The sequence below is a fragment of the Pandoraea anhela genome, assembly GCF_902459655.1.
Lineage (GTDB): Bacteria > Pseudomonadota > Gammaproteobacteria > Burkholderiales > Burkholderiaceae > Pandoraea > Pandoraea anhela.
Map to the genome: position 1 here is coordinate 346,030 of NZ_CABPSB010000003.1, position 113,930 is coordinate 459,959.

93 protein-coding genes, 3 tRNA genes, 1 pseudogene and 1 riboswitch (1 of these 98 running past the window's edge) are annotated in these 113,930 nt (G+C 62.0%); of the genes and pseudogenes, 51 read left to right on the plus strand and 46 right to left on the minus strand.

Annotated elements, in window-relative coordinates; genetic code table 11:
• On the minus strand, positions 1 to 319 hold the start of the coding sequence (locus PAN31108_RS06845) for a DUF2848 domain-containing protein (protein WP_150668122.1). Its footprint begins 368 nt before the window's first position; the window shows 319 of its 687 coding nt (coding positions 1-319); the start codon lies at positions 317 to 319; its stop codon lies beyond the left edge, outside the window.
• Between the two features lie 564 nt (positions 320 to 883).
• Between PAN31108_RS06845 and PAN31108_RS06850 the strand changes: the two genes are divergently transcribed.
• Positions 884 to 2,668: a cation:proton antiporter gene (locus PAN31108_RS06850; RefSeq protein ID WP_150668123.1), complete on the plus strand. Its 1,785-nt coding sequence runs from the start codon at positions 884 to 886 to the stop codon at positions 2,666 to 2,668.
• A gap of 112 nt (positions 2,669 to 2,780) precedes the next feature.
• On the opposite strand, the gene PAN31108_RS06855 is transcribed toward PAN31108_RS06850, so the two are convergent.
• From PAN31108_RS06855 to PAN31108_RS06865, 3 genes are all read right to left on the minus strand, one after another.
• Positions 2,781 to 3,359, minus strand: a complete 579-nt coding sequence (locus PAN31108_RS06855) for a PaaI family thioesterase (RefSeq protein WP_150668124.1) — start codon at positions 3,357 to 3,359, stop codon at positions 2,781 to 2,783.
• A 319-nt stretch (positions 3,360 to 3,678) separates the two neighbouring features.
• Positions 3,679 to 4,395 (minus strand): 3,4-dihydroxy-2-butanone-4-phosphate synthase, encoded by a 717-nt coding sequence (gene ribB / locus PAN31108_RS06860; RefSeq protein WP_246183818.1) that lies wholly within the window; start codon positions 4,393 to 4,395, stop codon positions 3,679 to 3,681.
• 96 nt (positions 4,396 to 4,491) lie between these two features.
• Positions 4,492 to 4,668: riboswitch (FMN riboswitch) on the minus strand.
• 225 nt (positions 4,669 to 4,893) lie between these two features.
• The gene (locus PAN31108_RS06865; protein ID WP_069344848.1) at positions 4,894 to 5,094 is read right to left on the minus strand and encodes a heavy-metal-associated domain-containing protein; all 201 of its coding nucleotides are present in this window, start codon (positions 5,092 to 5,094) and stop codon (positions 4,894 to 4,896) included.
• 300 nt (positions 5,095 to 5,394) lie between these two features.
• Between PAN31108_RS06865 and PAN31108_RS06870 the strand changes: the two genes are divergently transcribed.
• From PAN31108_RS06870 to PAN31108_RS06885, 4 genes and pseudogenes are all read left to right on the plus strand, one after another.
• Entirely contained in the window at positions 5,395 to 7,917 is a 2,523-nt protein-coding gene (locus PAN31108_RS06870; protein WP_150668125.1) for a heavy metal translocating P-type ATPase, read from the plus strand.
• A gap of 283 nt (positions 7,918 to 8,200) precedes the next feature.
• Positions 8,201 to 9,007: an endonuclease/exonuclease/phosphatase family protein gene (locus PAN31108_RS06875; protein ID WP_150668126.1), complete on the plus strand. Its 807-nt coding sequence runs from the start codon at positions 8,201 to 8,203 to the stop codon at positions 9,005 to 9,007.
• A 7-nt stretch (positions 9,008 to 9,014) separates the two neighbouring features.
• Positions 9,015 to 9,404, plus strand: a pseudogene (gene cueR / locus PAN31108_RS06880) (Cu(I)-responsive transcriptional regulator); the annotation flags it as partial.
• A 501-nt stretch (positions 9,405 to 9,905) separates the two neighbouring features.
• A complete protein-coding gene (locus PAN31108_RS06885; protein ID WP_072617503.1) occupies positions 9,906 to 10,046 on the plus strand; it encodes a DUF3563 family protein in 141 nt (46 codons plus the stop codon).
• Positions 10,047 to 10,579: 533 nt separating this feature from the next.
• On the opposite strand, the gene PAN31108_RS06890 is transcribed toward PAN31108_RS06885, so the two are convergent.
• The 4 genes from PAN31108_RS06890 to PAN31108_RS06905 form a co-directional block, all read right to left on the minus strand.
• Positions 10,580 to 11,245: a DUF799 domain-containing protein gene (locus PAN31108_RS06890; RefSeq protein ID WP_150668128.1), complete on the minus strand. Its 666-nt coding sequence runs from the start codon at positions 11,243 to 11,245 to the stop codon at positions 10,580 to 10,582.
• Positions 11,242 to 11,586 carry a DUF4810 domain-containing protein gene (locus tag PAN31108_RS06895; protein WP_370819589.1) on the minus strand — a complete coding sequence of 115 codons (345 nt, stop codon included), beginning with the start codon at positions 11,584 to 11,586 and terminating at the stop codon, positions 11,242 to 11,244. Before PAN31108_RS06895 ends, PAN31108_RS06890 begins: the two co-directional genes overlap by 4 nt.
• A gap of 171 nt (positions 11,587 to 11,757) precedes the next feature.
• Positions 11,758 to 12,420 carry a CsgG/HfaB family protein gene (locus tag PAN31108_RS06900; RefSeq protein ID WP_150668130.1) on the minus strand — a complete coding sequence of 221 codons (663 nt, stop codon included), beginning with the start codon at positions 12,418 to 12,420 and terminating at the stop codon, positions 11,758 to 11,760.
• Between the two features lie 284 nt (positions 12,421 to 12,704).
• Entirely contained in the window at positions 12,705 to 14,015 is a 1,311-nt protein-coding gene (locus tag PAN31108_RS06905; protein ID WP_150668131.1) for an Nramp family divalent metal transporter, read from the minus strand.
• Positions 14,016 to 14,203: 188 nt separating this feature from the next.
• Between PAN31108_RS06905 and PAN31108_RS06910 the strand changes: the two genes are divergently transcribed.
• The 3 genes from PAN31108_RS06910 to PAN31108_RS06920 are packed head-to-tail and all read left to right on the plus strand — an operon-like array spanning position 14,204 to position 20,235.
• A complete protein-coding gene (locus PAN31108_RS06910) occupies positions 14,204 to 15,130 on the plus strand; it encodes a damage-inducible protein (RefSeq protein WP_150668132.1) in 927 nt (308 codons plus the stop codon).
• Positions 15,087 to 16,856, plus strand: a complete 1,770-nt coding sequence (locus PAN31108_RS06915) for a Y-family DNA polymerase (RefSeq protein ID WP_174994876.1) — start codon at positions 15,087 to 15,089, stop codon at positions 16,854 to 16,856. The genes PAN31108_RS06910 and PAN31108_RS06915 overlap by 44 nt, the downstream gene beginning before the upstream one ends.
• 31 nt (positions 16,857 to 16,887) lie before the next feature.
• Complete coding sequence (locus tag PAN31108_RS06920; protein WP_150668134.1) at positions 16,888 to 20,235, plus strand: error-prone DNA polymerase; 3,348 nt, start codon at positions 16,888 to 16,890, stop codon at positions 20,233 to 20,235.
• Between the two features lie 351 nt (positions 20,236 to 20,586).
• Here PAN31108_RS06920 and PAN31108_RS06925 read toward each other — a convergent pair whose 3' ends face one another.
• Entirely contained in the window at positions 20,587 to 20,913 is a 327-nt protein-coding gene (locus PAN31108_RS06925; RefSeq protein ID WP_174994877.1) for a hypothetical protein, read from the minus strand.
• On the opposite strand from PAN31108_RS06925, the gene PAN31108_RS06930 reads away from it, so the two are divergent.
• On the plus strand, positions 20,912 to 22,045 hold the full coding sequence (locus tag PAN31108_RS06930) for a hypothetical protein (protein WP_174994878.1): 1,134 nt from the start codon (positions 20,912 to 20,914) through the stop codon (positions 22,043 to 22,045). The two genes, PAN31108_RS06925 and PAN31108_RS06930, sit on opposite strands and share 2 nt — an antisense overlap.
• Positions 22,046 to 22,080: 35 nt before the next feature.
• Here PAN31108_RS06930 and PAN31108_RS06935 read toward each other — a convergent pair whose 3' ends face one another.
• The 6 genes from PAN31108_RS06935 to PAN31108_RS06960 form a co-directional block, all read right to left on the minus strand.
• The gene (locus PAN31108_RS06935; protein WP_150668137.1) at positions 22,081 to 23,451 is read right to left on the minus strand and encodes a nucleobase:cation symporter-2 family protein; all 1,371 of its coding nucleotides are present in this window, start codon (positions 23,449 to 23,451) and stop codon (positions 22,081 to 22,083) included.
• Positions 23,452 to 23,994: 543 nt separating this feature from the next.
• On the minus strand, positions 23,995 to 25,494 hold the full coding sequence (locus PAN31108_RS06940) for an HDOD domain-containing protein (RefSeq protein ID WP_150668138.1): 1,500 nt from the start codon (positions 25,492 to 25,494) through the stop codon (positions 23,995 to 23,997).
• Between the two features lie 18 nt (positions 25,495 to 25,512).
• On the minus strand, positions 25,513 to 27,261 hold the full coding sequence (locus PAN31108_RS06945) for a putative bifunctional diguanylate cyclase/phosphodiesterase (RefSeq protein WP_174994879.1): 1,749 nt from the start codon (positions 27,259 to 27,261) through the stop codon (positions 25,513 to 25,515).
• A 544-nt stretch (positions 27,262 to 27,805) separates the two neighbouring features.
• Complete coding sequence (gene cuyB / locus PAN31108_RS06950) at positions 27,806 to 28,534, minus strand: cysteate racemase (protein WP_150668140.1); 729 nt, start codon at positions 28,532 to 28,534, stop codon at positions 27,806 to 27,808.
• Between the two features lie 86 nt (positions 28,535 to 28,620).
• Positions 28,621 to 29,523, minus strand: coding sequence for a transporter substrate-binding domain-containing protein (locus PAN31108_RS06955; protein ID WP_150668141.1), 903 nt, complete (start codon positions 29,521 to 29,523; stop codon positions 28,621 to 28,623).
• 251 nt (positions 29,524 to 29,774) lie between these two features.
• Complete coding sequence (locus PAN31108_RS06960) at positions 29,775 to 31,040, minus strand: D-amino acid dehydrogenase (protein ID WP_150668142.1); 1,266 nt, start codon at positions 31,038 to 31,040, stop codon at positions 29,775 to 29,777.
• Positions 31,041 to 31,249: 209 nt separating this feature from the next.
• Here PAN31108_RS06960 and PAN31108_RS06965 point away from each other — a divergent pair, with 209 nt between their 5' ends.
• Positions 31,250 to 32,209 carry a LysR family transcriptional regulator gene (locus tag PAN31108_RS06965; protein ID WP_150668143.1) on the plus strand — a complete coding sequence of 320 codons (960 nt, stop codon included), beginning with the start codon at positions 31,250 to 31,252 and terminating at the stop codon, positions 32,207 to 32,209.
• A 44-nt stretch (positions 32,210 to 32,253) separates the two neighbouring features.
• On the opposite strand, the gene PAN31108_RS06970 is transcribed toward PAN31108_RS06965, so the two are convergent.
• Both PAN31108_RS06970 and dbpA read right to left on the minus strand, forming a co-directional pair.
• A complete protein-coding gene (locus PAN31108_RS06970) occupies positions 32,254 to 32,880 on the minus strand; it encodes a hypothetical protein (protein WP_150668144.1) in 627 nt (208 codons plus the stop codon).
• An 88-nt stretch (positions 32,881 to 32,968) separates the two neighbouring features.
• Complete coding sequence (gene dbpA / locus PAN31108_RS06975; RefSeq protein WP_150668145.1) at positions 32,969 to 34,408, minus strand: ATP-dependent RNA helicase DbpA; 1,440 nt, start codon at positions 34,406 to 34,408, stop codon at positions 32,969 to 32,971.
• Positions 34,409 to 34,673: 265 nt separating this feature from the next.
• On the opposite strand from dbpA, the gene PAN31108_RS06980 reads away from it, so the two are divergent.
• Positions 34,674 to 39,656, plus strand: coding sequence for an NAD-glutamate dehydrogenase (locus tag PAN31108_RS06980; RefSeq protein ID WP_150668146.1), 4,983 nt, complete (start codon positions 34,674 to 34,676; stop codon positions 39,654 to 39,656).
• A 364-nt stretch (positions 39,657 to 40,020) separates the two neighbouring features.
• Positions 40,021 to 41,265: an MFS transporter gene (locus PAN31108_RS06985; protein ID WP_150668147.1), complete on the plus strand. Its 1,245-nt coding sequence runs from the start codon at positions 40,021 to 40,023 to the stop codon at positions 41,263 to 41,265.
• A 356-nt stretch (positions 41,266 to 41,621) separates the two neighbouring features.
• Here PAN31108_RS06985 and pdxR read toward each other — a convergent pair whose 3' ends face one another.
• Positions 41,622 to 43,193: a MocR-like pyridoxine biosynthesis transcription factor PdxR gene (gene pdxR, locus PAN31108_RS06990; protein ID WP_246183819.1), complete on the minus strand. Its 1,572-nt coding sequence runs from the start codon at positions 43,191 to 43,193 to the stop codon at positions 41,622 to 41,624.
• Between the two features lie 103 nt (positions 43,194 to 43,296).
• Here pdxR and PAN31108_RS06995 point away from each other — a divergent pair, with 103 nt between their 5' ends.
• A complete protein-coding gene (locus PAN31108_RS06995) occupies positions 43,297 to 44,022 on the plus strand; it encodes a GNAT family N-acetyltransferase (RefSeq protein WP_150668148.1) in 726 nt (241 codons plus the stop codon).
• A gap of 100 nt (positions 44,023 to 44,122) precedes the next feature.
• Here the strand turns inward: PAN31108_RS06995 and PAN31108_RS07000 are convergent, their stop codons facing one another.
• The 3 genes from PAN31108_RS07000 to PAN31108_RS07010 all read right to left on the minus strand — a co-directional run bounded on the left by PAN31108_RS07000 (position 44,123) and on the right by PAN31108_RS07010 (position 47,927).
• Positions 44,123 to 45,415, minus strand: a complete 1,293-nt coding sequence (locus tag PAN31108_RS07000) for an NCS2 family permease (protein ID WP_150668149.1) — start codon at positions 45,413 to 45,415, stop codon at positions 44,123 to 44,125.
• 104 nt (positions 45,416 to 45,519) lie between these two features.
• Complete coding sequence (locus PAN31108_RS07005; RefSeq protein WP_150668150.1) at positions 45,520 to 46,578, minus strand: porin; 1,059 nt, start codon at positions 46,576 to 46,578, stop codon at positions 45,520 to 45,522.
• Positions 46,579 to 47,087: 509 nt separating this feature from the next.
• The gene (locus tag PAN31108_RS07010; protein WP_150668151.1) at positions 47,088 to 47,927 is read right to left on the minus strand and encodes a metal-dependent hydrolase; all 840 of its coding nucleotides are present in this window, start codon (positions 47,925 to 47,927) and stop codon (positions 47,088 to 47,090) included.
• Between the two features lie 133 nt (positions 47,928 to 48,060).
• Between PAN31108_RS07010 and PAN31108_RS07015 the strand changes: the two genes are divergently transcribed.
• The 3 genes from PAN31108_RS07015 (at position 48,061) to PAN31108_RS07025 (ending at position 52,231) form a co-directional block, all read left to right on the plus strand.
• On the plus strand, positions 48,061 to 48,711 hold the full coding sequence (locus PAN31108_RS07015; protein WP_246183820.1) for a TetR/AcrR family transcriptional regulator: 651 nt from the start codon (positions 48,061 to 48,063) through the stop codon (positions 48,709 to 48,711).
• A 202-nt stretch (positions 48,712 to 48,913) separates the two neighbouring features.
• Positions 48,914 to 50,521: a Na/Pi cotransporter family protein gene (locus PAN31108_RS07020; protein WP_150668152.1), complete on the plus strand. Its 1,608-nt coding sequence runs from the start codon at positions 48,914 to 48,916 to the stop codon at positions 50,519 to 50,521.
• Between the two features lie 507 nt (positions 50,522 to 51,028).
• Entirely contained in the window at positions 51,029 to 52,231 is a 1,203-nt protein-coding gene (locus tag PAN31108_RS07025) for an arabinose transporter (protein ID WP_150668153.1), read from the plus strand.
• Here PAN31108_RS07025 and PAN31108_RS07030 read toward each other — a convergent pair.
• Positions 52,206 to 53,111 carry a PhzF family phenazine biosynthesis protein gene (locus tag PAN31108_RS07030; protein WP_150668154.1) on the minus strand — a complete coding sequence of 302 codons (906 nt, stop codon included), beginning with the start codon at positions 53,109 to 53,111 and terminating at the stop codon, positions 52,206 to 52,208. The two genes, PAN31108_RS07025 and PAN31108_RS07030, sit on opposite strands and share 26 nt — an antisense overlap.
• Here PAN31108_RS07030 and PAN31108_RS26320 point away from each other — a divergent pair.
• Both PAN31108_RS26320 and PAN31108_RS07035 read left to right on the plus strand, forming a co-directional pair.
• Positions 53,110 to 53,265 (plus strand): hypothetical protein, encoded by a 156-nt coding sequence (locus PAN31108_RS26320; protein ID WP_174994880.1) that lies wholly within the window; start codon positions 53,110 to 53,112, stop codon positions 53,263 to 53,265. The two genes, PAN31108_RS07030 and PAN31108_RS26320, sit on opposite strands and share 2 nt — an antisense overlap.
• 520 nt (positions 53,266 to 53,785) lie before the next feature.
• Entirely contained in the window at positions 53,786 to 55,096 is a 1,311-nt protein-coding gene (locus PAN31108_RS07035) for an MFS transporter (RefSeq protein ID WP_150668155.1), read from the plus strand.
• Positions 55,097 to 55,305: 209 nt separating this feature from the next.
• Here PAN31108_RS07035 and PAN31108_RS07040 read toward each other — a convergent pair whose 3' ends face one another.
• The 3 genes from PAN31108_RS07040 to PAN31108_RS07050 form a co-directional block, all read right to left on the minus strand.
• Positions 55,306 to 57,546, minus strand: coding sequence for an NADP-dependent isocitrate dehydrogenase (locus PAN31108_RS07040; protein ID WP_150668156.1), 2,241 nt, complete (start codon positions 57,544 to 57,546; stop codon positions 55,306 to 55,308).
• 804 nt (positions 57,547 to 58,350) lie between these two features.
• Complete coding sequence (locus PAN31108_RS07045) at positions 58,351 to 59,421, minus strand: hypothetical protein (protein ID WP_150668157.1); 1,071 nt, start codon at positions 59,419 to 59,421, stop codon at positions 58,351 to 58,353.
• A gap of 317 nt (positions 59,422 to 59,738) precedes the next feature.
• The gene (locus tag PAN31108_RS07050; RefSeq protein WP_150668158.1) at positions 59,739 to 60,617 is read right to left on the minus strand and encodes a TniQ family protein; all 879 of its coding nucleotides are present in this window, start codon (positions 60,615 to 60,617) and stop codon (positions 59,739 to 59,741) included.
• 131 nt (positions 60,618 to 60,748) lie between these two features.
• Between PAN31108_RS07050 and PAN31108_RS07055 the strand changes: the two genes are divergently transcribed.
• From PAN31108_RS07055 to PAN31108_RS07070, 4 genes are all read left to right on the plus strand, one after another.
• The gene (locus PAN31108_RS07055; RefSeq protein ID WP_150668159.1) at positions 60,749 to 61,054 is read left to right on the plus strand and encodes a helix-turn-helix transcriptional regulator; all 306 of its coding nucleotides are present in this window, start codon (positions 60,749 to 60,751) and stop codon (positions 61,052 to 61,054) included.
• Entirely contained in the window at positions 61,051 to 61,629 is a 579-nt protein-coding gene (locus PAN31108_RS07060) for a hypothetical protein (RefSeq protein ID WP_150668160.1), read from the plus strand. Before PAN31108_RS07055 ends, PAN31108_RS07060 begins: the two co-directional genes overlap by 4 nt.
• A 771-nt stretch (positions 61,630 to 62,400) precedes the next feature.
• On the plus strand, positions 62,401 to 63,123 hold the full coding sequence (locus PAN31108_RS07065) for a site-specific integrase (protein WP_246183821.1): 723 nt from the start codon (positions 62,401 to 62,403) through the stop codon (positions 63,121 to 63,123).
• Positions 63,124 to 63,524: 401 nt separating this feature from the next.
• Entirely contained in the window at positions 63,525 to 67,592 is a 4,068-nt protein-coding gene (locus tag PAN31108_RS07070; RefSeq protein WP_150668161.1) for a HigA family addiction module antitoxin, read from the plus strand.
• A 779-nt stretch (positions 67,593 to 68,371) separates the two neighbouring features.
• Here the strand turns inward: PAN31108_RS07070 and PAN31108_RS07075 are convergent.
• Both PAN31108_RS07075 and PAN31108_RS07080 read right to left on the minus strand, forming a co-directional pair.
• Positions 68,372 to 69,115, minus strand: coding sequence for a hypothetical protein (locus tag PAN31108_RS07075; RefSeq protein ID WP_150668162.1), 744 nt, complete (start codon positions 69,113 to 69,115; stop codon positions 68,372 to 68,374).
• Between the two features lie 198 nt (positions 69,116 to 69,313).
• Positions 69,314 to 69,619 carry a hypothetical protein gene (locus tag PAN31108_RS07080; RefSeq protein ID WP_150668163.1) on the minus strand — a complete coding sequence of 102 codons (306 nt, stop codon included), beginning with the start codon at positions 69,617 to 69,619 and terminating at the stop codon, positions 69,314 to 69,316.
• A 278-nt stretch (positions 69,620 to 69,897) separates the two neighbouring features.
• Between PAN31108_RS07080 and PAN31108_RS07085 the strand changes: the two genes are divergently transcribed.
• A complete protein-coding gene (locus tag PAN31108_RS07085) occupies positions 69,898 to 70,143 on the plus strand; it encodes a hypothetical protein (protein WP_150668164.1) in 246 nt (81 codons plus the stop codon).
• A complete protein-coding gene (locus tag PAN31108_RS07090) occupies positions 70,140 to 70,403 on the plus strand; it encodes a hypothetical protein (protein ID WP_150668165.1) in 264 nt (87 codons plus the stop codon). The genes PAN31108_RS07085 and PAN31108_RS07090 overlap by 4 nt, the downstream gene beginning before the upstream one ends.
• A gap of 42 nt (positions 70,404 to 70,445) precedes the next feature.
• Here the strand turns inward: PAN31108_RS07090 and PAN31108_RS07095 are convergent, their stop codons facing one another.
• The 6 genes from PAN31108_RS07095 to PAN31108_RS07120 all read right to left on the minus strand — a co-directional run bounded on the left by PAN31108_RS07095 (position 70,446) and on the right by PAN31108_RS07120 (position 74,903).
• On the minus strand, positions 70,446 to 72,656 hold the full coding sequence (locus tag PAN31108_RS07095; RefSeq protein WP_150668166.1) for a DotA/TraY family protein: 2,211 nt from the start codon (positions 72,654 to 72,656) through the stop codon (positions 70,446 to 70,448).
• A 77-nt stretch (positions 72,657 to 72,733) separates the two neighbouring features.
• The gene (locus tag PAN31108_RS07100) at positions 72,734 to 73,042 is read right to left on the minus strand and encodes a hypothetical protein (protein WP_150668167.1); all 309 of its coding nucleotides are present in this window, start codon (positions 73,040 to 73,042) and stop codon (positions 72,734 to 72,736) included.
• 1 nt (position 73,043) lies between these two features.
• Positions 73,044 to 73,277: a hypothetical protein gene (locus PAN31108_RS07105; RefSeq protein WP_150668168.1), complete on the minus strand. Its 234-nt coding sequence runs from the start codon at positions 73,275 to 73,277 to the stop codon at positions 73,044 to 73,046.
• A gap of 55 nt (positions 73,278 to 73,332) precedes the next feature.
• Positions 73,333 to 73,542, minus strand: a complete 210-nt coding sequence (locus tag PAN31108_RS07110) for a hypothetical protein (protein ID WP_246183822.1) — start codon at positions 73,540 to 73,542, stop codon at positions 73,333 to 73,335.
• Between the two features lie 83 nt (positions 73,543 to 73,625).
• Positions 73,626 to 74,537 carry a site-specific integrase gene (locus PAN31108_RS07115; protein ID WP_306440133.1) on the minus strand — a complete coding sequence of 304 codons (912 nt, stop codon included), beginning with the start codon at positions 74,535 to 74,537 and terminating at the stop codon, positions 73,626 to 73,628.
• A 291-nt stretch (positions 74,538 to 74,828) separates the two neighbouring features.
• A tRNA-Val gene (locus tag PAN31108_RS07120) sits at positions 74,829 to 74,903 on the minus strand.
• A gap of 62 nt (positions 74,904 to 74,965) precedes the next feature.
• Between PAN31108_RS07120 and PAN31108_RS07125 the strand changes: the two genes are divergently transcribed.
• Positions 74,966 to 75,946, plus strand: coding sequence for a site-specific integrase (locus PAN31108_RS07125; protein ID WP_150668171.1), 981 nt, complete (start codon positions 74,966 to 74,968; stop codon positions 75,944 to 75,946).
• 69 nt (positions 75,947 to 76,015) lie between these two features.
• On the opposite strand, the gene PAN31108_RS07130 is transcribed toward PAN31108_RS07125, so the two are convergent.
• Positions 76,016 to 76,249 carry a hypothetical protein gene (locus tag PAN31108_RS07130; protein ID WP_150668172.1) on the minus strand — a complete coding sequence of 78 codons (234 nt, stop codon included), beginning with the start codon at positions 76,247 to 76,249 and terminating at the stop codon, positions 76,016 to 76,018.
• Positions 76,250 to 76,386: 137 nt separating this feature from the next.
• On the opposite strand from PAN31108_RS07130, the gene PAN31108_RS07135 reads away from it, so the two are divergent.
• On the plus strand, positions 76,387 to 77,649 hold the full coding sequence (locus PAN31108_RS07135; protein ID WP_150668173.1) for a hypothetical protein: 1,263 nt from the start codon (positions 76,387 to 76,389) through the stop codon (positions 77,647 to 77,649).
• Positions 77,564 to 78,142 (plus strand): hypothetical protein, encoded by a 579-nt coding sequence (locus tag PAN31108_RS07140; protein WP_150668174.1) that lies wholly within the window; start codon positions 77,564 to 77,566, stop codon positions 78,140 to 78,142. The genes PAN31108_RS07135 and PAN31108_RS07140 overlap by 86 nt, the downstream gene beginning before the upstream one ends.
• Positions 78,143 to 78,647: 505 nt before the next feature.
• Here the strand turns inward: PAN31108_RS07140 and PAN31108_RS07150 are convergent.
• From PAN31108_RS07150 to PAN31108_RS07170, 5 genes are all read right to left on the minus strand, one after another.
• Positions 78,648 to 79,397 (minus strand): hypothetical protein, encoded by a 750-nt coding sequence (locus tag PAN31108_RS07150; protein ID WP_246183823.1) that lies wholly within the window; start codon positions 79,395 to 79,397, stop codon positions 78,648 to 78,650.
• A 218-nt stretch (positions 79,398 to 79,615) separates the two neighbouring features.
• Positions 79,616 to 80,230, minus strand: coding sequence for a hypothetical protein (locus tag PAN31108_RS07155; RefSeq protein ID WP_150668175.1), 615 nt, complete (start codon positions 80,228 to 80,230; stop codon positions 79,616 to 79,618).
• Positions 80,231 to 80,235: 5 nt separating this feature from the next.
• Positions 80,236 to 80,694: a hypothetical protein gene (locus tag PAN31108_RS07160; RefSeq protein WP_150668176.1), complete on the minus strand. Its 459-nt coding sequence runs from the start codon at positions 80,692 to 80,694 to the stop codon at positions 80,236 to 80,238.
• 844 nt (positions 80,695 to 81,538) lie between these two features.
• Positions 81,539 to 83,500 carry a VapE domain-containing protein gene (locus PAN31108_RS07165; protein ID WP_150668177.1) on the minus strand — a complete coding sequence of 654 codons (1,962 nt, stop codon included), beginning with the start codon at positions 83,498 to 83,500 and terminating at the stop codon, positions 81,539 to 81,541.
• A 138-nt stretch (positions 83,501 to 83,638) separates the two neighbouring features.
• Positions 83,639 to 83,833, minus strand: coding sequence for a hypothetical protein (locus PAN31108_RS07170; RefSeq protein ID WP_150668178.1), 195 nt, complete (start codon positions 83,831 to 83,833; stop codon positions 83,639 to 83,641).
• Between the two features lie 465 nt (positions 83,834 to 84,298).
• Here PAN31108_RS07170 and PAN31108_RS07175 point away from each other — a divergent pair, with 465 nt between their 5' ends.
• The 5 genes from PAN31108_RS07175 to PAN31108_RS07195 all read left to right on the plus strand — a co-directional run bounded on the left by PAN31108_RS07175 (position 84,299) and on the right by PAN31108_RS07195 (position 86,629).
• The gene (locus PAN31108_RS07175; protein WP_150668179.1) at positions 84,299 to 84,868 is read left to right on the plus strand and encodes a hypothetical protein; all 570 of its coding nucleotides are present in this window, start codon (positions 84,299 to 84,301) and stop codon (positions 84,866 to 84,868) included.
• A gap of 9 nt (positions 84,869 to 84,877) precedes the next feature.
• The gene (locus PAN31108_RS07180) at positions 84,878 to 85,138 is read left to right on the plus strand and encodes a hypothetical protein (RefSeq protein WP_150668180.1); all 261 of its coding nucleotides are present in this window, start codon (positions 84,878 to 84,880) and stop codon (positions 85,136 to 85,138) included.
• A 141-nt stretch (positions 85,139 to 85,279) separates the two neighbouring features.
• Entirely contained in the window at positions 85,280 to 85,861 is a 582-nt protein-coding gene (locus tag PAN31108_RS07185; RefSeq protein ID WP_150668181.1) for a hypothetical protein, read from the plus strand.
• A 64-nt stretch (positions 85,862 to 85,925) separates the two neighbouring features.
• Complete coding sequence (locus tag PAN31108_RS07190; RefSeq protein ID WP_150668182.1) at positions 85,926 to 86,438, plus strand: hypothetical protein; 513 nt, start codon at positions 85,926 to 85,928, stop codon at positions 86,436 to 86,438.
• On the plus strand, positions 86,435 to 86,629 hold the full coding sequence (locus tag PAN31108_RS07195) for a hypothetical protein (RefSeq protein ID WP_150668183.1): 195 nt from the start codon (positions 86,435 to 86,437) through the stop codon (positions 86,627 to 86,629). The genes PAN31108_RS07190 and PAN31108_RS07195 overlap by 4 nt, the downstream gene beginning before the upstream one ends.
• Positions 86,630 to 87,213: 584 nt before the next feature.
• On the opposite strand, the gene PAN31108_RS07200 is transcribed toward PAN31108_RS07195, so the two are convergent.
• Entirely contained in the window at positions 87,214 to 87,684 is a 471-nt protein-coding gene (locus tag PAN31108_RS07200) for a hypothetical protein (protein ID WP_150668184.1), read from the minus strand.
• Between the two features lie 146 nt (positions 87,685 to 87,830).
• Here PAN31108_RS07200 and PAN31108_RS07205 point away from each other — a divergent pair, with 146 nt between their 5' ends.
• From PAN31108_RS07205 to PAN31108_RS07220, 4 genes are all read left to right on the plus strand, one after another.
• Positions 87,831 to 88,073, plus strand: coding sequence for a helix-turn-helix domain-containing protein (locus PAN31108_RS07205; protein WP_150668185.1), 243 nt, complete (start codon positions 87,831 to 87,833; stop codon positions 88,071 to 88,073).
• 492 nt (positions 88,074 to 88,565) lie between these two features.
• A complete protein-coding gene (locus PAN31108_RS07210) occupies positions 88,566 to 88,832 on the plus strand; it encodes a hypothetical protein (protein WP_150668186.1) in 267 nt (88 codons plus the stop codon).
• A gap of 7 nt (positions 88,833 to 88,839) precedes the next feature.
• A complete protein-coding gene (locus PAN31108_RS07215) occupies positions 88,840 to 89,469 on the plus strand; it encodes a hypothetical protein (RefSeq protein WP_150668187.1) in 630 nt (209 codons plus the stop codon).
• A gap of 7 nt (positions 89,470 to 89,476) precedes the next feature.
• Positions 89,477 to 89,580, plus strand: a tRNA-OTHER gene (locus tag PAN31108_RS07220).
• Between the two features lie 217 nt (positions 89,581 to 89,797).
• Here PAN31108_RS07220 and PAN31108_RS07225 read toward each other — a convergent pair.
• The 4 genes from PAN31108_RS07225 to PAN31108_RS07240 all read right to left on the minus strand — a co-directional run bounded on the left by PAN31108_RS07225 (position 89,798) and on the right by PAN31108_RS07240 (position 92,410).
• Positions 89,798 to 89,872: transfer RNA gene (locus tag PAN31108_RS07225), tRNA-Val, on the minus strand.
• A gap of 266 nt (positions 89,873 to 90,138) precedes the next feature.
• Positions 90,139 to 90,879, minus strand: coding sequence for a DNA polymerase III subunit epsilon (gene dnaQ / locus PAN31108_RS07230; RefSeq protein WP_150668188.1), 741 nt, complete (start codon positions 90,877 to 90,879; stop codon positions 90,139 to 90,141).
• Positions 90,880 to 91,091: 212 nt separating this feature from the next.
• Complete coding sequence (rnhA, locus tag PAN31108_RS07235; protein WP_150668189.1) at positions 91,092 to 91,538, minus strand: ribonuclease HI; 447 nt, start codon at positions 91,536 to 91,538, stop codon at positions 91,092 to 91,094.
• A gap of 11 nt (positions 91,539 to 91,549) precedes the next feature.
• Entirely contained in the window at positions 91,550 to 92,410 is an 861-nt protein-coding gene (locus PAN31108_RS07240; protein WP_150668190.1) for a methyltransferase domain-containing protein, read from the minus strand.
• 14 nt (positions 92,411 to 92,424) lie between these two features.
• Here PAN31108_RS07240 and gloB point away from each other — a divergent pair, with 14 nt between their 5' ends.
• The 8 genes from gloB (at position 92,425) to mdtD (ending at position 104,113) form a co-directional block, all read left to right on the plus strand.
• The gene (gloB, locus tag PAN31108_RS07245) at positions 92,425 to 93,264 is read left to right on the plus strand and encodes a hydroxyacylglutathione hydrolase (RefSeq protein ID WP_150668191.1); all 840 of its coding nucleotides are present in this window, start codon (positions 92,425 to 92,427) and stop codon (positions 93,262 to 93,264) included.
• A gap of 359 nt (positions 93,265 to 93,623) precedes the next feature.
• Positions 93,624 to 95,309, plus strand: coding sequence for a transglycosylase SLT domain-containing protein (locus tag PAN31108_RS07250; protein WP_150668192.1), 1,686 nt, complete (start codon positions 93,624 to 93,626; stop codon positions 95,307 to 95,309).
• 294 nt (positions 95,310 to 95,603) lie between these two features.
• Positions 95,604 to 95,786 carry a hypothetical protein gene (locus tag PAN31108_RS07255; protein ID WP_150668193.1) on the plus strand — a complete coding sequence of 61 codons (183 nt, stop codon included), beginning with the start codon at positions 95,604 to 95,606 and terminating at the stop codon, positions 95,784 to 95,786.
• A 13-nt stretch (positions 95,787 to 95,799) separates the two neighbouring features.
• Positions 95,800 to 96,540: a lasso peptide biosynthesis B2 protein gene (locus PAN31108_RS07260; protein WP_174994881.1), complete on the plus strand. Its 741-nt coding sequence runs from the start codon at positions 95,800 to 95,802 to the stop codon at positions 96,538 to 96,540.
• A gap of 103 nt (positions 96,541 to 96,643) precedes the next feature.
• On the plus strand, positions 96,644 to 98,434 hold the full coding sequence (locus PAN31108_RS07265) for an asparagine synthase-related protein (protein ID WP_150668195.1): 1,791 nt from the start codon (positions 96,644 to 96,646) through the stop codon (positions 98,432 to 98,434).
• A complete protein-coding gene (locus PAN31108_RS07270; RefSeq protein ID WP_174994882.1) occupies positions 98,431 to 100,371 on the plus strand; it encodes an ABC transporter ATP-binding protein in 1,941 nt (646 codons plus the stop codon). The genes PAN31108_RS07265 and PAN31108_RS07270 overlap by 4 nt, the downstream gene beginning before the upstream one ends.
• 158 nt (positions 100,372 to 100,529) lie before the next feature.
• Positions 100,530 to 102,467, plus strand: a complete 1,938-nt coding sequence (locus PAN31108_RS07275) for a propionate--CoA ligase (RefSeq protein ID WP_150668197.1) — start codon at positions 100,530 to 100,532, stop codon at positions 102,465 to 102,467.
• 191 nt (positions 102,468 to 102,658) lie between these two features.
• On the plus strand, positions 102,659 to 104,113 hold the full coding sequence (gene mdtD / locus PAN31108_RS07280; protein WP_370819588.1) for a multidrug transporter subunit MdtD: 1,455 nt from the start codon (positions 102,659 to 102,661) through the stop codon (positions 104,111 to 104,113).
• 356 nt (positions 104,114 to 104,469) lie between these two features.
• Here mdtD and PAN31108_RS07285 read toward each other — a convergent pair whose 3' ends face one another.
• Positions 104,470 to 104,784, minus strand: coding sequence for a DUF5076 domain-containing protein (locus PAN31108_RS07285; RefSeq protein WP_150668199.1), 315 nt, complete (start codon positions 104,782 to 104,784; stop codon positions 104,470 to 104,472).
• Positions 104,785 to 105,165: 381 nt separating this feature from the next.
• On the opposite strand from PAN31108_RS07285, the gene PAN31108_RS07290 reads away from it, so the two are divergent.
• The 7 genes from PAN31108_RS07290 to PAN31108_RS07320 all read left to right on the plus strand — a co-directional run bounded on the left by PAN31108_RS07290 (position 105,166) and on the right by PAN31108_RS07320 (position 113,406).
• Entirely contained in the window at positions 105,166 to 107,508 is a 2,343-nt protein-coding gene (locus tag PAN31108_RS07290; protein ID WP_150668200.1) for a bifunctional salicylyl-CoA 5-hydroxylase/oxidoreductase, read from the plus strand.
• Positions 107,509 to 107,518: 10 nt separating this feature from the next.
• The gene (locus PAN31108_RS07295) at positions 107,519 to 108,331 is read left to right on the plus strand and encodes an SDR family NAD(P)-dependent oxidoreductase (protein ID WP_150668201.1); all 813 of its coding nucleotides are present in this window, start codon (positions 107,519 to 107,521) and stop codon (positions 108,329 to 108,331) included.
• A 175-nt stretch (positions 108,332 to 108,506) separates the two neighbouring features.
• Positions 108,507 to 109,370 carry an enoyl-CoA hydratase family protein gene (locus PAN31108_RS07300; protein WP_150668202.1) on the plus strand — a complete coding sequence of 288 codons (864 nt, stop codon included), beginning with the start codon at positions 108,507 to 108,509 and terminating at the stop codon, positions 109,368 to 109,370.
• Positions 109,371 to 109,382: 12 nt separating this feature from the next.
• On the plus strand, positions 109,383 to 110,585 hold the full coding sequence (locus PAN31108_RS07305; RefSeq protein ID WP_150668238.1) for an acyl-CoA dehydrogenase family protein: 1,203 nt from the start codon (positions 109,383 to 109,385) through the stop codon (positions 110,583 to 110,585).
• 228 nt (positions 110,586 to 110,813) lie between these two features.
• Complete coding sequence (locus PAN31108_RS07310; protein WP_150668203.1) at positions 110,814 to 112,457, plus strand: AMP-binding protein; 1,644 nt, start codon at positions 110,814 to 110,816, stop codon at positions 112,455 to 112,457.
• Between the two features lie 68 nt (positions 112,458 to 112,525).
• Positions 112,526 to 112,996 (plus strand): acyl-CoA thioesterase, encoded by a 471-nt coding sequence (locus tag PAN31108_RS07315; protein ID WP_150668204.1) that lies wholly within the window; start codon positions 112,526 to 112,528, stop codon positions 112,994 to 112,996.
• A gap of 2 nt (positions 112,997 to 112,998) precedes the next feature.
• On the plus strand, positions 112,999 to 113,406 hold the full coding sequence (locus PAN31108_RS07320; protein WP_150668239.1) for a RidA family protein: 408 nt from the start codon (positions 112,999 to 113,001) through the stop codon (positions 113,404 to 113,406).
• Between the two features lie 76 nt (positions 113,407 to 113,482).
• Here the strand turns inward: PAN31108_RS07320 and PAN31108_RS07325 are convergent.
• Positions 113,483 to 113,930 (minus strand): ureidoglycolate lyase (locus tag PAN31108_RS07325; protein WP_150668205.1); only part of this gene is annotated, 448 nt, incomplete at its 5' end.

The following is a 113,930-nucleotide window of genomic DNA, read 5'->3' on the forward strand; positions in this document are numbered from 1 at the left end:
CGCGGTCGGTGTGATCCGAGCCGATGCTCACCCATAAGTCGTCTCCCTGCTGCACCAGCACGCACTCCGCCTCGCCGCTGCTTGTCCGACCCACAACGTCGATGGCCTCGTCCTGTGAGAGCAACGCCGGGGCGAGACGGTAGAAGCAGGGCGTGCTCGACGGGCGGCGCACGCCCAGTGCCGCCAGCTCGGCGATGTGGTGTTCGACCGCCTCCCGGTCGCGCCCGGCCCAACCGGCGACGATCAGCGTGTCGATGGCGACATCGAGGTTCAAAGGGGCGCCGTCACCGGACACCGTAAACGTCAAATGGGAACTCATACGTCGACAACTCCTGAAAAGACCGACGTAGACAACACCGGCGGTCAGTGAAATTCGATTGATATTTGTGTGATATTTCACAAGAACGCACGACAAAAATCAAGAAGGAAAATTTCTGACGATGTGGTGAAAAACGGGAATTTTTTATGAAAAGCCCCGTCAATCTTGGGTTGCGCGCGTGTCAGGGCATCGCGTATATTGGTTCGGCGCTAGTGGTTAGCCGAACGATCGGCCGGGTGTTGGGCCGATATGTCGTTCCGAGGGGCGATCCGGCGTCCTGCCCGAAGTCTTTCGCGGAATCCGTGGAATACACGGAATTCGTGGCGTACGAGGGCTGGGCAGGAGGAACGCCATCGGGCGGTTCGGCAGCAGGCGGGTCCGGCGTCACCGGACTGACAAACGCAACGTCTATCAAGCCGGCAGGGCAAAACAGGCCGGCTCCCACCTTTATCAGGCATCACGTCTTGTGTTACCGCTGCGGCTTCCCGGAAGACGCGGCGTGTCACCGGCGTGGAGTCGAAAACATCAATATCGGCGCAAGGCGCCGCGGGGAGAACGTATCGGATGCATCACGCCATCGACTTCATTCAGGATCTGGCCGTCATCATGCTGCTGGCGGGCATCGTGACGGTCATCTTCAACCGGTTCCGGCAACCGGTCGTGCTCGGCTATATCGTGGCGGGCGTGATCATCGGGCCTTACACGCCGCCGTTCGCTCTGATACATGACGAGAAGACCATTGGGATCCTTGCCGAACTCGGTGTCGTGTTCCTGATGTTCTCGCTGGGGCTCGAATTCAGTTTGCGCAAGCTCGCGCGCGTGGGCGTGACCGCCTTCGTCGCCGCGCTCACCGAAATCGTGCTGATGCTCTGGATTGGCTACGAGATTGGGCGTTTCTTCGGCTGGAAGGCGATGGATTCGATCTTCCTCGGCGCCATGCTCGCGGTCTCGTCGACGACCATCATCGTCAAGGCGCTCGATGAACTCGGCATGAAGCGGGAACGTTTCGCGCAACTGATTTTCGGCGTGCTGATCGTGGAGGACGTGCTGGCCATCGGCATGATCGCGTTGCTCTCGGGCATCGCCATCAGCGGTCAGGTCGATGCCGGCGAAGCCACCTTCACGCTGGGCAAGCTGCTGCTGTTCATGGTCGTGTCGCTGGTCGTGGGCATTCTGCTCGTACCGCGCATTCTTGCTTATGTGGCGAAGTTCAAGAGCGACGAGATGCTGCTGGTCGTCGTGCTCGGGCTGTGCTTCGGCTTCTGTCTGCTCGTGATTCAGATGGGCTACAGCGTGGCGCTCGGCGCGTTCCTGATCGGCGCGATCATGGCCGAAGCGCGCGAGTTGCATACCATCGAGCGTCTGGTCGCGCCGCTGCGCGATATGTTCAGTGCGGTGTTCTTCGTGACCATCGGTCTGCTGCTCGACCCGAATGTACTCGTCACCTATGTGTGGCCGATTCTGCTCATTACGGTCGCGGTGGTGGTCGGCAAGATCGTCTCGTGCGGGCTGGGCTCGTACCTCTCTGGGCAGGACGGCCGCACGTCGATGCGCGTGGGCATGGGGCTGTCGCAGATCGGTGAATTCTCGTTCATCATCGCGTCGCTCGGGCTCTCGCTCAAAGTGACCAGCGACTTTCTCTATCCGATTGCGGTCGCCGTCTCGGTCATCACCACGTTGCTCACGCCGTATCTGATCAAGAGCGCCGATCCGGTGACGGGCTGGCTCGGGCGCGCGATGCCGGGGCGTCTGACTTACGTGCTCGGGCAGTACACGCAGTGGCTGCAAAGCATCCAGTTGACGGGGGACAGCGCGGCCATCGTGAGCATCGTGCGTCGCATCGTCGTGAGTGTCGCGATCAATCTGGCGCTGGTCGTGACGATCTTCCTCGGCGGTGCATTCTTCTACCGGCGTCTTGCGGAGCTGATGAACCCGTGGGTGTCGGATCCGAGTCTGCAAAGCGCGGTGGTCTGGGGCGGGGCGCTGGTGCTGTCGCTGCCTTTCCTGATCGCGGTTTATCGCAAGCTCAAATCGCTGTCGTTGCTGCTGGTGGAGTTGTCTGTGCCGCCGAGCCTGACCGGGCGTTACACGTTCCAGGTCCGGCGTGTGGTCGCGGAGATCCTGCCGATCGCCGCCATGGTCGGGGTGATCCTGCTGGTGGCGGCGTTGTCGGCAAGTATCCTGCCGTCGACCGAAATGATCGCGCTGATCGTCGCGGGTACGCTGGTGCTGGCCGTCATCATGCGAAGCTGGTTCGTGCGCATGCACGCCAAGTTGCAGATCGCGCTCAAGGAAACGCTCGAACATCAGCCCGATGGCGAGCATGGCGGTCACGGGCCGTCGCACTGAGGCGAGCCCGGAGCGTTGCAACGCATCGGGCGACGGATAGTCGTCGCGTCGTAAGCAGCCCGCCGGGGCATCCTCCGGCGGGCTTTTTTTCGCTCGTTTGCCTGGGACAGGCTTACGCCTTTTTCGGCGGAAAGTCGAAGATCAGGCAGGTGGTCGTTGCGTGGGCGTACAGCGTGCCGTCCGGCCCGACGATGCGGCCTTCGGAAATACCGACCTGACGTCCCGCCTGAATGACCTTGCCTTCGGCCCGCACGAGCGGAATGTCGCAGGTGAGCGCGCGGACCATGTTCGTCTTGAGTTCGAGCGTGGTGTAGCTGCGCCCGGCGGGCAGGGTGGAGTGAATGGCGCAAGCGACGGCCGAGTCGAGCAGCGTGGCGAACCAGCCGCCGTGAATTGAGCCGAGCGGGTTGTAGTAAGGCAGCGCCGGGCGACCCTGGAAGACGGCGCGGCCATTCGCGATCTCGACGGCAATGAAGCCGAGCGTTTCGCTGATCGGCGGCATCGGCAGCTTGCCGTCAAACATGGCGTCGAAGATTTCCTGACCGGACAGGCCAATGACGTCCGACGGCGTGGCGACGCCGTAGCGGGCCGTGCCGTTGCGCGCGATGCGTTCGCGCACCGCCGCTTCGTCGGCTTCCCACTGTGCCAGTACGGCGGCGGCGTCCGGGCGGGTATCCACTTTCGTATTCATGACGTCTTCCTTGTGACTTTTATGATGCTAGGCAATCGTATCGTCTGGCAGATTATAGGAGTGACCGTGCTTGATTGCTCGTTTGGTGTTAGAGGGAAGCGTCGACGCTGGAGGAAGGGGCGGAGGAAGCCGAGCAAGCCGCAGGGCGTGGGGGCGTAGGCCGTGCATGGCGCGACCGATGCCGCAACGCCCCGGCATGCCGCAGGACGAGGCGGCGGCCGGGGAGCGTGCGGTGGTGATCGGTACCGGTATCGGTAAGGTCAACGGCAACGGCAACGGCAACGGCGGTCGGCGCCATTGCCGGTGGCGCATCGGCGGCTCAGGCCGCCTGAGCGTGGCTGAGGCGGTAGTTAGCCAACTCGTCGATGGTCAGGATCGGCAGGTCGTGCAGCTTGGCGAAGCGCTCGATATCGGCGCCGCGTGTCATCGTGCCGTCCGGATTCATCAGTTCGCACAGCACGGCGGCGGGCTTCAATCCGGCGAGAATCGCCAGATCGACGGAGCCTTCCGTGTGACCGCGACGCGTGAGCACGCCGCCCGGTTGCGCACGCAGCGGGAAGACGTGACCCGGGCGGGACAGGTCGGACGGTTGGGCGTCGTCGGCGATCGCGGCGCGGATCGTGGTCACTCGGTCTGCAGCCGAGACGCCGGTGCTTACGCCCTGACGCGCTTCGATCGTCACGGTAAACGCCGTGCCGTAACGGCTTTGGTTCTGCTCGACCATGGGCGGCAGATCGAGGCGGCGAAGCGTCTCGTCGGGCAGGCACAGGCAGACGATGCCGCTGCATTCGCGGATCAGCATGGCCATGGTGGCCGGCGTGATCTTCTCGGCGGCGACAATCAGGTCGGCTTCGTTCTCGCGGTCGAGATCGTCCATGAGAATGACGGGACGACCATCGCGCATGGCGTCGAGCGCGGTGGCCAGACGGACTTCGACCGGCGGCAGATCGACGAATGCCGGGTAGGCATGCAGATCGTCTGTCGATGGGCTGTCTTGCGTTGCAGCTTGGGTATTGCGGGCGGTGCTGTTGGACATGAAACGCTCCTCGCGTAAGTCAATTGGCGAAAAACGTTTTCGGGGCATGCGAACGGACGTGACCATGGGACGGCATCCCATAGCACGCGGGTATCGACGCATCTTCTCTCATCCGGACTATGACCGTCGGCTCTGGCTTCGCACCAGATCTGCTGACCCTGCCGATGTTGCGAAAGCAACGGTGGCAAGCGCTCGCGGGCTCATGACGGCGCAGCGATCTGCGCGACGTCACCTACCGCCGGTGGGGACTTTCACCCCGCCCTGAAGACGTGTATTGCCGCACGGATGTCGCTGGCGGTGACTCATCGCGCGGCGTCATCACGTATTCGGCGAGACAGAGCGTAGCACAAGGTGTGGCGGGTCTGCAGGGAAGCCCGCGCCAGACGCGCGGGAAGGGAGAAGGGGTGCGCAGGGGAGCCGCGCGTGAGCGTGCCCCGGCTGTCGAGTCTGGCGCACGCCCCCGTACCGTCAGCGCCGGACGTGTGTCCGGACGTTTCTTCAGGCTTGCGTGCCCTTGACCGTGTAACCGGCTTCCGTGATGGCGGCGCTGACTTCGGCCGGCGACAGGTCGCTTTGCACGTCGACCCGACCGGCGCCCAGGTCCACGTTGACCTTGGCGTCGGCGTCCAGCTCGGTGATCGCACGGGTGACGGCCTTGACGCAATGACCGCAGCTCATTCCTTCGACTTGCACTTGCATGATGCTCTCCTTGATAGCGTTTCGATGGCAGGGTGACACGGATGAATGAAACCGATCATAGACCTTCCTACCGCGGCAAGCTCAAGCGCTTTTTCAGAGGAATCGCGCAAGGCGCTCGGACGTCACCCAAACCTGAACGGTGCCGATGGCGCTATCGTGAGGTATCGGCAGGGCGCCAGTATGGGGCGAATAGAGGGGACCCCGCGACGCGTGACAAGTTGCCGCACAGCGCTTGACCTTCCTGTCATGGCAAGGTCTATGCTGTGACGCATGATGACAGTCCTCGTGGGAGGCTCACAAATGACTCAGAACTGGTCGGTCGGTATCGAAGGCATGACGTGCGCGTCGTGCGTGACACGCGTGGAGAAGGCGATACGGCGCGCCCCGGGCGTGGCGGGCGCCAATGTCAACCTGGCGACCGAAACGGCGGCGGTCGAGGCGGCAGCCGATGTCGCGCCTGCGGCGTTGCTGGGGGCTGTCGAGGCCGCGGTGGTCGACGCCGGGTATCAGGTCGCGGAGCAATCGTTCGAGCTTGCCATCGGCGGTATGACGTGTGCCTCGTGTGCGGGGCGCGTCGAGAAGGCCTTGCGCAATGTGCCCGGTGTCGTCGAAGCGAACGTGAATCTCGCGACCGAACGCGCTGCCGTACGCGGCGTGCGTGGCGCGGTGGACGTCGGCGTGCTGACGGCCGCCGTCGAGAAGGCGGGGTATGAGGCATCGCCCGTGACAGATCCTGCGCAGGCCGTCCAGACCGAAAGCGGCCCGGCATGGTGGCCGGTGGCCGTGGCGGCGGTGTTGTCGGTGCCGTTGTTGCTGCCCATGCTGGTCGAGCCGTTCGGGCTGCATCTCACCCTGCCGGCATGGGTGCAATGGTTGCTCGCCACGCCGGTGCAGTTTTGGCTGGGCGCGCGGTTCTACCGGGCCGGGTACAAGGCGGTGCGAGCGGGGAGCGGCAACATGGATTTGCTGGTGGCGCTGGGCACCTCGGCCGCATACGGTCTGAGTTTGTACGAATGGTGGCGTGCGCCGGGCGGCGGCATGCCGCATCTCTATTTCGAAGCGGCCGCCGTCATCGTCACGCTCGTACTGTTGGGCAAGTGGCTCGAGGCGCGCGCGAAGCGGCGCACGGTCGAGGCGATTCGTGCGCTGGCGGCGTTACGTCCCGAGACGGCACGTGTGCTGCGCGATCCGCAGGGCGTGGCGAGCGAGGTCTCGGTGCCGCTCACTCAGGTGAAAGTCGGTGATTGGGTCGTGGTGCGCGCCGGTGAGCGGGTGCCGGTCGATGGGGTAATTCGCGAGGGCGCGAGTCAACTCGACGAGTCGTTGCTGACCGGTGAGCCGTTGCCGATCGACAAGGCTGGCGGCGACAAGGTGGTCGGCGGTTCGATCAACGGTTCGGGGACCTTGCGCGTGGAAACCACGGCGGTAGGTGCCGATACGGCACTTGCCCGCATCATCCGCATGGTCGAGGATGCGCAGGCGGGCAAGGCGCCCATTCAGCGCGCTGTCGACCGCGTGGCGGCGGTGTTCGTGCCGGTGGTCGTCCTGATCGCCATCGCGACGGTGATTGGCGGGTGGGCGATGGGGATCGGACTGGAGGCGTCGTTGCTCAACGCCGTCGCAGTGCTGGTGATCGCGTGCCCGTGCGCGCTGGGGCTTGCCACACCGGCCGCGATCATGGTCGGTACGGGGGCGGCGGCGCGTCAGGGCATTCTCATCAAGGATGCCGAGGCGCTCGAACTCGCCCATCGCATTGACGTCGTGGCGTTCGACAAGACGGGGACGCTGACGGAAGGCAAGCCGCGGCTGGTCGCGCATTTACCCGCTCACGGCACGAGTGCCGATACGTTGTTGCGGTGGGCCGCTGCGGTGCAGTCCGGCAGTTCTCACCCCTTGGCCAAGGCGGTCACGGTAGCCGCCGACGAGGCCGGACTCGCCTCGAAAGTACCGGTGGCGTCGGACATTGCGGCGTTGCCGGGGCGCGGCATGCGCGCAAGCATTCAGGAGGCATCGGTCGCCGGCGAGGCCGAGGGTCGCCATGCCCTCCAACTGGGCAACGCGCGGTTGCTCGACGAGCTAGGTGTCTCGCAAGGGGCACTGGCGCAAGACGCTGCGCGGCTGGCGGGTGAGGGACGCACGGTTTCGTGGCTGGTGGAGACCGGCGGGACAAACGTCGATGGTTCGGTGGCTGGCCCGGCGACAGCGAGACTGCTCGGGTTGCTGGCATTCGGCGATACGGTCAAGGCCAGCGCGAAACCGGCGATCGACCGGCTGCATGCGCTCGGCGTGCGATGTGTGATGGTGACGGGCGATAACGCCGGCAGTGCCAGGGCCGTCGCCGATGCACTGGGACTCGATGACGTGCATGCCGACGTATTGCCTGAGCACAAGGCCGAGGTCATCGCGCAACTCAAGCGTGACGGCGCCGTCGTAGCGATGGTTGGCGACGGCATCAACGACGCCCCCGCGCTGGCGGCCGCCGATGTGGGTATCGCCATGGGGTCCGGGACGGACGTGGCGATGCAGACGGCCGGTATTACGCTGATGCGTGGCGACCCGCTGCGCGTGGCGGACGCCATCGACGTCTCGCGCCGCACATGGTCGAAGATTCGTCAGAACCTGTTTTGGGCGTTCGCGTACAACGTGGTCGGCATTCCGCTGGCGGCGCTCGGACTGCTGAGCCCGGTGATTGCCGGGGCGGCCATGGCGCTGAGCAGCGTCAGCGTCGTGAGCAATGCGCTGTTGTTGCGCCGGTGGCGTCCGGCGTTGTCGCCGATGGCCGCGGCAGCGACGGGTGTCGCCGAAGCTGAGCGGCAGGGCTGACGTGCGCGAGCCGGGCTGAGGCGGGAGGGGGCTGTGTGGTGTGGCTGCGTGGTGTTGCTGTGTGGGGCGGCTGTGTGGTGCGGTGAAGCCCGTCACGCGGGCGTTTGCGGGCAGCCTGCCCGAGCATAAGGTGAACGGCGCATAATGAAACGATCCGGGGCGACCCATCGACAGAGACCTGCCGGTACGTCGCCCGGCTTTTCACTTGTCTTGAAATTCGCCGAAAGCGGCACCATCTGGGTGCCATCGTCTGTCTTCCGGCAAGGAGTCGATGCTGCCGAATATGAATAGTCTGCATATCGCGAGTTACAACATCCACAAGGGCTTTTCCGCGTTCAACCGACTGCGCGTTCATGAGTTGCGTGCGGGGTTGGAGGGACTGGCGCCGGATCTCGTCTTCCTGCAGGAAGTGCAGGGCATGCACCAACGCCATGCGGTGCGTCACAGCAACTGGCCCGTTCAGCCGCAACACGAGTTTCTGGCTGGCGCCATGTGGCGCGATCACGCGTACGGCCGGAATGTCGTCTACGAGCATGGGCATCACGGTAACGCGATTTTGAGTCGTTATCCGATCGTCAAATCGGACAATCACGACATCACGACCTATAGTTTTGAGAAACGCGGCATGCTTCATTGCGAGATTGCCGTGCCGGGGCTGACGCAGCCGTTGCATTGCCTGTGTGTGCACTTGTCGCTCGCCGGGCAGGGGCGGCGTCGCCAGTTCGACATGCTGACGGAGCGTGTGGCGGATGCCATCCCTTCGGATGCCCCGTTGATCATCGCCGGCGACTTCAACGACTGGAGTAATCAGGCGGACCGTCTGCTCGCCGAGAAACTGGCGCTGACGGAAGTGTTTCAGAATAGCGCTGGTCGTCCGGCGCGCAGTTTTCCGAGCGGATTGCCGCTTTTACGACTTGACCGCATCTACGCACGCGGCTTTCATATCGAGGGGGCGCAAGTATTGCACGGGCGTCCCTGGTCACGGATCTCCGATCATGCGCCGATCAGTGCCCGACTCGTGCCGTCGGATGCCGGGAAAGCCTTGAACGGGTCCTCTCTCCCATCGTTCAACCCTCGTTCCCCCCAGTGAGGTCGCCATGAACATCGGACAAGCGGCGCAGGCCAGCGGCGTTACGGCCAAGATGATCCGGTACTACGAAAGTATCGGTCTGATGCCCCCGAGCCCCCGCTCCGAGGCAGGGTACCGGCGATATGGCGAGCAGGATCTTCATCTGCTTCGGTTCATTCGTCAGGCGCGGCGTCTGGGTTTCGGTATCGATCAGATTCGCCAACTGCTGGCGCTATGGCAGGATCGTGGGCGCTCCAGTGCGCAGGTGAAGGCATTGGCGCAATCCCACGTCGACGAACTCAATCAACGCATCGGCGAACTCGTCGCCATGCGCGACACGCTCTCCCATCTCGCGATGCACTGCCATGGCGACGATCGCCCGGACTGCCCGATCCTGGAAGGGCTGGCGGCGGCCGAGTTTCCCGGCAATGCGGGGGCGGCCAAGACGCAAGGCGAGTGCGGGGCGAATGTCATGGCGGCTTGCGGCAGCGCGACACAACCCGGTGTCGCGCCTGCCGCTACGGCGGCGAACGCCCCGGCGGGCGGACCGTTGGGAGATGGCGATGCGCAGGGCGCTCACCCCGTCCCGCAAGGCTGACGACGGACGTGTGACGATATGAGGATGTCATATTTCCCGCGTAATCTCGTGGGTGATGCGCCGCAGCAGCGGCGCTTTTTTTATCGCGGGAATTTTGATCGCGCTCCTGCGACAGTGCGTCGCAGACAGTTTTTTGATGTGTTGCTTTTTTGTTATATAATTGATTTTTAAATGATTTTATTGGAATTGACTCCATTCGAAGTGACGCTCTAGCAGATTTTGTTGGTTTTTCCCATATAGGGGCTAACCCTTAACGGGAAAACCCTATATAATGCGAAGCACTGCTGCGATGCAGCACACTTATTGAATTGGAGAAACGCCATGTTTGCCGCCCTGTTTGAAGTCGTGAACACTTGGTTCGAAACTGCTGAGCGTCGTCGTCGTGAAGCGTTCCTGGCTGAGTCGAAGGACATCATCGAACTGGAACAACGTATCCGCGCGCTCGAAACCGCCGGTTACTAAGCAAGTCAGAAGTCCTTCCGGACGAACGGTCGTCGCTGGCGCAGCCAGGCAAGTCGATCGTCTCATCGGGCGATTCCCGTCATTGTGTGATGACGTGCGACGGCGCCCAACCGTGAGTCCGGATGCCGGTCCCGCTGTTCCGGGATTGGCGTAAGCGAGCCCGCCACTTTGGCGGGCTTTGTCGTTTACGGCATTGCTTGGGAGGCGCATTGCGCCAGCCTCTGCCTCCCTGAGATTCTCGCAAAATGCAGGTTTTGCTCAGCGACCGGATGAGTTGGTGCGAGGGCGCAAACGACGCTGCCCGGCAGTGCAGGGCCTGGCGCGTCAAGGACCTTCTCGTTGTCCATGAGGACCGACTTGTGAGGCGCATCCGATGTGCTTTTGCGTTGCAGTCGCACCGGCAGCCTCAACGACCTTGTCGAACCTCGTCGATCGGTTGTGAGCGGTCGAAATGAAAAGGCTCCGGCGCTGCAGGCAGCACCGGAGCCTTCATGGTTGGCGGCAATGACCTGACGTCAGGCCCGAAGACCGGATCAGTCCGTGCCGTACTTGGGCGAGCGCGGACCGTAGAGCATGCCGTTGGGATGTCCGGCGGAGAGCAGACGGGCGTTGGCGGTGCCGGCAACCGTGTAGCCGGCGTTCGACACGCTGTTGACGATCTGCTTGACGGCTGCCGTGATCAGCATGCCGATCAGCCCGCCACCACTGTTGTTGTTGCCCTCGTTGTTCGACGCACTGGCCGCGCCGCTCCATAGCTTGGCGCCGTTGCGCAGATCGACGAGATCGGCCGAGACCGTGACCACCGTGGCGCTGTCGAGCACCATGTACTTCGTGCCGTACTGCGTGATCTTGATGTAGAGCGCGGCGTCCGCGCCGAAGATCTCGCGCAGCTTGGCCGGGCTGACCTGATGGATGTCGCCAGCCACGGTCAGGCCGTTCTGACGGAACGATTCGTCTACCAGCGCGACGGGCATCACGTAGTAGCCTGCTTCACCCAACGGCACGGTGACTTGCGAGAGCACACTATAGGTCGCGTCGATATCGGGCGATTCGTTCAGCGGCGGCAACACCAGAATCGACTTCGGTTTGCTTTCCTTGAACGCGGTGTAGTCATACGGTTTGGCCTGATGCACGGCACAGCCGCTCATGACGGCGGCCAGTGCGGCGACCGTCAGCCATTGGCAGAGTCGGGCGATCATTGTTTGGCCTCCGTGGTTTTGTTCTTGAGCAGGAAGTCGATGTAGTTGGCGGACTCGGGGAACAACTGCTTTTCGATCTGGAATTGCTCGACCATCTTGTCGGACTTGCCGACCGATGCGTAGAGCAGGCCGAGGTGGGCGTGATACCCCGGCGGCGCCGCGTTGTTCGACGCCTTGATCTTTTCCAGATCGCGTTCGAGCGCAATGATCTGGGCTTCCTTCGATTCGCCCTTGAAATACTCGTAGACCTGCGGCTGGTAGCTTTCCCAGTCGTACAGCGGTTTGGGCGGTGTGGCGCAACCCGATAGCGTGACGATGGCCGCGCCGGCGACGGCCGCCATGGCCAGACGACCGAACGTAAATGTGCGATTCATGACGATAGCAATCCTGGCAGGCATGCCGTGGTCGGCGTGTCGTTCGTAGGGCGCGCTGCCCGCGCCGGATCGACGCACGCAGGCGAGCGCATGACGAACGATGCGCTACGGCATGCTGCAAAAGGGGAGTCGGTCGGCTTACTTGCCGGGCTTCCACGCGCCGCTTTCGATGCCGGCGACGAGATTGTTGACGGCTTCGCGCATCGCGAGGTCGAGGACCTTGCCGTTGAGCGTGGAGTCGTAGCCAGCCGTGCCGCCGAAGCCGATCACTTCGCGATTGGACAGCGCGAATTCGCCCGCGCCACCGCTCGAGTAGACGACCTCCGACGTGGCGATGTCGACCACGTTCAGGTTGACCTTGGCATACGCGATCTGCTCGCGTCCCCGGCCCAGAATACCGAAAAGTTGTTTGTCGCCCACTTCCTTGCGACCGAACTCGACGACATCGCCGGTGATCACGTAGTCGGCACCCTTGAGCGTCTGCTGAGTCTTCTTGATGTCGGCTTCCTGACGGATCTCGGCCATGTTGTCGCGGTCGAGCACGTTGAAGCGATTCGTTTGCTGAAGATGCGTAATCAGAATCGTCTTGGCCTGACTGCCCAGACGATCGACATTATCGGAAAAGACGCCGCGCATATACGCGGAACGGTTGTCGAACTTGCCGACGGCGATCGGCGTGCGCACGCCGACGTATGCACGGCTGGCGCTCTCGACCTTGGCGACTTCTACGGTACGCGAGCTTTCTGTGGCGCAACCGCCGAGCGTTGCCATCGCGAGCATGGCAGCGCTGAGCAGCGCCATGCGGGACTTCCTTTTCTGCACGTTGATACCCCTGAGTGTGTTGGCGCCCGCCGGGTCATGAATGTCGCACGAGTGTGCAACGGTCCCTGGCGGGCAATCTGCCCCTGACTGTCTTGACGCGTTTTTTTCTAAGAATTAGTAAGGGGTGCTGATGGTAGCACGTACGGTGGCGACTTTGACGGGCATGCCCGACACGTCGATTGCCCCGGTCGGGCCGACGATACTCACCGTGGGCCGTTCCCTTGACATTGGTGACGGGCGTGTCGCCGTGACGGATATTGACGTCAGTCCAGCCCGAAGATCAATAACAGATTGGTGCCGGTGATGACCACGAACAGGCACCATGCGAAGACCTGCGCGGGACGTCCGATCGTGTTGCCTTTCATTACGCGCGGGTCGCTCACCGAACGAATCAGCGGCCACATGGCGAACGGCAGTTGCAGGCTGAGCAATACCTGACTCCAGACCAGCAGTTTGCCCACGGCGCCGTCGCCGAGCCACAGCACGCCGATCAGCGCGGGCACCAGCGCAAGGCCGCGTGTGATCAGGCGCCGCTGGTAACACGGAATCTTCATGTGCAGGAAGCCATCCATGATGACTTGCCCGGCGATCGTGCCGGTGAGCGTCGAGCTTTGCCCGGACGCGAGCAAGGCGATGCCGAACATGAACGCGGCAGCCCCGCCCGCAATCGGCGTAATCAACTGATACGCCTGCTCGATATCGGTGACGTTGGTCTGGCCGTTCGCGTGAAAGACCGAGCCCGCAAGAATAAGAATTGCCCCATTCACACACATCGCGATCAGCAGCGAACCCCAGGTATCGATACGCACTAATGCGAGGGTGTCGCGTACATCGCCAAGTTTGCCGCCGACCACCCGCCGGGTTTGCACGACGGACGAATGCAGATAGAGGTTGTGCGGCATGATCGTCGCGCCGACGATGCCCAGCGCCAGCACGATGGCGTCGCGCCGGTCGTGGCTGGGCGCGCCCGGCACGAGACCTGCGGCCACGGCATGCCAGTCGGGCGGCGCCATCGCGACTTGTGCGATGAAGCAGAACGCCATCGTTCCGATCAATCCGAAAACGATGGCCTCGATCTGACGGAACCCTTTGCCTTGCAGGCCGAGCACGATCATCGTGTCGAGCGCGGTAAGAACGATGCCCCACGAGACGGGCACCCCCAGCAATAGCTTGAAGGCCAGCGCGCAGCCGAGCACCTCGGCGATATCGCACGCGACGATGGAAATTTCGGCCGTGAGCCACTGCACCAGACGTCCCGCCCGGCCGTAGCGTTCGTAGCTCGCCTGTGCGAGATCGCGTCCCGCGACCAGCCCGAGCCGTGCGGCGAGCATCTGCAGGAAGATGGCCGCAAGGCTCGACAGCGCCACGACCCATAGCAACGAGTAGCCGAATTGCGAGCCCGCCTGAATGTCCGTCGCCCAGTTGCCGGGATCCATATAGCCGATGGCGACGAGCAGCCCGGGGCCGGCGAAGCGTTTGAGTTTGGTCCAGCGCGATTGGTGCGCGTCGATGACGATGCTGCCCTTGACCTCGGAGGGGCAGAAGGGCGCGGTGGCGGTAGTCGGGAGCGGCATGAGGGAAGGGTTTCGTGCAATGACGCTCACGTTAGCCGGGCCGGCGTTCGCCCGCAAGCGGGATCGTCGGGAAAACCGGGGGGGAATCGCGGCAGGAAAGCGGGCGGCGACGCCATCGGGAGGCTGCCAAAGGTCGATGAACTGCTATACTGTATATTCATACAGTATTCGGATGCTTGATTCTCCAGATGACCCTGCCGCTCTCCTCCCTGCCTGCCGGGCTATGGCGCGCCAGCGAACTGGCGCATTGCCATCGGGCGGGCCATGCCACCGGTTTTGCGGCGCTCGATGCCGAGCTGCCCGGTGCCGGGTGGCCGCATGGCGCGGTGACGGAGTTGCTGAGCGAGCGTCCGGGGATCGGGGAGTGGCGATTGCTGGCTCCGGCGTTGCGCGATCTGACGCAGGCCGGCAAACCGGTGATGGTGATTGCGCCGCCGATGCTGCCGTACGCGCCGGCGCTGGTGGCGTGGGGGATCGATTTGCGCTGGCTCAGCGTGGTGACGCGTCCTGCGACATCCTCGGCATCGGTGGCATCGGTGGCTTCGGCGATTGCCCGGGGGCGTCGCGGCGCAGGCGAGCAAGGGCGAGACGCAGCTGGAGGGGCGCGAGGGACCAGAGGGATCAGAGGGATGAAGGGAATGAGGCCCGAGGACCGCGACATGCTCTGGTGTGCGGAGCAGGCGCTCAAAAGTGCTTGCTGTGGGGCGGTGCTGACGTGGCTACCGGCGGCCACGCCCGAGCAACTCCGGCGGCTTCAGGTGGCGGCCGGTGGCGGTGAAACGCTGATTTGGGTGATGCGTCCTGCCGCTGCGATCTCGACAGCTTCGGCTGCGCCGTTACGGCTGGGGCTCACCGTTGGACAGGGGAGCCGACTCGGCGTGCAGTTTCACAAGCGTCGGGGGCCACCGCGTCTCACCCCGCTGTGGCTGACGCTGCCGGCGCCCTATACGCGTGCACCACAACCGCGAACGGACGCGAAGGACGACGCCATGCCGCTGCATGCCCGGCCCGATCCGGCGCCGTCGCCCGTACCGTCCGCCGTCTCTTTCGTTTCTGCTTCCGGAGTCTCGCATGGCTTGCTGGATCGCCCTGCATCTGCCGTCTCTGGCGCTTGAGATTGCCTCGCCGCGCATTCGTGCGGAGGGGGCTGTCGACACGCAGGCCGACACGCAGGCCGACATGACGGTCGTGCTGGCGCAGTCGCGTGTCTGGCAGGCGAGCGAGGTTGCGCAGGCGGCCGGGGTGCAACCGGGGATGCGTCGTGGCGGCGTGCTGGCCCTGTTGCCGCAGGCACGATTTCACGATCGCGACGAAGCGGCCGAGACGGTGGCGCTCGAAGCGCTGGCGTTGGCGTTGTTGCGCTTCGGCCCCGATGTGGCTGTTGCCGCCCCGCAGTGTGTAGTGATCGACGTGGCACCGAGCCTGCGTCTGTTCGGTGGTCTGACTGCGTTGGCGGCGCAAGTGCTGGAGAGTGCCGAGGCGCTTGGGCATCGCGCATGGCTGGGGGTTGCCGCGACGGCCAGTGCGGCGGCGTTGCTCGCGCGTGGCGGGGAGGCAACGTCGGCACACCTTGATCCTCGTGCGCCGACGCCTGAGCAGATGCAAGCGGCGATGAAGTCGCGCGCCTCGCGTCGCTCGGTCGTGCCGGCGAAGGTGGCGCAACCTCAACCTCAACATCAACCGGTGTCGAGGTCCGATTCGCCACCATCGCCCTCGCCCTCGCCCTCGTCGGTATGGCATGACGCGCCTGGGGGCCGCTTACTGCCGCCCCCCCTTGCGGCGTTGCCGGCACAACTGGATCCGCTATCGGTCGCGTTGCTGCCTGAAGCGCAGCCGTGGCTCGACTGGCTTGCGCAAATCGGTTGTACGACGTTGGGCGCGTTGCGGGCGTTGCCTGCGGTGGGGGTGAGACGCCGCTGCGGCGCCGAACTGCCGGCTTCGCTTGCCCGTGCCTATGGCGAGACGCCGGAGGCCCCGGCGTGGTACCGCGCGCCCCCGCACTTCGAGGCGGTCTTGCCATTGCCGTCGCTCACTCACGACGTTGACGTGCTCCTCTTCGGTTTGCGCCGTTTGCTGGCGCAACTCACCGGATGGCTGTCGGCCGGACAACTGGCGACGCGCGCCCTGACCCTGATACTTGAGCACGAACCGCTCGGCAGGCAGACGCTGGCGCCGACGCGTTTCGACATCCGTCTGGCCGAGGCGAGTGCCGCGCCGGCGCACTTGCTGTCGTTGTGCAAGGAGCGGCTCGCGCGTGCACCGCTGGTCGCACCGGTGCTGACGCTTCGGCTCGACGTAACCCAGACCGCGCCTCATGCCCCGGGCAGCGGGTCGTTGCTGCCCGAGCCGGGGCGCGAGCGGCAGGACTTCGTGCAATTGATGGAGCGCGTGGCGGCGCGTTTGGGAGATGAGCATGTGCGGCGCTTGCAGGTGCGCGGCGATCACCGTCCCGAGGCGGCGTTCGTCAGTGTGCCTTATGGAGTGCCTGGCGTGCCTGGCGCCCCCGGGGCCGAGCGGCGACATGCGCCAAATGCAGCGGGCGCGTCCTGCGCTGCAACGCGTCATTTGCCGGAAACCGCGCATCGGTTGCCTCCGCGACCGGCGTGGCTGCTCGATGCGCCGCAGCGATTGCGCGTGCGGCAGGAGCGTCCGTGGCGCCAGGGGCCGTTGCGACTGCTGAGTGGCCCCGAGCGTATCGAGGCGGGGTGGTGGGAACCGGGTACGGTCACGCGCGATTACTTCATCGCGGCCGATACCACGGGGGCGCTGCTGTGGGTGTTTCGGGAGCGGCCGGTGAAGGGCGCCGACGCCGCGTGGTATTTGCATGGCCTGTTCGGCTGATGCCAGAGGAGGCCATCAGGTAGGTTGCCTTATGAATATCGACGATTTTCTCCCATGGCAAGGGGCGACCGAAGGGCTGGACGCCAACGACGACGGTGTCGACACACCGGAGGGCGAGGCATCCCGGTCGCGCGCAAAAGATGACGACAGTCTGCCGGCGTATGCCGAGTTGCACTGTCTGTCGAATTTCTCGTTTCAGCGGGGCGCGTCGCACCCGGAAGAACTGATCGCGCGTGCGGCATATCTGGGATACAGCGCGTTGGCCATTACCGACGAGTGTTCGCTGGCCGGTGTGGTGCGAGCGCTCGCGGAAGCGGTCAAGCATCCGTCTGTCTCGCTGATCGTCGGCAGCGAATTTCGTTTGACCCCTGAGGGGGACGCGTGGCAATCGTCGCAGGCGACGCCGAGCCACGATGCCGACACTCTCGATGCGCTGGGCACCGTGCATCTGGCCGCACTGGCGCAGCACCGCGACGGCTACGGCAATTTGTCCGAAATGATCACGCTCGGCCGTATGCGGGGGCCGAATCGCAGCTACCGTCTGCACGCGCGGGACTTCAGTGCGCCCGCCGGCGAGCACGCGCATCTGCGTGGTTTGAAGGGCTGTCTGATTATTCTCGTGCCCGATCCCGACGCGAGCCCCGAACGTACGCTGGCCCAGACGCGCTGGGCTGCACGGACCTTCGGAGAGGGGCGCGTCTGGCTGGCGCTGGAGCGTCGCCATCGTGCCGACGACGAGGCGCATCTGGCGCGTCTGCGTACTGTGTCCGCCGAATGTGGCGTGCCGCTCGTCGCCACGGGCCATGTGCTCATGCATGTGCGCTCGCGCAAGCCGTTGCAGGACACGCTGACGGCGATCGGGCGGGGCGTGCCGGTGCAGGCATGCGGGTTGTCGCTCACCGCGAATGCGGAGCAGCACTTGCGTGCCCGGCTACGGCTTTCGTGGCTTTATCCGAAAGAGGCGCTGGCCGAGACGGTCGCGATCGCCTCGCGCTGTCATTTCGATCTACGAACGCTGCGTTACGAATATCCGGAAGAACTCGTGCCTGCGGGGCACACGCCGGCGTCGTATTTGCGGCAGGAAGTCGAGGCGGGGGCGAAGTGGCGCTATCCGGACGGTGTGCCGGCAAAGGTGAAGGCGCTTCTCAAGGCAGAACTGGACCTCATTCACGAGCTTGAATACGAGCCGTACTTTCTGACGGTCTATGACATCGTGAGCTTTGCCCGTAGTCAGAAGATTCTGTGTCAGGGCCGTGGCTCGGCGGCGAACTCGGCGGTGTGCTATTGCCTCGGCATCACTGCCGTGAACCCCGATGAGGCGGAGGTGTTGTTCGGGCGCTTTCTGTCGAAGGAGCGCAAGGAGCCGCCCGATATCGATGTCGATTTCGAGCACCAGAAGCGCGAGATCGTCATCCAGTACATCTATAAGAAGTACGGCAACGACCGGGCGGCGCTGGCGGCCACGGTCATCAGCTATCGCATGCGCAGCGCCGTGCGCGATACGGGGCGTGCGCTGGGTATCGATCTGTCTATCGTCGAGCAGGTCGCGCAGAGTCAGCATTGGTGGGACGGCAAGGAGAACCTGCTCGCGCGCATGGCTGCGCAGGGGCTGTCGCCCGATGCCCCGACAACGCGTCTGTGGGCCGATCTGGTCGCGCGGCTGATCGGCTTTCCGCGGCATTTGTCGCAGCACGTGGGCGGTTTTGTGATTTCGCGCGACAAGCTCTCGCGACTCGTGCCGATTGCCCCGGCCGCGATGGCGCATCGTTACGTCATTCAATGGGACAAGGACGACATCGAGACGCTCCGGCTGCTCAAGGTCGACGTGCTGGCGCTCGGCATGCTGAGCGCGTTGCGTCGCACGCTCGATTTGCTTGGCGAGTGGCGAGGCAAACCGCTTGAGCTTGCCGAAATCCCGCGTGACGATCCGGCAACGTACGGCATGATCCGCCGTGCCGATACCGTTGGCGTATTCCAGATCGAGTCACGCGCACAGATGAGCATGTTGCCGCGTCTGAAACCGGTCAAATTCTATGACCTGGTGGTGCAGGTCGCGATTGTGCGTCCCGGGCCGATTCAGGGCGGCATGGTGCATCCCTATCTGAAGCGACGCAAGCTTAAACCGGAGCAGATCGACTATCCGTGCGACGCCATCAGACCCGCACTCGAGCGTACGCTGGGCGTGCCGATTTTTCAGGAGCAAGTCATGCAGATCGCGATGATTGCTGCCGACTTCTCCGCTGGCGATGCCGACGAATTGCGTCGCTCGATGGCGGCATGGAAACGCAAAGGCGGGTTGGAGAAATTCCAGACCCGCATCATCGGCGGCATGTTGAAGAACGGCTATCCGCGCGAGTTCGCCGAAGCGATCTGTCGGCAGATCGAGGGGTTCGGCGAGTATGGATTTCCTGAGAGTCATGCGGCGAGCTTCGCGTCGCTTGCGTACGCGAGTGCATGGCTCAAATGTCACGCGCCGGAGATGTTCCTGTGCGGCTTGCTCAACAGCTTGCCGATGGGCTTCTATTCGGCCTCGCAACTGGTGCAGGATGCACGACGACATCGTGTCGAGGTTCGCGCAGTGGATGTTTGCGTGAGCGATGTCGAGTCGCTTCCCGAAGCGAGGGTGAGCCGGTACGGAGACGCGCGTCGACCCGCGGTGCGACTGGGGCTGTCGCTGGTCAAGGGGCTGTCTGCCGAAGGCGCGCAGGCGATCGAGCGCGCACGGCGGCAGCGGCCGTTTACCGATATCGACGATCTGACGGCGCGCGCTGCGCTATCGCGTCGCGATCTGGATGCGCTGGCGGCGGCCGACGCCTTGTCGGCCTTGCTGGGCGCACGGCGTCAGGCACGCTGGGCGGTGGCGGCGTGGCAGCCGCCTACGCCGCTGCTGGGCGCCACCGTCTTGCGCGACGCCGTGCCGGGCAGTGCGCACGAGCAGGTGGCCTTGCCACCGATGGCCGAGGGACAGGACATCGTGGCCGACTACGCGAGTACGGGGTTGACGCTGAGGCGTCATCCGTTGCTGCTGCTGCGCGAGACGCTGACGAAGATGCGTGTGCGTACGGCCAGGGAGTTGCAGTCCGAGGGCGTACACGGTCGGCGCGTGCGTACGGTCGGCATTGTGACGGGACGCCAGCGACCGGGCACGGCCAACGGCACGGTCTTCGTGTCGCTGGAAGACGAGACGGGCGTGATCAACGTCATCGTCTGGCCCGATCTGGTCGAGGCGCAACGCAAGGAATTGCTGGCGTCGTCGCTATTGGGTGTGGAGGGCGTGTGGCAGCGAGAGGAACGCGTCACGCATCTGGTCGCCCATCGTCTGATCGATCTCTCGTCGATGCTGGGCGAACTCACGGTTTCCAGCCGGAATTTCCATTAGCGCGCGTGTGCACGTGACGTATTGCCGTGCATGTTCGACGGGGCGAGAGCGGTCGATGCACGCCCGTCAGGCTTGCCGTGTGGCGTTGGCCATGCCATGAGGCCGATGGGCATTTCGCCAATGCAGCGCGTTGGCAGTATCGGACCACGGCGTTGCGTCAGCCTGCAAATCCAACGAATCCGCCGAATCCGCCTGGGCTGCCGACGTATGGGAAAACCGCTCGCCGCCGGTGAGCCGATTGTTGGAAGTGACCGGACGCTTTCCGGCGAACGATGGCGCATCGTCTGTGGAAGATCCGTGTGACGCTTGATGGCTTGATGGCTTGATGACGCGATCGCCTCCGACGACAGCCTATTGCCTACACTCGGAGTGCATCATGGAAATTAACTCGGGATTACCAGGGCCGACGATTTCACCCACCACACGGCATGCCTCGCTTGATGCGACGCCATCTTCGACGGCGCAGGAAAGTTCGCGCGCGTCGCAAAGCGAGCGCACGGTTTCGCTCTCGACCTCTTCCGGGGGGATGTCGTCCGCATCGGCGGCGTTAGCCGCGCTGCCCAGAGAGGTGGCGTCCATCGCGGATTTCACCTCGGCCATTGACGCCAGGCTAAACGAGTTGCCTCGGGAAATCTTCTTGCCCCTCGATTTGACGAACGACATGGCGCCGAGGGACATGCTCGTCGGCGTGCGCCTTCCCGTGGAGGCCGCCGAGGCGGGGATGTCCACATTACCGCCACAGTACCGGGTGGTCGGGGCGGTGGGCACAATCATCGCGGATATCGTGAGCGGCACCGTCCGTTGGTCGGAGGGCGAGCGTCGCGAGTGGGTTTGCGTCACACCCCACCCACATCCCGAGACGTTCAAACCGGCAAATGCGGTCATCGACAGGGCGGCGGCCTGGGTGAGGGAGAGATTGCCGGTGGACAGCGGGCGGGCGGTCGCCAGGTCGATCGCCGAGGCGATGCTAACGGATGCGCAGACGCTGCAAATGATCGCCCAACGAACGAAAGACGTGCTTGCCTCGCGCATTCAGCGCGACATCGATCAGACGAAACCCGGGTATCGATTGATCGGCAGGCTAATGAACGCGATCTGCGAGCATCCCGCCATTGAAGGACGTTGTGATCAGAAAGGCGCGCGCATTTATGCTTATACCGTTCAGATCGGCGTGTCTCGTCGCCGTGATGCGAGCGTCGACCGTCTGACTGTCCCCGGCATGGTGATCGTATCGACTGCGGTGAGCGGCGCCGACGATCGGGGCACGAAATCGGCGGTGCTGTACTGCGCCGGCGTGCAAAAAGGCTTCAAGGGCAGGGCGTTCGGCAGTATGGAAACGTCATTGGCCGAATTCGTCCGGCACGCGCAGACCAAGCCGTTATCGGCGTTTCCATGCGAAACGTTGTCGTTGGGCGAAATGCTGCCGTTCTACCTGAAGTGGATGGTCCCGGACTTTGCGCAAGCTTCGGACACGGTCGTGTTCGCGGAATTGACGCCCTGTCACGACGATATCTTCGAGAGGATGGCGGCCGATACCGCTCAGGTCATCCTGCGTTGCGCCGGCGCCCCGCTGGCCCGGGACTTCACATCGGAGGCCATCACCCGCCACATGTGGCGGGCCTGGCTCGGCGATCGGCCCGACGCCGGCATCACCGACGCGTTCACGGATGCGTCTGCATTCAACGCGTCACAACACGACGACCGCGCGCCCTCGATACCGCAACATATCGACCCGGTCGCCGCCGCGCCGCACGAGCATCACGGTATCGAGCGCCTGACGGCGAGCCGATTCCGAGCCCGACCGTCTTGAGCGTCTCAATTGCCCTCAATCCACCTCAATGCGCCTCAATGCGCCGAATCCGCCTGCTTGCCTGCCTCTTGCGCGAGCAGGCTCGCCTCTTCTTCGCTGCGCAGACCGTTGAAGTGTGCGTTGAGCAGCACGGCGCTGATCGACGCGAGCAAAATACCGCTGTGGAAGAACGGGGCGAGGGCGTGCGGCAGCTTCATGAAGAATTTGTCCGACGCCACCGGAATCATCCCCACGCCGATACTGATCGCGATGATGTACAGGTTGTAACGGTTCTTCGTCAGATCCACCGTCGAGAGAATCTTCACGCCGGTGGCCGTCACCATTCCGAACATCACGATGCCCGCACCGCCGAGCACGAATTGCGGCACCGATGCCACCACGTGCGCGACCTTCGGAAACAGCCCCAGCACGATCAGAATCACCCCGCCCATCGCACACACCCAGCGGCTCTTGACACCCGTGACCCCGACCAGCCCCACATTCTGCGAGAACGACGTATACGGGAATGTATTGAAAATGCCGCCGATCAGCGTGCCCAGTCCGTCGACACGCAAACCGCGCACGAGTGTCTTCTGATCGACGGGGCGTCCCACGATGTCGCCCACGGCGAGGAACATGCCGGTCGATTCGATGAAAGTTACGAGCATCACCAGCGTCATCGTCGCGATGGCAATCGGATCGAAGCGCGGCGCACCGAAATGGAATGGCATGACGAAGCCGAACCAGGGGGCTTCGGACACGCCCGCAAACGACACCTTGCCCAGGGCGATCGCCACGATCGTGCCGAACAGAATGCCCAGCAGCACCGCGATGTTCGAGAAGAAACCGCGTACGTATTTGGTGATGAACAGAATGCACAGCAGGACCGCGAACGACACCCCCAGATACAGCGGGTTGCCGTAGTCGGGATTGCCGAAACCGCCTGCGGCCCAGTTGATGCCGACGCCCATGAGCGAGATGCCGATCACCGTAATGACCGTGCCTGTCACGACCGGGGGAAAGAGGCGCAGCAATTTACCGATGTACGGCGCGATCAGAATGCCGATGATGCCGGCGGCAATCGTCGCACCGTAAATATCGAGCAATCCGAGGTCCGGATTCGTGCCGATGGCGATCATCGGTGTGACGGCGGTAAACGTCACCCCCATCATGATCGGCAGACGCAAGCCGAAGATCCACAGACCGAGCGTCTGGATCAGCGTGGCGACACCGCAGGCGAAGAGATCGGCGTTGATGAGGAATGCGATCTGATCGACCGACATCTTGAGCGCGCCGCCGATGATCAGGGGCACCGCGACCGCGCCCGCGTACATCACCAACACGTGTTGCAATCCCAGCGTGAACAACTTGGGGAGCGGCAGGCGCTCGTCGACCGGGTGCACCGGTACAGCGGCAGATTGCGTCATGTCTTCTCCTGATCCGACGGTACGATTTGATTTACAAGGCTGGATTTGCGAAGTGAAATCGAGCGTAAATTTTTTACCGGAGCGCAGCGAGTCGCGTCAAAAAACACCTGGGTACATCGCGGGTGACGCGCGGCCGACGCCCGACACGCGGTCGTGGAGAAAAACTGCGGCCTGGCGACAGAGTACGCCCGCGCGCGGGCGGGCGCTCAGAACGCGGGAAAGCCTTACGCCACATGGCGGAGCGCGCTTGACGCGGTGACCATGCCCCGTCGTTGCCGTCTGCGGCATCGGTGCGAAATATCCTGCAGATCGCCGTGGTTGCCAGACGAGCGCCGACGACTATATCGAATTCGCAATACTAAAGATTGCTTCTGGGATATGAGATGCGGAGACACTGCCGGGGCACTAGCGCGACACCGCCGCGACGTGTCATGGGCAAACGAAAACGCCCGTCGGCCAGGGGGCGGACGGGCGTTTTCAGTCGTGCGTGGGGCGTGACGCCGCTCCACGCGGCGTTGCCTCACGTCATGCGGCGGCGTCGTATCAACGCCCGCCGGTGGCGCCCGACGGCTTGCGCGCCAGCGAATCGGCGGTGTTGCCCGTGGCGGCGTTTTGCTGTGCCGCGCTTTCGAGCTTGCTGGAAATCTCGTCGCCCATGTGATGCAGGAACTCCATTTCCTTCGCGCCGATGCCGCCTGCGCACAACGCGCCACCCCAGTCGCCGTAGAGCAGCGCCACGGTCTGGTTGCGTTGACGAACCGGCAGCAGGAAGAACGACTTCACGTTCGAGAAGTGCTGACGGTGCCACAGCGGAATGCGCGGCACGATACGCGGCTCGCGAGCATTGTCGATGAGGATCGCGCGGCCGTTGGTCAGCGCGAGATGGAAGACGTCCGGCTCGAAGGCTTCGGGGAAGGTCAGGCCGAGCAGCGGCTGCACATCGCGTCCGATACCGAAGCGCATCTCGAAGAACTTGCCTGCCGGCGCCCGCACGAACGCCGCGCAATTGACGAAACCCAGCGATTGCAGGATCGCTTCGAGCGTCAGGTTGAGCAGCCCGACGGCGTCGGTCTCGCCCGTCGCGGCCCGCACTTCCGACAGGCCATCCGCCAGACGTCGCGCCGAATCCAGCGGCTTGCCCGCCGGCGGCTGACGCGTGTTCGACGCCCCGGTGCTGATCGCGATGAATTCCTGATGGCTCGTGTCGCGCGCCATCTCCTCACCGACGGAGACCACTTCGCTGATATCCAGCGCCAGACGGTCGGCATAGCGCTCGGCCAATTCGGCCAGACGCGACGCATCGGCGCCGCGTGTGAGTTCCGTCACCATCTCGTTGGACATGTTCGCCACTGCGCACAGCCAGTCGGCGTGCGAGAGCGGCGCGTCGCCGTCCAGATCGATGGGGCGCATGCTCGTGGCGATGGATTCCGGCAGGCCCCACTTGCGTGCGGCCGCCTCGGCCAGCTCCGGAAACGAGATGCCCAGAATCTGCTCGCAGGCGTCGCTATCGCTGATGCCTTGCTCGGCCGCGGTTTCCTGAATGTCGACCCATTCGCTCGGGAAGCAATACGTCACCAGCAATCGCGCCACATGATGCAGCAACGTGCAGACGACGGCTTCCTCGCCGTCGCGGATCCCGTTCTTGGACGTGATGTCGCGCGCGAATGCCCCGGCCAGCGTGGCGCGCGCCAGTTCGCGGGCCATGTCGTCGCGCCGGGCGGCGACCTCCCCGAAGCCTTCGAGCAGTTTCAGGCTCAGCGCGAGGTGGCCGATCGTGTCGACGCCCAGAATCATGATCGCGCGCGAGACCGTCGTCACATTGCAGCCGAACGGCGCATACATGGCGGAGTTGGCCAGACGGATGACTTTCTGGGTCAGGGCGAAGTCCGAGAGCACGGACGACGCGAGGTCGGCCGTGCTCGTGTTCTCGCTTTGCATGGCAGAGACAATGCCCGTGACCGAGCGTTGCAGCGACGGAAAGTCGCCGCGCTCGGCCATGCGCTGCCATAACAATTCGAGCGTTTTTTCTTTGGTAAGGCTCATGGTAGCGGGGTTGTCCGGTCAGTGGCCGGCATCCACGTTAAGACGCCCGCTCGCAAAGGCCGCCTCCAGTTCTCCCGCAGGCAAGGCCTTGGACACCAGCCAGCCCTGGATGGAATGACAGCCGCGATCGATCAGCATCTGCCGTTGCTCTTCCGTCTCGACCCCCTCGGCGACCGCCGACAGACCCAGCTCGCGCGCCAGTCCCAGAACGGCCGTCACAATCGTGCGGTCGTTCGGTGACGTGGGCATGTCTTTGACGAAGCTGCGGTCGATCTTGAGTGCGGAGAGCGGGAAACGCTTGAGGTAGCCCAGGCTCGAATAGCCCGCACCGAAGTCGTCGACGGCGAAGCGCACGCCCAGCGTCTGCAACTCGCGCAGCACCAGATTGGCCTGCTCCGGGTCGCGCATGAGCACGCTTTCGGTAATTTCGAGCACCAGTCGGTGGCCTTCCACGCCGGAGTCGGCAATCGCCTGCCACACCAGGCTCGGGAAAGACGGATGGTGAAACTGTTGTGCCGAGACGTTGACCGACATGTACAGCCCGTCGAGCCGGGTGCGATCCCAGCGCGCGAGCTGCATGCAAGCGGCGCGCAACGCCCAGCCGCCCAGCAGATTGATCAGACCGTTGGCCTCGGCCAGCGGAATGAATTCGGCCGGGGAGACCGGGCCGAGCGCCGGGTGCCAGCGCATCAGCGCCTCGACACCCTTCACGTTCAGCGAAATCGGGTCGCAGATCGGTTGGTAATGCAGGCTGAATTCACCGTTGTGAATCGCCTCGAACATCGCCGATTCCAGCGAAAACGCCTTGCGGTGCAAGTCGCCCAGATCGTCCGTGTAGACGAACAGGCCGTTGCGGCCGCGATCCTTGGCGCAGTACATGGCGGCGTCGGCATGTTTGATCAGCAGGCCGGCCGAGTCGCCGTGCTGCGGATAGAACGACACGCCGATGCTCGTCGTCAGGTGCAGCAACTGATCGCCGACCTGAAACGGCTGCTGTACCGCCGAGAGCAGTCGCTTCATGATGCCGCCGAGCGCCTGTTCGTTATCGCAGCCGGGCAGCACCAGAACAAATTCGTCACCGCCCATGCGTGCGGCCATGTCCGTCTCGCGAATCTGCGCGATCAGGCGTTGGCCGGCATCGCGCAGCAACTGGTCGCCCACATCGTGGCCGAGCGAGTCGTTGACCTTCTTGAAGCCGTCCAGATCGAGCAGGGCGACGGCGAAATTCGGACCGCCTTCGCGCGCGTGCTGAATGGTCTCGACGATGCACTGCTGAATATATTGACGATTCCCGAGGCCCGTGACGGCGTCGCGCACGGCCAGATCGGACAGGCGCGCTTCATTTTCCTTGAAAGCGGTGATGTCTTCGCCATGCACGAGAAACGTGGCGTTCGCGCCGGACGCCCCACCAATGCGAGGCGTGTACTGGGCGATACGAAGGCGCATCCAGACACGGTCGGTCAGACCGCGGAGCAGGCGCACAGTGCACTGCTGGGGACCAAGGGTCTGGGCGGCGGAAAAAGCCTCCTGCAACAAGGGAACGTCTTCGATGCCGGTCAGCTCGAAGAGCGTGGCATGGTCGATGTACTCACGTGAGTATTCGAGCAGACGCAGGGAGGCTTCGGCAATGAAAAGAAAACGGCCATCGGCTGCAACGTGTGCCGAGAGTCCGCCGGTCAGCTCGACCAGCGCCCGGGACAATGCCGGGGCCGGCGCCGTGGCGTTGGCCTCGGCGATTGCCGATGCCAGGGTCGAAGGCTCGACCAAAGGCACACCGGCTGGGAGTCGATCTGAACTCATTGTTGTTGTCTGTGCATGCATCACGTCGAGCGCGCTGCCGCTCATGTGCTTCCCCGTTCAGGCAAACGCGCTCATGGCCGGACCGTGGTCCGGCGGGTGTCCGATGGATTGTGGGCCATTATAGCTAAAGACGCCAGCGATTTTGATGGCCCCAACCCCCCGTTTCACGCCGCTTTCCAACGGACTTCCCGTGTTGGATTTTTTCCTACAAGGCAATCGGGATGATTTCCTGCATGGCCGGTGGCGTTTGACCGAAGTTCGGTCAACATCGTCCGCCCGGAACACCTCCATGCCGCCGGTATGTTGACCGGCGCGATCATCTTGCGTGCGCCAGTCTACCCAAGCGGGAGCGACTTGAGGGCGCTGCAATCATGGATTTTTGCGATTGCGATGCAACATCGCAACAACAGCGACAGGCGAGCGCTGTTCCGCGCCGCCCGCCGCGTCTGCGATTCGCGGCTGGTGAGAGCGACGCCGGCAAACTGAGAATGCGCAGGCGGCGATTGCCGGCTCAGTCGCGGGCAGGATCCTCGTGTGCGAGCGACCAGGCGATGCAGGCGCGGGCCAGCGCGGCGGAGGCGTCCAGACCGAAGCGTGCGAGCGGGGAGTCGAGCGTCGCCAGGGCGACGGGGATTTCGGTGCAGCCGAGGATCACGCGTTGCGCGCCTGCGGCGAGGAGCTGTTCCAGCGCCATTGCGAGCGCCTCACCGCCGCGGCGAGTTTCCCCGGCCTTGGTAAGGCGAATACCTTCGTTGACCAGCGTCTGGTGCGCGAGCGGCTCGCGCGTCGAGACGAAACGGTAGCCCAGGGCTTCGAGTCGTGGGCGGTAGACATTGGCGTGATGCGTGCCCTCGGTCGCCATCAGGCCGATGGGGGCGCCGGGCGCGACACAGGTCGAGAGCTCGCCCGCGACGGCTTCGACCACGTCGAGTACGGGCAGCCGGGTGCGATGGCGCAGCGCGTCGAGCCATGCGTGGGCGGTATTGCAGGCAATCGCGATGCAGCCGACGCCCGACTGCTCGAGCGCATGCACGCCGTCGAGCATGCCGTCGAGCGGCGACGCGCCGTCGCGCAGCAGGGCTTCGGTGCGGTCGGGAATCTGCGGTACCGAATACAGGATGAACGGAATGTGATCCTGGTCGCGGTTGGCCGGGTGCTGATCGACGATCTTGCGGCAGAGGTCGATGCCGGCGGCGGGGCCCATGCCGCCGAGGATGCCGAGCGTGGCGTGCGAATTCATGATGATGACAATCTGCAGGAACGGCGAAAGACGGGATCTGCTGGTGCAGGGACCGTGGTCCCCGCACGACACACGGTCCGTCAGGATCAGTCGTAGGCCTTCGTGATCGGATCCTTGAACATGGCGCGCATTTCCGGCGTCATCGGGTAGTTCATGTTCTGACCCTTCGGCGGCACCGGCTGCGTGAACCACTTGTTGTACAGCTTTTCCATCTCGCCCGACTTCTCCATGTCGGCAATGACCGTGTCCACGACCTTGGTAAACGCCGGGTCGTCGCGGCGCATCATGCAAGCGTAGTTTTCGAACTGGATGTTCGGGCCGACGATTTCATAGTTTTTGGCTTCGTCTGCCGCCAGAGCGGCACGCTGGCCATAAAGCAGCGGCTCGTCCATCACGAAGGCCGCAGCACGCCCTACCTTGAGGGCCAGGAAGCCTTCGGCGTGATCCTTGGCCTGAATCAGGTTGAAGCCGAGTTCGCCGCGTTTGCCCGACAGAATCCGATCGGCCGTCGTCCCGGCGGTCGTTGCGATCGTCTTGCCTTTCAGGCTATCGAGGTCGGTAATGCCCGAGCCTGTCTTGGCGATCATCTTGATCGAGTAGAGGAAGATGTTGTGCGAGAAGCCGACCTGTTTGGCGCGTTCGAACGTATGAGTGGTCGAGCCGCACTCCAGATCGATCGTGCCGTTTTGTATCAGCGAGAGACGGTTTTGTGACGTAATCGGCGTTTCCGTCACTTTCAGGTTCGGAGCCTTCAGTTCCTTTTTGACCGCATCGACGATCTTCAGCGCGATTTCCTGCGAGTAGCCGATGGTCTTTCCGTTGTTATTCGAGTACGAAAACGGGATCGACGATTCACGCACGCCGAGGGCGATCACGCCGGTGTCCTTGATCTTCTTGAGCGTGCCGGTCAGTTCCTCTGCGCTCGCGGCTTGCGCGAACAGGGCGGCGGCGGCGCTGACGAGCAGCAGGGGAGCAAACAGCTTCTTCATGGTCTCTTGTCCTATCGGAAGTGAATGGCGCGGTAGTCCGCGCCGTTTGAACTGTAAAGAATCTCGAAGCCCAAAAACACTGATACAACCCGACACGTCGCCCATCGGTCCCCGTGGGAGTCATGCCTCTGATGCCCGGTATCCGGCTGCGCGTCGCGTGCGTTTCTGCACTTGGGCCGCCCGCCGGAGCCTCATGCCTGATCGTCGCTGCCTCGTCACATCAGGCTCGCGCCATGGCCGATAACCCACACCTACGCGGCCAGACGAGCAAACCCTGTCAGATCGACGGCGGGACGCTTGCCGTCGATGGCGTCGGCGATGGCGCGTGCGGCGCCCATCGACAACGTAAAACCCAATCCGCCGTGGCCGACGTTCAGCCACAGATTGCCCAGCCGGTTCGCACGCCCCAAGATAGGGCGGCCGTGCGGCGTGGACGGACGCATGCCCGTCCATTCGAGCGGCGCCGACGCATGGTTTAGCGACGGAAACAGTCCGGCGGACAACGTGCGCAGCGCGGCGATACGATGCGCGGCGATGCGATAGTCGTACCCGACCAGATCGGCGATGCCCGCCACGCGCAGATGGTCGCCGAGGCTGGCGTAGACGACTTTGTTGTCGGCATCCGTCACGGAGACCTGCGGACGCGCATCCGGGGGGGCGTCGCGGTACGTCAGGCTGTAGCCCTTGAGCGGATACATGGATACGGGCTCGCCGACCTCACGTAACAGCGGCCCGGCGGCCAGACCGTTGGCGACCACGCAGGCGTCTACCGGGATGTCCCCGGTGCGCGTGCGAACGGCCTGCACGGTGTTGCCGCGCACATCGAATCCGGTCACGTCACGCTCGAACATCAGCGCGCCGCGCGTGCAGGCGCCGATGATTCGCGCCAACGCCCTGCACAGCATCTGACAGTCGCCGGTGCCCTCGCCCGGGGTGTAAATACCCCCGGCCAGCTCGCCCGCGATCTTGCCTAACGCCGGTTCGAGCGTGACGCACGTCGCCGCGTCGACACGACGCTGCGGGTAGCCGAGCCCGTTGGCGAGTTCGAGCGAGCGTTCGGCCGCAGCGAGCTTGGCGGCGTCGCGATAGACCACGAGCTTGCCGCTCAGGCGGTACTCGAACGCAGTGCCCGCCTCGGATTCCTGCGACAGAAATTCGAGCATCACCTCGCGGCTATGCAGCCCGAGCGCGAGCAGACGCAACGTGGAACTGGCGTTTGCCGTTACGTTGCAGTGCCTGACGAATTCGATCGACCAGCGCCAGAAGTCAGGGTCGAACGACGGCTTGATGCGCAGCGGCCCCGTGCCGGAGAACAGCAGCGACGGCAGTTGCGAGAGCACGCCGGGGGCGGCGAGCGGCGACACGTAGCCATAGCTCAACTGGCCGCCGTTTGCGAAACTCGTGCCCAGACCCGGCCCGCGTCCGGCATCGATGACCGTGACGTCGTGACCCGCGCGAAGCAACTGATATGCGCTGGCGAGGCCGACGATGCCCGCTCCGATAACGCCAATGTGCATGAAATCAAAAAAACGGAAAAGCGCGATGAAAAACGCAAGGAAAAGCCGGACGGGGAAAAACACGAACGCTTGTCTGCCCGCCCTTTGCTACGCAGTGTAGGGGGAGAAAATTCGGTAACCTATGCGGATTTGAGGCAGCATATGTCTTTTGGCTATAGGGTCGGCGTCACGGCCGATCCTGCATCGAAGACAGGGAGACCACGTCAGGCATGAAATTGCGACATATCGAGACATTTCGCGCGGTGGTGCTGACCGGCTCGGCCAGCGGCGCGGCGCAATTGCTCAACGTCTCGCAACCGGTCGTCTCCCGCGTGTTGCAGCACGCCGAGCAGCAACTCGGCTTCAAGCTCTTCGATCGCATCAAGGGACGTCTCGTGCCCACGGCCGAAGCGCGGCGGCTGTACCCCGACGTCGAGCGCATCTTTACGGATCTGGAGCGCCTGCGCACCACGTCGCGCAATCTGCGTCAGCACGGGGTGGGCCACCTGCGCATCGCCGTCACGCCGAGCCTGGCGCAAAGCCTGCTGCCGGCGGCGATCGAGCGCATGCGGCGCGCGCACCCCGATGTGGTCTTCGAACTCATTACCCACCACACGAACGAGACGATCACCGCGATCCTGACGTCGTCGGTCGATGTGGGCATCGTCTCGGCGCCCCCGATGGCGGCCGGTATCGTGAGCCGTCCCGTGGCGCAGGGCCATATCGTGCTGGCAGTGCCCGCCTCGTGGCCCAAACTCTCGCGGCGCGGCCCGGCCAGCGCCGACGCGCTTGCCGGCCGCGATCTCATCAAACTGCACGACGACACCCCGCTGGGCGCACTCATCAACGAGCGGCTGGATCAGACCGAACTGTTGCACGACGCCGAAGTGATGGTGCAGACGTATTCGCTCGCCGCCGCGCTCGTCGAACATGGGCTGGGCTACGCGCTGCTCGACCAGTTCACGGCCGCGAGTGCGCATGTGCAGGCGCAGCGGTTGTACCGTGTCGCGCCGGCCCTCGAATTCCCGGTCGAAATGCTGCGTCCGGCACACGCGCCGGAGTCGGTGCTGGCCGATACGCTGCGGCGTCATCTGGCGGACGTCGCCGCCGAGTTGAGCGAGCGGGCCGACACCCTGTGCGAAGGGCGCGAAATCGTCCTTACGCCAAGCGACGAGACGCATGGCGACTGACCGTTACGCGGTGTCGGCTTCCCGCACGTTCCCCACGGGCGGGCTCAGCGGCAACTCGGCTCGCTTTTGACTTCGTAGTAGGTGAACGGCTGTGGTTGAAGCTTGTCGGCGAGCGACGGATAGTTCGCCTGCACGAAGCGACGTGCACCCGCCATGTCGAACTCGGTGCGCAGCCAGAGTTTGCCGTCGCGACTGTCGAGCACGAGGGTGCCCGCGTAGATGACGTCCCCGCGTTTGACCTGAACCGTGGGCACCTTGCGACCCTTGCAGTAGCGGAAACGATAGCTGTTGTCGGGGGGCGTGAATTCCATCGGGCCGAAGCGCTCGTTGCGCATGAGCGGCGAGACGCGCATGGCAAGGTAGCCGCGCGTTGGCGGATTGCTGTTGAGGGTGCGGGTGATCTTGCTGCCGATAATGCCGTTGATGGTCTGATTGAAATCCGAGTAGCTCCACGGACCCCAGGTGCTTTGCAGCGGCGTGTCGAGGCCGACGATGACGATGGCGTATTCGTCGAGCGTGTCTTCGGTCAGGGCGGGGTTGGGGGCGACGCCCCTGGTGCTGCACGCAGTGAGTGCGGTGGCCGTGGCGATGACCGCCGCGACGCCGGCCGCGCCGACGAGCGCCCGGCGCCACGCCGCAGGGAAGAACAACAGGGTACGCAGTGACCTCATTGCAGCCTCCTTGTGGCGCGTGGCGCTCAGGGGACGTTCGACAGGGCTACGGCGGGGGGGACCCGGTGATCCGGGCCGGTCCCGGCAATCAATCCTGAAGGAATCTTACCTTGACCTTGCGGCCTTTGACGCGCCCGTCGGATAACTTGCGCAGCGCGACCGGCGCGATGTCGCGGTCAACGGCAATATACGTGAAGTTTTCCATCACGTTGATCTTGCCGATCTGCGCGGCGGCGAAACCGGCCTCTCCGGTGAGCGCGCCGAGTACGTCGCCCGGGCGAATCTTGTCCTTCTTGCCGCCGAGCATCTGAATCGTCACCATCGGCGGGAGCAGATGCCCCGCGCCCGACGGCGTGAGCTCGGAGAGCTTGTGCCACTGGACTTCGCCGCCCATCGCCGCTTCGATATTGCCGACGCGTCCCATCTCGTCCATCGTCGCCAGGCTGAAGGCCCAGCCGTCCTCGTCGGCGCGCCCGGTGCGGCCGATGCGGTGCACGTACACCTCGGGGTCGGGCGTCACGTCCACGTTGATGACCGCTTCGAGCTGGGCGATGTCCAGCCCGCGCGCAGCGACGTCCGTGGCGACCAGCACCGAGCAACTGCGGTTCGCGAACTGAATCAGCACCATGTCGCGCTCGCGTTGCTCCAGATCGCCGTGCAGCGTGAGCGCGTGGAAGCCCTCGGCACGCAGCACGTCCGTGAGGTCGTTGCACTGTGCGCGGGTGTTGCAGAACGCGATGGTGCTGACCGGACGGAAATGGTCGAGCAACTGGCCCACGGCGTGCAGGCGTTCCTCGTCGCGGACTTCGTAGAAGCGCTGGCGAATCTTGCTGGCGTCGTGCTTTTCTTCCAGACGGATTTCACGCGGCGTTTTCAGCAGGCGCTGCGCCAGCTTGCCGATACCTTCGGGGTACGTTGCGGAGAACAGCAGCGTCTGGCGTGAGGCGGGTGTCTGGCGGGCGACGGTGGCGATATCGTCGAAAAAGCCCATGTCGAGCATGCGATCGGCTTCGTCCAGCACCAGCGTCTTGATGCCCGTGAGCGAGAGCGTGCCGCGATCGAGGTGATCCATGATGCGTCCGGGCGTGCCGACGACGACGTGTGCCCCGTGCGCGAGGCTCTCCGCCTGCGGCCGCAGCGGCGAGCCGCCACACAGCGTGAGGACCTTGATATTGTCCTCGGCGCGCGCGATGCGGCGCACCTCCTGCGCGACCTGCTCGGCGAGTTCGCGCGTGGGACACAGCACGGCTGCCTGCACGGCGAAATCGCGGGCATCGACACGCTGGAGCAGGCCGAGCGAGAACGCGGCGGTCTTGCCGCTGCCGGTCTTGGCCTGCGCGATGATGTCGTGACCGTCGAGAATGTCGGGCAGAGACGCCTGCTGGATGGGCGTCATCGAGACGTAACCGAGCCGTGCGAGGTTCTCCTGCATGGCAGGCGAGAGCGGCAGGCGCGAGAAAGCGGGCGTCGTGCCCGAAGCGGAGGAGGGGGCGCTGTCGTTGCGCGAATCGGTAGCTTTTGAGTTCATGCGCGATTATACCGGGTGCGTCCGGCGTCTCCAGGGGGGATGGGCGCGATGCACGGGTTTCGGGCGGATGGCTCGGCAAGGCTCGGCAGAATGGCTCAGCATACCCGATCTCAGGGATTGCGCCGTTGCCAGCCCGGGGCCGCCGGGCGTAGCATGGCTTTGCCTGCCGTTTGCCTGTGCGTTGCCTGTTCGCTGCTTGTCTGCTGCTCGTCGATAGGCCGGTCGTCGACCGGTCGCTGTCTCGTCCATCTCCGCAGAGGTGCCCATGCCCGCGAATCCGGAAGAGAAAGTCCGCCAGCACATGGCGGAAGTCGTCACGATGGCCCGTGAGCGCGCGCCCGACGTGGCCGCCCTGTTCGAGCCTTTCGTCCAGCATTACTACGGTCTGGCCGATGCCGAGGAGGTCGTCTCGCGCAGTGTCGCCGATCTTTATGGCGCCGCGATGGCGCACTGGCAACTCGGCCAGAAGTTCGTCTGCGGTGAGCCGCGCATCCGCATCTACAATCCCACGCTCGATCAGCACGGCTGGCATTGCAGCCATACGGTGGTGGAAATCGTCAACGACGACATGCCGTTTCTCGTCGACTCGGTGACCATGGAGGTCAACCGGCAAGGGTTGGCGCTGCATTCGGCGTTTCACCCGGTGTATCGCGTGCGTCGCGACGCCGCGGGCAAGCGCCTGAGCGTCGCGCCGGGCAGCAGCAACGTCGGGAGCGCCAACGGCAATGGCAACGAGCGCAAGGCGGCCGACGACGACGGCAGCCGCTTCGAGTCATATATTCACATCGAAGTCGATCGGTTCTCGGAGCCGGAACGCATTCAGGCGCTGATCGACGGTCTGCAACGCGTGCTCGGCGACGTGCGGGCGGCGGTCGAGGACTGGCGCGCCATGCAGGCTGCCGCGCACGCCGCCGTCGAATCGCTCACCCAGCGCGCCGCGCAAAAGGGTGTCACGGCTCACGAGCGCGAGGAGATCGACGAAGCGCAGGCGTTCCTCGACTGGATGCTGGCCCGGCATTTCACGTTCCTCGGCTACCGCGATTACGAATTGGTCGTGCGCGACGGTGAGCCTTATCTGCAAGGCGTGACGGGCACGGGGCTGGGCGTGCTGCGCGAGTCCCGACGCGACGCCGGCACGCCTGACGTGACGCGCCTCTCACCGGGCGCCATCGGCATCGTTCAGGCGAGCGCGCCGATCTTTTTGACGAAAGCGAACTCGCGCGCAAGCGTTCATCGTCCCGGCTATCTCGACTACGTCGGCGTCAAGCGCTTCGACGCGCAGGGCAACGTGTGCGGCGAACGGCGCTTTCTCGGGCTGTACACGTCTACTGTCTATATGGTGCCGGCAGAGGAAATTCCGCTGGTGCGCCGCAAGGTCGCCGAGGTCATCGGCCGCACGGGATTTCTGCCGAACGGGCATCTGGCCAAGACGCTCGTCACGATCCTCGAACAATATCCGCGCGACGAACTCTTCCAGATCGACGCCGATCAGTTGGCCGACATCGCACTGGGCATCCTGCGGTTGCAGGAACGTCAGCGCACGCGGCTGTTCGTGCGTCGCGACCGCTTCGACCGCTACGTCTCGTGCCTGGTGTTCGTGCCGCGCGAGAAATTCAATACCGATCTGCGCATTCGTGTGCAGAATCTGCTGCTCGCGGCGTATCACGGCACCAGCGTCGAATTCACGCCGTTGCTGTCCGAATCGATGCTCGCGCGTATTCACATCACGGTGCGCACCGAGCCGGGGCGCGTGCCCGACGTCGACGTCAACGAACTGGAGGCACGGATCGTGGAGACGGCGCGTCGCTGGCAGGACGATCTGTCCGACGCGCTACGCGAACAACTGGGCGAGGAACGCGGCACGCGGGCAATGCGTCGTTACGCGCAGGCGTTCCCTGCGGGGTATCGGGAGGACTACGCCGCCCGCGTGGCCGTGCGCGACGTCGAGCTCATCGAGCCGTTGCTGAGCGCCGGGCAAGCGGGGCAGGCGGCGGGGGGCGTCGCCTCAGGGGCGAGCACGCTCGGCATGCAACTGTATCGCCCGTTGGAGGCGGCGCCCGGCACGTTGCGTTTCAAGATTTATCAGGCAGGCGAGCCTATCGCGCTCTCACGCAGTTTGCCGATGCTCGAACACCTTGGCGTGCGCGTGAACGACGAGCGTCCCTATCGGATCGAACCGGCCGATGCCGGCGTGGTGTGGATGCACGACTTCGGCATGACGAGCCTCGATGGGGCAGACGTCGATCTGGAGCACGCCCGCGCGCGCTTCGAAGATGCCTTCGCGCGGATCTGGGCCGGCGACGTGGAGAACGACGATCTCAACCGCCTCGTGCTGCAAGCCGGCCTGACGTGGCGTGAGGTGCGTATCTTGCGGGCGTACGCAAAGTACATCCGACAAGTCGGTTCGACCTTCAGTAATGCCTATATCGAGAACGCCTTGACCGGCAATCCGTCGATTGCGGGCATGCTCGTGCGGCTGTTCCTGGCGCGCTTCGATCCTGCGCTGAGTGCGGACGTCCGCGAGGCGCGTGCCGATCAGTTGCGTACGCAAATCCACGCCGCACTGGAAGACGTTCCCAATCTCGACGAAGACCGCATCTTGCGTCAATTCCTGGGCGTACTCGAAGCGACGCTACGCACGAACTACTTCCAGACAGTGAAAGACGGCACGACGCCGCCCGCGCAAAAAGCGTATCTGTCGTTCAAGTTCGATCCTTCGAAGGTGCCGGGCCTGCCCGAGCCGAAGCCGATGTTCGAGATCTGGGTGTATTCGCCGCGGGTCGAGGGCGTGCATCTGCGCGGGGGACGTGTGGCGCGTGGCGGTCTGCGCTGGTCGGACCGTCGCGAGGACTTCCGCACCGAGGTGCTCGGGCTGGTGAAAGCGCAGATGGTGAAGAACACCGTCATCGTGCCGGTCGGCTCGAAGGGCGGTTTCGTGGTCAAGCAGCCACCGTCCCCCGCCGATCGGGATGCCTATCTGGCCGAGGGCGTGGCGTGTTATCAGACATTCCTGCGCGGGCTGCTGGACCTGACGGACAACTACGTCGACGGCCAGTTGGTGCCGCCACCGCAGACTGTGCGTATCGATGGCGACGATCCGTATCTGGTCGTCGCCGCCGACAAGGGCACCGCCACCTTCTCGGACTATGCGAACGCGATCTCCGCAGAGTACGGCTTCTGGCTGGGCGACGCGTTTGCCTCGGGGGGCTCCGTCGGTTACGACCACAAGAAAATGGCCATCACGGCGCGGGGCGCATGGGAGTCGGTCAAGCGACATTTCAGCGAGATGGGCGTCGATACGCAGACGCAGGACTTCACGGTCGTGGGTATCGGCGATATGTCGGGGGACGTGTTCGGTAACGGCATGCTGCTGTCCCGGCATATCCGGCTCGTGGCGGCTTTCGATCATCGTCACATCTTCCTCGACCCGACGCCGGATGCCGCAACGTCCTTCGCGGAGCGCGAGCGCCTGTTCCAGTTGCCGCGTTCGAGTTGGGCCGACTACGACGTCAGGCTGATTTCACCGGGCGGCGGCGTATTCCCGCGCACCGCGAAAGCGATTGCGCTGTCGCCACAGGTCCGCGAATGGCTCGGCGTCGAGGCTGCCGGCATTACTGAAATGGCCCCGAACGACCTGCTGCGCGCGTTGCTGTGCGCTCCCGTCGATCTGCTTTACAACGGCGGTATCGGCACCTATGTGAAAGCTAGCACGGAGACGCACGCGCAAGTGGGCGACCGCGCAAACGACGGCCTGCGCGTGAACGGCGCGGATTTGCGCTGCAAGGTCGTGGCGGAGGGCGGCAACCTTGGCCTTACGCAACTCGGACGTATCGAGTACGCGCAACACGGTGGTCGCATCAACACCGACGCCATCGACAACTCGGCCGGTGTCGATTGTTCCGACCACGAAGTCAACATCAAGATTTTGCTGGGGCTGGTCGTCACCGACGGCGAAATGACGCTCAAGCAGCGTAATACGCTGCTCGCGGAAATGACCGAAGAGGTCGGCACGCTCGTGTTGCGCGACAACTATCTGCAAACGCAGGCCCTGTCGCTGGGGCGGCTACGCTCGGCGGCGGCGCTCGACGGCGATGCGCGCTTCATGCGGTATCTGGAGCGGGCGCAACGCCTCGCGCGAGCGATCGAGTTCCTGCCCGACGACGAAGCGCTCGATGCTCGCCGTGCCGCAGGCACGGGACTGACCTCGCCGGAGCGCGCGGTGCTCATGGCTTACAGCAAGATGTGGCTCTACGACGTGTTGCTGGCGAGCGATTTGCCCGACGCCGGGTTCGTTGCCGACGGACTGCCCGCTTACTTCCCAACGCCGTTGGCGAGCCGATGCGGCGCGGCCATGCCGCGGCACCCGCTCAAACGGGAAATCCTGGCGACGATGCACGCCAATGCGCTTGTCAACCGGGCGGGGGTGACGTTCGTACACCGGCTGAGCGAGGAGACGGGTGCCGAGCCGGCAGACGTGGTGCGCGCCAGTCTCGCGGCGCGCGGGGCTTACGGCCTCGATGCGCTGTGGCTGGAGATCGACGCGCTCGACGCCAGGGTCTCGCATGAGACGCAGGCGTCGCTCTTCGCGGCGGTGGCGCAGTGGCACGAACAGGCGACGTTGTGGTTCCTGCGGCGGCGTCTGACCGATGTGCCGCTGACCGTCGAGCGTTTGCGCCGCGTGCTCGATCCGCTCCTGCCCACGCTCGATACGTTGGTGAGCGGCGAGGCGGCGGAGGCGGCCCGGACGCAATGCCAGACCATGATCGACGCGGGCGTGCCGCCGTTGCTGGCGCAGACGGCGGCGGGCATCGGCGCGCGAGTCGCGTTGCTCGATATCGCAGAAGTCGCGAGCACGACCGGCTGCGAACCGGCGCTCGCGGCACAGGTGTATTTCGCGCTGGACGCACCGCTCGGCTACGGCTGGTTGCAGACCGGCGTGCTCGGGTTGCCGATGCAGACGCACTGGCAGCGACTCGCGCGCGCTACGCTGCTCGAGGAGTTGTCGGTCTTGCGGCGGCGCCTGACGGCGAGCGTGCTCGAAGGCGGGCAGACGGCGGATGCGGGGCCGTCCGACGAAGGGCGTCCGACCGAACCGCCGGCCGGGCGGCTGGTCGCGAACTGGCAGAAGACGCATACGGAAGCGCTCGCCCGCTACCACCGCGTGCTGGCCGATCAGGTCGCGGCGGGGAATGCCGACCTCGCCATGTTGTCGGTGAGCTTGAAATCGCTCGCCGAGGTCGGTCGCTGAGTTCTCTGAGGTTGGTGAAGCCCGTCGGTGAGTCCGGTCCCACGTCTCGTCCCAGCGTGGCTGCGCGATCCGTCAGCCGCCACGCCGGGGTGGGGCTGACGGACGGTGTCCTCGTGGGGACGGCCAGCGCGATTCAGCGCAATCCACAGCAATCCACAGCAATCCACAGCAATCCGCAGTGATTCACGGTGATCGGAAGGCCGCTCGACACCGCTGGTTTGCCATCCTTTAAGCGTTTACACAAAAAAGGTAAAACGGCGTATGATCCGGGAAAACCCTAGGATCAAATCAACCCGCACGCATGCTTGCCCGTCGTGCGGGTTGTCGCGTCCTGGGGTTTCGTCGATTCCTGATCCCCTGCGCAATGCCTACCGACACCCGCCCCGCGAACGGCCAGTTCGCTACCACGTTGCAGATCGTCTCCACGGTGTTCTTCACGTTCCTTTGCTATCTGACGATCGGTCTGCCGCTCGCGGTGCTGCCGTCGTTCGTGCACGTGGATCTGGCCTACAGTTCGGTGATCGCCGGCCTGGCAATCAGCGTTCAATATCTCGCGACGTTGCTCTCGCGCCCCTACGCCGGGCGCACGGCCGACGCCTGGGGGCCGAAGCGAACCGTGCTCTGCGGTCTGGTCGCGTGCGGCGCGTCCGGGTTGCTCGTGGCGCTCGGTGGCGTACTCTCCGGCGTGCCCTGGCTGGCGTTGCTCGCGCTGATCGCGGGGCGGCTGGTGCTCGGCTTCGGCGAGAGCTGGGTGTCGACGGGCGCGATCATGTGGGGCATCGGGCAGGTCGGTCCCGCGCACACCGCCCGGGTCATTTCGTGGAACGGTGTGGCGACATACGGCGCACTCGCCCTCGGTGCCCCGCTGGGCGTGGCGCTCAACGATGCGTACGGTGTCGAAGCCGTGGGCGGCGCGGTGGCGCTGTCCGGCATCGTCGGTCTGCTGCTGGCCCGCATGAGGCGCGCAACGCCCGTGATTCACGGCGAACGTCTGGCATTCCGTGCCGTGCTCGGTCGGGTGTTTCCGTTCGGCATGGGACTGGCGTTGGGCTCCATCGGCTTCGGCGCCATCTCCACCTTCATCACGCTTTACTACGCCAGCCATCATTGGGACAACGCCGCGTTGGCACTGACGGCCTTCGGCCTGTGCTTCGTAAGCGTGCGACTCCTGCTGGGCAGCAGCATCGGGCGCTTCGGCGGCTACCGTGTCGCGATGGCGTCGTTTGCGCTCGAAGCGTTCGGTCTGATCGTGCTCGGCATTGCACCGACGGGCTTTACGGCGTTGCTCGGTGCTGCGCTCTCCGGGGCCGGCTTCTCGCTCGTGTTCCCCTCGCTGGGGGTGGCGGCCGTCAATCTCGTGCCGGCGCAGAATCGTGGCGCGGCGCTGGGGGCGTACTCGGTATTCCTTGACGTCGCACTCGGTGTGACCGGCCCCGTCGCCGGCCTGATCGTGGGTGCTTACGGCTATGCCGAGGTATACCTGTGTGCCGCAGTGGCTGCGATCGCCGCCGTTCTGCTGACGTTCTGGATGTCGCGCAACGCGCATGTCGGACAGGCCCATGACGGTGAGTCGTCGCACAAATCGGCACAGACGGCGACATCGGCCTAATTGCCGCTGCGCAGTCTTTTCCTGAAAGTCATTTCGCCGCCGCAGGTCTTAAATCGGCTTGCAGTACGAAGTTCGCGGACTCTACGCGAGGCGTTACCCGCGTAGAGATCAGAAATCTTTCAGGAGTCTTCTATGAAGATGAATTGGATGATGCGAGCCGGGTTGATCTCGGCGACGTCGTTAGTGCTGTTGTCTCAGGCGGCTGCGCTCCACGCAGCCGAGCGTCCCAGGCCTGTTGTCGTCATGTCGGCTGATGATTCAGGCGGCGATATCCTCCCCTGGCCGACGTGCTGTAACGAGGGCTCGTGGTGTCCGGACCCAACCCTTCCCCGCTGTCTGCGCAATTGACGACTTGCCTAGTTCGCCTGTCCTGACCGGGCAGCCGCGACGATCGCCGCGAGCCGCCTGATCAACCCGGGGATACGGGAGGCGTCCGTATCCCCGTAGCCGATCACCAGTCCGTTATCCGCTGGTTGCGGGTCGAGCGCGAAGCTCGACAGCGCACGAGGCCCGATCCCTTCGCGCTGCGCCGCCGCCACGATGGCCTGGTCCGGAAATGCCGGATCGAGCCGCACCGTCAGATGCAGTCCGCAGCGTTCGCCGATCACGGCATAGGCCGGGTCGAAGTGTGCGGCCAGTGCGTCGCGCAATGCTGTCTGACGCTCACGGTACAAACGCCGCATGCGTCCGAGATGGCGCGAGAACTGACCACTGCGAATGAAATCCGCCAGCGCCAGTTGTTCGAAGCGATGACCGCCGCGCAGCAACTCGTCGAGGGCGTCGCGTGCCTGCAAGGCAAGCGCCGTCGGCAGGATCAGGAACCCGAGACGCAGGGCGGGGAACATCGTCTTGCTGAAGGTGCCGACGTAGACCACGGGCGCCTCCGGCACCATCCCCTGCATCGCTGCAATGGGCTCGCCCTGATGCCGGAACTCGCTGTCGTAATCGTCTTCCAGTATCCACGCGCCATGCCGTCGCGCCTGCGCGATCAGATCGAGTCGACGCGACGCCGACAACACGCTGCCGAGCGGATACTGATGCGATGGCGTGACATACACCAGCTTCGGCGGCGAGCGCTCCCAAAGACCGTCCGGAATCACGATGCCCTCGTCGTCGACACGCAGCGCATGCAAGCGCACGTCGCTCGAATGAAACGCCGCCTTCGCGCCGCGATAGCCGGGGTCTTCCATCCAGACCGTGTCGCCCGGGTCGGTGAGCAATCGCACGCAGAGAATCAGCGCTTCGTGTGCGCCTTCCGTGATGACGACTTGCGACGCGTCGCATCGCACGCCGCGCGAGATCCGCAAATGCGCGGCAATCGCCTCACGCAACGCCGGCTCGCCGAGCGGATCGCCATAGTGATAGTGACGCGGCTGGGCTTCACGCATGACGCGTTCGAGCGTACGTCGCCACGTGCTCGTCGGAAAGCGGGTGAGGGCGGGCACGCCGGGCGTGAAGGGCAGCGGCGTCTCATCGGCGCGCGCCGCGTGACGCGTGGCGGGCAGACGCTGAATACGAAGTGACGCCAGCGGCGGCGTAACGTCCTGCGTCGGCATCGATTCGGCCTGCGCCTTCTGCGCGAGCGCCCTGGCGGCTTGTGCGGCCACGTGCGGATCGAGCGACAACTGCGCGACATGGGTGCCTAACCGATGCGGGACGATGAAGCCCTCGGCAGCGAGCTGGTCGTACACGATGGATACCGTGTTTCGCGAGACGGCGAGGTCTTCCGCAAGGGTGCGGGAGGCCGGCAGTCGCGTGCCGGCGGGCAGGCGGCCCTCCAGGATCGCGTGCTTGAGCCGGGACAGCAGTTGCTTCTGTAGCGAGGTACGGCGTCCCGGTCCTGTAGCGAGCGGCGTGTCGAACAGGGCCGCGACGTTGTCCGGCGACGGCGCGGCTGTCTCGGGGCGAGTCGGGGACGAAGTTGCCATGGCACTAAGAGATTTACCTTTTATGGTGCTTTTCATCGTACCACTGAAGCGATAACTTGAGCATCAGCACAATGCCCAGTCACTTGCCGGAGATGAGACAGACATGACCGACGCCCCGCATTTCAACGACTTCGACCAGCCGATCGGCCCGCCGCTGCCCGACTGGACGCCACGCTCGCAGCCGCCGCGCACGCCGATTGTCGGGCGTTACTGTCGCCTCGAACCGATCGATGTCGAGCGTCACGCGAAGGACCTTTATGACGCTTATTCGACCGCTGCCGATGGCCGCGACTGGACTTACATGACGGGTGGCCCGTTCGCCGACTTCGACAGCTACTACGCGTATGCGACGAAGCTCGCCGCGTCTGCCGATCCGTTGCATCACGCGGTCATCGATCTGGCGACGGGCAAAGCCGTCGGCACGTTGTCGCTGATGCGCATCGATCCTGCGAACGGTGTCGTCGAAGTCGGGCATGTGGCGTATTCCCCGTTGCTCAAGCGCACACGCGCCGGCACCGAGGCGCAGTATTTGCTGATGCGTCGCGCGTTCGACGAACTGGGTTATCGCCGCTACGAGTGGAAGTGCGACGCCCTGAACGCGCCGTCGCGCCGCGCGGCCGCCCGCTACGGCTTCACGTTCGAGGGCATTTTCCGCCAGGCTATCGTCTACCGGGGGCGCAGCCGCGATACCGCATGGTTTTCGATCATCGACGGCGAATGGCCGGCGATCCGCCGGGGCTTCGAGCAATGGCTCTCGCCGGAGAACTTCGATGCGCAGGGGCAGCACCGCGCAGGTCTGGCCGCATTGATCTCGGCGGCGAAATCCTGATCGAGGCAACCGCGCACGTCTGCAAACGAAACGGCCCGCCGGGTATTCCCCGGCGGGCCGTTTGCCATGCGTCTACCGGATGTTGCCGGCGTGCGGACGATCAGCCCGGGAAGAACACGTACTTCAGGACGAAGAGCACGGCGATGACCCACGCCGCCGGATGCACTTCCCTGGCACGACCCGTGAACAGTTTGAGCACGGCGTACGAAATGAAGCCGAAGGCCAGACCGGTCGCGATCGAGTAGGTGAACGGCATGGCCAGCGCAGTGAGCGCGGCCGGCGTGGCTTCCGTGATGTCGTCCCATTCGACGTCGAGCAGTTCGCGCAGCATCAGACCCGCCACATACAGCAGTGCCGGTGCGGCGGCATACGCCGGGACCGAGCCCGCCAGCGGCGCGATGAACAGCGCGAGGATGAAGAGCACGGCAATCGTCAGCGCCGTGAGACCCGTGCGACCGCCGGCCTGCACGCCCGAGGCGCTTTCGACATAGGCCGTGGTGCTGCTCGTGCCCAGCAGCGAGCCGATGAAGATCGCGATCGAGTCCGCGAAGAGCGCACGTCCCAGCCCCTTGTAATGCGTGCCTTCGAGCAGGCCGGCGCGCTTGGCCACGCCCATGAGCGTGCCCGTCGCATCGAACACCTCGACCAGCACGAAGGCCAGGATCACGTGCACGAACCCTGCATGCAAGGCGCCTGGAATGTCGAGCTGGAGGAATGTCGGGGCGAGGCTCGGCGGCATGGCGAACACGCCCTGGAACTGGTTCAGACCCAGTACCATCGAGAGCACCGTCACCACCAGAATGCCGATGAGGATAGCGCCGCGAACGCGCAGGGCGTCGAGCACGGCGATCAGGAAGAAGCCGAAGATTGCGAGCAGCGCCTGCGGCGAGTGGAGATCGCCCAGACCGATCTTCGTGGCCGGATTGGCGACGACCACGCCCGCGTTACCGAGCGCGATGATGGCCAGAAACAGGCCGATACCCGCTGCGATCGCGCATCGTAAGGATTTGGGTACCCCGGCAATCAGCCAGGATCGCACGCCGGTGATGGTGAGAACGATGAACAGACAGCCCGAGATAAATACCGCGCCGAGCGCCTGTTGCCACGTGTACCCCATCGCGCCCACGACCGTGAAGGCGAAGAAGGCGTTGAGCCCCATGCCCGGCGCCATGCCGATCGGGTAGTTGGCGACAAAGGCCATCACCACCGAGCCGATGGCCGCCGCCAGACACGTCGCCACGAACACGGCGCTCTTGTCCATGCCCGTCGTGCCGAGGATGTTGGGGTTGACGAAAATGATGTACGACATGGTCAGGAAGGTCGTGAGACCCGCCACCATTTCCGTCCGTACATTGGAGCCATGCTCCTCGAGTTTGAAGAATTTGGTCAGCAATGTGCTCTCCTTGTCACTTTGTTATGCCGTTGTCCGTGTGCAGCGGGGGCGCGCGCATTGTACTGTGCGCGGGTCCTGGCGACCGGGTTTGTGAGGCGAGTTTGTCAGAACTTCATGCGCATGCCCACCCCGAAAGTATTCCCGGCGTCGAGCCCGGAAACCTTGTCGTTCAGATAGGCCGTGTAAACATCGGTGCGTTTGGACAGACCGTAGTCGTAGCCGATGGCCCACGTGTTGCGACTGCGGTGGTCTGCGCCGGCGTTCTTCGTATAAGCATAGGACGCCATCACATTGCCGCCCCCCAAAGGCACGGTCACGCCGAGCTGGCCGCCGTTGGACGTCAGGTTGCCGCCGCTGATCGTATTTTTGATGTACTGATATTGGCCGAAAAGCTTGACGACCCTGAAGTCGTAAGTCACACCGGCTTGCAGCGCTTGCTGATTGCGAAACCCGGTGATGCCTGCCTGATCGTTGGGCGTGGCATCGAACTTGACCTGCTGATAGGCGAGGGTCGCGGCAAGCGGGCCGTGGAAATACATCGCCGCGGCGCTCCACTTGTTCTGTCCGGCCTCGCCGGCCTTGTTGCCGAAGGCGTACGAGATGCTGGCGCCGAGCCCCTTGTAGTCGGGTGTGGCGTACATCACGGCGTTGCTCCAGCCCGAGTCGCCTACGATGCCCTGACCCGCGAGGCCGAGGAACGTGTGATAGACCATCGGGCTGAAGGTATAGGAGTCGACGAACGGATTGAAGAGAATCGTCGAGACGAAGTATGACGTGGTGAGCCGTCCCAGCGTCACGGTGCCGAGCGTACTCGATTGCAGGCCGACGTAAGCGTTGCGCGAGAAGAAGCTGTCGCCGGTGAAGCGGCCGTATTGGCCGTTTTGCGGCAGGAAAAAGTCTTCCAGCGTGAAGAGGGCCTTGAGGCCGTCGCCGAGATCCTCCGAACCTTTGATCCCCCAGTAAGAGGTCGACATGCCGCCGCCACCCTGCGTCCACGCGCGTTCGCCGCCGGGGGCCTTGGCGGCGCCGACCCAGGCGTCGACCTGGCCGTAGAGCGAGATGCTGGATGGGCTGGATGGGTTGGATTGCGCGTTGGCGACGCCCGCTGCGCCGCAGACCGCGAGGGCGAGCGCGCCCCGCAGCCAACCTGCTGCCTTGTTCATGAATGTGTCTCCGTCTCGTTTTCGTTTGTGCGTGCCTCTGGACTTCTGTTTTCACCGAAGAGTGCAAGGGGCACGCCTGAGTCATCGACACACTGACTTCGCATCGCGCGGCTATCGGTGCTGCGTTGAGGCGTGATCATTATTATCAACGCGGCACAAACGTCATATCACGCTACGTTGATACTCGGTATTCCGTTGTTACCGTCACACTTCGCGGGTTAACACGGGCGGTTTGCCTCTTGCGCTGTGGCGCTTGAATGACTTGCGTAGGAAGGAAACGGGGCACGCCGTTGGAGGCGAGGGCGATGCCCATGCGTGCGGGCATATGGGCACGTGGGCGTGCGGAGGCGCTGACCGGTCGGGTCAGCGCGATCACGGCCGCGCAGGCGGGGACAAGGTGTCGATCAAATGCAATTCAGACGTGAATCAGGCGTCAATCGGAGCAGGACCAAATCAAAAGCGAACCAAGCCCGAACCAAGCCCGAACCAAGCGCGAATGACGCCGCCAGTCAGCGCACGGCGCGCCAACTGGCGTTGTGGGCTTCAAGCCAGTGCTCGGCGAGCGACGGATCCCCGTGACGATCGGGGTGGAACGACGGCATCAGGTATTTGAGCATCGGCCCGGTGGTGCGCCAGATGACGCCGTCACGACCGAAGAACATCGTGGCGAATCCCCACCACGTTTTCGGTTTGAAGAGCGTGCCGTCGTGCCAGAGGTTGTTGATCGTCTGCGCATGACTTTCCAGCCCGAACATGAGCAGTACGTAAAGGTAGGTCAGCACACGCTGGCGCTCGCTGCCGCCCAGCGCCCGATACAGATCGAACGCCACGGCTTTGTGCTCGGTTTCTTCCGCCGCATGCCAGCGCCACATCAGGCGCATCTTCGGCTGCGCCTTCGCGAGCCAGCGGTCGTAGCGCAGTGCGCCGTCGCCGAACACCGCCGTGCAATGTTCGTAAGCCGCCGTGATCGCCAGCATGTACATCGGTGAGAGTTTGCGGCGTCGTGCCCAGTTGATTCGCGTCGTCGCCCAGCGCTCCCAGTGGTTCACGAGGCCTTGCTTCGCGAGCTGCGCGTTGTACTGTCCATGCAGATGGCGATGCGTCGCCTCCTGTCCGATGAACTGTGCGATGTCGGCACGCAGTTTGTCGTAACGTGCGTCGTCGGGCAGGCGATCCATCGTGTCGCGCACCGAGTCGATGAACGATTGCTCTCCGACGGGAAAACTCATGGAGAGCGCGTTGTAATACATCGTGCGGTAAGCGTCGCCGCCATGCCAATGACGCTCGAAGCCGCTGGCCAGATCGACGGTCAGTTTGCGCACCGTCAGCGCGGAAATGTCGTTGCTCATGATCGCTTGCCTCGCTTGATGCCCGACGCCAGTGACGTCCATGGCGCTGTCGCTTGAATTTCGCCGTGAATGTGAGCATTATTCATTTTTCAGGCGTCACGCCGCAACTCGCTTCCCGCTCAGGTTTTCCGCTATGTCCGCCTCCAAGCCGCCCGCCACCCCGAATGCCGCGTCCACCATGCGAAAGCGGCCGATGCAGGCGCGCGCGCAACACACCGTCGAGACCATTTTCGAGGCGACGGCTCAGGTTCTCGACGAAGAAGGAGAGGCGGCGCTCACCACCAATCGCATCGCCAAAAAGGCGGGCTTCTCCATCGGCACGTTGTATCAATACTTCCCGACCAAAGAGGCGATTCTGCTGGCGATGATTGCGCGCGAGCGCCGTCGCGTGATGGACGAGCAGAACGCGCGGTTGGCGCGTGCCGCCGAGGAAGGGGCGGACCCCGAGCGCGTCATTCGCGAGCGGATTCGCCTGCTGGTCGAGGCGTTCGGATCGGGGGGGCGGGTGAAGCGCTCGCTCATCAAGATGGCATGGCAGATGGACCATCACGAGAACATCATGCAGGCGATGCGCGAAGCGGCCGAGCATATCGCCGTGGCGATGGCGCGCCGGGATGCCCCGGAGATGCGCAAACCCACGGCCGCGACGGTGTTCGTGCTCACGCGGGCGTTCATGGGCACGCTGCGCTCGGCGGTGCTTGAAGATTCGCCATTGCTTGGCACTCCGGAATTCGAGGACGAGCTTTACCGGTTATGCTGGGGGCTGTTGCGCGCCGACGGCTGAGTCCGTCACGCGCCGATCCCGGCACGTCGAACGCCGGCGGTGCTGTCCGTCAACGGCGGTCAACGGCCGTCAACCGCCGTCAACGGCGTTACACATCACCGGACATGACCGGCAGACGCCGGGCCGTAGCACTTATGGCGTGGGGCGTCCGATCAACGTCCGATCTACGTTCGATTCACGTGCTTATCGAGGAACGCGTCGCATGGGTGAAATCGTCAAGGCGGTGAGCATTCTGGCGGGGGGCGTCGGTATTTTCCTCATCGGCATGGCGATGATGACGGACGGCCTGAAGCTTGCCGCCGGCCCGGCCCTGGAGCGCATTCTGGCCGGCGCGACGCGAACACGCTGGCAAGCCTTTGCCTCCGGTGTGCTGGTCACGGCCATCACGCAAAGCTCGTCCGTCGTGACGATTGCGACCATCGGTTTCGTCAATGCCGGCCTGCTCAAGCTCGGCGGGGCGCTCTGGCTGATGTTCGGCTCGAACCTCGGTTCCACCATGATGGGGTGGATCGTCGCGGTCATCGGTCTCAAGTTCAATATCGACGCCTTCGCGTTGCCGATGATCGCCGTCGGCGTGGCGATGCGTCTGACGGGCGCGGGCACCCGGCGAGGGGCGATCGGCAACGCGCTCGCGGGCTTCGGCCTGCTGTTCTTCGGCATCTCGCTGCTGCAATCGGCGTTCATCGACATGGCCGGCATGATCCGCATGCCCGACGGCGACGGGCCGCTCGATGTGCTGCTGCAAGTCATCGTCGGTTTCGTACTCACGTGCATCGTGCAGTCGTCGGCGGCAGCGATGGCGATTACGCTCACGGCCGCGCAAAACGGGCTACTCAGTGCGCAAGGCGCGGCGGCCGTCGTGATCGGCGCGAACATCGGCACGACCGTCACGGCGGTGATTGCGGCCATCGGCGCGACGCCGAACGCACGACGTGCATCGATGGCGCACGTTGCCTTCAACGTGGTCGCTGCGGTGGTCGCGCTGCTGCTCTTGCCGTGGATGATCCGCGCCATTGCGGCCGGCATGGTGTGGATGGGCTACGCCGCAGACCCGGCCATCAAACTCGCCATCTTCCATACGACATTCAACGTGCTCGGCGTGCTGCTGATGATTCCGCTCGCCACGCCGTTGCTGCACTGGCTGCAACGGCGCTTCCGGACGCGTGAGGAAGACGAGGGCGCACCGCAGTTTCTCGATGACAACGTGCTCCAGGTGCCGCAACTGGCGGTGGACGCGCTCAAGCGCGAAGTCGAACGTCTCGGCGTGATGAGCCGGCACATGGTGCGCGGCGCGCTCATGGGCACGAGCCCCGGTGCGCTGGCTCAGGCGCATGCGTCCGTGGTGCGGCTGGGCAGCGTCTGCCAATCGTTCGCCGAACGCATGAGCCGGGTGGCGATGGGGGCCGCTGCGGCCGAACAGCTCGCCGATACGCTGCGAACCTTGCGTTACTTCGAGAGCGCGGCCGAGCAGGCGATTGCCGCTGCGGCATTGCAGGATCAGACGAGCACGGCTACGGGGCTGTCGGATGTCTACACCACGTTCGTGCGCGAATCGACGGCGCTGCTCGATCGCGTGGAAAGCGACGTCTTGCCGGCAGACGGCGGGGAGTCGCTCGGCACCTACGCGTCTGCAATGGAAGCGTCGTATGGCGGGCTGAAGGCCAAGTTGCTGGCCGACGGCGCCGCAGGCAATGTGCGCATCGCCGTCATGGAGGAGGCGTTGCGTCGTTACAGCGCCTTGCGACGCGCGTTGCAACAAACGCTCAAGGCCAGTACCCGCCGGGCCCGGGGCACCGATCCGATCGACTGAGCGCGCTGTCGCGTCGAACCGTCGTACGCGTTGCGGTGGCGGCACAAGGTCGCCCGAGGGGCGGGCCGTCGCGATTGGCGCGGACAACGCTGGGGCGGTGCGGCGGAGGGTGGCGGGTGCGGTATCGTCGGATGACGCCGGTTTTGCGAAGCATGTACGTCGCTTGCGCAACGCAATATGCGTAGCTAGAATACGGACAGATTTTTGGCGCTGGCAGACCTCTCGCCGGTGTCACGTAAGCGTTCACGTCAAACAACGCATTCTCCGCGACAGCGGCCGGTCGATCCGGCACGTCGGTCGAGGGGCGTGCGTTCGCCGGTGAACGACCGGGCAGCCCATTCAGCGCTGTACCGGATTTCCTGAGCGCCACAAGCGCCGTCTCTCCCCGATTTGCCCGTTTCGATACCGATGCGCAGTTGCGGTTGTTCATCTGCCGGCTGGCGTCTGGTATTCGTCGTTCGCCGCTTGCCGTCCCGCGTCGCCCGGCAACCATTGGAGTCTTTTCGCATGTCGTCCTCCGCTGCATCGGCCAATCACGTGGCCGCCGCGCCGCCCAACGCCACGGCGTTGCTTGTGCGCTTTTCCCTCAACGTTTTTCTCGCGTGCCTGACCATCGGCATGTCGCTCTCGGTCGTGCCGCTGTTCGTGCACAACACTCTCGGGTATCAAAACGTTATCGTCGGCTTTGCCGTGGGCGTGCAGTCGCTCGCCACGGTGCTCACGCGCAAGTTCGCCGGGCGCACCGCCGATCAGCGCGGCGCGCGCGTCGCGCTCATTCATGGTTTGTCGTTCGTCGGGTTGTCCGGGATCGCGTTGCTTGTCACGAGCGTGCTGTCGGTTGCCCCAGAACCGCGCCTTGCCTTGCTGACGGTGGCGCGCTTGCTGCTCGGCGTGGGCGAAAGCCTTTGCATTACGGGCACGTTGACGTGGGCCATCGGCAGTCTCGGCGCGGCGCAGTCGGGCCGTGTGATGTCCTGGACCGGCGCGGCCGTCTTCGGTGGCTTCGCGGTCGGTGCGCCGCTGGGGCTGGCGCTGTACGCGCCAACGGCCCTCGTCGGGGTGGCCATCGCGATCTGCGTGCTGCCGCTGGCCGGCTGGGCCGTCATTTCGCGGATTCCTGCGGTGGCGCCGGCGCATCAGGCCGGCGATGCGCTGCCGTACTCGCAGGTATTGCGTATCGTGTTTCTGCCGGGGCTGGCGCTGGCATTGCAGGGCGTCGGCTTCGCGGTAGTCGGTGCGTTCGTGGTGCTTTACTTCGAGGCGTCGCGCTGGGCCGGGGCGGCCATCGCGCTGTCGGCGTTCGGTCTGGCGTTCGTCCTGATGCGTCTGATCGGCGGACGCTGGCCGGAGCGCTTCGGCAATCTGCGCGTCGCACAGATGTCGCTGGTGGTCGAAGCGATCGGACTGTTGGTCGTGTGGCAGGCGCCGGTCGCATGGCTGGCATTGCTCGGCACGGCGCTGGCCGGTGCGGGGGCGTCGCTGACCTTCCCGTCGCTCGGTATCGAAGTGGTCAGGCGCGCGCCGGCGGCGAGTCGCGGCACGAGCCTGGGCACGTACGCTGCATTTCAGGACGTGGCGATTCTCACGACCGGGCCGCTCGCCGGCGCCGTCGCCAATCCGTTCGGTTATCGCGCCGTGTTTCTGTGCGGCGCGCTGGCGGCGGTCGTAGGCGTGTTCGTGGTCGTCAGATTGCGTGGACGTCGCCGCTGATCCAACAGCCGGCGGCGGCGTCGAGCGGATCGCGCAGCGTCACGGTAATGGCAGACGGATGGCCCATCGCCACGCCCTGGCGCACGACGACACCACGTTCGCCCGGCGCCAGCCAGCCGTAACGGCGCGCACCGTAAAGCAGGGCCGCAGCGGCAATGCCGGTCGCGGCATCTTCCGGATACCCGGACGAGCGCGGGAACTGGCGAGCTTGCAGCACCGGCAGCGCCTGCCCATCGCCCACGTTTTCGCGCGCGCATGGGTAGAGGCCGGTGGAGCCGATGGCGTCGCACGTGGCGAGCAGGGTCGAGAAGTCGGGCGTCAGCGTGTGCAACCGTTCGACGCTGCGCAGCGGTACCAGCGTCTTCACACGGCTGGTCGCGGCGTTGCAGATGCCTTCGAGCGCGATGTCGTCGGGCGAGACGCGCAATATGGCGCAGATGGCGGCGATAGCGCTCGCGTCGAGAATCGGTTCGGTGCGTCCCGCCGGCTGGCTCACTTCAATGTGCTCGCCGTCGGCGGCGACCCGACCGGAAACCTGTCCGCTGAGGGTTTCGATCGTGACCGGGCGGCCATCCCAGCGCCCCGCACGGCGCAGTACCCATAGCGCGCCGAGGGTGGCGTGCCCGCACATCTCCATCTCGTGGTTCGGCACGAAGAAGCGGAAGCGCCACGCGTTGCGCGTGTCTTGCGCCGCCATGACGAACGCGCTTTCATGACCGTAATGTGCGGCTACGGCTCGCATGTCGTCGGCGCGCATGGCGTCGGCATCTAGCACGATCGGGGCCGGGTTGCCGCCATTGACCGCAGCAGGGAACACGCTGACCAACGAGACGGTTGCCGGTGCGGGAAGCGTAAGTGGGAGCGGGGTGTGGGATGTCATGACGGTGTGGAAATCCGTAGCGGCAGTGGTAGCAGTGGTAGCAGTGGCGGCAGTGGCGGCAGTGGTGGCGTTAGCGGGCGTTGCGATGTGCGTCGAGGGGCATGCGCTGCGATGCCGGGCCTGTCTCGGGCGCATCGTCGATGACGGCCTGTGAACGTCAAGATTACGCGCGAAAGCACACGTCTGTCAGCGAAGAATCGACCGCTTTCATCGCAATTTTTTAGACTTTTCCGCATATGCACAGGCGTGTCAGTGGCTATATCGACCGCGATATGCGGCGTCTCGCGGTTGACGCCGTGCATGCTGCGGCGTCATGTCAGTGCGGGACAACGTCGCGTGTTTACGACACCGGCGGCAGACGGTATTTAAGAAATCGCTTAAAGACCGAGGAGTCGTTCCATATTGAGCGGTGTCCTATGGTTTACAATCCGCGTCGGCCTCCCAATAACAAAAGGGGATGGCAGGGTGAGAAACGTCGCACAACGGCCTTTCGGGGCATACGCGACGTCCGGAGACAATGTGCCGGGCCCCGCGGGATCGATTCTCGTAACACGGGAATCGTGAGGTCTTAAGAGCGGTCGAGTCGGTAAGGCAGCGTGATCGGTGCGAGTGGTCCGGATGCAGCGTTGCAGTCAATTCAGGCTGCGTGGCAGCCGAGGTTCGAAGTGGAGACCATGAGTACTATCGCTAGCGGTATCAAAGCCAATGCGCATACGCGCGAGATCGAGGCGCAAGCCTACGCAAAAGCGACGTGGCGTTTGTTGCCGTTCCTTTTTCTGTGTTACGTCGCGGCCTATCTGGACCGCGTGAACGTCGGCTTCGCCAAGCTGCAAATGCTGAACGATCTTCAGTTCAGCGAGACCGTGTACGGTCTGGGCGCGGGCATTTTCTTCATCGGCTACTTCTTCTTCGAAGTGCCGAGCAACATCATCATGCACAAGGTCGGTGCGCGCCGGTGGATCGCACGCATCATGATCTCGTGGGCGTTGCTCTCCGCAGCGACGCTGCTCGTGAAGACCCCCACGCAGTTCTACATCGTGCGCTTCCTCCTCGGCGTGGCCGAAGCCGGCTTCTTCCCGGGCATTGTCTTGTATCTGACCTACTGGTTCCCGGCGCAACGTCGCGGCCGCATGAACGCGCTGTTCATGATCGGCATTCCCATCGCCGGTGTGTTGGGCGGTCCGCTCTCGGGCTGGATTCTGGCGGCGTTCAACGGGGTGGGCGGCTGGGCCGCATGGCAATGGCTGTTCTTCATCGAAGCCATTCCATCGGTAATTCTCGGTATCGTCACGCTGATGTATCTGCCGAACGGCATTCGCGCTGCGAAGTGGCTGACCGAAGACGAGAAGGCGATTCTCGAACACAACATCGCGCAGGACAGCGTGGGTAAGGCGCAGCAAACGGTGGCGTCCGTGTTCGCGAACGGCCGTGTCTGGCTCATGGCGCTGATCTATTTCTGCTGCATGATGGGTCTCTACGGCATTGGCTTTTACCTGCCGACGCTCATCAAGGCCAGCGGTGTGAAGAGCGCACTGGACGTCGGTCTGCTGACCGCGATTCCTTATGCCTGCGCCGTCGTTAGCATGATTGGCGTGGCACGTAGCTCGGATCGCACGCGCGAGCGTCGCTGGCACTTCGCCGTGGTGTCGTTCGCCGGCGCGGTAGGGCTTTACCTGAGCACGGTGTGGGGCAACAACGTGCCGCTCGCGATGGTGGCGCTGTCGGTCGGCACGGCCGGCATGCTTGCGACGATGCCGGTGTTCTGGACGTATCCTAGCGCGTTGCTCGTCGGTGGCTCGGCGGCTGCGGCCATCGGCATGATCAACTCGATCGGCAACCTCGCGGGCTTTGTGAGTCCGTTCGTCATTGGGTGGCTCAAGGACGTAACGCAGAGCACCAACGCGGGCATGTACTGCGTGTCGGCTGCCCTCGCGCTGGGCGCCGTGCTGGCGCTCACGCAGTCGAAGGAACAGGTCAACCGCTGATCTTGCGGTGGGGTGGGGTGGGCGGCGTCGCTTGCCGCCGCCACACCGTCATACTGTCATACCGCCGTACAGTCATACGGGCGCGCTGCATCGTCGTGTTGCGTTGTGGTAGCACAAACAAAAAAGCTGGCCCACGAGCGTGGACCAGCTTTTTTATTGGGCGCTGCCGGACAGCCCTTGCGGACTGTCCGTCGACCGCGTGCGACGACTTACGCCTTCGCGACGCTTGCCAGTGCGGCGTTGAACGTCTTGCTCGGACGCATGACTTGTTCGAGCTTTTCGAAGTCCGGCTTGTAGTAGCCGCCGATGTCCGTCGGCTTGCCTTGCACGTCGGCGAGTTCGCCCACGATGGTCTTCTCGTTCTCGGTCAATTGCTTGGCGAGCGGTGCGAAGAGTCTGGCCAGTTCGGCGTCGTCCTTCTGATCAGCCAGTTCCTGTGCCCAGTACATCGACAGGTAGAACTGGCTGCCACGGTTGTCCAGTTCGCCGGTCTTCGGCGACGGCCCCTTGTTGTTGTCGAGCAGCTTGCCCGTGGCGGCGTCCAGCGTCTTGGCCAGAATCTTGGCGCGTGCGTTGCCCGTCTTGATGCCCAGGTCTTCCAGCGAGACGGCCAGTGCCAGGAATTCACCCAGCGAGTCCCAGCGCAGGTGGTTTTCTTCCACCAGTTGCTTCACGTGCTTCGGGGCCGAGCCGCCTGCGCCCGTTTCGTACATGCCGCCACCGGCCATGAGCGGCACGATGGAGAGCATCTTGGCGCTGGTGCCCAGTTCCATGATCGGGAACAGGTCGGTCAGGTAGTCGCGCAGGATGTTGCCGGTCACCGAGATAGTGTCCAGGCCGCGGATCACGCGTTCGAGCGTGTAACGCATGGCGCGCACTTGCGACATGATCTGAATATCGAGACCGGTGGTGTCGTAATCCTTCAGGTACGTTTCGACCTTCTTGATCAGTTCGGCTTCGTGCGGACGGTACGGGTCGAGCCAGAACACGGCCGGCATGCCCGAGTTGCGCACGCGGTTCACGGCGAGCTTCACCCAATCGCGGATCGGGGCGTCCTTGACCTGGCACATACGCCAGATGTCACCGGCTTCCACGTTTTGCGAGAGCAGCACTTCGCCCGTGGCGATGTCGACGATGTTCGCCACGCCGTCTTCGGCGATCTCGAACGTCTTGTCGTGCGAGCCGTACTCTTCTGCCTTCTGCGCCATCAGGCCCACGTTCGGCACGGTGCCCATCGTGGTCGGATCGAAGGCGCCGTTCGTCTTGCAGAAGTTGATGATTTCCTGATAAATGCGGGCGAACGTGCTTTCCGGGATCACGGCCTTCGTGTCCTTCGGACGGCCGTCGGCGCCCCACATCTTGCCGCCGATGCGGATCATGGCGGGCATCGAGGCGTCGACGATCACGTCGTTCGGTGCGTGCAGGTTCGAGATGCCCTTGGCCGAGTCGACCATCGCCAGTTCCGGACGGTGCTCATGGCAGGCGTGCAGATCGCGGATGATCTCTTCGCGCTGCGTGCTCGGCAGCGATTCGATCTTCTCGTACAGGTTCACGAGACCGTTGTTGACGTTCACGCCCAGTTCGTCGAACAGCTTGCCGTGCTTCTCGAAGGCTTCCTTGTAGAAGATCTTCACGGCGTGGCCGAACACGATCGGGTGCGAGACCTTCATCATCGTGGCCTTCACGTGCAGCGAGAACATGACGCCGGTCTTGCGGGCGTCTTCCATCTGTTCTTCGTAGAAGTCGCACAGCGCCTTCTTGCTCATGAACATGCTGTCGATGATTTCGCCGTCGAGCAGTGCGACTTTCGGCTTGAGCACGATCGTCTTGCCGCTGTTCGTCACAAGTTCCATCTTGACGTCGCGGGCCTTGTCGATCGTCATCGACTTTTCGCCGTGGTAGAAGTCGCCATGCTTCATGTGGGCGACGTGCGTGCGCGAGGCCATGCTCCACTCGCCCATGCTGTGCGGGTGCTTCTTGGCGTAGTTCTTCACGGCGAGCGGGGCGCGACGATCCGAGTTGCCTTCACGCAGGACCGGGTTCACGGCCGAGCCGAGGCACTTCGAGTAGCGCTTCTGAAGGGCTTTCTCTTCGTCGGTCTTCGGGTCTTCCGGATAGTCGGGGACTTTGTAGCCCTTCGACTGGAGTTCCTTGATGGCGCTCTGGAGCTGGAACACGGAGGCGCTGATGTTCGGCAGCTTGATGATGTTGGTGTCCGGATCCTGCGTCAGGCGACCGAGTTCGGCCAGGTTGTCCGGCACGCGCTGTTCTTCGGTCAGGAATTCGGGGAATTCACCGAGGATGCGGCCCGAGACCGAAATGTCGCTGGTCTCGATCGCAACGCCTGCCGGTGCGGCGAACGTGCGGATGATCGGCAGGAAGGATGCGGTGGCCAGAAGCGGTGCTTCGTCGGTCAGGGTATAGATGATGCTGGGTTGCTGCGTGCTCATCGCTGGTCTCGGATTCAAGAATCAGGAAAAGGTGGGGGAACGCCGCCGACTGGGGTGACAGTCCGCTAGCCATGACGAATTCCCCGATTGTGACACGGGTCGGGGGCAAAACTGAAATGCCTTTTCGTAATGTGAATGCTTGGGTCTTATATAAGACTGCCACGGAAGTGCCCATAACTTCGTTGAAAAGCCCGTAGCGTGGGGCGGGGGTGGCGTGGGCACGGGCGAGGTGAGAGAAGGGGATGGCTCTTTTTGCGATGATCGATGAAATTTCATAGAAAAAATCTATGATGAGGTGAGCCTATTTCCGGAGTGAGGCTATGTTGATAAGCGAGGTGCCGGATTGGGCGTGGGGGTGTCGCAAAGCGACTTTGATGTCGATGCGGAGGGGGCGGAGATTCGAAGGTGGGGGGAGAAAGAAGAGCGGGGAAGAGGGGGAGGGAAGATAAGGGAGATGAGGCGAAAGCAGGTAAAACGAAGGGCGTTCCGTGCCGCATGAAAAATGCTGGCGTCGAATGCAAAAGGGCCGACGCATCGTCGGCCCTTCGAATCTGGTGGGTGGTACAGGGATTGAACCTGTGACCCCTGCCGTGTGAAACGAAAATCAGCCCAAGTACCTGTGTACGATCTCGTCGTACATCATTGAGTTTACAGCATTTTTAGTTTCCTACACATGTCATCATTTTTTGGGATCCGCCTCGCGGGCTGCACCGGTTTTGCACCCGACTGCGCTACATTGCGAGGGTTGTCCTGCGGCACGTCAGTTTTGTTACGTTCGCTCCGACCTGTTCAGCGGTGTTGCTATCATGCGACGTCGTGCGGCGGTGGCGGCTGATGCCACGCCGGTAACCGTCTATCAAGCAATGGGTTGTCCTCGCCAACTAGGATTGCTGGATTTCCGATGATCGCCCCGTGCCCCGCCGAAAACTGGTCGACTGTTTCATCGATCATCCAGGAGTCATGTTCGGACGTACGCGCAAGGAAATAGTGAAGGTGGATCTCCATGACACGAGAATCCCACCGAAAGCCGATGACGGTCTCTTGGTTTTTCTTGAATCGCTGGTCGGACGTATGCGGGTCGCGCTCAGCATCCATCGCGACGTGAGCAATTGCTGCTGGAGCAGCTCGCGTTTGGCGATCGATTTCTTTGAGCTTTGTCTTGACGTAGCGCGAACGTGCTTTGACAGAATTTGGCGACGAACAGCCCCAGGTCACAACCGATCCGTATTCGATGTTGTCCATGAATCGAGGGTCGAATTGACACGGAGCGCCCCCCACCGCGAGGAAATAGCTTCCTTCGGTTACTACCCTTCCAGATAACAGACGACCCATCTTGGGGCCGACTAGCAGATAGCTATCCTCAACGTCCTCGCGGACCGCATATAGGTTCGCATTGCACACACTCCCATCCGCAAACTCATCGCTCCATGGATAGTCCTTGCGTACAAAGATACGAGAATTGAGCGCCTGCTCGACGCGGTGAACGAGGTAATCCTGTGGAACCTCGTGGAGTTCTTTTTTGAATTCTACATCTAGGGAAACACTCAACCGACGTTCATGCACTAAGGTCTGAAACTTATCGAAGAGGCTCTGAGCAAGTCGCGACTCGCGCTGTTCATAATCGCTCGGTCTTAGTCTCTTGCATTCGATCTGTAACTCGGCACCCGGGAAAACAGCGCGAAGATCAGGGGTTGGCTCACTCGTCTCCTCTATGAATTCGAGATCTAGGTCTTCCCTCAGATATCGCGCGGCCGTCGCCAGCTCAAACAGACCGCTGTCCGGGTGCTCGTGGAAAGTATCGACCAACCTTCGAGCGCGTTCTTTGGCTCCGAACATATCGCGCAAATCGGGAATTGCAGCCCCGATTCGCTTCATGAGCGGAATTACCCTAGGTCCGAGACGAAGATCATACAGTCGGCTATTCCGCAGGAATCCATCAACCAGTGCGAGATAACTTGCTAATGGATCAGCCGGTAGCAGAAGGTCATCGAGGCTCCGCCACTGTCTGTCGGCGAAGGATGAGTTTTGCCGGTAGTGTTCGCGAGCAACAGCTATCCGCGAAGCGAGGTGCTTAGAATCGCGAGAGCAAGACTGGAGCCATTCGAAGGCGTTTGCGACTTCGGTATCTTCGGAAACTGGGCCGGGCCTCATTTTCTATTTTTTCTTACCATAGAGTGGAAACAATATTCACGTCAATAAGTTGTCGACGCATTCAATGACTTACTGAGCTCTCTCTCAACGCTTTGGAAAAATAGGTCAAGCTCGGCGTCTGTTGCCGTGGCCGCCGATATCCTGGCCCACGGCTCAACGAACAAATGACTCCATTTCATCTCTATAGGGCGGCATTTCGGACACCAAGGTTCGCCCACGTTTCCACCTGCGAACCGAATCCGAAGGCGAGTGAGTGCAGCACCGGTCGGCCGTGTTGGATCAAACGGCCAATCGCAATCCGCCAAGAGCGCGTAGTCTGCATCCTCAATGGAGCGTCCCTCATCTGCGGCGAGTTGCTGCAGCCACAAGTCTTGGTCTGCGACAGAGTCTCGATCCTCGAAAACGACACCACCGAGGCAGGCAAGACGAGCTAACCAACTGCTGTAGGACTCAAGCCGCTCAGCGATGGAAGCTTGAGCCAGCTTCCGAGGCCGTCCACCTTTTACTCCTCCTGACGCGAGGGGCAACTTGCCCTCGGAAAGCCGCTTGAGGCCGGTTTGGAAGTCGTGAAGAGCCTTCTGTTCTCTCTTAAACCGGCTGCGGGGATTATTTTCGTCAAGTAGCTGGAGCACACCTAGTTCGCGCAAGTCTTCCAGCGTCACATGCTGCATCGTGACTGCGTCAGCGGCGACTTGTCGAAGCCGATAAATGGAGAGAGCTTGATTCTTGCGGCGATCTTCAGACGGCTCATGCGCATACCTCTTCCATTCTTGCCCCGTCTCAACGTCGAATGTCCCTCTAAGCCCGAAATCGTACCGCTGTTCCAGTACCTCTGGAGACAGACCGGACCTTCGCTCGATCAGCTGTAAAAGCCTCACGGTCACGTTCTTCAGCCGACGCTGGCCGAGTTCGCCACCCATGTGTCGCCCTGACTTCCAACGTGGTTTGCCGTCACTCACCGAAACCTCACCGATTGCCCTTTTGGCTGTGCTATGGACGTGAAGGCATCCTAGCAAAACTGATGGATACCCGGAAGCTACGAGCAAAGAATATGGATAAGGATATAAGAGATTTCCGTGTGGCGTTTGCGCAGATGGATAACGCGGCGTTGCTAAACCCCGATGAGTTTGGCGAACTCATTGGCAAGACTCGCAACGCGATTTACCACATGTTGTGCCGTGCACCTGACGCGCTCCCGAAACCGGTATTTCGTCAGAATCGGTATGTTCGTTGGCGAGCTGGCGACGTTCGTGCCTGGATCAGCAGTCTGCCAAGTGCTCAACCGCGTGAAATTTCGGATAAGCCTCGTCGTGGTCGCCGGCGCAAGGACGGCGAGTTCACTGCACAAGCCAGATGAGCGGCGTCGACACCCGCCCTGTTCCGGTCAACATCATGGCTTGGCCGCGTGTGAGGGACATGATCACCCAACAGAAATTCATCTACGTCTCGCTGTATTTCAACCCGGATACAACAGCGTGCGGTTGCTACCTGCTCGGGGTGGACCGGCTTGCGGCTGACCTTAGCATGACGGCCGCAAGCCTTGACGATGCACTCGACGAGTTTTCGCGCCGTGGCTTGATTCAGCGCGACAAGTCAACGGGTGAGGTTTTTGTTGCCGACTGGCCTCGCTGGCACAGGTTCGACTCCGTGCCAGCGAGAGGGGCCCTGTGGAGTTCGATTGCCAAGATTCAAAGTCGCGATCTGTGGATAAAAGTTGAAAGTACTTATAAATCAATGCCAAAGCCCGGTAAGGGTAAGGAGAAGGAGAAGGCTTCTTTCCAAGAAGAAGGGACGATGCGGTTACCGGCCGGATGGTGGAGAACTACGGAAGGTATGGTACGAGCTGGCAAGCTCGTTGGGATTGAAGCGTGGCCCGGGGAAGATCCATCGGATTTTCAGCGACGCATCCGCACGCAGTTGCAGGCATGCTGAATGCTGTCGTTTTCGCGAACGCGGCCATGACCCTCGTGCTTTGTTCCATGCATTCTGTGATGGTCAATTTGCTGCCCAGCCGGATCGTCCCTGCGGGCCGCCGCTCTCCCCGCGCCTGTGGCGCGGGTCCCCGTGCGGCTCGATCCGGGCTCGCGGCGCTCGCAATGTGCGCGGGTTGCTCAACAACGGCTTTGGCTTGCAGAGAGGGGGCTTGTGGTCGGACTGCCATTGTCGCTTGGGCAAGCCCCATTGGGGCGCGTCAGGCCGAAGGCAAAGCGTCGCGGGGAGCCGGTGGTCGGCTGCGGAACGCCGGCCAGCGAGCCGGCGCTGTCCACGCCGCTCTCGCGGGGTGAGCAGCGCAGCCGTCCACGGGCGGGCGCGGGGATGACGATGTCAGCGGCATAACGGCGGTTTTGTGGCTGCGCACGACATCACCGAAACCCGACAGCGGCGGCTGCGATTTGTCCGAATTCCTTCGGTGCCGAACACCAGTCGGTCCTGATTTCCAACATGCAGAAATCCATGTCGGTCTCTTCTCCGAGACTTGTGTCGGAGAAGAGGGGGCTTGGCGGTTTTGGGGCGTAACACCGACATGCGAAGGCATGGCGTGTTGCGGCCTAAAACTGACGAGCCCCAACCCCTCAGGGGTCGAGGCGCGTAGCGACTCGGGGGTGGTGTTAGGCCGATTTCCGCTGGTCCGAAATCTCACAGCACCGGAGCCGGCCAAGACCGAAATCAAACGGGCGCAGAAATCTGATAGGGGCGTGAACGATGGGAAAAGCGAAGAAATCTGCACTTAGGCTGCTGCCGCCAGACTGGCGCGAATCCATATGGGTGGCTGCATCGACACCAGAATGGCAGCACTCACGGCCGCAGCTAATGCCTGCGCTTGCCGTGCTCTGGATCACAGGATGCCGCCCTGCCGAAATCGAGCAAGGCATCGAGCTTGTTGCGGGACGCGACCAACTCGTAGTCAAGATCACAGGTGCGAAATGTGTGGACGCGGGTGGCCGAGAGCGCGGTCAGCCGACGCGGCACATCGGGTTTAGCGTAGATGCTAATGCTAACCCTGCATTACGCTTTCTACACGCTTTGGCAGTCCAGAGCGCCATCAACGGGAGCGGCAAGTACACGATCACGCACAACAAAGATTACCTTTATAACAGCGTAGTGGCCCTAGGCAGAAGCGCCTTCCCAAAGTTGCGGACGCGGATTAGTCCGTATTGTTTCCGCCATCAAGTAGCGTCCGATTTGAAGGCCGCCACCTTCGACCGAGAGATAACTCTGGAGCAGGCAGCCAAGGTCATGGGCCACCTCAGCGATTACTCCATAGGCGCCTATGGGCACGCAGTCCACGGCCGGAGAGGCCGTGGCGGACGGGTCACGGTACCTTTTGTACGTACCGCGCGTCCTATCAAGCATTCGCCGAAAGTTGATCGCCTCGCCCGATTCAAAATGGCGAGCGCGAAGCGGCGCGAACACAAAGCGGATTGAATTCCTATGCCGGGGTCCGGATGCGTCGTCTATGCGTCGTTTATGCGTTGTTTCACGTCTGTCAACCACGCGGAGCGGCGGTGCACCGGCGAAACGCGTCGAACTTGCGTCGTTTTCGACGCATTCGCGGATCCTACAAAAATAGGGACGGCTTTTTGCTGCTTGCGGCCTTGAGAACGTACTCAGCGTGACCGTTGACAACGCTCGGCATAAGCATCAACGACCGGTCGCCATAAGGCTGCAACCGTGCTCGCGTGTGCCGCTCCCACTTTGCACGCCCTTGACTGCTGGCGAGCAAGGAGCACAGCACGGCCGTTCTCGGTGGAGAATCTCGCGCAGAGGCTAATAATGTTGTATTGTGTAGCGTGACACGATACGGTTAGCCTCAGGAGGGCAACACCATGGTCACTTCGCCCGAGCCGGCGCACCCCGGTGCCTATATCCGCTCCAGCATTATTCCTGCTGGCATGTCGGTAACCGAAGCGGCAAAACGCCTTGGGGTCGGTCGGCCTGCGCTGTCGAACCTGCTCAACGGGAAAGCCGCACTGTCGCCTGAGATGGCCGTTAGGCTAGAAAAATCATTCGGCGCCGACCGGGAGCGGCTGCTCGAAATGCAGACTGCTTACGACCAGCAGGAGAGGCACGCCAGCGAAAAAGAGGTGGCCGTTCGGGCCTTCGTCCCGAATTTCCTGACGATTAGGGCGAGACAGATCGAAAACTGGGCGGACAGTCAGATTGACGCGCGCGCACACCTATCAGTGCTTCTTCGTAAGCTGGTTCACTCAACCGGCATCGAACTGCGCCAAGTCGATTTTCCTGGATACGACAACGCAGAGCGCAAGGGCTCCGATGGTTTCGTTGAGGCGGCTGCGGCTACGCCATGGGTGCCAGAAGGCAAGTCTTTTTGGGAGTTCGGCACTGACCAAAAACCAGCCGGCAAAGCGGAGGGCGATTACGCAGCGCGGCTCGCCTCAATTGATTCCGACACACGGGCGAAAAGCACATTCGTCTTCGTGACACCGCGCAACTGGCCTGGAAAAACTGCTTGGGAGCAGCGGAAGAACCAAGCTGGCGACTGGAAGGCTGTTAGGGTCTTCGACGCTAGCGATCTCGAACAATGGTTGGAACAATCTGTGCCAGCACAGATCTGGCTCGCGGAGCAACTAACCCTGCCTGTAAGGGGTTACGAGACACTCGAGCAGGCATGGAATCGCTGGGCTAACGCTAGCGAGCCGCATATGCTTCCTCAGCTTTTCGCGCCGTCGATCGCAGCACATCGGGGCACCTGCAAGGCGTGGCTTGAGAAGCCAAGCGACCGCCCTCTCGTCGTTGCTGCGGACTCGCGGGACGAAGCGCTTGCCTTTCTGTCCTGCATGTTCGACGACGAGGCATTTTGTCAATTTAAGGATCGCACCGCGATCTTCACCGATTCGTTGACACTCAGAACGCTCATTTCGTCTTCCGTGCCATTTATCCCTATCGTGCATTCCGAAGACGCTGAGAGAGAGCTTGTTGACGTACATCGTCGAATTCACTGCATAGTTCTACGTCCGCGCAATGCAGTTGATACCAGTGCCGACATTGCGCTCGACCTCCTCGGATATGAGGCTTTCAAGCAGTCACTTGCAGCGATGGGGATCGACGAAGGTGATGTCGATCGGCTTGCGAGGGAGTCAGGTCGTTCACCTACGATTTTGCGCCGTCGCCTTTCGCAAAATGCCGCGATCAGGATGCCCGTTTGGGCGAGCAATGACGATACGGCAAAGACCCTTGTGCCGATGGCCCTGATCGGGGCTTGGCATGCCGAGCCCGAGGCGGACGGAGAGATCGTCTCTTACGTCTCCGATCGAAAGTACGAGTCGATCGAAGATGACGTCGCACGCCTGCTTCAATTCGACGACAGTCCCGTGTGGTCCGCCGGGCGGTACCGAGGTGTCGTTTCGAAAATTGACGCCCTGTTTGCGATCGCAAGAATTATCACTCCGGCAGTGCTCGATCGCTTCTTCGACGTTGCCGAATATGTTCTTTCAGAGTTCGATCCTGCGCTTGAACTACCCGAAGACAAGAGGTGGGCCGCAGCCTTATACGGAAAGAAGCGCGATCACTCCGGTGCTCTGCGTGAGGGCATCTGCGAGACATTGGTCATCCTATCAGTCCACGGCAACGACCTATTTCAGAGTCGTCTAGGCATCGACGTCGAAAGCCGGGTAGCGTTCCTCATACGCAAACTCCTAACGCCCCTCACACTCGAAAAATTTCTTTCGCATGACAAGGATCTGCCGCGTTACGCAGAAGCCGCACCAGATGAATTTCTGAAAATCATCGAAGAAGACTTGCAGAGCGACGATCCCGTCGTACTGGGTCTTCTTAAGCCGGTGGACCGAGAGGCATTCTGGGCGTCTCCGTCACGGACAGGCTTGCTTTGGGCTATGGAATGCCTTGCCTGGAAACCGCAAAACCTCTCGCGCGTGTCGATGATTCTCGCCCGGCTATCCCGACCCAAAATCGACGACAACTGGCTGAATAAGCCGGAGGCGTCTTTGCATTCTGTGTTCAGGTCATGGATGCCGCAGACGGCGGCATCGGTGGACCAGAGAAGCAAGGTGGTCGAGATACTCGTGAGGCGTTTCTCCGATATCGGTTGGCGGATTTGCCTTGAACAGGTTAAGCCGGGTTCCCGTATTGGCCACGATAGTTACAGACCACGCTGGCGTAGCGACGCCTCTGGGGCCGGCCAAGTCGTTACTCACGCGGAGATGTATGACTTCTCTCGAAAGGCTCTCGACCTGTTGATCGCTTGGCCCTCACACGACGAGAGGACGTTCGGCGATCTTGTCGAGAGCCTTCAGGTCATGCCCGAGAGTGACCAGACCAAAGTATGGGATCTGATCAATGATTGGGCTCGGAAGGCCGGGGAAGCTGCAAAGGCCGTGCTTCGCGAGCGAATCCGCCGATTCGCGTTCACTCGTCGGGGCCGTCAGCAAGAGCTAGGAGTTGCGATTCGAGACCGTGCAAAAGAAACCTATGAGACTCTACGCCCCTCCGATCCAGTCATCCGGCACGGCTGGTTGTTTGCAGATCAATGGATTCAGCCGTCAGCTGAAGAGCTTGACGAGGGAGATTTTGACTATCAGAAGCGCGAGGAGCGAATCGATAGGCTGCGCGGTGATGCGATCACCGAAATATGGGGCGAGTGCGGTTTCGAGGGCATTCAAAAATTACTCGCCGAAAGCGGGGCCGCCAGTGCAGTGGGGCGATACGCTACGTTTTGTGTAACAGGTATCAAGTCGAGAATTGACTTCATCCGGTGTTGTCTTTCTCTTGATGGTGAGCTTCGAAGGCAGGCTGATTTGTGCCTTCAGGGTTTCATTTACGCCATCCAGGATGACTCGCGCGACGAAGTATTAGCTGCCGCAGCGGACGGGCTTCCGGTCGAACAGATCCGCCGATTATTTGTTTGCGCGCCGGTTGAAGCGTCCACGTGGCGTCTTCTGGACAGCTATGGAGAAGATATTCGCGCAGGGTACTGGAAAGACGTGCTCCCTTCATGGGGACGGCGCCCACCCGAGCAACTTACCGAACTGATTGATCGGCTTTTGGAGGCTAGACGGCCACGAGCGGCCTTCCACGCCGTCCACATGGATTTCAAGGATATCGAGACATCCCGCTTAAAGCGGCTGCTGCGCGACGTCGCCACTGTAAATTCTGAGCCCCAAGGCCATTACAAAATGGACGCCTACTACATTTCCCGAGCACTGGACTCGCTCGATGGTCGCGCGGGCGTAACCCGCGATGAAATGGCGCAGCTCGAATTTCTCTTCATCGAGGCCCTTGTACACAGTGAGCACGGAATCCCGAATCTCGAAAGCCAGGTCGCGGAATCCCCAGCGCTGTTCGTTCAGGCGGTGGCGCTAGCCTACAGGCGGAACGGCGAGGGAGACGACCCTCCTGAGTGGACCGCCGAAAATCCTGAGCAGCGGGCGGCAGTCGCGTCGGCCGCCTATCGAATTCTTGATCAGATAAATAAGATCCCTGGGGCAGGTCAAGACGGAGAAATTGATGCGGTTGCGTTGACGGCGTGGCTTGCCGACGTTCGTCGCTCGTGCCGGGAGTTAGGCCGCGCTGACATCGGCGATCAGCGCCTTGGTCAATTGCTCAGTAAAGCGCCGGCAGGCGAAGGCGGGGTATGGCCATGTGAAGCGGTTTGCGAGGCGATGGAAGGAATAGCGTCGCCCCAGATTGGCACGGGATTCCAGATCGGCGTCTATAACGCTCGCGGAGTTCATTCTCGGGGCGAGGGTGGCGGGCAGGAGCGTGAACTCGCCGCGAAATACCGCGCTTGGGCTGAGCGCTTGCACTTTGCATATCCATACGTGGGTCGAGTTCTTGAGGGTATCGCCGAGTCGTACGAGCGCGAAGCGGGGTGGCACGACGCGGAGACGAAGATCGGGAAGAGGCTTCAGCACTAGGAGGTGGCGATTTATCGCAACGCGTCTGCCTTGGTCCAATAGCCGTTGGCCCAATCCTTTTCGAGCCGATATTAAGGTGAACGGTTTTGCGTTGCTCGGCATCGGCTACGGACAAGAAAACCGGCTTGCTCTGCAAGCGCGACCAAATAACCTCCGTTTGCCAAGTACAGAAACTGAGCAAGCGGCCAATTGCGCGATGGCGAGAGATCTCTGCTGCATAGTGTTTCACGCGACTTTCCCAGTTCCGTGGAACGCTTGTGAGAGAAGGCGTTCCGTCGTTCCGACGCGCAATGTTTCACGATTTGACGGATGTAAATCGGATTCGGTGTATGCGTCGCGACATAATAGCGCTTATGTCAGACTGCAGTTTTCGATCGTTATAAAAATGACGTCATACGTAATCATGAGTCGGCTTGCGGTGGACGCTTTGACCGAAGCTACCTGCACGTCCGGTGGGCGCTCCTGTCGCTCTCCCGTGTATCGCAGTCCTTCTTGCGACATCTGTACCGTCGAGGCCGTGTCTGCGCGGCTCTCTTGACGCGAGATAAGAACAGGGGCGCAGGAGGCGCGACCAAATAACCTCAGAAGTTGAAGCGGGTAGCGACACGCAGATCGACCGAGTGGCCGGATAGTCGTCGCGCGTAATGTCCAGCCATTCGCCAAGCGTCTCCCTGTGCCAATGATGCCCCAGATAGACGCTTGGCGAACGGCGTCGAACTTGCGTCGATTCCGACGTATTCCGCTTGATAGAAACGGCAGCGGCCATCGTTTCGCAAGTGCTACCGGTTCTTTTTCTTACGGCGTTGGCTAATTTCCTTTCGTTGTTCAGCTTTTTTTATTTTCACCTGTTTATTCCATTCATTTGCGCCATTGGCGATATCTTGGTAAAGCCCGGTGCTAAATTTCAGGTTTGCAAGCAAATCCAGAATAAATGGAGAAACTTCGAAGTGCTGCTCTTCGAGGACATATTTTATAAATTTCGAACCAAAGAATGCATAAATCGCAGCGCAAACGATCGTTACTTGCGTCCAAAGTGACTGGGCCGCAGAAAATTGATTATGGCTGATTTCGTAAAGAAGGTAGGCGAAGTAAATGTAGAAGCCCGCCACTAGCGCATAAAGTGTCCATACAAGCCTTTTAGACATTTTAACGCCTACGAGTTTGATCTTTGACGCGGCTGCCAATGTAAAAATACTGTAAACCAAAAATGGCATTCCAAAAAAGGCGACGTCTAAGTTCGAAAGGCTGTAACTGCCTGGGGCCAGCGCCAGCAATAGACATAAGGTGGCTCCTGAGATTGTAGACACGAAAAGGTCTGTCTTGATTTCGCTGTAGAACTTAGTCATATACGAGGAATTTTTTCCCGCGATGGCGAGCAGAAAATCACAAATATATAAAAATGCGACTAGCCACATAGCCGACCCCCATCCGAAAACAAGTAACGCTTTATTGGGATTTCCGTGACCAAGATAAAAATCAAAGGCGATGGTGGCCATCGCGAGCGCATAAAAAATATATTTCATCTCTTTGAGTTTCGCATTCTTAAGATGCACTATTGGAATTATTAAAATGCGTGCTGTTACCGAACAGGTTCACTCGGATCGGAATGTGAAGTCTAGGCGAATGCGCCTCTTTCTTCCTGCTTCCGGAATTGTGGCGTCATCGAACAGCGCGGCGCGACCAAAGAACCTCGCGCATTGTCCGCAGCAACCACGAGGCAGTCAGGAGGGCGCAACGTGTTTCGGCGTCATCCAGGGCAGCGCACGCGGTGCCAGAACGGTCGTGCCAGCGCCGTTCCACGCGAAGCCGAACTGGAAATCCTGTTCGGCGGGCAGGACGAAAATGTGCGGCTCGCCCTGCACTTCGCCCCGCCATCCCGCTTCGCGGGCGGAATCCAGCGCATCCGCCAGTTCGGCGTCGATCAGTTCGACGGCCGCTTGCCCCGAATCTACGCCCAGCCGCTCCTTCCATTCGTTTAGACCAAACATGCCAAGGAAGCTGGAATCGGTCTTTTCGAATTCGTACACGTGCCACACCATCGTTTCGGCTCCTTGTTAATAGACCAGGCCAACTCAGGTGTTATCGGCAAAAAAGGCCACAGTCTGAAGCCGAACCAAAAAGCTGAACCGATTAGAACGTGGCCTTTAGCAGAACGTGGCCTTTAGCGTCGTTACGCAAGTCACCGGCTCGCGGCTGCCCTACGATTGAGGTTATTTGGTCGCGCCTGCGCGGTGCAGGGGGCGAGATCAACCCTTTCGAGGGTCGGGGCAGCTGGGGTATGCTTGTAATGAAAGGAGAAAACGCCATGCCACCCGACAAATTGGGTCGTTTCATGATGAGCCCCGAGTTTCTGGAGCGGGCGAAGGCCGCCGTCGCCAGAGCCGTTCGCGATCTGGAGTTTCGCGGTATTCAGCCCGTTTATCTCGATCGGAAGGCAGGCCGGATTGTCGGCGGCGGCGATGACGCCTCGGGCACAAACGACTCTTGCGACGGTCGGCGAACTCCCGATATATTGAAGGGCCAAGATCAAATCCGAGGGGCCGGGGAATGAGCGATAACGGGGTAGCGCTTGGCAGGGCGTTCGCTGCTGAGCGGAGCGCAGCGGATTGGAAGGCTTATGCGAGAAAGCTCGAGCAACAACTTCTGGTTGCGCAAGCCAATCTCGCGGGCCACAAAGCACTCAAGGAAATTGCGATTCGAGAATTGGCGAAGATAGATTCGGCGCACTTTTTGACGGATCAGCAGAACCGCCAGCGACTGTTTGATGAGCAATTCGATGCCGTAGTGTCTGGCGGTCGTCGCGCCGCGTAGCGCTACCGAAGAACGAGCCCGCCCAAAATGGGCGGGTATGTCCTACCCCAAGTCTCGACCGGCGTCGTGCGGGCCGGTTGAGTTCGGAGGATCGCCGCCCCCACGCCCCAATACTGAGGGCACGTGGCCACGCGCGGTGTTGCCTCCTTGACCAACACCCCCACCGAATAGGCGATTCACACGATCCTCCAGTTCCGGCATGCGCGACGCCATCTGACCACCGACCCACGAGAACACCTGGTCAGGCACGATGTGAATCAAACTGAACGTACTGTTGCACAGCGTCTGGCACATACTAACGTAGAGGACGATGTAGCCGATGATGGTCACGAGGCCCGTCGTTGAATCATATTGGGCGTTTTGCATGGCAACGCCGAACATCGAGTTCAGTAGCGTTCCAAGGACCACGATGCCCGCTCCGGCCAGGACGAAGCCGATTTCCATGAAGACCGGTCTGAACATGACGTTTAGCAGGAAGATGTAGCCGTGCGTCGGCCTTTGTCCCAACCCTTCACCTTCGCCATCAAGATGCGTCATTGCCCAAAGTGGTGACGCGACCATCGATTCGCCGACAACGGCATACCATGACAAAACGCCGCTGAACCAGATGATGAACGGAAGCATCGGGATGTAGATCGACAGCATCGCGCCGAAGAAGAACAACGTGATGCACATGATCACGATGAACGGAGCGAGTGCGTTCAGAATCCCTTTTGCTGCGCCAGCAACGACTTCCGACATGCCCAAGGTAGCGACATCGGCAGCGGCCGACACGATTTTTCCAGCTTTGGTCTCCTTTGCTTCAGCTAAGCCTTCCAACGCCGCATAGCCGGCGAGCGCAGTCCAACCGGCATCAAGGATATAGTCACCTAGGTTCTTCATGCCGATCAGCGGGTTCGTCGTGCCTCCGGGGCCTTGACCTGAGTTCAGGCTGACCATCCACTTCACTATGCCTTGGCCATCGAAGATCTTACCGACAACGCTCCTCGCGTCCGTTAGGCCAGTAATGCCACTTCCGGACAGATTTGCAGCACTCTGCGCTGCAGTCGCCGACGCATCTTGCTGATTCTGCTGCGTATACGTCGCGCTGACCTTCCGGTATAGCTGCGGGTACGGCATGTTGTCGGGATCAGTGCCCGGCACAGCGGCGGCCGTCGCGTTCGCGAGCGTCGTCACTTGCGAGTTCGCTTGGGCGAAGGTTTGATACCACGCGCCCATCATGATCCAGCCGTCGCGTTGGAGGTTTGACTGAATCACGCTCGCGAGTCCGCTGATCGCGTTCGAGGAATTCGATATCGCCTGCGAAATCGTAGCCTGGTACTGGAGCGCAGCCTGATTGATGATGTTCTGCGGATCTGCCGGCTGCGCCTGTCCGTTCACGGATAAAACGTAAGCTTGCGCAGCAGCAGACAACGTGGACTGAAGCGTGCTCAGCGCGCTTTGATGTGAGCTGAGCATCTGCGAGTAGATTGATCCGGGGTCGAGCGAATAGACGGCCATGCCGTCATACGATGGCAGCGTCGGTGGTGGTGTAATGTTGATCTCAGCCCCGCCGCACGAAAGTCCGCGTTGGTTCATGAGCACGACCTTGTTGTTCGTCGTGATAGCAGTGAAATTCTCGGCCGGATCGACGGACACGCCGCTGTCGTTCGGCATGTTCGCGATCGCCGTGTTAGCCGCCTGCGCGCAAAGGTTCGCTTCGAAGAGAGCTTTCGCCAGTGTGGTGGCCTGCGGCGAAGCTGGCGTTGCGATCATTGAGCCACCGCTGTTGAGCACTGAAACCGCCGCGTCGAGCGACAGGTTCGCAATGCCCACGCCGAGCATTGTTCCCCACAGCATCACCATCTGTGCGCCGCAGTAGCCGCCGAACATAGGAACGAGGCCAGCGAAGCCCGCGCCCAAGCGGATGATGAACCATGGTGACGATTTCTTCTGCCCCATGAACTCACCGTCCTGCCCGGTCGCTATCATCGCGGAACCAAAGTGATACATGGCCCAAATCGCACCGACCGCGAGCATGCACGAATTCAGCACGAGGAACATTTGCGCAATCATGCCTCCCGACCCGCCACCGGCCGCAAGCGGGTTGTGTACCACCGACCCGTAGACCAGTTCCAGCAGCGACATCGACTTGTCGCCGCCTCTGTTCGCCGCGTTCTGAATGTCCCCCATCGACACAGACGACTGCGCAAAGGACGTTGCCGATGTCAGCGTGATAACCACCGCGGTTGCGGCTCGCTTGACCTTGCTCATTGAAACGTGATGGCGTGAGCATAGGCCTGCATGAGCGAAGCAACGGGGGAGGTCGTTTGTCTTCGATTGGTTGCTGCTCATTGCCGGATCTCCCTCGCAACTTCGTTTTCGAGTGCTTCGTACGCCTGCTTCAGCAGGAATCCCCAGAAAAAAATGACCCACGCGACGGCCACGGCGACGCCGAGCCAATTCGACCAGCTTCCCCTGCCGTGATGGATGCGCGCCCACCAAAGCGAAGCGCACAGGAAGCAATGCACGAGCACACAAACCTGGGCAATCAAGCAGGCGTCCCTGAACTGCTCGCGCGTCAAAACACCACGAGCCCGGCGTCGGCGCAGAGCGAGTGGCAACGCTCGTATTACGCGAAAGAAGTGGTTAGTTTCCATGTCACCTCGCACGATGCAGCGCGAACCACTGCCGCCGCGTCATGGGAATTTCCACGCAGACGCCGTTCACAACCTGCACCTCCATGGTCTGCTGGTTGTAGAACTCCTCCCAGATCGCGACGATGTCTGGGGGCGTGCCGGGCGGCTCGACGCCCAACGGGTCAGACGGCGAAGTTTGGGCGACTGCCAGCGGTGACACCGCGATCAGCGCAGCAAACGCAAAGGCAGCGTTCATGCTCGCCTCCCGTAGCATTGTTGACCGAGCGAAATGACCTTTTGCGTTATGCACGTCAGTGCCCCCCTGCGTAGACGACGGCGCGGCGCAAGTCATACAAGCCAAACAGGTAGCCCCTCATTTCGCCCGGTTCGGTGCGCTCGATTAGCGTCTTCAATCGGTCAAGAGGCATGCGAAATGGGTCTTCTGTTTCGAAGACAATCGACAGTTCGCAATCGAGCGACAGGCCGTTCAGCGGGTGGGCCGGTAAAATGGATGCAGCCATGATTTCACCTCTCTTGTTCAGGTGAGTTGTGGTTAGGCGTGCTGGCCGGTAGCCGCCGGTCAGCACGCCGCTTTCGCGTCGATTCAGCCAAGTTTCCGGGCCAAATCAGTGGCACGTGGCTTGTAATAGACCCGGTGCAGTACGTTGAGGGTGCGGTGGCCGGTGATGGCGGCCAATTCCAGGACACTGTCCACGCGGTCCGCGAGGCGCGTGCAGGCCTCTCGGCGAAGATCGTGGAAGTGAAGGTCGTCGAGTTGGGCGCGCTCACAGGCACGAAGGAAAACCTTCTTCAGCGAATCGGCGGAGATGGGAAAGACGCGGCCGGTGATGTGGCGGGGGAGGGCGGACAACGTGGCAACAGCGCGGCTCGATAGTGGCACGTCCCTCGATTCACCGTTCTTCGTATCGTGCAGACGGACGTACCGATCCTCCAGAAACACGTCGGACCAGCGCAGCGACAAGATTTCGCTTCGTCGCATCGCGGTTTCGACCGCGATAATGACGATCGGTCGTACCCAGTCGTTTCGACTGCCGCCGCGTTCAAAGCGACCGTTTTCGTCGCGTGGACTGGCTGCCAATTCTGCGAGCAGTCGCTGTTCTTCGTCGTGCGACAGCCGACGGGTGCGAGCTCGGTTTTCTCGCGGACGACGGATGAGTGATACCGGGTTGACGTCTATGTGGACGTCCCATTCCTTGCGCGCCACATTGAGGACATGCCCAATGAGCGTTAGCTCACGGTTGACAGTCGATCCTGTGACCGGTTTTCGTTTTGCATCGCCGGCCAATCGGCGATCGCGGTAGTCCGCGATGACCTTGCTCGATAGAGCAGTGATTTTGTATTGTGAAATGAGGTCTTCGCGCAGTTTTTTTATCCGCTCGATTTCGCCCGCACCGCTCTTCTTATGGGGCGAGACCTCGTTGGCGTATCGCTTCAAGAGGTCGTCAAGCGTGTTGCGCTCCGCTTCCGTTCTATCGACAAAGGTCCCTCGATCCATGTCGGACTCGATGCACCGTGCCCAAGCTTCGGCTAAAGCCTTTGTGTCGAACGTGCGTGTTTGGGTGGGGTAGCCGCGCCGACGTATGAACGCGCGCCAATAGTTTCCCCGCTTCAGGATTGATGCCACTGGATGCTCCAGACAGTTGTTCGTCGTTGTCTGGGGCTGATTTTCGAGGTGCACCGCTCGCGCACCAAAAGGGCATTTCGCGAGGTTTGCAAACGCAAAGAAAAAGGCCCTCGGCTTTCGCCAGAGGGCCTTTATTCTTCGGGTTTCACGTACCCATGAATCTGGTGGGTAGTACTGGGATCGAACCAGTGACCCCTGCCGTGTGAAGGCACGTGAGAGACCCAATAGCTACGCACCTTTCCGGGTGGATTCTGCGTTCATAGGACGCGTACAGGACTCCTGACGCGAAATGACCGTAGATGGGAACGATTAGCAAGTATGTAGCAAAAAATGGGGCGGTGACATTTCAGGCAAAGGTGCGGCGGAAGGGGGCCCCCACCCAAACGCGGAGTTTCCATGAAAAGAAGGACGCGGAAAAGTGGGTAAGGGCCGCCGAGGCGGCGCTGGATCGCGGGGAGCTACCGAAGCCTACCAAGCCGCAGCCGGGCGGTCTGAACACTTTAGCGGACGTGCTGCGGCGATACCGGGATACCGTTTGCCCGGACCATCGAGGCGGTTGGATCGAGGTTTTGAAGATCAACGAATGGCTTCGAGAGCACGATTTTGTGCGAATGCCGCTCGCGAGCGTGGATGCCGCCTTCATGGCCGCGTGGAGGGATGCGCGGCTGAAAGAGGTCAAGCCGGGGTCCGTTGCCCGACAAATGAACTTGCTCTTTGCCGTCATCAACCGGGCTAGGGCGGAATGGGGCTGTGCAATCTCGGAGTGCAAGGTCGCAAGGCCGAAAAGTCCGCCGCATCGTGACCGCATTCTCAGCGAGGACGAGGAAGCAGAGTTGTCCGCTAAGGCGGGGGAGTTCAGGCCAGTCATCGATTTCGCTGTAGCCACCGCCATGAGACAGGGGGAAATTGCCGCGCTCAAGTGGGCGGATATCGATTTGTCCCGCAAGGTTGCCCGTTTGCATACGTCCAAGAATGGTCTTCCTCGTGACGTACCGCTATCGACCAGAGCGATTGCCGCGCTGGACGGCTTGGAGCAGGGCGATGGGCTGGTGTTCCGGATGAGCGCGGAGGCAATAAAGCGCCGATTTATCCGTCTTGTTCGGAGTGTGGGAATCGAAGGATTGCGTTTTCATGATCTTCGTCACACGGCAATCACCCGATATGCTCGTGCAGGCCTGAATCCGATTCAACTGGCGGTGATCAGCGGGCACAAGGATATTCGCATGCTTTCTCGCTACACCCACCTGAAGGCTGACGAGTTGGTCGGACTGATGGGATGATCGTTCGCTAAACATCGCGCGGCGAGGCACTGGGCCTTGCCGCGCGGCTTGGGCAGTGCGACGGAAAGATCAACAGCCGACCAACCGACGATCAATAGCCAGTCGAGTCTCCTCGACGAGTGCTTCTGCAATCAGGTCCAGCGTCTCAGTTTTCGGCAATTTGAGCTTTTTGGTGTCGAACGGCTCGAACACCTCGATGCCATCGAGGGGGGTAACGTTCGCGGTGATTTCCCACAGGGTTGTACGCTCGACAATTTCGATTTCGACGGCGCAACCGCGATGCGCGAAGTTTATGAACGACATGGTTTGGGCGGCTTCCGGGAGTGGCCGAATTACCATGATAGTACGAACGAAACTCTTCGGCGGGCCGTGCGAGAACGGTCGATTGCATAGGGCGGATTATGGCTCACCGACCCGCCTCCCCTTCCACGGGCGTTCCGATGTACAACGGCCGATCGCGTGGCTCGACCCAATCGCGCGGCGTGGTCGATGCCGCCCAACGATGCGATCAACGGTGGAGCCGTTTTTTTTCGGTTGGCCGTGCCGAAACGCTAGACGGCCATGTGTCAATTCACCTCACTGCAAAAGCAACGTTACACTTTGGGATTTACAACGTTATAAACCGGCCGAAGACCGACGGGGGAAACATGGAACCAGGTGAAAAATCAGCGAATTACGTCCTTGATAAAGAAGAGGCACTGACGCCCAGCCCAAATGGGGATGGCGGTGGTGTCGGTAAACCACCGGTCGATACTAACGCTCCGGGTAGCTCGCCTTCCGGCTCGCTCCCAGATGGCCTTCCACAATCGCCACTGGCGCAACTAGCGGGCGAATTCGTGAGCCGGACTGACGACATGCGTCGCGCCGCAAAGATCACGATGAATGCGATCATTGCGCATTTCAATGCGAAAATCGATGAGTGCTTAGAAATTATTAGTCCGCATATAGATGAGAAAGAAGCTGACGGATTTACCGTCAGAATGCCCGAAGACATCCGAGAGCGTACCGCGCTAACCGCGGCGTTGACCGAGTACACACGCCTCAACAAATCCAAGATGGGAACTATTGTTGAGCGAAGCTTGTTTATTGGTTTATTTAGCGAATTCGATGCTTTTATCGGCAACCTACTTGCAACAATCTATCAGAGACAACCCGAATTACTGAAGAGTGTAAAGCGGGAGGTTACGCTAGCAGAGTTGCTGGAATTTGAAACGCTAGACGCTGCAAAAAAAGACATCCTTGAAAAAGAGATCGACTCGTTCAGGAGGGAAAGCTATGTAGAACAATTCACGCTTCTCGAAAACAAATTTGGCTTAAAAACGCTGAAAAAATTCGCCGAATGGCATGAATTCGTCGAAATCGGGCAGCGCCGAAACCTGATGACGCACAACGATGGGGTCGTTAGTGAGCAATATCTTGCAGTCTGCAAAAAAGAGGGATGCCAACTTGATCCAAAGCTCACTGTCGGCGAAACACTTACCGTCGGCGCCTCATATTATTTCAGGGCTTGCCATGTACTTTCCCTTGTCGCTTTTATGCTTGTATATACCTTGTGGCGAAAGGTCTTGCCTGCAGAATCTGACATTGCAAACGAACATATACGCTTAGCAGTCTACGATGAACTTCGCAGAAAAAACTGGCAGATTGCAGCAAGTATGGGAGCGTTTTCACTTTCACCTGAAATGCAAAAAAGGTGCAGATGAACTAAATATTAGAATTAGAAGCATAAACCTAGCAATTGCATATAAAAAATCACAAAAAACAGACGAATGCTTAAGGGTTTTGAAATCCTGCGACTGGACCGCCTCCATAAGAGATTTCAAGCTTGCTGTCGCCGTCCTCAAAGATGAATATGAAACTGCAGCGGATTTGATGAGGCAAATTGGGAAAAGTGGAGAACTGGTTCATCAAGGGGCGTACCACGATTGGCCGCTATTTTCCGATTTCTGCGATCGGGACGAATTTTTTAAGGCGTATCTCGACGTATATGGGCACGATTATCATGCAAAACGCGACGAGGAACCCGACGCGCTCACCGTACCAAACCGCTTACCCAACATAGCGGCAGCAGGGGTGTTAGATATCGGCACCGAGGTAGTCGCTGCGCCTGTTGAAATCGATTCCGCTGCAGGTGAGCCTGCTCCACGGAAAAAGCCGAAACCGCGACTCAAGTCAGTCCCACCAAAAAGCGACTGATTGTTAGAACAAAAAAGCGTTGAGTTACGCATAAGGCACTAAGACATGAATCGGCTTGCCCCCTTCAGCTATACCTGGACCCGGCAAGCCGACGCCTGGGCTTTTCGCGGAGGTAACTCCCAGCACACTTGTTGCTCATCCAAGGGCTACTCATTTGCCCTAGAAATGAGGTCACTTCGTAGGATCTACCTTGTCACCCTTCCGCTCCTGCACGTAGTGCTCCGTTATCGTCAGCGACAGATGACCAAGCTGTCGCAGCCGCGCTCGTTCGCAGCGCACCGCCCCCTGCCTACTGCGGGCAGTCGCGGTGCGGACGCACCTGCGACGCGGGGACGCGGGGACGCCGACAAGGCGCGGCGACCTAATCTGGTTGGTGAAGGAGATCAACTGATGACTTACGCTCCTCAACTCTGATTTGGTCCGCGTGCTACTTCTCACTCAAGATCAAGATGCGTCCGCCGCGCACTAGGCGCCGGAATAGATATCGCCATCGTGAATAGTGCCGTCAGCGGTCAAATTCCTGCTTACAATCGGCGAGGAATGGGCAGCACCGCAGAAGCACCTCAGCGACCGCCTCAAGAAAGTCGTCCAGCCGCGCTCCTCGGCTTCGAACACGCTGGACCCAATCTTTTGCGACCTTCCTATAATGCGCACGCTGGCTCGCTTTCCACCCCTTCTTCGGGTACACCAAGTCGTGCATCCCCGCGAGATAGACACGTTCAATATTAAGATCCGAAAATCTTTCGAAATGATGAATCTGGTTGCGCTCCCGAATTTCTTGATCAAATTCCTTTGCGAATCGATTGATGAACTGGCCGAATTGAATGCCATGTTTGGGCATCAAGACATCGACAGCATCAACCAAATATTTTAGGCGTTCCTTGAACTGATAAATGCGACTGAAGTACAACTCGCATACGTTGCTCAGGTGTTCGTGTCGAGTAACGGGTAAGTCCCTGAACGGAAAGCGGCGGAAGTAATACTCACAGGCCTTTATAGAAAGCACAAGGTCGCACAATTCGAGGTAACGAATCACAACGGCATGTTGCAGGTCCAATTCATGAGGGAGTTCGATCGGTTTGACTTTGTTGTTTGACTCCGGGGAAATTCCGTCGAAGTCCATCGCGGCCAATAAGTTCGAAACTCGCGCTTCCCGCCAGCCGGGGACGGCATTAAGTCTCGTAATGAAGCTGCTTATCGCATCCATCATCTTCTCGCTTGCCGATTTATTGGATTCTGGTGTCTTGTTTTTCATTGCAATCGCATTAACGATAGGAGTCACGCGGGACCGCCAGCAATGTACAAAAATGCTGAAAGCCCGATTGAGGCCGAAATGAGTCAGTCAATATGACGCTGCCTGCTTTACTTAGTCAAATATTCAGAAGTCACGTCCGTATGCTCAACGGTTGCTTGAGGCCCGAGATTGGACTTGTACTTGGCGAGCTGCGCTAGCGGACAGTTTAAGGAAAACCTTCATTCAAAGACCTTGCTTTCCCTGAGTGTCTCAGCTGCGGGTGTTCCCGGATCAGGCCACTGATGGGTAAATTCGTTACCGCGTAGCCACACGAACACGTGCATCAGATTTTTCAAGTCGCTATCGCTAAGGCTGTGCGTCCAATTTTTCCATCCGATCCAGCCCGGCTGCCAAGCGCATAAGGTGCCGCCATCCGCCGCCGAAATGAACTCGCCTTGGTCATCTGCGATGGCGTCCCAAGTCGCGTTCGACTCGCCACCGAATGTCAGGTTGTCAGATAGAAAGCGGATGACCCAGCCTCCCCAGAATTCACGTGCGCCGACCAACTGATCGAGCCAATACTTACTTTGGCCGCTTGTCACGTGGTGAAGTGCGCTGCGCTCGTCAGTCGGATGATTCCGGTAAAGGGCGTTCCATCCTGTCGGGTCGAACGCGTTGGCGGGGTTTCCCGGCTTCGAGCGCTCGTTTTCCGGCAGGTCGCGCTCGCTGCCGTAGCACGCGTAGAAGACTGTCCAGCCGCGCTGATTCTTTGGTGTCGATTCGACGGCAGCGCGATTAGCGACGCGTCGCCCATGTGCGTTGAGCAGGCGTTGATAGGTCTCTCGGTCTAGCATGGAGCTCAGTGTGCCTTCGACGCAGTGCCCGGAGCGGACGGCGTCATCTTCAGCAGGTCGTCCAGCGTTAGACCGCCGCGCCGCGTGTTGCCCTTGTCGTCAATGATCGTGATGCCGAACAATACATTGAGCTCTTTCGCTGCCGCGATGCGCTCGGCGCGTTTGGCGGTCTCGTCGGTAGCGATGGAGAAGAGCACACGGGCTGCCTGCTCTGAGTCCCAGATGGGGTTGTCCTTCTTTTCTGCGACAGCCGCGACCAGTGTGCGTTTGTATGCGTCCGACGTTTCGATGAGGTTGATGTAAGCGAACGGGTTCATGGTCATGGCGTACTCGTGACCGAAAGCGCCTGTCAATGCTGCGATGCTGGTGTGACCATCGGCGCGAAGTTTGACGTAACGCAGCAGCGCGTCCCTGTGGATGTGCGCGATGAATTCGTTGCTGAATGTTTCGATGGCCGCGACCATGTCTATTGATCCAATGTACTAGGTATTACGCGCGAGTTTGACGGGCGTTAGTGTCGTGGTCTAGCTGGCGCTGCCGGAGCCGTTCGCGTGGCGTTCGGGTAGGGTTGTGTGGGCCGGGTCGATGCAGGCCGGGAGAACACGGTTTTCGCTGGGCGGCGCGCGTTCCGGGGACGCTCTTCGGGTATTTCGGGCGGGCGGTTCGTCGCCGAAGTATCGCCGCGAGTCCGTCCCGCGTCTTACGGCTCAGTCAACTGTTGTTCGGCCTGTGAGCGACGGCCCTTATCCGGCAGGGTGCGCCGTTCGTCGCTGGCGTGCGCGCCGTCTGGTTGGGGCCGACGAAATAGCCGCGAGGGTTGCGCGTGATGCGCTTGAGGGAAGGGTCCACGGCCCGTGGGCCGAAGCTGCTTGCTGCGCAGGGTGATGGATAATTCTCGCTTAGAGTTAGGTGATAGCCGCAGCAAGCGGTTCGGTCTAAGGATTTCTCTAGGAAATTCCCTTTTAATTCAAGCGCCTATTCCCTTTTAGATCCTTAGAGTATTAGAGATATATATAGAAAGAAAGTAGAGAGAGAAATGTAGGTATATATATTGCAGATGCACACGATCTCTATCTCTAGACTCTAAGCCCTTCCCGATCAGTGTACAGCCCACGCGGCTAAAGGCTCTCCGGTGCCCTGCGCTTAGACGCCCCCCCCAGCCGTTAGACGCCGAACGTCAGTCCGTCTAGGCGCGGCGCGCACAAGAAATTTGTCAAATCTCATCGCCAAACGTTCGCAGAAACGAAAACGGCGTCACCCGAACCGAGCAACGCCGCACATGCGCACGCACATCCACACCGCACCAGTTCAGAACCGCTCTTTTTCCACCTTCGCGGCTTCGTCATCAGGCGACGGGCTGCGTGCGGCCAGCATCGCATCGAACGCATCTTGGTCCTCCAGATGCGCAAACCGATACTTCTGCACGCCGCTAGGCCTCACTTCATCAGCCCCACGCGCGGCCATCGCCTTCCGCAGGCCGCTCGGGTGAATCTTCGCTTTACCGTTCGACAGGCCGTGAATCACATCGAGCAGCCCCACACGATCTACGCGTACGCAGCACTTGCCGCTGCCATCTCGAATCGGAATGACCTCAAGTTTCACTTTGCTCAAGGCCAAGTCGAGATACGTCTCAATATCGCCGTCCGCCACAATGCCGCGCTCTGCGGTCACCTCTGCGGCGTTAAAAGCCGTAACCTGTCGCACTACCTCTCGGACAAACGCCGCATAGCCCGACTCGCCGTTGTCGTCCATCCATTCGGCGCACTCCGCCAAGATTTGCCACACGTCATCCTCGAAACAGATGCCGCGCTCTTTATCATCGAAGATCGCTTCAAAGTCCTGACGCCAGCGCGGCTGTCCGCCGACATCCTCCAACTGGCCGCAGAAGAGCGGCATAAAGCGCCGATTGCCGGTCTCGTCGCGCTGAAGCTCATACTTGTTGCCGTCCAGCATCATGATCCACTGCCGCTGTTGCGTGAACGTGCCCTCGAACTTATAGTGCATCTGATCGGCAACGCGCGTGGTGATGTCCTTGATCTTGTTGGTATCGGCCCGCGTAAAGCCAGCCATTTCGCCGACTGTCGCGATAACGCTATTGCCGGTAATCGCCCGCAGGAATTCCATCCAGTCGCCGTCAAGGTTCAACTGGACCGAATCGGCTTCATCGCTTCCGGTGATGATCTGACATAGTTTCTTAGCGAAGAGCGACTTCCCGCAGCCTTGTGTGCCGATGAGGGCAATCGCAATCGGTGCCAACGAACCCGGAATCATCAAACGGCTGTATAGCGACAACCAGAAGTATTGGCCGACGTTTTGGATCAGCGATGTATCGCGCAACTCAAAAAGCTCGATCAGCTTCCTTTTCATGCGCGGCTTGCCGTCCCACTCTGGGATTTTCTTCTCCAAGCGATCTATCAAGTCGTTGCGCTCGTGGTCCAGCGCGTATTCCCTAATCACTTCTCGCGCGGCCTTCAAGGGAACGCCCTTCAACCCGGCGGCAGAGAAAGCCGCAACCAAGCGCGTGACCGGGTAGTGATCGTCAATGATCTTATCCTCGTGATCCACGATGCGGCCGCGATAGCTATCGCGATGCGGGATATCTTCCACGCCACCAAACAGCGCGTTCAGCACGCAAAGTTTATTCTCGTCGGTCATGAGCGGTTGCGTGATAAAGGCGTCGCCCTTCCGCACCTGCTTTACGTCCTTGAACTGAATATGCAGGTGCGACGCGAGCCATTTCGCACGTTCTACGATGTCACGCACATCTCGGCGAACCTCAGCGGCCTGGGCTTCAGCGGCTTCCGCACCGGAGATGCGTTTGGCCTTCTGCTCTTCGAGTTGGCGCTTGGAGGCCTCCGTGATCTCATCCATAATCTCATCCATACGAGCATCATCTTCGGCCACCTGCTCGGGGGTGCGTCTTTTGTCCCGCTCACGCGTCTTTGCCTCGGAGACGAGGTTACTGTCACCAGCCTTAGCCGCAATCTCCTCATCCGTCGCTCCGGGGCCAAAGTCCATTCCGATTACAGAACCGCTTCCGGAAGAGGAAAGGCGCTCTATCTTGATGAGTTTATCGTTGTCCACGCGGCGATATTCCAGTGCGCGAATATCTTGGAGTAATTCGTTTTTTACGGTCGTTCTGGTTATCTTGACGTTTCCGTCATAAATCGCACCGATCACGCGCTTCTTTGCGCCGCCGGACACCGTAACAACCGGATTCGCAACGGGGTTTTCGCCGTGGCTATTTTCTTCGACACTAGGCCCAACCATAATATCTCTACCTTTTGCATTACCCGGTTTATCTGGGACTTCGCTGCCCGCTCAGGTTTCGCCGCCTTAGCGGGCTTTCTTTTTTCCGCACGTCGGGCTGCGGCACGGACATTACTGCGTTAAAACGAATCGGGCTAATCAGGCGCAAGCCTTCGGCGGACGCCCAATCTTTATGGCGCTCCGCTCGTTGAACGGGTTTGTCCGCTTTTTCACTAGGTGGATCATTGCTTGCCGCATGTATTCCGCGAACGGGACTCCGATCTCATCCGCAGCTGCGATTGCCTGCGCTCGGAGTTCCGGCGAAGCGGTGAAGCCGACTTTGATGCTGGGCATGTCGAATCTCCTATAACGACGGTTCGCAAGTAGTTTCCGCCTTTCCCGGTGTCCACAGCAGCCATCCTTACTGTCCGCGAGCGAGGTATGTTCTCGCCGCGCCAAATAAAAAGCGCGCCTGTCCACCACGGCCACATACCGTAGATAACGCGCGCGCTTTTAACTACTGTCCAACCCGAAACATCTTCCCGTGACCGCTATCGATCACTGCGGCCGCATGGTAGCTCTGAAAGAGTGAACATTTTCGATGCTATTTTGCTATCGATAATTTTTGATCGATTTTCTGCGGCTATCGACTTCCCGTGGATCACCGGTCCGAAGCCGAATCAACCTCGCATGCGGCTACAGTGCGTCGGTCCGCCGCGGCATCGATGTGCCTCGATGCGTGCGACAACGCGGACATGGCAAGCCTCCGAAAATACCTGTAGGCGAACGGTTCGCTTAATTAAATCAGGACTACTACTCATGGAATCGGGTCACAACCCACTTCACAAAATCCAGATCACCTTCGATAAAGGGCGATTGCCGCAAGGTGAGAACATTCTCTATCCCGACGACTTTGCCAGCCGCCCGGTGCTTCGCGCGTTGCTTTCTGCCGAGGACCGGCGTTTGTACGCGCTGCTGCGGGCCTACGGCCTATCGAGTGTCGAAGCGTGGTCAGCCGCGTTCGCCAAGCGCTTCCATATCCACCCTGACGCCGTGGCGAAGGTCGCGGAAGTGTACGAATCTACCTCCATCGCAAAAAGTGAACTGCTGGAGGTGCTCGACACGACCGACCCGCACACGCTGAAAATCGAATGGGCGCGGCAAGTCCAGCTCATGAAGGTCGAAGCCGAGGATGTCGCAATTCATCTCCGCCAGGCGTACCCGGTCGATCACCGGGCCATCGCCCAGAGCCAGTGCGCGCAGCCGCACGATCACGCCGCACTCGCGGCCATCCTCGATAAGCGCTCGCGTGAGATTGAAGCTAAAGAGGCCGCCGAATGCCGTGACGGTCCGGAGATCGACTGGAGCCGCAAGTTCGAAGGCGAGTAAGGAGGCAACGTGAACAATACCCCCATCCCGCTCGGGAAGATTGTTGCGAAGGCCGCGAAGGGTAAGACGCGCTGCGGCCTAGTCACCGTCTCTACGGCTGACCTCCGACTCGCAGCGGACGCCATCGGCGGGTACATCGACGCTAACTGTCTTCAGTTCGGCAAGGCGATCCGGGCGTTGGGCGGGCGGCGCGTGGCGAACGGCCACCACACAGCACGTTACGGCTTCGACACGGCGACTATCGCTCGCATCGAGGCTGAATATCAGTAGGCTCAAGCGCCGAACGAACGCGTAAGTCTCGCGTAACGGTGATGTTCTTCCGTACACCGGAGAGCGAGAGAATCTATTCAGGCGAACGGTTCGCCTTATTTTCCAAACATTTAGTATTCCGACTCAAAAATAGGAGCCTTCATGGCAACTCGTACCACTAGCGTCAAGATTCCCCATAACCCGCGCATCGTTCGCGCACGCGGCGGTAAGCGCCCCGTATCGGACGCAGTAGTGCCGTCCGTAAAAGGCCTGCGCAGCGTCACCCCTTCAACGCTCGGCATCCAAGACCGCGCGCGCCTTGGGAAATGCGTCAAGGCCGCGACCACACTCGCGGCGGGGCTTGATGCGCTGATCACTTGTCGCGACTCGGGCTATCCCGAGCTCGAAGCACTCGCGCGCGACCCGCGCTTTGTTAAGGCGATTGCGGCGGCCATCCAGAAGATTTCCACCCAAGTCGATTCCATCATCCACCCCTCCGCAGAGGGCAACCCGGATGACGCGGCTGGCCTCATCAGCCGCCGCAATGGTCAGGACGGCGGCAGCTGGTTCGCCCTAGACCACGAAACGAGGCTCCAGCGCGAGGCCGCAGCGAAAAGGGCTGTAGAACTCCGAGCGACGATGGAAATGGATACGCCGCAAAACATCGCACGTATCAGGTTGGGCTTGGCGCCGGTCTCGGTAAATGACGAAGCGCTCTACGCCATGTTCGAAGGGAAAGAATAAACATGTGTTGCCGCGCTGCTGGAAGAGCGCGGCAACTTGATAGAAATTCTAGTATTGATAAATCATGAATAAAAAAATCGCGGAGACTTTTCTCTTCGCCAAACTGTGCCGTGCCATCAACACGATTCCGAATCTCAAACCCTGCTTCGACAACGTCCAGCTTATATCGAGCGTGACCAACCTTGACGGAAAGCTCGCGATGCTCAGCGGCACGTTCAAGCTGCCGAATGGATGGCTGGTTTTTCAGTTTGCGATCACGTTCTCCACTAGCGTACAAGGGGATCAGGTCAGCGGCCTTTGGCAACTGGCAATCGCCGCAAAGCCGCAGCGGGACGAGCGTGTGTGGGCTTTCTTGTCTATCATCGACTACCTCATCGACATCGGGCTGTTGCCGTCACGGTCGCGTAAATATCACGAGGACCGTATCAGCAAGGGCGGCGTGCTGGGCGGCGTAGCAGGCTCCGTCGCGGAGTATGGCGACTTCTGTGAGCGGGCGGCAAAGGATTTGCCATATGACTTGTCGCTAAAGGCGCTCGCTAGGATCAAATGTCACGACTTCAGCGAGGCCGCAGCATGAGCGAAACTATGATGACGCGAGAAGAGTTCGACCGGCTGTGGCAAGGCGGTCAGCACGACAAAATCTGGAGTAGGGAGAAGGCGATAGCTTTGCTCGAAGAGATGGCGCGATACCCCAACGGCAACAAGTCCATACGCGCAGCGGCTAGGCGCGAGTTGCGGGCGTTGTCCGCGCCGTGCAAAACGCGCTAAATCGGGCGTAGGGCGGCTAGGCGCGCCCCAGTCCGGTAACTCCGGCCCGCTACGCGCCGAACGGCCTAGCGGGCTTATTTTCGAGCCGAAACGGACATTGGCGCTGGTCGAGCTAGCGACCGACCGTTCAGCCGCGCGGCGATTCTCGCTTTATATCGTGTCCGTCCGGGCGCGCCCAGTCTTGCCCGCGTCCTTCTTGCCAAGATTCCCACGCCTACACACGCGGCGACCGCCTAAACCGGGCAGTTACCAGAATTACCAGCCCCGGCGAGCACGGATGATCCTATCGACCGAGTTGCTGCATTCCGGAACGACCCGTTGGAGCGCGACGGTTCCGGGGGCGTTGTGAACCCATGAAAACTCTAGGGCGCGGTGCCGTGCCGCTGCCACTACGGGATCGTTATCCGCACCATCGCCCCACGGTCCCTGATTCAAGGGCGCGCCAGCGATGCCGGCCCTCGCGGCATAATCTGCGTTGCGGGCGATTCGGTCACAAATCTGAACGTCGAGTTGCTTCGCGTTCGCGGCAAAGGAAGTCGCGGCCATTACGGCTGCAATAATAGTCTTCAGCATGAGCTTGTTTCTCACTTTGCCTGGGGGCCTTGCGCTGGCGTGGTTGATCCGGTTGGTTGCAGGATGAGGGTTAAGCGCATCCGGTCGGCAAGCGCCAGCCTCTTACCGTACGGAGACCAATCGAGGTTCGAATCTTTGATCGTGTTATCAAAATCGCCTGTCGCCCACTGAACGATTATCGAGCCGTTCGGATCACTGCCCGCTTCTGGCGGCTTGAAGACATAGCAACCCTTCACTGTTCTTTTTGTATTGAGCCATCCCTTGCTGACTGCGACATAAGACGGTTGCCCGACTTCATCCTTTAGCCGCTGGTCTGTACAAGGAACATCCGTGAGGATGACGAATCCGTTGTCGCCCGCTGGCATGGCAGCCACCGCGTCATCTGTCGTAAGGCCGCTATCCGCGATAGGGGCGGCGTTTGCGGTCAGCGAAGCCGCAACGAGCACGGCGCACGCGGCCGTGGAATTCCAATTCCTATTCATCTTCTGCAACGATCCCCGGTTAGATGCGTAGCTGCGGACCCCCGTCGGCCTAGGCCTGAAGTTGAGCGCGCTGAGCAAGGTCAACTCGGATATTACCGTAAATAGGCCTAGGTGGACTATTTTGGTGTTGCGAAGAGCATGGCGCGATGCCTCCGTCCATTCACCATCCTCGTTACCAAGCGCTTCAGGCGCATCTAAAAGACCTGCGCAAAGCCGCAGGACTCACCCAAGTCGAATTGGCGGAGCGTATGTCGCTTGGGCAATCGTATCTGTCTAAGATCGAGCGCGGAGAGCGTTACATCGACGTTTTGCTGTATTTGGATTGGTGCCGCGCGTGCGGTGCTGAGCCGGACGCGGCCATTAAGGCGCTGGAGGCGGCGGGGGCTTAACGTCTCCGCTTTCCCTCGCTGAATGACCCTTCTGGCGCGCAAGGGGAGGTCAAAATTGAGCGGGGGCCGGTCACGTCGATTTGCTCACTGGCAGCCGGTCAGATGGCGGTAGGGGCAGTCCAGAGCATTTCTCCATTTCGCTTCGTGTAGCGAGCCAACTAAAGAGGGCCGCGAAGTGCCGAGCGGGAAGCGGGCCCCTTTGCATTCCCAAGAGCACCCCGAGTACAGGTGAGTACGCTGCGAGCACATTGAGTACAGCGAGCACCGCATATTTTCTTGAATTCCCCGAATCTAGGGCCATTCCGGACGCTCGCGCACGGCAAATTCAACAACTCAACACCTGAGTGGGCGGTATATATTGAAATTGACGTGAGCAATTGTGGCAGGAATTGCAACGTGAATTCGAGTTGAAGAAACGTAAGTATTTGATTTTTAAGTAATTTATGTAGAATTCACATCAGGGCATCACTCACTCAAATAGGAGAGGCGGCTATGAACGACACCCGAAAGCAGGCAATCTGGAAGGCGGTCCTTTCCGACCTGGCCAGTATGAACGTTGGCCCGAATCAAAACGTGCCGGTGAAGACCGTGTGGCTTAGGGCGGTGAAGATCGGCATCACGAAGTCGGACGAACTGCAGCAGGTGTTGGCTTGGGCTGCTCAGGAGCAATTGTTGACTCATAAGGCGGGAGGGGTTTCGGGGTTGGGCAGTATCGCGCTGACCGACGCGGGTTACGAGCAATCTCAAACCGAATGTTGAGGTGGCCATGGCAACTCTGAAATCAGTGGCCAAAAAGACCGGCTTGAAAGGGCGCAAGCCAGCCGCTACTACGCTGCCAGATAATTTGACCCCAAATGTCAAGCAAGCGAAGGTGCGGTTGAAGAAGGTGCAGAAGGGCACTCTCGCACTACGTAAGCACCATTGGCCGAACGTGACCGAGGATGAACTCTGGATTCGGCACGGGAAGGCGGGCTTCACCACCATCCCCCGCACGCTGCCGCTATTCATCGAAATTATCGACGCCGCGTCAAAGCAGGTTGCTTCTGGAAAATCAGTTCCGGCTGGGAGGACGTATCTCGTGTTGTGGAGTCGGGTTTTTGATGAGGGGCTCGTGAAAATCGAGGTTGAGGCTTCGGCGGCTAGAGAGGCTGGGTACGTTGGCGAGCGGAATATCACTACGTGGCGTCAACATCTAAAAGTGCTCGCGGACCTCGGCTTTATAGATGTTAAGGAAGGCGCTGCAGGCCCATGTCAATTCATTCTCATGTTTAACCCTTACCACGTGTCAAGGAAATTGCACGCGAAAGGCTGGATTCAGAAAGTGACCTATGACGCACTGTTCCAGCGCGCTATAGAGATCGGCGCGACTGACCTTGAGGAGGAGGAGGTTGAGTAACGAATGCGCAGCGTAGCTCAGTGGATAGAGCGCCCGGCTGTCGACATACCCAGGAGTGTGCATTCCTTGGTGTGGGCCGGGAGGGCGTGGGTTCAAGTCCCACCGCTGCCCCCCCAACTCATGCTTATCGAGCCTGGCAGGGTAGAATAGCGGCGTCCAAGCAATCCTGCCTGGACCTAAACCAAGCAGAATTCGCCGGAACCGCAGGACGCGCATAGGACTCGCGCAGTCTCGCGGCGCAGCTAGGAATTGGTCCGCATAAAATAAAAACGGCCTAGGTCGTTAAACCTAAGCCGTTCTTTTTTCTGGGAAAACTCACCAGAGAATCTGGTGGGTGGTACAGGGATTGAACCTGTGACCCCTGCCGTGTGAAGGCAGTGCTCTACCGCTGAGCTAACCACCCAAATCATTAACTAAATCAATGATTTAGTGTCGATTGCTGAAGTTTTTCTTTCGCAATCAGGAGCAGAACTTTAACTGTTTTCGCAGAAGTCTGCAACTTTTCTTTTGTTCTATTTTGCTGCCGCCGTGACGATATCTCTCGATCACTTCACGCCGTTTCTTGCGATGACTCGCAAGCAGCAAAGACAGCGATTATAGGGACGTTTTCTTCGTTTGGGAAGGGCTTGGTGCGAAATTTTCGCAAAGCCCCCGGCGTTCGCTCGACAATCACGCAGCGGGTGCGGCTTCGCCTTCGGGCGGGGCGGGCTCCCTGCGCCATACACACGTCCCCTTGATGCCTTTGTCGATGCCGTTGAGCACGCCGTCGTGCTGTTCGACTTCTTCAGCGGCGGCGAGGATGACGGGCAGATCGAACTGGCGCAGCGAGATCTTCTCGCGCGGCACGCCGTCGTTACCTGCATCGCTCTCCCCCTCGTCAATCACAAGGCTTTCCTGACCGCGCGTCATCGCCAGATAAACGTCGGCGAGCAGTTCCGCATCGAGCAACGCGCCGTGCAGCGTGCGGTGCGCGTTGTTCACGCCGAGGCGTTCGCACAGCGCATCGAGTGAGTTGCGCCGCCCCGGGAACATCTCGCGCGCGCGCAGCAGCGTGTCGATCAGCCCCGAACAATGCTGCATGAACGGCGGCCAGCCGAGGCGGCCGAACTCCATATCGAGAAAGCCCAGATCGAACGCCGCGTTGTGAATGATGATCTCCGCGCCTCGGCAGTACTCGCGCAACTGCTCCGCGATTTCGGCGAACTTGGGCTTGTCGGAGAGGAACTCGGTCGTCAGGCCATGCACCGCCAGTGCGCCCGGATCGCTGTCGCGTTCCGGGTTGATATAGAAGTGCAGGTTATTGCCGGTCAGGCGGCGATTGACCAGTTCGACGCAACCGATTTCCAGCAGACGGTCGCCCGTCTTCGGGTTCAGGCCGGTCGTTTCGGTATCGAGGATCAGTTGTCGCATGAGGTTCGCTCTGGGTCGATGCTTTCGGAATTTGCGCGCTGCGGGGGATGGGCCTCACGCAACGCGCGGTTAGCTCTGCTTTGGCTCTGTTTTAGCTCTATTGGGGCGGTGAGGGCTGAGATGACGGCCATCGCCGCCGGTGCCGTGTGTGAGACTGACAGATAAAGATAAGGAGGTTGCAACGCTCGTTACGACGCCGCCTCACTCCCGTATCAGCCACGGCGCAGACTCTCCACGCCGCGATTGGCCAACTGGTCGGCAGCCTCGTTGCCGTCGTGACCCGCGTGACCCTTCACCCAACGCCAGTCGATGTCGTGCTTTTGCGAGACGGCATCGAGCGTCTGCCAGAGGTCGGCATTCTTTACCGGCGCCTTGGCGGCGGTCTTCCAGCCTCGGGCTTTCCACCCGTGAATCCACTCGCTGATGCCCTTCTGGACATACTGCGAATCGGTGTGCAGCACGACATGGCACGGTTTGTTCAGGGCTTCGAGCGCGCGAATGACCGCCAGCAGTTCCATGCGGTTGTTCGTGGTGTTGGGTTCGCCGCCGAACATTTCCTTGCGGTGTTTGCCCGCGACGAGCAGGGCGCCCCAGCCGCCGGGGCCGGGGTTGCCTTTGCAGGCTCCGTCGGTATAGATCTCAACTTGCGGCAAGGTCATCTCTCAAACAATCAATCGGACGCATCGGGCGCCTGCGCCACCTGGCGGCGCGTGGTGTTCGGTGTGGCCACCGGTGCCGCCGCCGGCTGGAGGCCGAGTATACGCTTGCGGACCTTGCCCACCAAGCGCATGCCTTTCACACGCTTGACCGCACGCACCGCGTAAAGCGCGCCGAAGATGGGCCACCAGCGGTCTCCGGCGGGTTCCATGAACTCGAAGCGTTGCAACCAGTGGTCGCCGCGCAGGGGCGGGCGATAGCACCCGAAGCGACCGCGATCGATGTCGAACGACAGCAGCTTGAGCCAGTCCTTCAGACGGGTGAAGGCGATCAGGTCCGCTCCCGGCGGCAGGAACGGCGCGCCGGCGAGCCGCCCCAATTCCTCGCGCGCGCCCCACAGGCTCAGGTTGTTGAAGCCGGTGATGATGACCTGACCTTCCGGCACGAGAATGCGCTCGACCTCGCGCAGAATGTCGTGCGGGTTCTCCGCGAACTCAAGCACGTGCGGCAGCACCACGAGGTCTGTGCTGGCCGTGGCGATCGGCAGTTCGTCGAAGCGGCTCACGAGAATGTCGCGGGCGACCATCTCGCTCGCGCCGGCAATGCCCGGCGCGGTGCCGGCGGTCGTATCGCTGGCCGCCTTGGTCATGAGCGGCGGGGCTTCCGGACCACGCGCAGCAGGAAGAATGAGGCCCCGGTAAGGCATGCGGTTTTCGCGCAGCGTATCCAGCTCGGGACGACCCAGCTGCAACGCGTGATAGCCGAACAGATCCCCGACCCATTGGTCGAAAAGGGCCTGTTCCCATGCGAGCGCGTAGCGGCCTGGCGGTGAGACGAGCCAGACGGGCCAGTCTATAATTGGACGTTCTGACATGGTGGCGAGTATATATGGATGCGCACGCAGATGCGGTGAGTCAGCAGACGGGCACGCCGTCTGCCGGAACACTGACCGTTTTTCCCGTCCCTGCGTTCCAGGATAATTATCTCTGGGTCGTCGACGATGGCAAAGATGCCGTGGTCGTCGACCCGGGCGACGCCGCTCCGGTGCTTGCCTACCTCGAGTCCCGTGGCCTTACGCTACGCGCCATTCTCGTCACGCATAAGCATACGGACCACATCGGCGGCGTCGATACGCTGCGCGAGCGTTTCGCGGTTCCGGTACACGGTTCCGCGCACGAGGCGATCGCCTGTGTCGATCATCCGCACAACGGTGGCGAGACGGTCCACATCGAAGCGCCGTCCATGACGCTTCAGGTAATCGATGTTCCAGGTCACACGGCGGGACACATTGCCTACTTCCTCAGGGCAGGCGCGGCGGGCGCACCGCGGCTGTTCTGTGGCGACACGTTGTTCTCCTGCGGCTGCGGCCGCCTTTTCGAAGGCACGCCGGCGCAAATGCTCGCCTCGCTCGACACCCTCGCCGCATTGCCCCCGGCCACGCTCGTGCACTGCGCCCACGAATACACGCTGTCGAACATTCGCTTCGCGCTCGCCGTGGATCCTGACAATCAGGCGCTCAATGCCTGGCATCAGGAAGCGAGCGCGTTGCGCGCTGCCGGACGCCCGACGCTCCCCACGACGCTTGCTCAGGAACGCGCAACGAACCCCTTCCTGCGTAGCGATGCACCGGCAGTGATCGCGTCCGCCGAAGCGCATGCCGACCAAGCGTCACTCTCGCGTGAGGCGGTCTTCGCCACCGTACGTGGCTGGAAAGACAGCTTCCGATAAGTCGTCGCTAGCCGCGAGCGCGTCACACTGTCAACAGCGCGACGTGCGATGCGCCCCGGCGCAACGCGGCCGTTGACATAATCATCGTCACCTGCTCAGCCCCGAAAAATCGCCTTCGATGTGAAATTTCGATGTCATGTCGATGGCATCGTATATGGAAAGCGCGCCGTAAAGCCTGTCAAAAACGCGTGTCGCTGCGACCACATTTTGTGAAATTCTCCTCAGGGATATCCCCTATTTTTGGGGCTTTTTGCCGTAAATTTTGCGAAAAAATTAGGCAGAATGGTTGACGCATCTGAAGGGTTTCCTTACCATCCTTGCCAATTTCATGAAGATGTAACCCAAATCGAGCCCGATCAATGCGACTTATCGTTAGCTTGCTCCTGACGCTGCTATTGGCAGCGTGTGCCAGCACAGCGCCGACCACAGGTGCATCGAATGCCTCGCCCGATGCACAGAGCAAGTCGCCTGTCGCTTCGACCGCAAAAGGCAAGCAGCGCGTCTCCAGCGACCAGCCCATCGACCTCGACAACGATTCGATCAACGATCTGGCTTACGGCAGCGACGACGCCGACCTCTGGTCACGCATCCGCCACGGTTTCTCCATTCCCGACCTCGATACCGATCTCGCGCAGGACCGCACGCAGTGGTATGCGCAGCGCCCCGAGTATGTCGAGCGCATGATTCAGCGTTCCGAGAAGTATCTTTTCCATATCGTCGAGGAACTCGAGCGCCGTCATATGCCGACGGAGCTTGCGTTGCTGCCGTTCGTGGAAAGCGCGTACAACCCGCAGGCGCTCTCGACGGCCAAGGCCGCCGGCATGTGGCAGTTCATTCCGAGCACCGGTAAGACATACAACCTCAAGCAGAACATGTTTCAGGACGAGCGCCGCGACGTGCTCGCCTCCACCACCGCAGCGCTCGATTACCTCTCGAAGCTCTATGCGATGTTCGGTGACTGGCATCTCGCGCTGGCCGCTTACAACTGGGGCGAAGGCAACGTGCAGCGTGCCATCGACCGCAATCAGGCACAGGGTCTGCCGACCGATTACCTGAGCCTGCGCATGCCCACGGAGACCCGGTACTACGTGCCGAAGCTCCAGGCGATCAAGAACATCATCGCGCATCCGGAGATCTACAGCGTGAAGCTGCCGGAGATTCCGAATCACCCGTATTTCGTGAGCGTGACCACGAAGCGCGATATCGACGTGGCGCTGGCCGCCAAGCTGGCCGATCTGCCGCTCGACGAATTCCGCGCGCTCAACCCGTCGTTCCGCAAGCCCGTGATTCTGGGTGCTGCGCAGACGCAGATCCTGCTGCCGTTCGACAGTGCCGAAGTGTTCCAGCGCCGTCTGAAGAGCTACGACAAGCCGCTGTCGAGCTGGACGACTTACACGTCGTCCTCGCGTGAGCGTCCGGAAGACGTGGCGCGCAAGCTCGGTGTGGACGCCGCCGTCATCCGCTCGGTCAACAACATCGCGCCGCGTATGCGTCTGAAGGCGGGGTCGACGCTGCTCGTGCCGCGCTCGGACGATATCGATCAGGACATCAGCGCCTCGGTCGCGACCAACGCCGTGCTGGCGCTGGAGCCGGACCTGCCCGATACGCGCAAGGTGATGGTGCGGGCACGCAATCGCGACACGCTTGCGAGTGTGGCCGCCCGTAGCGGTGTGAGCGTTGCGCAGATCAAGAGCTGGAATCGTCTGCGTCGCGACTCGCTGACGTCTGGCCAACTGCTGGTGCTGCACGTGCCGGTCAAGGACGCCGCTCGCGTGCAGGCTGCCTCGGCGCCGGAACCGGCCGCCGCCAAGAGTGACGGCGAAGCGCCGCGCACGCGGCTGGTGCGTGGCAAGAACGGCAAGATGATTCGTGTGGTTGACCAACGCCCGGCCGCCAGCCCGGCCAAGACGACCAGGACGGCGGCGAGCAAGTCGGCCCCGGCTGCCAAGGTGGCGTCGAAGGCACCGGCCAAGGCGCCCGCGAAGACGGTCGCCAAGGCGGCGGCCAAGCCCGCCACGAAGGTCACCAAGACGGCTCAGCGATAAGCGTCGGCAGGGACCGTAGACCGGCCCCGATCGGATACCGCAAAAGCCACAAAAACTGCTGGAACCGGTGAAACCGCCGAAACTGCTGAAACTGTAAAGCGCCCGTGAGGTTGATCCTCATGGGCGCTTTTTTCTTGGCGAGGCAGGCGCGCCCGATCGCTGCCTGGCGACCCGCACGTCCCTGCACGCGGTTCACGTGCTGCTTCGGAAAATTCCCATAAATGCATCGACGCGCGTTTCCTATGATGAAGACGCGGACGATTCCGTTCGTATTCACTCAAGAAGGAGTCCTAAATGAAGAAGGAAATGGGAGCCGTGAAAGAAGTGACCGAACTCGACGTACTCGCCTCGGTGGATGCCACGCATGCCACGCGCGGTGTGCTCGGCAATGACGCCGAAGGCATCACCGTGCTGCCGCTGTGCTTCAAGCCGGTTTGCATCCCGACGCTGCCGCCGCTGACCGGAGGTCATGCCTGACGTGGCAGATTCGATGCGAATCGGAACCGGCGCGTGTGCGGACGCGCCGGTTTTCCGTCATCTGGCGTCCGATGTTCACGTTGTCGGTATCGACGCCCATGTCGTCGTGCTCAAGCTTGCTCACGATCGTTACTTCAATTTGTCCTATGCGCATTCGCAAGCGCTGCGCCGGCTGATCGGATGGCGCCATGAGCCGCAAGTCGTCTCCGGGACGTTGCCGGCGATGCAGGACGTATTCGACGCGCAAGGCCTGCTCGCGCCAGGTCCGCGCGATACGCCGGACCCCCGGTATGCGACGCACGACATGACACCGCGCCTCGGCTTCGATGCGTGGCTGATCATGCCCGGCGATCTGGGCATCGATGTGCGCAAACGCGACGTAGCGCGCGCGGGCTATTGGCTCTGGCAAGCCCAGCGCATCACCCGTAAAGCGCGCATGGCCGGCGTCATCGACCGGGTGAATCACGCGCAGCAGACACGCCACACGCATTACGGGTTGCCGGGCGACTATGCACCGTACGTTGCGGCCATGCACCGCGCCGCCTTGCTCTATCCGCAATGCACGCCGTGCCTGCCGTGGTATGCGGCATTGGCGATGTGGTGTGCCCATGATGGCCTGCGGGTTCAACTGGTCGTGGGCGTGCAGCGGCAACCGTTCTATGCCCACGCGTGGGCCGAAGCCCAGGGGCGGGTGATCGGTGACGATCCGCGCCGTCGGGAGCAGTTGGCCGTCATTTACGAGACGCCCGCCTGAGCGCACGCCTGCGCCGTCCACCGTTCATCGTGAAGCGGAGGCGGGCGGTCGCAAATGCGTGTCGCATTTCTCAACCCAGGCCCCCACTCACACGGAGCCCGTCATGAAACTTGCCCGCCTGAGACCAGGACCGGCCGAGCGTCATGTGCCGCTGCCCGGCGCTGTCGTATTGCGCGGGCTGGACGGCCAGCCCGCCGCCAGGATTCGTCCGGAAGGCCACGGCGATCGTCGTCATGTCAGCGACCAGAGCGAACTGCTTGCGTGGTACGTGAGCGGTCGCGTGTTTCGCAAGGACGATGGTCGCGAAGTGTCTCTGGGACTGGAACTCGCGCGTCTGGCGCTAGAGTCGCCCGAGCGTTTCGTCGAGCGCTATTGGGGACATTACCGGATCATCGTGCACGACCGCTGGAGCGGTGCGACGCTCGTGCTGTGCGATCCCTGCGGTCACTGTCCGACTTACTACCGCTTTTGTCGCGACGGCGCCGTTCATGTCGCCGCCGATCCGGCGGCACTCACCGGCGACGATCCGTCGTTCGACAGCGAGGCGCTCAAGTCCTTTCTCGTGTACGGCGATGTCGGTGGCGTGCAGTGCGCGCTGTACGACGTGGAGCGTCTGCCGCTCGGCCATGCGTTGTGGATTCCGGAGCGCGGCGCGCCGAAGACGCGCATCGTCTGGTGGCCCTCGTGGCGACCGGAGGGCGGCGAGCGCGACGTGCAGGAGATGACGTCCGGTACGGGTTTGCTCGGCTTGTTGCGACGTTCCACGGAACGCTGTCTTGGCGATCGCCGCGCGGTGCTGGAATTGTCGGGCGGTGTCGAATCGACATCGCTGGCGCTCGCGCTCGCCCAATCGGGGGTGGCCGGGCATTGCACTGCCGTGAACCACCGCGATCCGGCGTCGCCGTCGAGCGACGAGTCGCACCACGCCCGGCAGGTCGCACGGCATGTGCGCATGGCGTTCGAGCGTTTCGACATCGAATGCCCGGCGTTCTGTGCGCCAGCCGCGATCCCGCGTTTGCCGCGTCCCGCGATGCATCTGTGCATGCTCGCCCAACTCGCTGCCGTGCGCGAGCGCCTGTCGCCGTATCGCGACCATCGCGTGGTCAACGGTCACGGCGGCGACGCCATCTTCCTCGCGCCCCCGCCCGATGGCGCATTTCTCGACGCCTTCGCCGATGGCCAGTGGCGGCGAGCCTTCGGCGCGTGGCGCGATCTCGCGATGATGCAGCGCCTGCCGCTGCTGTGGGTCGCCCGGGGCGCGTTCGCACAACTGTGTCAGCGCCGGGCGAATCCGTTGGCCGCGCCGCGTGATGGGCTCCTCACGGCGGCGGCGTATGCGGGCGGTGTGTCCGACGGCGGGCTATGGCTGCGCACCGAACCGCTCGCGCAGGCGTGGTTGAAGCACTGGCCGCTTCGGATGCGTCCCGGCAAGCGGGCGCAGGTACTCGGCACGCTCGGCAATCTTCGCGACATCGAGGTGCATCCCGCGCTCTCCGACGGCGGCACGGTGTTCCCGTTCCTCACGCAGCCCATTGTGGAGGCGGGCTTCGCCATGCCGACGTACCGACTCTTCAACGCGATGCACAACCGCCTGCCGCTGCGCCGCGCGGCCTATCTCGCCAGCGGTCTGCCGAATCTCTGGCGGCGCGACAAGGGGATGATGACCGGCATTCTGGGGGCGGGCGTGGCGGCCAATTTGTCGCACGTGGAAGCGGTGTGTCTGGAAGGGTATTGTGCGGCGTCGGGCTGGATCGACCGGGACGCGTGCCGCCGCGCCATCGGCCGGATGGCGCACCACCATCTCGAATCGATGACGACGATTCGCCGTCTGTACGCTGTCGAGATGTTCGTGCGCGGTTGGCGACACGGCGCGAGCGCGGAGGTGGCCGCATGACCCGACGCGCCGGCTGGCAGGCCCTGTGCTTCGTATTGCGTACGCTTTGGGCGCGGGAAACGGCGTCGTCGCGCCATCGGCGGTGGCTTGTGACAGCCACCTTTGCGGCGGTGCTCATGCTTTCGTTGCGGCTCGTCGCGCCGTGGGTGCTGGGCCTGGCGGTCGATGCGCTGGCGGGAGCGCGTCCGGGTACGCTCGCGATGCCGCTCGCCATGGGGTACGTCTTGCTGTGGTCCGGCGCGGCTATCGGGGAGCGCGGCAAGGACCTGCTCATCCAGCGGGTGATGGAAGACCTGCGACGTCGCACCGGCCTCGGATATCTCACGCGTCTGATCGAACTGCCGGCACATCGCGCACGAGAGGTCAACGCCGGACAGGTGCTCGATTGCCTGTTCCGCGTGGAGGTCGCGCTGCCCGTCATCGTCACGGGACTGGTGTTCGGACTATTGCCGCTGGCGGTCCAGGTCGTGGCGACGGGCGTTATCCTGATGCTCAACTTCGGGGTGCTGTACGGCGTGATTCTCGGGGCGACGGTGCTTGCCTATGTGCTGACGCTGCGGCCGTCGCTGGCGCGAGTCACGCGTCGCGAGTCGCAGGCGAACGACGTGTCCCGGGCGACGACCGGCGCGCTTGCCGACACGCTGAGCCAATTGGAGTGCGTCAAGACGTTTGCGCAGGAACCGGCGGAAGTCGGGCGTCTGGCGCAGCGATTGCGTACACGCTATGAGGCGGCGCTGGCCACGGCGACTACGGCGCAACTGACGAGCGCCTTGCAGATGGCGATCATGGCGGCGGGCGTCTCGGCGATGACGTTACTCGCCGTGAGCGATGTTTCCCGCGGGGCCGAGCCGGTGGGCACGCTGGTGCAGGTCAACGCCTATCTGCTTCAGTTCGCGTTGCCCGCCGCGATGCTCGGCGCGTTGGTCTCGCAGGTCGCAAGAGCGCTGGTCAGTGTCGACGAGCATCTGCGCGATGCCGTCTCGGTGCGCTTCGCAGAAGACCCGCAAAGGGGCGCTACAGGGCGTTGCGCTGCGGCGTTGGTGGACGGCGACAGGCGCGACAGGAGCAATAGAGGCAACGAGGGCGACCTGGGCAACCTGGGCAACCAGTACGCCGAGGATAACAAGCGCTGCGAACAGACGTCGGCCGCGCAGCGGCCGTTCGCAAGCGCTGCGCCTTGCATCGAACTCGACGGTGTGAGCGTGACGACGAGCGACGCCCGGGCGATCGTGTCCGACGTGCGCCTGCGCATCGGCGCGGGCGAATATGTGGCGCTCGTCGGCCCCTCCGGGGCAGGCAAGTCGACGTTGTTGCGGCTGATCGCCGGGATGGTATTGCCTTCTCGCGGGGCGGTATATGTCGACGCCCGCCCGCTGTGCCGCGACCAGGCCGATGCGATGCGGCGTGTCACCGGCTTCGTCACGCAGGACGGCCGGCTTTTCGATCGGCCGCTTTTCGACAACGTCGCCTATCGTGCCGGCCTCGGCGCGGAGGTGCCGCGTGAGGACGGCCCGGTGCAGGCCGAATTTCTGCGAGTGACGGCGCTGGCCGAAGTGCCGCACACGGCATCGGTGGCGGGTTTGTCGGGCGGCGAGCGCCAGCGCGTCAACATCGCGCGTGCGCTGTGGGGCCGCCCGCCGTTGCTGTTGCTCGACGAGCCGACGGCGGCGCTCGACGCACTCACCGAGGCGCGCATCCTCGATCGCCTCGCCGGCGAGCGCGCAGGCGCGACGTGTGTCGTGGTGGCACATCGGCTCGCAGCCATCCGGCATGCGGATCGCATCGTGGTCATGGATGCCGGGCGCATCGTGGAGACCGGCGATCATGTGACGCTGTTGCGCCACGGCGGGCTCTACGCACGCATGTGGCATGCGCAGCAAGCCGAGCAGGTCGATTCGTCGTCCGAGTCCCGCTCGCCCATTGCGGACCTCGTCTGAACGCTTCAGCATGTCCGTGCAATTCCCTTGATCTGGCGCAAATCTCCTTGCAATCTCAGCGTAATCCCCTAGCGTTTGGGGGATTGCGCGGGGCGTCCGGTAAGCCTTCCGTAAGCGTCAACGCGCACACTGAATGCAAATAAATGGAAGGAGACAACATGACTTCGTATGCGTCGTTTCACGCTCGTTCGATTGCTCCGGATACGCGTGCGGCCTTCTGGGAGGAACAGGCCAGGCTGATCGACTGGGAGACGCCCTTCGATCAGGTGCTCGAATACGACAATCCGCCGTTTGCGCGCTGGTTCGTCGGTGGACGGACCAACATCTGCCATAACGCCGTCGACCGTCATCTGCCGTCTCGAGGTACGCAAAACGCGCTGGTGTGGGTCTCGACGGAAACCGGGCAGGAGCGTGTCTATACCTACGACGCGCTCGCTGCCGAAGTCAACCGCATGGCGGCGTCTCTCCAATCGCTGGGCGTGGGGCGCGGCGAGCGGGTACTGATCTATATGCCGATGGTGCCGGAGGCGCTGTTCGCGATGCTCGCGTGCACGCGACTCGGGGCGATTCACTCGGTGGTGTTCGGCGGCTTCGCGTCGGTGAATCTCGCCGCGCGCATCGACGACGCGCGGCCGAAGGTCATCGTGTCCGCCGACGCCGGTTCGCGCAACGGCAAGGTCGTGCCGTACAAACCTTTACTCGACGAGGGCATTACGCTCGCGCAGCACAAGCCGTCGAGCGTGTTGCTGATCGATCGCGGGCTCGCGCCCATGGCGCGCGTAGCCGGTCGGGACGTCGACTATGCACCGCTGCGCGAGCAGCATCTCGACGCGTTCGTTCCCTGCGAGTGGATGGCATCGAGCGATCCGTCTTACGTGCTTTATACGTCGGGAACCACGGGCAAACCGAAGGGCGTGCAGCGCGATACGGGCGGCTACGCCGTCGCGCTCGCGTCGTCGATGCAGCACATCTTCTGTGCGAAGCCGGGCGATACGATGTTCTGCGCGTCCGACATCGGCTGGGTGGTTGGGCACAGCTACATCGTCTACGCGCCGTTGCTCGCCGGCATCGCGACGGTGATGTACGAAGGCACGCCGATTCGGCCCGATGGCGGGATCTGGTGGCGCATCGTCGAGAAGTACAAGGTGACGCAATTGTTTACCGCGCCCACGGCGATTCGCGTGCTCAAGAAGCAGGACCCCGCCTATCTGACGCAATACGATCTGTCGTCGCTGCGGCTCATCTTCCTTGCCGGCGAACCGCTGGACGAACCGACGGCGCGATGGCTGACCGAGGGCGTGGGCAAGCCGGTCGTCGACAACTACTGGCAGACGGAGACGGGCTGGCCGATTCTGGGCATGACGCGCGGTGTGGAAGTCCTGCCGAGCAAGCTCGGATCACCGGGTAAGCCGGTGTATGGCTACGACGTGAAGCTCGTGAACGAGGCGACCGGCGAGGACTGCGGGCCGAACGAGAAGGGCGTGCTGGCCATCGAAGGCCCGATGCCGCCGGGGTGTCTGAGCACGCTGTGGGGCGACGACGAGCGCTTCGTCAAAACGTACTGGCAGACGGTGCCGGGACGCATGCTGTATTCGAGCTTCGACTGGGGCGTGCGCGATGAGGACGGCTATTACTTCATTCTCGGTCGCACCGACGATGTCATCAACGTGGCCGGACACCGACTCGGCTCGCGAGAGATCGAGGAGAGTATCGCAAGCCATCCGGCGGTGGCCGAAGTCGCGGTGATCGGCGCGCAGGACGCGCTGAAGGGACAGGTGGCGATGGCGTTTGCCGTGCTGCGCCGACCGGAGCAGGCGGAGACCGACGAGGCGCGCCTGGCGCTCGAAGGCGATGTCATGAAGACGGTGGACAAGCAACTCGGGGCGGTGGCGCGTCCTGCGCGCGTGTTCTTCGTCTCGATGCTGCCCAAGACGCGCTCCGGAAAATTGCTCCGTCGTGCGATTCAGGCAATTTGCGAAGGTCGCGAGACGGGGGATCTGATCACGCTCGAAGACCCGGCAGCCCTCGAACAGGTGCGCGACGCGGTTAGGGGGATCAAGGGAATCAAGGGGATCGAGGGAATCAAGAGAACGTAGGTCGGGGGCAATGGCGCGTCACGACATGACGTGACATGACGCTGCGGCGCAGCCGATTTTTCGGACTGCGCCGCAGTGCATTGGGCAGGCGAATGGGGTTCGATATCGATAACCGGCGTTGCATTGCGACAGTCTGTCGTGCAACGCCGGTATGATTCGTTCGTGCTCATGCCCGTTCATCCCTCATCGACATGACATCATCCAACCCGGCCGCCTGGCGGCAAAAGGCAATGCTTCTCGTGGTCTCGGTCGGCTTCTTCATGCAGACGCTCGACTCGACCATCGTCAACACCGCGTTGCCCGCAATGGCGCGCGATCTCGGCCAATCCCCGTTGCACATGCAGGCCGTCGTCATCGCCTATGCGTTGACGATGGCGGTAACGATTCCGCTGTCCGGCTGGCTGGCGGACCGGCTGGGTACGCGTGTCGTGTTCTCCAGCGCATTGACGATTTTCTCGATCGGCTCGGCGATGTGTGCCTATGCCGGCACGCTGGACACGCTTGTCGTTTGGCGCATCGTGCAGGGATTCGGCGGCGCGATGCTGTTGCCGGTGGGGCGTCTGGCCGTGTTGCGCACGTTCCCTCGCGAGCAGTACTTGCAGGCACTGGCGTTCGTCGCGGTGCCCGGCATGATCGGACCGCTGATCGGGCCGACGCTGGGTGGCTGGCTCGTCAAGGTGGCGTCGTGGCATTGGGTGTTTCTGATCAACGTGCCTGTCGGCGTCGCCGGCTGCATCGCCGCGCACTTCTTTCTGGCGAACGCGCTTGCGCCGCATCGGACATCGTTCGACGTGAAGGGCTATCTGCTGCTGTCCGTCGGCATGGTGGCGACATCGCTCGCACTCGATCGTCATGCGGATATCGCCGGGGCGCACGCGCTGATGCTGGTGTTGCTGGTGCTGGGTTTCGCGGGCTTCGTCGCCTACGGACTTTATGCAAATCGCGCGCCGCAGCCGCTGTTCTCGCTGGCGATGTTCAAGGTGCATACCTTCAGTGTCGGGTTGCTCGGCAACCTCTTTGCCCGCATCGGTATCGCCGCGGTGCCGTATCTCGTGCCATTGTTGTTGCAGGTGAGTCTCGGCTATTCCGCGTTCGAGGCGGGGTTGCTGATGCTGCCGATCACCATCACGGGGATTTTTGCGAAGCGCCTCGCCACATATCTGGTCGTGCGATTCGGTTATCGGCCGGTGCTGGTCTGGAATACGATTCTGGCCGGCTGTGTCATGGCGAGTTTTGCGCTCGTCACGCCGAACTATCCGGTGCCGTTGCTGATCGTGCAACTCGGCATTCTCGGCGGCATCAACTCGATTCAGTTCACCGCGATGAATACGCTCACGCTCAAGGATCTCAATCCGGACGATGCGAGCGGAGGCAACAGCCTGTTCTCGCTTGTGCAGATGCTGGCGATGAGTTTTGGTCTGACGGTCGGCGGTGCGTTGCTGGTCACGTTCACCGGGGCGTTCGGCGAGGCCGCAGGCGTGGGCGCGCTGCCGGCATTTCGAGCAACGTTCGCATGCGTCGGGCTGATCACCTGCTGCTCGTCGTGGATCTTCGCTCAACTGACGGATCGCGAGCAGATGGCCAACGACGACGGCAATGCGCTGGGGCAAGCTGCTGCCACGACGTCCCCTCCGCCTGAGCACTAGCCGGGATCAATGGGCATCGATTTGGATCAAGGGGCACCAGGGTGGATCAAGGGGCGGGGGCCGCGGGGATCAACCCGGATGAATGGAGACCCGCCGGGGCATCGCGATGTCGTCATCGGTGGTCGTCGATGATGAACGATGACCACCGATGATTACCGATGACTAATGATCACCAACGACCACCAACGACCACCAACGATGACTGATGGCGGTCGTCGGATCATCGGGATGGGCAATATGCAGGCGCCGTGGCGGCTATCCGATGGTGAGTACGGTGATGCGTCTGACGATCTTGCTGATCGCGCGCGACGACGGTCGGCGCGCGTTGAAATGATTCGATGGCGCGAAGGCGTGCTTCAGTGATGTCGCTGCGGCGTGTCTTTCTTGCTTTGGATGGATGGCGTGCGCAACTCGTTGAGGAAATGGTCTCGCACCATCGCGAGGGAGTCGGTTTCGGTGTCGGGATAGGCCCGTTGCAGTGCGTCCGAGACCTGCCGGGCGACGTCCGCGAGGATAATGCCCCAGACCGCTTCCTCCGAAACCTTGCGCGTCTCCTGATACATCCCGACTTTCATCGAGCAATACATCGCCTTCTCTGCGCTCCAGACGCGCAGCATCTCCACTGCGTCGTCGTCGGCCAGTACGGCGTCGGGGATGGGACATGCGTGCATCGAATTCCTCTCTGATCCTGAATCGGCCTACGTTGGCCGTCGGTTTTGTCGGGTCGGTGCCCGGCGGCGACTCCGTCCGGTACACAGGCTCTGCCTCGTGCAAAACCATGGACGAATCATGACGCGGCGCATCGCACGAACCCATCAGGTAACGACCGTAGATTGCTTTGGTCCTTGTCTGATAAATCAGGAGGCAAGGCGTGCCGTCTGCCTGGATGGGCCGCCGTCTAAGGGCTTTCCCTTCCCCCTGGGCGACCGGTGATGCCCGATCTTGTCCGCACCTATTTTTTTCGCTAGTATTTTAGGCATAAACTATTTACGATTTAACAAAGATCGAACGGTCGGTGAGCGCGACGCGATCTGTGAATCCGGAGGCTGGAGATGAATATCGTCTGTATCGGCGGCGGTCCCGCTGGTCTGTATTTCGGGCTGTTGATGAAGCTGCGCGAACCTTCCCATCGGGTGGTGGTGGTCGAGCGCAACCGTCCCTACGACACGTTCGGCTGGGGGGTCGTGTTCTCCGACGCGACGATGGACAACCTTCAGGAAGCCGACCCGGAGAGCGCTGCGCAAATCAATGCGGCCTTCAATCATTGGGACGACATCGATATCCACTTCGAGGGCCGCACGATCACCTCGGGCGGACACGGTTTCATCGGCATCGGCCGCAAGCGGCTGCTCAACATCCTGCAATCCCGCTGCGAAGCGCTCGGCGTCGAACTCGTCTTCGAGACGGACGTCATCGACGATCAGGAAATCGCCCGCCGTTATCAGGCCGACCTGCTGATCGCCTCCGACGGTCTGAACAGCCGCATTCGCACCCGTTACGCCGACACCTATCGTCCCGATATCGACACGCGTCGGAACCGCTTCGTCTGGCTTGGCACGCATCAGCGTTTCGATGCGTTCACGTTCGCTTTCGAGAAGACGGAGCATGGCTGGTTTCAGGCGCATGCCTACCAGTTCGACGCCGATACGTCGACATTCATCGTCGAGACGCCCGAGTCGGTCTGGCGCGCCCACGGTATCGATCAGATGAGTCAGGAAGCGGGCGTGAAGTTCTGCGAAAACCTCTTCGCCAAGTACCTTGGCGGTCACGCGCTGATGAGCAACGCCAAGCATCTGCGCGGCTCGGCCATCTGGATTCAGTTCCCGCGCGTGATCTGCGAGCACTGGGTGCATTGGTCGGATATCGACGGCAAGCTCATTCCCGTGGTTCTGATGGGCGACGCCGCCCACACCGCTCACTTCTCGATCGGCTCCGGCACCAAGCTCGCCCTTGAAGACGCCATTGCCCTGGCCGATGGCCTCGGCACGCAGGGCATTGACGCCCTGCCGCGCGTGCTGGCCGACTACGAAGCCGCACGCAGCATCGAGGTGCTCAAAATCCAGAACGCCGCACGCAATTCGACGGAATGGTTCGAGACGGTCGATCGCTACGCCCGCTTCGCGCCCGAACAGTTCGCCTATTCGCTGCTCACGCGCTCGCAACGTATCTCGCACGAAAACCTGCGCGTACGCGACGCCGCTTACGTCGAAGGCTACGAGGATTGGCTCGCCGAGCATGCCGGTGTGAAGCGCGCCGCCGGTCAGCACGCCATCCCGCCCATGTTCACGCCGTTCCGCGCTCGTGAACTCACACTGAAGAACCGTATCGTGATGTCGCCCATGGCGATGTATTCGGCTGTCGACGGTGTGCCCGGCGATTTCCATCTCGTGCACCTGGGCAGCCGCGCGCTGGGCGGCGCCGGCATGATCGTCGCGGAGATGACCTGCGTGTCGCCCGACGCGCGCATCACGCCTGGCTGCCCCGGCCTGTGGAACGACACGCAGCGCGACGCCTGGAAGCGCATCGTCGACTTCGTGCACTCGGGCAGCGATGCGAAGATCGCGATGCAGATCGGTCACGCCGGGCGCAAGGGGTCGACGCGTCTGGCATGGGACGGCATCGATCAGCCGCTCGCGCACGACAACTGGCCGCTGATCTCGGCCTCTGCGCTGCCATATATCGACGGCGTATCGCAAACGCCGCGCGAGATGACGCGCGCCGACATGGACCGCGTGAAGGACGACTTCGTTCAGGCCGCCCGCCGCGCCGCCGAAGCCGGTTTCGACTGGCTGGAGCTGCACTGCGCGCACGGCTATCTGCTGTCGAGCTTTATTTCGCCGCTCACGAATCGTCGTCAGGACGAGTACGGCGGGGCGCTGGAAAACCGGCTGCGCTATCCGCTGGAAGTCTTCGCGGCGGTGCGCAATGTCTGGCCGGCCGCCAAGCCGATGTCGGTGCGCATCTCCGCCCACGACTGGGTCGAGGGCGGCATCACGCCGGACGACGCCGTGGCCATCGCCCGTGCCTTCAAGGACGCCGGGGCGGATCTCATCGACTGTTCGTCGGGGCAGGTGAGCAAGGAAGAAAAACCGGTCTACGGCCGTATGTTCCAGACGCCGTTCGCCGATCGCGTGCGCAACGAGGCCGGCGTGCCGACCATCGCGGTCGGGGCGATTTTCGAGGCCGATCACGTGAACAGCATCATCGCGTCCGGCCGCGCCGACCTGTGCGCGCTCGCACGTCCGCATCTGGCCGATCCGTTCTGGACGCTGCATGAAGCGGCGAAGATCGGTTACAAGGACTTGCCGTGGCCGTCGCAGTACTATGCCGGCAAACGTCAGTACGAGACCAATCTGGAGCGTGCTGCCGCCTACGCGCAACAGATCGGTAAATAAGGACAAGTTCATGACGTCTACCCCAAGTTCCACGGCCACGGCGCCGGCATCGCTCAACGGCGTGCACGCGCTCGTGACGGGCGGCGCACGCGGCATTGGCGAAGCCGTGGCTCGCGCGCTGCTCGCTCAAGGCGCCCACGTCACGCTGCTCGGGCGCAGCGAAGCGAGACTCGCCGAGGGCGCACGCGCCCTGGCAGCGCAGGGGCAACTCGCCTGGGTGGCGGCCGACATCGCCGATGCCGCCGCCGTGCAAGCCGCGTTCGCACGCGCAGCGCAGCGTTTCGGTCCGGTGCAGGTGCTCGTCAATAATGCGGGGCAAGCCGTGAGCGCACCCTTCGGCAAGACGGACGCGCGGCTTTGGCAGCAGATGATCGACGTCAACCTGACCGGCACCTATCACTGCATTTCGGCAGCGTTGCCCGCCATGCTGGACAGCGGGTGGGGACGCATCGTGAACGTGGCGAGCACCGCCGGTCTGATCGGCTATCCGTACGTCACCGCATATTGCGCGGCCAAGCATGGCGTGGTCGGTCTGACGCGTGCGCTGGCGCTCGAGGTGGCGAAGAAGGGCGTGACGGTGAACGCCGTCTGCCCCGGGTATACGGAGACGGACATCGTGCGCGACGCCGTGGCGAACATCGTCGCCAAGACGGGGCGCAGCGAAGACGAAGCGCGGGCCGAACTGGCCAGGCGCAATCCGCAGGGGCGTCTCGTGCAGCCGCAGGAGGTTGCCGACGCCGTGCTGTGGCTCTGCCAGCCGGGCGCTGCGTCGATGACGGGGCAATCGATTGCTGTGGCGGGCGGGGAAGTGAGCGTCGGCTGACACCGCTGACGAAAGCGTCAGGACGCCGGGCGGGGCGAGACCGGTCGGCGGCATTCCAATCGAACGGGTTCGACAGGCATGCAGGCGCGACATACGAGCGCACCGCCGTCGGGCGACCCGATAGGCTGTCAAGGGCAACAGGGCAGCAGGACAACAGGGTAAAGGAGATCGGCCAATGAGTGACGTGAAACTGACGATGGCGCACCACAAGCGCCCGTTCGCGAACTACGAAGCCAGGCATTTTCTGTGGTCGGTGTCGAACGACGCTCAGGGGCGTCCGAGCATCGGCACGATCACGCTGAATCGTCCCGAAAAGAAGAATCCGCTCACGTTCGACTCGTATGCCGAATTGCGCGATCTGTTCCGAGGACTGGTCTACGCGACGGACATCAAGACGGTGGTCGTGACGGGCGCGGGCGGTAATTTCTGCTCCGGCGGCGACGTCCACGAAATCATCGGCCCGCTCACCCGGATGAGCATGCCGGAGTTGCTGGACTTCACGCGCATGACGGGCGATCTGGTCAAGGCGATGCGTGCCTGCCCGCAGCCGATCATCAGCGCGATCGACGGCATTTGCGCCGGCGCGGGCGCGATGGTCGCGCTGGCGTCGGACATGCGTCTGGGCACGCCGCAGACGAAGACGGCATTCCTGTTCGTGCGGGTGGGGCTGGCCGGCGCCGACATGGGGGCATGCACGCTGCTGCCGCGCATGATCGGGCAGGGGCGTGCCTCCGAATTGCTCTACACCGGGCGCGTGATGACGGCGGAAGAGGGTGTCCAATGGGGCTTCTTCAACGCGCTGCACGACGGCGGCGCGGTGCTCTCGGCGGCGCAGACGCTGGCCGATCAGATCGCATGCGGCCCGACCTTCGCGCATGGTGTGACGAAGAAGTTGCTGCATCAGGAGTGGAACATGGGGGTGGACGAGGCCATCGAGGCCGAAGCCGAAGCGCAGGCCATCTGCATGCAAACGAAGGATTTCCGCCGGGCTTTCGACGCGTTCGTCGCCAAGCAGAAACCGGTGTTCAAGGGCGACTGACTGATGAGCGCGATGACTCCCCATACCCTTCATACCCCTCATACCCCTCACAACGCGCGCAATGCCGATTTCCTTGCGTGGCCGTTTTTCGAAGACACCCACCGTCACCTCGGCGCGATGCTCGACGATTGGTGCACGCGTGAGCTCGATGTCGATCATCACGCCGATACGGATGCGACGTGCGCGTCGCTGGTACGCCAACTGGGGCGCGCCGGATGGCTGAAGTATTGCGTGCCCGCGAGCCATGGCGGTGCGCTCGACACGCTGGATTCGCGTGCGCTGTGCGTGCTGCGCGAGACGCTGGCGCGTCACGACGGTCTTGCGGACTTCGCGTTCGCGATGCAGGGCCTGGGCAGCGGTGCGATCACGCTCGCGGGCAGCGACGCGCTCAGACAGCGCTATTTGCCGCGTGTGGCCTCGGGCGAGGCGATCGCCGCTTTCGCGCTGTCGGAGCCGAATGCCGGCTCCGACGTCGCCGCGATGGCCTGCTCGGCCACGCCGGACGGCGACGCTTACCTCCTGAACGGCGAGAAGACGTGGATTTCCAATGGCGGCATTGCCGACTTCTACTGCGTGTTCGTGCGCACGGGCGAGGCGCCGGGCGCACGCGGCATCAGTGCGTTCGTGGTGGATGCCGACACGCCGGGGCTGACGATTGCCGAGCGTATCGATGTGAGTGCGCCGCATCCGCTGGCGCGCCTGAAGTTCGAGAACTGCCGTGTGCCCGCGTCGCAACGTCTGGGTGAGGCAGGGCAGGGCTTCAAGGTCGCCATGATGACGCTGGACATCTTCCGCGCCTCGGTCGCGGCCGCCGCGCTGGGCTTCGCCCGTCGGGCGTTGGACGAAGGGTTGGCGCGTGCGAAGTCGCGCGAGATGTTCGGCCAGACGCTGGCGGACTTTCAACTGACGCAGGCGGCGCTGGGCGACATGGCGACATCGGTGGATGCGGCCGCCTTGCTCACGTACCGCGCCGCATGGCAGCGCGATGTGCTCGGACAGCGCACGACGCGCGAAGCGGCGATGGCAAAGATGTTCTCGACCGAATCGGCGCAGCAGGTCATCGACCGTGCATTGCAGATGTTCGGAGGCGCGGGCGTGGTGTCGGGCGCGGTGGTGGAGCGCCTGTACCGCGAGATCCGCTCGCTGCGGATTTACGAAGGGGCAACGGAAGTGCAAAAACTGATCATCGCGCGCGAATTGCTCAAGGACGGTTGATCCTTGGCGTTCGACGTGCGGGACATGGCGGTGCGCAGTAATGAGTGATGAGTGATGAGCGGTGAGCGGTGAGCGGTACATGGTTTGGCAGGATTTGTGATGTGCGCAGTGGCAACCCACGCAGACAGGGATGGCATGGCGTCTTGCAATAGCACTTGGCAGCACTAGGACTGGGTCTGACGCGTAGCGTCGGCGTCATGCTTGATTACCGGGGGCAAGGAGAAGCACATGGAACGATCTGGACATCTCGACACCTTCGCGCGCGACAATCTGCCGCCCGCGGATCAGTGGCCCGAGTTTCTGCTCGACAATCCGGACGTGGCATACCCGGCGCGCATCAATTGCGCCGCCGAACTGCTGGACCGCGCGATCGCCCAGGGACGCGGTGACGCGCCCGCGATCTATTCGCTCGAGAACGGACAGCCGACCGTCACGACGTATCTCGGTCTGCGCGAGCGGGTCGACCGCATCGCCCATGTGTTGCGCAACGATATGGCGCTCGTGCCGGGCAACCGTGTGCTGCTGCGCGGCCCCAACAATCTCTTCATGGCCGCTGCCTGGCTCGCGGTCATCAAGGCGGGCCTCGTCGGTGTGCCGACGATGCCGCTGCTGCGCGCGAAGGAACTCAAGCAGATCGTGGACAAGGCCGAAGTCAGTGCTGCGTTATGCGATGGTCGTCTCAAGGAAGAACTCGAATTCAATCGTCAGCCCGGACACGACTACTACTGTCCGGTGTTGTCGAAGGTCGTCTATTTTCATGACGTTGGTGAGGACTCACTGGAGGCTCGCATGGCCCGCCAGCCGGCGAGTTTCGAGGCCTGCGACACGGCGGCGGACGACGTTTGCCTGATCGCCTTCACGAGCGGCACGACGGGGCAGCCCAAAGGCACGATGCACTTTCATCGGGATGTGCTGGCGATGTGCGATCTGTTCCCGCGTCACGTACTCAAGCCGGGGCCGGACGACATCTTTTGCGGCACTCCCCCGTTAGCGTTCACTTTCGGCACGGGGGGCTTGCTGACGTTTCCGCTGCGTGTCGGCGCGGCGACGGTACTGCTGGAAAAGCTCACGCCGGACAGTCTGTTGCAGGCCATTGCCGACTATCGCGCGACGATCTGTTTCACCGCGCCGACGTTCTATCGTCAGATGGCGGCGCTCGTCGGCAAGTACGATCTGTCGAGTCTGAAGAAGACGGTGTCCGCCGGCGAGGCGCTGCCGGATGCGACACGTCAGTTGTGGAAGCAGGCGTCGGGCATCGAGATGATCGACGGCATCGGCGGCACGGAGATGATCCACATCTTCATCTCGGCGGCGAACGGCGATGTGGTGCCGGGCGCCATCGGCAAGCCGGTGCCGGGCTACATCGCCATGATCGTCGACGAGAACATGCAGCAGTTGCCGCCGGGGACTGTGGGCAAACTGGCGGTGAAGGGGCCGACGGGATGCCGCTATCTGGCGGACTCGCGGCAGACGAATTACGTGAAGAACGGCTGGAATCTGCCGGGCGATACGTTCATGTGCGACGAAGCGGGCAATTACTACTATCAGGCGCGCTCGGACGACATGATCGTCTCCGCCGGCTATAACATCGCGGGTCCCGAAGTGGAATCGGCGTTGTTGCAGCATCCGGCGGTTGCGGAGTGCGGTGTGGTCGGGGCGAACGACGAGGCGCGCGGTCAGATCGTCAAGGCCTACGTGGTGCTCAAGGCCGGTGAGCCGCGCGACGACGCGATGGTCAAGGCGCTTCAGGAGTATGTGAAGGCTAACATCGCGCCGTACAAATACCCTCGGGCGATCGAGTTCGTGGACACGCTGCCGCGCACCGAGACGGGCAAGCTGCAACGCTTCAAGCTGCGGCAAATGGCGCAATAAGCCAATCGCCGTGGGAGCGTGGGCGCTCCAGTGGGCGCCCACTGACTTTTTGTGAGGGGAGACGAACGATGACGGAGGCGGAGGTGGCGGAGCGGGCTTTCGTGAAGCCGTTGCTGGTGCGCTTCAAGCACTGCGATCCGGCAGGTATTGTGTTTTATCCGCGCTATTTCGAGATGATCAACGATCTGGTCGAAGACTGGTGCGCCGAAGGGCTCGGCCTGTCGTTCGGCGAGATGCATCTGCGCGATGGTATGGGGGTGCCGACGGCCAATATCGAGTGCCGTTTCAGCGCCCCGAGTTTTCTGGGCGAGACGCTGGTGCGCTCGCTCGAAGTAACGCGGCTGGGCCGCGCCTCGATGACGTTGCGCATTCGGTTCGCCGGCGCGAACGACGAGACGCGTTTGCAAGCGACGCTGGTGTTGGTCTGGGTGGCGAAAGGCGAAGGCGGCAGACCTGTGCCGATCGCCGTGCCTGCCGCCCAGCGCGAAGCCATCGTGCGCTTTGCCGCACCCGATTCTGTGATTGAAGGAGTGTCCTGATGCTGCAAGTTCTCCAACCGCCCGAATGGGCGAAACCGCGCGGCTATGCCAATGGCATGGCGTTCGAGATGACGGCGGGCAGCCGCATCGTATTCGTCGGCGGTCAGATCGGCTGGAATGCGCAGCAACGTTTCGAGACGGATGATTTCGCGCTTCAGGTGCGCCAGACGCTGGAGAACATCGTCGCGATTCTGGCCGAAGGGAAGGCCAGACCGGAACACATCGTCCGGATGACGTGGTACGTGAAGGACAAGCGCGAGTATGTGGCGAATTATCCCGCCATCGGCGAACACTACCGTGCCGTCATCGGACGTCACTTTCCGGCCATGACCGCCGTCGAAGTCGCCGATCTCGTCGAGGACGAGGCCAAGGTGGAAATTGAAGTGACCGCCGTTGTGCCGGCGGCCTGATCCGGTCGCAACCACGTATGTCTTGGTTCGCCGGGGCACGGGCGGAATCCCTTCCCCTGGCGACGCCTTTCTCGGCTCACGCCGCCTTCGGCTTGCCCTGCACGGCGTCCAGCGCCGCCTGCGTGAGCCAATACGTGCCGGGCAAGTCCTGCTCGTCGCAGTTGTGCCCCTCGCCGCCCCGGTCCACGACGATGAAGTCGCTCACTTCATGCAACGCCAGCAACGGGTGATGCCACACGCCCCTCGCGTAATTCACACCCTGCCAGCCGTCCGAGACGAAGGCGCGCATCCGGCTCACGTCCAGTTCACCCGCCGGCGCCACGACCACCAGATACGGCGTGGTCTTGAGCGGAAGGAAGGCCTGACTGCCCAACGGGTGACGCTCCAGCATCTTCACCTCGTACGGTAACGACCTCGGCTGCCCACGGAAGACGTTGACGAGCGTGCGCCCGCCCTGCGGACCGAGATCCACCGTGGCCAGATCGTGAAATCGCTCGGTCGTGCCGCCGTTGATCGCGAAATGT

Bases quoted from the DNA above. Each gene is read 5' to 3' on its own strand.
- PAN31108_RS06960 (WP_150668142.1), bottom strand. From the start codon at position 31,040: ATGCACATTGGCGTTATCGGAGCGGGCATCGTCGGCCTCGCCAGCGCA.
- PAN31108_RS07305 (WP_150668238.1), top strand. From the start codon at position 109,383: ATGACTCCCCATACCCTTCATACCCCTCATACCCCTCACAACGCGCGC.
- PAN31108_RS06885 (WP_072617503.1), top strand. From the start codon at position 9,906: ATGTTTGCCGCCCTGTTTGAAGTCGTGAACACTTGGTTCGAAACTGCT.
- PAN31108_RS06995 (WP_150668148.1), top strand. From the start codon at position 43,297: ATGACCGACGCCCCGCATTTCAACGACTTCGACCAGCCGATCGGCCCG.
- PAN31108_RS06920 (WP_150668134.1), top strand. From the start codon at position 16,888: ATGAATATCGACGATTTTCTCCCATGGCAAGGGGCGACCGAAGGGCTG.
- cuyB (WP_150668140.1), bottom strand. From the start codon at position 28,534: ATGAATTCGCACGCCACGCTCGGCATCCTCGGCGGCATGGGCCCCGCC.
- PAN31108_RS07130 (WP_150668172.1), bottom strand. From the start codon at position 76,249: ATGTCGTTCATAAACTTCGCGCATCGCGGTTGCGCCGTCGAAATCGAA.
- PAN31108_RS07105 (WP_150668168.1), bottom strand. From the start codon at position 73,277: ATGAACGCTGCCTTTGCGTTTGCTGCGCTGATCGCGGTGTCACCGCTG.
- PAN31108_RS07065 (WP_246183821.1), top strand. From the start codon at position 62,401: ATGGGAAAAGCGAAGAAATCTGCACTTAGGCTGCTGCCGCCAGACTGG.
- PAN31108_RS07175 (WP_150668179.1), top strand. From the start codon at position 84,299: ATGGAATCGGGTCACAACCCACTTCACAAAATCCAGATCACCTTCGAT.
- PAN31108_RS07195 (WP_150668183.1), top strand. From the start codon at position 86,435: ATGAGCGAAACTATGATGACGCGAGAAGAGTTCGACCGGCTGTGGCAA.
- PAN31108_RS07070 (WP_150668161.1), top strand. From the start codon at position 63,525: ATGGTCACTTCGCCCGAGCCGGCGCACCCCGGTGCCTATATCCGCTCC.
- PAN31108_RS07300 (WP_150668202.1), top strand. From the start codon at position 108,507: ATGAGTGACGTGAAACTGACGATGGCGCACCACAAGCGCCCGTTCGCG.
- PAN31108_RS07100 (WP_150668167.1), bottom strand. From the start codon at position 73,042: ATGGAAACTAACCACTTCTTTCGCGTAATACGAGCGTTGCCACTCGCT.
- PAN31108_RS06875 (WP_150668126.1), top strand. From the start codon at position 8,201: ATGAATAGTCTGCATATCGCGAGTTACAACATCCACAAGGGCTTTTCC.
- mdtD (WP_370819588.1), top strand. From the start codon at position 102,659: ATGACATCATCCAACCCGGCCGCCTGGCGGCAAAAGGCAATGCTTCTC.
- PAN31108_RS07200 (WP_150668184.1), bottom strand. From the start codon at position 87,684: ATGAATAGGAATTGGAATTCCACGGCCGCGTGCGCCGTGCTCGTTGCG.
- PAN31108_RS07085 (WP_150668164.1), top strand. From the start codon at position 69,898: ATGCCACCCGACAAATTGGGTCGTTTCATGATGAGCCCCGAGTTTCTG.
- PAN31108_RS07020 (WP_150668152.1), top strand. From the start codon at position 48,914: ATGGGTGAAATCGTCAAGGCGGTGAGCATTCTGGCGGGGGGCGTCGGT.
- PAN31108_RS06925 (WP_174994877.1), bottom strand. From the start codon at position 20,913: ATGTCCCTCGGCGCCATGTCGTTCGTCAAATCGAGGGGCAAGAAGATT.
- PAN31108_RS07270 (WP_174994882.1), top strand. From the start codon at position 98,431: ATGACCCGACGCGCCGGCTGGCAGGCCCTGTGCTTCGTATTGCGTACG.
- PAN31108_RS07310 (WP_150668203.1), top strand. From the start codon at position 110,814: ATGGAACGATCTGGACATCTCGACACCTTCGCGCGCGACAATCTGCCG.
- PAN31108_RS07170 (WP_150668178.1), bottom strand. From the start codon at position 83,833: ATGCCCAGCATCAAAGTCGGCTTCACCGCTTCGCCGGAACTCCGAGCG.
- PAN31108_RS07275 (WP_150668197.1), top strand. From the start codon at position 100,530: ATGACTTCGTATGCGTCGTTTCACGCTCGTTCGATTGCTCCGGATACG.
- PAN31108_RS07190 (WP_150668182.1), top strand. From the start codon at position 85,926: ATGAATAAAAAAATCGCGGAGACTTTTCTCTTCGCCAAACTGTGCCGT.
- PAN31108_RS06905 (WP_150668131.1), bottom strand. From the start codon at position 14,015: ATGCCGCTCCCGACTACCGCCACCGCGCCCTTCTGCCCCTCCGAGGTC.
- PAN31108_RS07025 (WP_150668153.1), top strand. From the start codon at position 51,029: ATGTCGTCCTCCGCTGCATCGGCCAATCACGTGGCCGCCGCGCCGCCC.
- PAN31108_RS06930 (WP_174994878.1), top strand. From the start codon at position 20,912: ATGCTCGTCGGCGTGCGCCTTCCCGTGGAGGCCGCCGAGGCGGGGATG.
- PAN31108_RS07155 (WP_150668175.1), bottom strand. From the start codon at position 80,230: ATGCTAGACCGAGAGACCTATCAACGCCTGCTCAACGCACATGGGCGA.
- PAN31108_RS07095 (WP_150668166.1), bottom strand. From the start codon at position 72,656: ATGAGCAAGGTCAAGCGAGCCGCAACCGCGGTGGTTATCACGCTGACA.
- PAN31108_RS06850 (WP_150668123.1), top strand. From the start codon at position 884: ATGCATCACGCCATCGACTTCATTCAGGATCTGGCCGTCATCATGCTG.
- PAN31108_RS07210 (WP_150668186.1), top strand. From the start codon at position 88,566: ATGAACGACACCCGAAAGCAGGCAATCTGGAAGGCGGTCCTTTCCGAC.
- PAN31108_RS07165 (WP_150668177.1), bottom strand. From the start codon at position 83,500: ATGGTTGGGCCTAGTGTCGAAGAAAATAGCCACGGCGAAAACCCCGTT.
- rnhA (WP_150668189.1), bottom strand. From the start codon at position 91,538: ATGACCTTGCCGCAAGTTGAGATCTATACCGACGGAGCCTGCAAAGGC.
- PAN31108_RS06955 (WP_150668141.1), bottom strand. From the start codon at position 29,523: ATGAAGAAGCTGTTTGCTCCCCTGCTGCTCGTCAGCGCCGCCGCCGCC.
- PAN31108_RS07295 (WP_150668201.1), top strand. From the start codon at position 107,519: ATGACGTCTACCCCAAGTTCCACGGCCACGGCGCCGGCATCGCTCAAC.
- pdxR (WP_246183819.1), bottom strand. From the start codon at position 43,193: ATGGCAACTTCGTCCCCGACTCGCCCCGAGACAGCCGCGCCGTCGCCG.
- dbpA (WP_150668145.1), bottom strand. From the start codon at position 34,408: ATGAACTCAAAAGCTACCGATTCGCGCAACGACAGCGCCCCCTCCTCC.
- PAN31108_RS06855 (WP_150668124.1), bottom strand. From the start codon at position 3,359: ATGAATACGAAAGTGGATACCCGCCCGGACGCCGCCGCCGTACTGGCA.
- PAN31108_RS06970 (WP_150668144.1), bottom strand. From the start codon at position 32,880: ATGAGGTCACTGCGTACCCTGTTGTTCTTCCCTGCGGCGTGGCGCCGG.
- PAN31108_RS06865 (WP_069344848.1), bottom strand. From the start codon at position 5,094: ATGCAAGTGCAAGTCGAAGGAATGAGCTGCGGTCATTGCGTCAAGGCC.
- PAN31108_RS07315 (WP_150668204.1), top strand. From the start codon at position 112,526: ATGACGGAGGCGGAGGTGGCGGAGCGGGCTTTCGTGAAGCCGTTGCTG.
- PAN31108_RS07205 (WP_150668185.1), top strand. From the start codon at position 87,831: ATGCCTCCGTCCATTCACCATCCTCGTTACCAAGCGCTTCAGGCGCAT.
- PAN31108_RS06935 (WP_150668137.1), bottom strand. From the start codon at position 23,451: ATGACGCAATCTGCCGCTGTACCGGTGCACCCGGTCGACGAGCGCCTG.
- PAN31108_RS07055 (WP_150668159.1), top strand. From the start codon at position 60,749: ATGGATAAGGATATAAGAGATTTCCGTGTGGCGTTTGCGCAGATGGAT.
- PAN31108_RS07035 (WP_150668155.1), top strand. From the start codon at position 53,786: ATGAGTACTATCGCTAGCGGTATCAAAGCCAATGCGCATACGCGCGAG.
- PAN31108_RS07030 (WP_150668154.1), bottom strand. From the start codon at position 53,111: ATGACATCCCACACCCCGCTCCCACTTACGCTTCCCGCACCGGCAACC.
- PAN31108_RS06980 (WP_150668146.1), top strand. From the start codon at position 34,674: ATGCCCGCGAATCCGGAAGAGAAAGTCCGCCAGCACATGGCGGAAGTC.
- PAN31108_RS07290 (WP_150668200.1), top strand. From the start codon at position 105,166: ATGAATATCGTCTGTATCGGCGGCGGTCCCGCTGGTCTGTATTTCGGG.
- PAN31108_RS07115 (WP_306440133.1), bottom strand. From the start codon at position 74,537: ATGGATCGAGGGACCTTTGTCGATAGAACGGAAGCGGAGCGCAACACG.
- PAN31108_RS07260 (WP_174994881.1), top strand. From the start codon at position 95,800: ATGCGAATCGGAACCGGCGCGTGTGCGGACGCGCCGGTTTTCCGTCAT.
- PAN31108_RS06985 (WP_150668147.1), top strand. From the start codon at position 40,021: ATGCCTACCGACACCCGCCCCGCGAACGGCCAGTTCGCTACCACGTTG.
- dnaQ (WP_150668188.1), bottom strand. From the start codon at position 90,879: ATGCGACAACTGATCCTCGATACCGAAACGACCGGCCTGAACCCGAAG.
- PAN31108_RS07125 (WP_150668171.1), top strand. From the start codon at position 74,966: ATGGGAACGATTAGCAAGTATGTAGCAAAAAATGGGGCGGTGACATTT.
- PAN31108_RS06895 (WP_370819589.1), bottom strand. From the start codon at position 11,586: ATGGCGGCCGTCGCCGGCGCGGCCATCGTCACGCTATCGGGTTGCGCC.
- PAN31108_RS07250 (WP_150668192.1), top strand. From the start codon at position 93,624: ATGCGACTTATCGTTAGCTTGCTCCTGACGCTGCTATTGGCAGCGTGT.
- PAN31108_RS07045 (WP_150668157.1), bottom strand. From the start codon at position 59,421: ATGAAGCGAATCGGGGCTGCAATTCCCGATTTGCGCGATATGTTCGGA.
- PAN31108_RS06890 (WP_150668128.1), bottom strand. From the start codon at position 11,245: ATGATCGCCCGACTCTGCCAATGGCTGACGGTCGCCGCACTGGCCGCC.
- PAN31108_RS06940 (WP_150668138.1), bottom strand. From the start codon at position 25,494: ATGAGCCTTACCAAAGAAAAAACGCTCGAATTGTTATGGCAGCGCATG.
- PAN31108_RS07255 (WP_150668193.1), top strand. From the start codon at position 95,604: ATGAAGAAGGAAATGGGAGCCGTGAAAGAAGTGACCGAACTCGACGTA.
- PAN31108_RS26320 (WP_174994880.1), top strand. From the start codon at position 53,110: ATGACGGTGTGGAAATCCGTAGCGGCAGTGGTAGCAGTGGTAGCAGTG.
- PAN31108_RS07285 (WP_150668199.1), bottom strand. From the start codon at position 104,784: ATGCACGCATGTCCCATCCCCGACGCCGTACTGGCCGACGACGACGCA.
- PAN31108_RS07075 (WP_150668162.1), bottom strand. From the start codon at position 69,115: ATGAAATATATTTTTTATGCGCTCGCGATGGCCACCATCGCCTTTGAT.
- PAN31108_RS06910 (WP_150668132.1), top strand. From the start codon at position 14,204: ATGACCCTGCCGCTCTCCTCCCTGCCTGCCGGGCTATGGCGCGCCAGC.
- PAN31108_RS07060 (WP_150668160.1), top strand. From the start codon at position 61,051: ATGAGCGGCGTCGACACCCGCCCTGTTCCGGTCAACATCATGGCTTGG.
- PAN31108_RS06965 (WP_150668143.1), top strand. From the start codon at position 31,250: ATGAAATTGCGACATATCGAGACATTTCGCGCGGTGGTGCTGACCGGC.
- PAN31108_RS06900 (WP_150668130.1), bottom strand. From the start codon at position 12,420: ATGGCGCTGCTCAGCGCTGCCATGCTCGCGATGGCAACGCTCGGCGGT.
- PAN31108_RS07185 (WP_150668181.1), top strand. From the start codon at position 85,280: ATGGCAACTCGTACCACTAGCGTCAAGATTCCCCATAACCCGCGCATC.
- PAN31108_RS07150 (WP_246183823.1), bottom strand. From the start codon at position 79,397: ATGAAAAACAAGACACCAGAATCCAATAAATCGGCAAGCGAGAAGATG.
- PAN31108_RS07090 (WP_150668165.1), top strand. From the start codon at position 70,140: ATGAGCGATAACGGGGTAGCGCTTGGCAGGGCGTTCGCTGCTGAGCGG.
- gloB (WP_150668191.1), top strand. From the start codon at position 92,425: ATGGATGCGCACGCAGATGCGGTGAGTCAGCAGACGGGCACGCCGTCT.
- PAN31108_RS06915 (WP_174994876.1), top strand. From the start codon at position 15,087: ATGGCTTGCTGGATCGCCCTGCATCTGCCGTCTCTGGCGCTTGAGATT.
- PAN31108_RS07010 (WP_150668151.1), bottom strand. From the start codon at position 47,927: ATGAGCAACGACATTTCCGCGCTGACGGTGCGCAAACTGACCGTCGAT.
- PAN31108_RS07050 (WP_150668158.1), bottom strand. From the start codon at position 60,617: ATGGGTGGCGAACTCGGCCAGCGTCGGCTGAAGAACGTGACCGTGAGG.
- PAN31108_RS06870 (WP_150668125.1), top strand. From the start codon at position 5,395: ATGACTCAGAACTGGTCGGTCGGTATCGAAGGCATGACGTGCGCGTCG.
- PAN31108_RS07015 (WP_246183820.1), top strand. From the start codon at position 48,061: ATGTCCGCCTCCAAGCCGCCCGCCACCCCGAATGCCGCGTCCACCATG.
- PAN31108_RS07265 (WP_150668195.1), top strand. From the start codon at position 96,644: ATGAAACTTGCCCGCCTGAGACCAGGACCGGCCGAGCGTCATGTGCCG.
- PAN31108_RS07110 (WP_246183822.1), bottom strand. From the start codon at position 73,542: ATGGCTGCATCCATTTTACCGGCCCACCCGCTGAACGGCCTGTCGCTC.
- PAN31108_RS07135 (WP_150668173.1), top strand. From the start codon at position 76,387: ATGTACAACGGCCGATCGCGTGGCTCGACCCAATCGCGCGGCGTGGTC.
- PAN31108_RS07140 (WP_150668174.1), top strand. From the start codon at position 77,564: ATGAACTTCGCAGAAAAAACTGGCAGATTGCAGCAAGTATGGGAGCGT.
- PAN31108_RS07240 (WP_150668190.1), bottom strand. From the start codon at position 92,410: ATGTCAGAACGTCCAATTATAGACTGGCCCGTCTGGCTCGTCTCACCG.
- PAN31108_RS07040 (WP_150668156.1), bottom strand. From the start codon at position 57,546: ATGAGCACGCAGCAACCCAGCATCATCTATACCCTGACCGACGAAGCA.
- PAN31108_RS07215 (WP_150668187.1), top strand. From the start codon at position 88,840: ATGGCAACTCTGAAATCAGTGGCCAAAAAGACCGGCTTGAAAGGGCGC.
- PAN31108_RS07160 (WP_150668176.1), bottom strand. From the start codon at position 80,694: ATGGTCGCGGCCATCGAAACATTCAGCAACGAATTCATCGCGCACATC.
- ribB (WP_246183818.1), bottom strand. From the start codon at position 4,395: ATGTCCAACAGCACCGCCCGCAATACCCAAGCTGCAACGCAAGACAGC.
- PAN31108_RS07005 (WP_150668150.1), bottom strand. From the start codon at position 46,578: ATGAACAAGGCAGCAGGTTGGCTGCGGGGCGCGCTCGCCCTCGCGGTC.